This is a genomic window from Stenotrophomonas sp. PS02301, from assembly GCF_029959485.1.
GTDB lineage: Bacteria > Pseudomonadota > Gammaproteobacteria > Xanthomonadales > Xanthomonadaceae > Stenotrophomonas > Stenotrophomonas maltophilia_Z.
Genome location: NZ_JASCOO010000004.1, coordinates 1 through 105,598, shown reverse-complemented (window position 1 = coordinate 105,598; position 105,598 = coordinate 1). Strand labels below are relative to the sequence as shown.

92 protein-coding genes and 1 tRNA gene are annotated in these 105,598 nt (G+C 67.2%); 51 read left to right on the top strand and 42 right to left on the bottom strand.

Annotation, left to right across the window (positions count from 1 at the left end; translation table 11 throughout):
- Window positions 1-85: 85 nt before the first annotated feature.
- On the bottom strand, window positions 86-2,218 hold the full coding sequence (locus tag QMX81_RS02280; protein ID WP_121040842.1) for a methyl-accepting chemotaxis protein: 2,133 nt from the start codon (window positions 2,216-2,218) through the stop codon (window positions 86-88).
- A 181-nt stretch (window positions 2,219-2,399) separates the two neighbouring features.
- Between QMX81_RS02280 and QMX81_RS02275 the strand changes: the two genes are divergently transcribed.
- Together QMX81_RS02275 and QMX81_RS02270 are read left to right on the top strand one after the other, a co-directional pair.
- Window positions 2,400-2,852: an Rrf2 family transcriptional regulator gene (locus QMX81_RS02275; protein ID WP_282258044.1), complete on the top strand. Its 453-nt coding sequence runs from the start codon at window positions 2,400-2,402 to the stop codon at window positions 2,850-2,852.
- A complete protein-coding gene (locus QMX81_RS02270) occupies window positions 2,842-3,750 on the top strand; it encodes an NAD(P)/FAD-dependent oxidoreductase (RefSeq protein WP_282258042.1) in 909 nt (302 codons plus the stop codon). Before QMX81_RS02275 ends, QMX81_RS02270 begins: the two co-directional genes overlap by 11 nt.
- A 95-nt stretch (window positions 3,751-3,845) precedes the next feature.
- On the opposite strand, the gene QMX81_RS02265 is transcribed toward QMX81_RS02270, so the two are convergent.
- A complete protein-coding gene (locus QMX81_RS02265) occupies window positions 3,846-4,805 on the bottom strand; it encodes an aldo/keto reductase (RefSeq protein WP_282258041.1) in 960 nt (319 codons plus the stop codon).
- A 224-nt stretch (window positions 4,806-5,029) separates the two neighbouring features.
- Here QMX81_RS02265 and QMX81_RS02260 point away from each other — a divergent pair, with 224 nt between their 5' ends.
- Both QMX81_RS02260 and QMX81_RS02255 read left to right on the top strand, forming a co-directional pair.
- Window positions 5,030-5,839, top strand: coding sequence for a methyltransferase (locus QMX81_RS02260; RefSeq protein WP_282258052.1), 810 nt, complete (start codon window positions 5,030-5,032; stop codon window positions 5,837-5,839).
- A gap of 126 nt (window positions 5,840-5,965) precedes the next feature.
- A complete protein-coding gene (locus QMX81_RS02255) occupies window positions 5,966-6,508 on the top strand; it encodes a pseudouridine synthase (protein WP_121041332.1) in 543 nt (180 codons plus the stop codon).
- Window positions 6,509-6,564: 56 nt separating this feature from the next.
- On the opposite strand, the gene QMX81_RS02250 is transcribed toward QMX81_RS02255, so the two are convergent.
- The gene (locus QMX81_RS02250) at window positions 6,565-6,954 is read right to left on the bottom strand and encodes a hypothetical protein (RefSeq protein ID WP_121040832.1); all 390 of its coding nucleotides are present in this window, start codon (window positions 6,952-6,954) and stop codon (window positions 6,565-6,567) included.
- 183 nt (window positions 6,955-7,137) lie between these two features.
- The gene (gene hrpB / locus QMX81_RS02245) at window positions 7,138-9,642 is read right to left on the bottom strand and encodes an ATP-dependent helicase HrpB (RefSeq protein ID WP_282258038.1); all 2,505 of its coding nucleotides are present in this window, start codon (window positions 9,640-9,642) and stop codon (window positions 7,138-7,140) included.
- Window positions 9,643-9,734: 92 nt separating this feature from the next.
- On the opposite strand from hrpB, the gene QMX81_RS02240 reads away from it, so the two are divergent.
- Both QMX81_RS02240 and QMX81_RS02235 read left to right on the top strand, forming a co-directional pair.
- Complete coding sequence (locus QMX81_RS02240) at window positions 9,735-10,775, top strand: hypothetical protein (protein WP_282258031.1); 1,041 nt, start codon at window positions 9,735-9,737, stop codon at window positions 10,773-10,775.
- A 51-nt stretch (window positions 10,776-10,826) separates the two neighbouring features.
- A complete protein-coding gene (locus QMX81_RS02235; RefSeq protein WP_121040826.1) occupies window positions 10,827-11,624 on the top strand; it encodes a TatD family hydrolase in 798 nt (265 codons plus the stop codon).
- Between the two features lie 22 nt (window positions 11,625-11,646).
- Here QMX81_RS02235 and QMX81_RS02230 read toward each other — a convergent pair whose 3' ends face one another.
- Genes QMX81_RS02230 through QMX81_RS02215 form a run of 4 tightly spaced genes read right to left on the bottom strand, consistent with a single transcriptional unit; the run spans window position 11,647 to window position 15,243 of the window.
- Complete coding sequence (locus tag QMX81_RS02230; RefSeq protein ID WP_282258025.1) at window positions 11,647-12,543, bottom strand: epimerase; 897 nt, start codon at window positions 12,541-12,543, stop codon at window positions 11,647-11,649.
- A 5-nt stretch (window positions 12,544-12,548) separates the two neighbouring features.
- A complete protein-coding gene (panE, locus tag QMX81_RS02225) occupies window positions 12,549-13,487 on the bottom strand; it encodes a 2-dehydropantoate 2-reductase (protein WP_282258023.1) in 939 nt (312 codons plus the stop codon).
- Entirely contained in the window at window positions 13,487-14,287 is an 801-nt protein-coding gene (locus tag QMX81_RS02220) for an ABC transporter permease (protein ID WP_123729863.1), read from the bottom strand. The genes panE and QMX81_RS02220 overlap by 1 nt, the downstream gene beginning before the upstream one ends.
- Window positions 14,284-15,243, bottom strand: a complete 960-nt coding sequence (locus tag QMX81_RS02215) for an ABC transporter ATP-binding protein (protein WP_121040818.1) — start codon at window positions 15,241-15,243, stop codon at window positions 14,284-14,286. Before QMX81_RS02215 ends, QMX81_RS02220 begins: the two co-directional genes overlap by 4 nt.
- Before the next feature lie 104 nt (window positions 15,244-15,347).
- Between QMX81_RS02215 and QMX81_RS02210 the strand changes: the two genes are divergently transcribed.
- Window positions 15,348-16,097, top strand: a complete 750-nt coding sequence (locus QMX81_RS02210) for a ferredoxin--NADP reductase (RefSeq protein WP_282258007.1) — start codon at window positions 15,348-15,350, stop codon at window positions 16,095-16,097.
- Window positions 16,098-16,244: 147 nt separating this feature from the next.
- Here the strand turns inward: QMX81_RS02210 and QMX81_RS02205 are convergent, their stop codons facing one another.
- Window positions 16,245-19,763, bottom strand: coding sequence for an autotransporter outer membrane beta-barrel domain-containing protein (locus QMX81_RS02205; protein ID WP_282258005.1), 3,519 nt, complete (start codon window positions 19,761-19,763; stop codon window positions 16,245-16,247).
- 349 nt (window positions 19,764-20,112) lie between these two features.
- Here QMX81_RS02205 and QMX81_RS02200 point away from each other — a divergent pair, with 349 nt between their 5' ends.
- On the top strand, window positions 20,113-22,467 hold the full coding sequence (locus QMX81_RS02200; protein ID WP_282258003.1) for an ATP-binding protein: 2,355 nt from the start codon (window positions 20,113-20,115) through the stop codon (window positions 22,465-22,467).
- Window positions 22,468-22,622: 155 nt separating this feature from the next.
- Window positions 22,623-23,291 carry a response regulator transcription factor gene (locus QMX81_RS02195; protein ID WP_282258001.1) on the top strand — a complete coding sequence of 223 codons (669 nt, stop codon included), beginning with the start codon at window positions 22,623-22,625 and terminating at the stop codon, window positions 23,289-23,291.
- 21 nt (window positions 23,292-23,312) lie between these two features.
- On the opposite strand, the gene QMX81_RS02190 is transcribed toward QMX81_RS02195, so the two are convergent.
- Window positions 23,313-23,942: a response regulator transcription factor gene (locus QMX81_RS02190; protein ID WP_282257999.1), complete on the bottom strand. Its 630-nt coding sequence runs from the start codon at window positions 23,940-23,942 to the stop codon at window positions 23,313-23,315.
- A gap of 218 nt (window positions 23,943-24,160) precedes the next feature.
- Between QMX81_RS02190 and QMX81_RS02185 the strand changes: the two genes are divergently transcribed.
- The 12 genes from QMX81_RS02185 to QMX81_RS02130 all read left to right on the top strand — a co-directional run bounded on the left by QMX81_RS02185 (window position 24,161) and on the right by QMX81_RS02130 (window position 36,681).
- Window positions 24,161-24,682, top strand: coding sequence for a GspH/FimT family pseudopilin (locus tag QMX81_RS02185; RefSeq protein WP_282257998.1), 522 nt, complete (start codon window positions 24,161-24,163; stop codon window positions 24,680-24,682).
- Window positions 24,679-25,152, top strand: coding sequence for a type IV pilus modification protein PilV (locus tag QMX81_RS02180; RefSeq protein ID WP_282257996.1), 474 nt, complete (start codon window positions 24,679-24,681; stop codon window positions 25,150-25,152). Before QMX81_RS02185 ends, QMX81_RS02180 begins: the two co-directional genes overlap by 4 nt.
- Window positions 25,149-26,132 (top strand): PilW family protein, encoded by a 984-nt coding sequence (locus tag QMX81_RS02175; protein WP_282257994.1) that lies wholly within the window; start codon window positions 25,149-25,151, stop codon window positions 26,130-26,132. Before QMX81_RS02180 ends, QMX81_RS02175 begins: the two co-directional genes overlap by 4 nt.
- Entirely contained in the window at window positions 26,129-26,689 is a 561-nt protein-coding gene (locus QMX81_RS02170; RefSeq protein WP_282257992.1) for a PilX N-terminal domain-containing pilus assembly protein, read from the top strand. Before QMX81_RS02175 ends, QMX81_RS02170 begins: the two co-directional genes overlap by 4 nt.
- Window positions 26,686-30,387, top strand: a complete 3,702-nt coding sequence (locus tag QMX81_RS02165) for a PilC/PilY family type IV pilus protein (RefSeq protein ID WP_282257990.1) — start codon at window positions 26,686-26,688, stop codon at window positions 30,385-30,387. Before QMX81_RS02170 ends, QMX81_RS02165 begins: the two co-directional genes overlap by 4 nt.
- Window positions 30,377-30,763, top strand: coding sequence for a type IV pilin protein (locus QMX81_RS02160; RefSeq protein WP_282257988.1), 387 nt, complete (start codon window positions 30,377-30,379; stop codon window positions 30,761-30,763). The genes QMX81_RS02165 and QMX81_RS02160 overlap by 11 nt, the downstream gene beginning before the upstream one ends.
- 26 nt (window positions 30,764-30,789) lie before the next feature.
- Entirely contained in the window at window positions 30,790-31,035 is a 246-nt protein-coding gene (locus tag QMX81_RS02155) for a hypothetical protein (protein WP_282257985.1), read from the top strand.
- A 139-nt stretch (window positions 31,036-31,174) separates the two neighbouring features.
- Window positions 31,175-31,801: a response regulator transcription factor gene (locus QMX81_RS02150; protein ID WP_282257983.1), complete on the top strand. Its 627-nt coding sequence runs from the start codon at window positions 31,175-31,177 to the stop codon at window positions 31,799-31,801.
- A 108-nt stretch (window positions 31,802-31,909) separates the two neighbouring features.
- The gene (locus QMX81_RS02145; RefSeq protein ID WP_152152142.1) at window positions 31,910-33,079 is read left to right on the top strand and encodes a GGDEF domain-containing protein; all 1,170 of its coding nucleotides are present in this window, start codon (window positions 31,910-31,912) and stop codon (window positions 33,077-33,079) included.
- Between the two features lie 131 nt (window positions 33,080-33,210).
- A complete protein-coding gene (locus tag QMX81_RS02140; protein WP_121040812.1) occupies window positions 33,211-34,719 on the top strand; it encodes an alpha/beta hydrolase in 1,509 nt (502 codons plus the stop codon).
- 34 nt (window positions 34,720-34,753) lie between these two features.
- Window positions 34,754-35,500 (top strand): ATP-binding cassette domain-containing protein, encoded by a 747-nt coding sequence (locus QMX81_RS02135; protein WP_121040810.1) that lies wholly within the window; start codon window positions 34,754-34,756, stop codon window positions 35,498-35,500.
- Complete coding sequence (locus QMX81_RS02130) at window positions 35,497-36,681, top strand: ABC transporter permease (protein ID WP_121040808.1); 1,185 nt, start codon at window positions 35,497-35,499, stop codon at window positions 36,679-36,681. Before QMX81_RS02135 ends, QMX81_RS02130 begins: the two co-directional genes overlap by 4 nt.
- A 120-nt stretch (window positions 36,682-36,801) precedes the next feature.
- On the opposite strand, the gene QMX81_RS02125 is transcribed toward QMX81_RS02130, so the two are convergent.
- The 3 genes from QMX81_RS02125 to QMX81_RS02115 all read right to left on the bottom strand — a co-directional run bounded on the left by QMX81_RS02125 (window position 36,802) and on the right by QMX81_RS02115 (window position 39,482).
- Window positions 36,802-37,497 (bottom strand): transposase, encoded by a 696-nt coding sequence (locus tag QMX81_RS02125; protein ID WP_282257966.1) that lies wholly within the window; start codon window positions 37,495-37,497, stop codon window positions 36,802-36,804.
- A 190-nt stretch (window positions 37,498-37,687) separates the two neighbouring features.
- Window positions 37,688-38,683 carry an energy transducer TonB gene (locus tag QMX81_RS02120; protein ID WP_152152148.1) on the bottom strand — a complete coding sequence of 332 codons (996 nt, stop codon included), beginning with the start codon at window positions 38,681-38,683 and terminating at the stop codon, window positions 37,688-37,690.
- Between the two features lie 187 nt (window positions 38,684-38,870).
- Complete coding sequence (locus QMX81_RS02115) at window positions 38,871-39,482, bottom strand: TIGR00645 family protein (protein WP_121040802.1); 612 nt, start codon at window positions 39,480-39,482, stop codon at window positions 38,871-38,873.
- A gap of 106 nt (window positions 39,483-39,588) precedes the next feature.
- Here QMX81_RS02115 and QMX81_RS02110 point away from each other — a divergent pair, with 106 nt between their 5' ends.
- The 6 genes from QMX81_RS02110 to QMX81_RS02085 all read left to right on the top strand — a co-directional run bounded on the left by QMX81_RS02110 (window position 39,589) and on the right by QMX81_RS02085 (window position 47,240).
- Window positions 39,589-40,278, top strand: a complete 690-nt coding sequence (locus tag QMX81_RS02110) for a glutathione binding-like protein (RefSeq protein WP_121040800.1) — start codon at window positions 39,589-39,591, stop codon at window positions 40,276-40,278.
- Window positions 40,279-40,448: 170 nt separating this feature from the next.
- The gene (locus QMX81_RS02105; RefSeq protein WP_152152150.1) at window positions 40,449-42,677 is read left to right on the top strand and encodes a S9 family peptidase; all 2,229 of its coding nucleotides are present in this window, start codon (window positions 40,449-40,451) and stop codon (window positions 42,675-42,677) included.
- A gap of 39 nt (window positions 42,678-42,716) precedes the next feature.
- Window positions 42,717-43,217, top strand: a complete 501-nt coding sequence (locus tag QMX81_RS02100) for a cytochrome c oxidase assembly factor Coa1 family protein (RefSeq protein ID WP_121040796.1) — start codon at window positions 42,717-42,719, stop codon at window positions 43,215-43,217.
- A gap of 147 nt (window positions 43,218-43,364) precedes the next feature.
- Complete coding sequence (locus QMX81_RS02095; protein ID WP_152152152.1) at window positions 43,365-44,639, top strand: M12 family metallo-peptidase; 1,275 nt, start codon at window positions 43,365-43,367, stop codon at window positions 44,637-44,639.
- Between the two features lie 133 nt (window positions 44,640-44,772).
- Window positions 44,773-45,360: a hypothetical protein gene (locus QMX81_RS02090; RefSeq protein ID WP_147433887.1), complete on the top strand. Its 588-nt coding sequence runs from the start codon at window positions 44,773-44,775 to the stop codon at window positions 45,358-45,360.
- A gap of 68 nt (window positions 45,361-45,428) precedes the next feature.
- On the top strand, window positions 45,429-47,240 hold the full coding sequence (locus tag QMX81_RS02085) for a DUF885 domain-containing protein (RefSeq protein WP_193222774.1): 1,812 nt from the start codon (window positions 45,429-45,431) through the stop codon (window positions 47,238-47,240).
- Between the two features lie 83 nt (window positions 47,241-47,323).
- On the opposite strand, the gene QMX81_RS02080 is transcribed toward QMX81_RS02085, so the two are convergent.
- The gene (locus tag QMX81_RS02080; RefSeq protein WP_019185443.1) at window positions 47,324-47,782 is read right to left on the bottom strand and encodes a hypothetical protein; all 459 of its coding nucleotides are present in this window, start codon (window positions 47,780-47,782) and stop codon (window positions 47,324-47,326) included.
- Between the two features lie 181 nt (window positions 47,783-47,963).
- On the opposite strand from QMX81_RS02080, the gene QMX81_RS02075 reads away from it, so the two are divergent.
- The 4 genes from QMX81_RS02075 (at window position 47,964) to QMX81_RS02060 (ending at window position 50,574) form a co-directional block, all read left to right on the top strand.
- Window positions 47,964-48,212 carry a hypothetical protein gene (locus QMX81_RS02075; RefSeq protein WP_019185442.1) on the top strand — a complete coding sequence of 83 codons (249 nt, stop codon included), beginning with the start codon at window positions 47,964-47,966 and terminating at the stop codon, window positions 48,210-48,212.
- Window positions 48,213-48,335: 123 nt separating this feature from the next.
- Window positions 48,336-49,253: a bestrophin family protein gene (locus QMX81_RS02070; protein ID WP_152152156.1), complete on the top strand. Its 918-nt coding sequence runs from the start codon at window positions 48,336-48,338 to the stop codon at window positions 49,251-49,253.
- Between the two features lie 27 nt (window positions 49,254-49,280).
- A complete protein-coding gene (gene hemB / locus QMX81_RS02065; RefSeq protein ID WP_282257949.1) occupies window positions 49,281-50,270 on the top strand; it encodes a porphobilinogen synthase in 990 nt (329 codons plus the stop codon).
- 34 nt (window positions 50,271-50,304) lie between these two features.
- Complete coding sequence (locus tag QMX81_RS02060; RefSeq protein ID WP_259262007.1) at window positions 50,305-50,574, top strand: SHOCT domain-containing protein; 270 nt, start codon at window positions 50,305-50,307, stop codon at window positions 50,572-50,574.
- Between the two features lie 65 nt (window positions 50,575-50,639).
- On the opposite strand, the gene QMX81_RS02055 is transcribed toward QMX81_RS02060, so the two are convergent.
- Complete coding sequence (locus tag QMX81_RS02055) at window positions 50,640-51,512, bottom strand: TolB-like protein (protein ID WP_282257942.1); 873 nt, start codon at window positions 51,510-51,512, stop codon at window positions 50,640-50,642.
- A gap of 52 nt (window positions 51,513-51,564) precedes the next feature.
- Here QMX81_RS02055 and aroE point away from each other — a divergent pair, with 52 nt between their 5' ends.
- The 3 genes from aroE (at window position 51,565) to dinG (ending at window position 55,027) form a co-directional block, all read left to right on the top strand.
- Window positions 51,565-52,410, top strand: coding sequence for a shikimate dehydrogenase (aroE, locus tag QMX81_RS02050; protein ID WP_121040782.1), 846 nt, complete (start codon window positions 51,565-51,567; stop codon window positions 52,408-52,410).
- A 10-nt stretch (window positions 52,411-52,420) separates the two neighbouring features.
- Window positions 52,421-52,783, top strand: coding sequence for a hypothetical protein (locus QMX81_RS02045; protein ID WP_121040780.1), 363 nt, complete (start codon window positions 52,421-52,423; stop codon window positions 52,781-52,783).
- A gap of 141 nt (window positions 52,784-52,924) precedes the next feature.
- Complete coding sequence (dinG, locus tag QMX81_RS02040; RefSeq protein WP_152152166.1) at window positions 52,925-55,027, top strand: ATP-dependent DNA helicase DinG; 2,103 nt, start codon at window positions 52,925-52,927, stop codon at window positions 55,025-55,027.
- A 123-nt stretch (window positions 55,028-55,150) separates the two neighbouring features.
- Here the strand turns inward: dinG and ilvD are convergent, their stop codons facing one another.
- Complete coding sequence (ilvD, locus tag QMX81_RS02035; RefSeq protein WP_282258049.1) at window positions 55,151-56,989, bottom strand: dihydroxy-acid dehydratase; 1,839 nt, start codon at window positions 56,987-56,989, stop codon at window positions 55,151-55,153.
- Between the two features lie 213 nt (window positions 56,990-57,202).
- Here ilvD and QMX81_RS02030 point away from each other — a divergent pair, with 213 nt between their 5' ends.
- Entirely contained in the window at window positions 57,203-57,766 is a 564-nt protein-coding gene (locus QMX81_RS02030) for a DUF1190 domain-containing protein (protein ID WP_121040776.1), read from the top strand.
- A 3-nt stretch (window positions 57,767-57,769) separates the two neighbouring features.
- Window positions 57,770-58,948: a glutathionylspermidine synthase family protein gene (locus QMX81_RS02025; protein WP_121040774.1), complete on the top strand. Its 1,179-nt coding sequence runs from the start codon at window positions 57,770-57,772 to the stop codon at window positions 58,946-58,948.
- A 3-nt stretch (window positions 58,949-58,951) separates the two neighbouring features.
- Here QMX81_RS02025 and QMX81_RS02020 read toward each other — a convergent pair whose 3' ends face one another.
- From QMX81_RS02020 to QMX81_RS01980, 9 genes are all read right to left on the bottom strand, one after another.
- A complete protein-coding gene (locus QMX81_RS02020; protein ID WP_121040772.1) occupies window positions 58,952-60,250 on the bottom strand; it encodes a DUF58 domain-containing protein in 1,299 nt (432 codons plus the stop codon).
- A gap of 31 nt (window positions 60,251-60,281) precedes the next feature.
- The gene (locus tag QMX81_RS02015; RefSeq protein ID WP_282257926.1) at window positions 60,282-61,295 is read right to left on the bottom strand and encodes a MoxR family ATPase; all 1,014 of its coding nucleotides are present in this window, start codon (window positions 61,293-61,295) and stop codon (window positions 60,282-60,284) included.
- Window positions 61,292-62,470 carry a DUF4350 domain-containing protein gene (locus QMX81_RS02010; protein WP_282257924.1) on the bottom strand — a complete coding sequence of 393 codons (1,179 nt, stop codon included), beginning with the start codon at window positions 62,468-62,470 and terminating at the stop codon, window positions 61,292-61,294. The genes QMX81_RS02015 and QMX81_RS02010 overlap by 4 nt, the downstream gene beginning before the upstream one ends.
- The gene (locus QMX81_RS02005) at window positions 62,467-64,134 is read right to left on the bottom strand and encodes a DUF4129 domain-containing protein (protein WP_282257921.1); all 1,668 of its coding nucleotides are present in this window, start codon (window positions 64,132-64,134) and stop codon (window positions 62,467-62,469) included. The genes QMX81_RS02010 and QMX81_RS02005 overlap by 4 nt, the downstream gene beginning before the upstream one ends.
- On the bottom strand, window positions 64,124-65,116 hold the full coding sequence (locus tag QMX81_RS02000; protein ID WP_282257919.1) for a stage II sporulation protein M: 993 nt from the start codon (window positions 65,114-65,116) through the stop codon (window positions 64,124-64,126). Before QMX81_RS02000 ends, QMX81_RS02005 begins: the two co-directional genes overlap by 11 nt.
- Window positions 65,113-65,802 (bottom strand): RDD family protein, encoded by a 690-nt coding sequence (locus QMX81_RS01995; RefSeq protein ID WP_121041324.1) that lies wholly within the window; start codon window positions 65,800-65,802, stop codon window positions 65,113-65,115. The genes QMX81_RS02000 and QMX81_RS01995 overlap by 4 nt, the downstream gene beginning before the upstream one ends.
- 153 nt (window positions 65,803-65,955) lie before the next feature.
- Entirely contained in the window at window positions 65,956-66,486 is a 531-nt protein-coding gene (locus QMX81_RS01990; protein WP_121040764.1) for a gamma carbonic anhydrase family protein, read from the bottom strand.
- A gap of 135 nt (window positions 66,487-66,621) precedes the next feature.
- Window positions 66,622-68,511 (bottom strand): tRNA uridine-5-carboxymethylaminomethyl(34) synthesis enzyme MnmG, encoded by a 1,890-nt coding sequence (gene mnmG, locus QMX81_RS01985; protein WP_121040762.1) that lies wholly within the window; start codon window positions 68,509-68,511, stop codon window positions 66,622-66,624.
- A gap of 494 nt (window positions 68,512-69,005) precedes the next feature.
- A complete protein-coding gene (locus QMX81_RS01980; RefSeq protein ID WP_121040757.1) occupies window positions 69,006-69,530 on the bottom strand; it encodes a hypothetical protein in 525 nt (174 codons plus the stop codon).
- A 148-nt stretch (window positions 69,531-69,678) separates the two neighbouring features.
- Here QMX81_RS01980 and QMX81_RS01975 point away from each other — a divergent pair, with 148 nt between their 5' ends.
- Together QMX81_RS01975 and QMX81_RS01970 are read left to right on the top strand one after the other, a co-directional pair.
- Window positions 69,679-70,638 (top strand): pyridoxal-phosphate dependent enzyme, encoded by a 960-nt coding sequence (locus tag QMX81_RS01975; protein WP_121040755.1) that lies wholly within the window; start codon window positions 69,679-69,681, stop codon window positions 70,636-70,638.
- Window positions 70,623-71,234 (top strand): YdcF family protein, encoded by a 612-nt coding sequence (locus QMX81_RS01970; protein WP_183073725.1) that lies wholly within the window; start codon window positions 70,623-70,625, stop codon window positions 71,232-71,234. Before QMX81_RS01975 ends, QMX81_RS01970 begins: the two co-directional genes overlap by 16 nt.
- 41 nt (window positions 71,235-71,275) lie before the next feature.
- Here the strand turns inward: QMX81_RS01970 and bioC are convergent, their stop codons facing one another.
- From bioC to bioB, 5 genes are all read right to left on the bottom strand, one after another.
- On the bottom strand, window positions 71,276-72,160 hold the full coding sequence (gene bioC, locus QMX81_RS01965) for a malonyl-ACP O-methyltransferase BioC (protein ID WP_282257909.1): 885 nt from the start codon (window positions 72,158-72,160) through the stop codon (window positions 71,276-71,278).
- Window positions 72,161-72,196: 36 nt separating this feature from the next.
- Window positions 72,197-72,979, bottom strand: coding sequence for an SDR family oxidoreductase (locus QMX81_RS01960; RefSeq protein WP_282257908.1), 783 nt, complete (start codon window positions 72,977-72,979; stop codon window positions 72,197-72,199).
- 60 nt (window positions 72,980-73,039) lie between these two features.
- Window positions 73,040-73,801, bottom strand: coding sequence for a pimeloyl-ACP methyl ester esterase BioH (gene bioH, locus QMX81_RS01955; protein ID WP_282257907.1), 762 nt, complete (start codon window positions 73,799-73,801; stop codon window positions 73,040-73,042).
- Window positions 73,802-73,817: 16 nt separating this feature from the next.
- Window positions 73,818-75,029: an 8-amino-7-oxononanoate synthase gene (bioF, locus tag QMX81_RS01950; RefSeq protein ID WP_282257904.1), complete on the bottom strand. Its 1,212-nt coding sequence runs from the start codon at window positions 75,027-75,029 to the stop codon at window positions 73,818-73,820.
- A gap of 62 nt (window positions 75,030-75,091) precedes the next feature.
- On the bottom strand, window positions 75,092-76,126 hold the full coding sequence (gene bioB / locus QMX81_RS01945; RefSeq protein ID WP_282257902.1) for a biotin synthase BioB: 1,035 nt from the start codon (window positions 76,124-76,126) through the stop codon (window positions 75,092-75,094).
- Window positions 76,127-76,196: 70 nt separating this feature from the next.
- On the opposite strand from bioB, the gene QMX81_RS01940 reads away from it, so the two are divergent.
- The 3 genes from QMX81_RS01940 (at window position 76,197) to QMX81_RS01930 (ending at window position 78,090) form a co-directional block, all read left to right on the top strand.
- Window positions 76,197-76,910, top strand: coding sequence for a ComF family protein (locus QMX81_RS01940; RefSeq protein ID WP_282257901.1), 714 nt, complete (start codon window positions 76,197-76,199; stop codon window positions 76,908-76,910).
- Window positions 76,911-76,981: 71 nt separating this feature from the next.
- Window positions 76,982-77,542: an HdeD family acid-resistance protein gene (locus tag QMX81_RS01935; protein WP_121040739.1), complete on the top strand. Its 561-nt coding sequence runs from the start codon at window positions 76,982-76,984 to the stop codon at window positions 77,540-77,542.
- 47 nt (window positions 77,543-77,589) lie between these two features.
- Complete coding sequence (locus QMX81_RS01930; protein ID WP_121040737.1) at window positions 77,590-78,090, top strand: hypothetical protein; 501 nt, start codon at window positions 77,590-77,592, stop codon at window positions 78,088-78,090.
- A gap of 24 nt (window positions 78,091-78,114) precedes the next feature.
- On the opposite strand, the gene QMX81_RS01925 is transcribed toward QMX81_RS01930, so the two are convergent.
- Genes QMX81_RS01925 through QMX81_RS01900 form a run of 6 tightly spaced genes read right to left on the bottom strand, consistent with a single transcriptional unit; the run spans window position 78,115 to window position 85,340 of the window.
- A complete protein-coding gene (locus QMX81_RS01925; protein ID WP_282257900.1) occupies window positions 78,115-79,920 on the bottom strand; it encodes an MFS transporter in 1,806 nt (601 codons plus the stop codon).
- Between the two features lie 54 nt (window positions 79,921-79,974).
- Window positions 79,975-81,090 carry an N-acetylglucosamine-6-phosphate deacetylase gene (gene nagA / locus QMX81_RS01920; RefSeq protein ID WP_121040733.1) on the bottom strand — a complete coding sequence of 372 codons (1,116 nt, stop codon included), beginning with the start codon at window positions 81,088-81,090 and terminating at the stop codon, window positions 79,975-79,977.
- Window positions 81,087-81,863 (bottom strand): DeoR family transcriptional regulator, encoded by a 777-nt coding sequence (locus tag QMX81_RS01915; protein ID WP_121040731.1) that lies wholly within the window; start codon window positions 81,861-81,863, stop codon window positions 81,087-81,089. The genes nagA and QMX81_RS01915 overlap by 4 nt, the downstream gene beginning before the upstream one ends.
- A gap of 34 nt (window positions 81,864-81,897) precedes the next feature.
- Complete coding sequence (locus tag QMX81_RS01910; RefSeq protein ID WP_282257897.1) at window positions 81,898-83,226, bottom strand: D-tagatose-bisphosphate aldolase, class II, non-catalytic subunit; 1,329 nt, start codon at window positions 83,224-83,226, stop codon at window positions 81,898-81,900.
- A 23-nt stretch (window positions 83,227-83,249) separates the two neighbouring features.
- Window positions 83,250-84,176 carry an ROK family protein gene (locus QMX81_RS01905; protein ID WP_121040727.1) on the bottom strand — a complete coding sequence of 309 codons (927 nt, stop codon included), beginning with the start codon at window positions 84,174-84,176 and terminating at the stop codon, window positions 83,250-83,252.
- A 6-nt stretch (window positions 84,177-84,182) separates the two neighbouring features.
- Window positions 84,183-85,340 (bottom strand): SIS domain-containing protein, encoded by a 1,158-nt coding sequence (locus QMX81_RS01900; RefSeq protein ID WP_282257892.1) that lies wholly within the window; start codon window positions 85,338-85,340, stop codon window positions 84,183-84,185.
- A 333-nt stretch (window positions 85,341-85,673) separates the two neighbouring features.
- On the opposite strand from QMX81_RS01900, the gene QMX81_RS01895 reads away from it, so the two are divergent.
- The 3 genes from QMX81_RS01895 (at window position 85,674) to QMX81_RS01885 (ending at window position 93,548) form a co-directional block, all read left to right on the top strand.
- Window positions 85,674-89,033 (top strand): TIM-barrel domain-containing protein, encoded by a 3,360-nt coding sequence (locus QMX81_RS01895; RefSeq protein ID WP_282257891.1) that lies wholly within the window; start codon window positions 85,674-85,676, stop codon window positions 89,031-89,033.
- Window positions 89,034-89,166: 133 nt separating this feature from the next.
- Window positions 89,167-92,139, top strand: coding sequence for a TonB-dependent receptor (locus QMX81_RS01890; RefSeq protein ID WP_282257890.1), 2,973 nt, complete (start codon window positions 89,167-89,169; stop codon window positions 92,137-92,139).
- 53 nt (window positions 92,140-92,192) lie between these two features.
- Window positions 92,193-93,548: a Gfo/Idh/MocA family oxidoreductase gene (locus QMX81_RS01885; RefSeq protein WP_121040718.1), complete on the top strand. Its 1,356-nt coding sequence runs from the start codon at window positions 92,193-92,195 to the stop codon at window positions 93,546-93,548.
- Between the two features lie 142 nt (window positions 93,549-93,690).
- Here the strand turns inward: QMX81_RS01885 and QMX81_RS01880 are convergent.
- Window positions 93,691-93,767: transfer RNA gene (locus tag QMX81_RS01880), tRNA-Arg, on the bottom strand.
- Between the two features lie 158 nt (window positions 93,768-93,925).
- Between QMX81_RS01880 and ubiA the strand changes: the two genes are divergently transcribed.
- The 3 genes from ubiA (at window position 93,926) to QMX81_RS01865 (ending at window position 96,752) form a co-directional block, all read left to right on the top strand.
- The gene (gene ubiA / locus QMX81_RS01875) at window positions 93,926-94,819 is read left to right on the top strand and encodes a 4-hydroxybenzoate octaprenyltransferase (RefSeq protein WP_282257888.1); all 894 of its coding nucleotides are present in this window, start codon (window positions 93,926-93,928) and stop codon (window positions 94,817-94,819) included.
- A 97-nt stretch (window positions 94,820-94,916) separates the two neighbouring features.
- Window positions 94,917-96,341: a TIGR00366 family protein gene (locus tag QMX81_RS01870; RefSeq protein WP_193222728.1), complete on the top strand. Its 1,425-nt coding sequence runs from the start codon at window positions 94,917-94,919 to the stop codon at window positions 96,339-96,341.
- Window positions 96,342-96,608: 267 nt separating this feature from the next.
- Window positions 96,609-96,752: a hypothetical protein gene (locus tag QMX81_RS01865; protein WP_282257884.1), complete on the top strand. Its 144-nt coding sequence runs from the start codon at window positions 96,609-96,611 to the stop codon at window positions 96,750-96,752.
- A 65-nt stretch (window positions 96,753-96,817) separates the two neighbouring features.
- Here QMX81_RS01865 and QMX81_RS01860 read toward each other — a convergent pair whose 3' ends face one another.
- Window positions 96,818-97,489 carry a VOC family protein gene (locus tag QMX81_RS01860; RefSeq protein WP_282258047.1) on the bottom strand — a complete coding sequence of 224 codons (672 nt, stop codon included), beginning with the start codon at window positions 97,487-97,489 and terminating at the stop codon, window positions 96,818-96,820.
- 195 nt (window positions 97,490-97,684) lie between these two features.
- On the opposite strand from QMX81_RS01860, the gene QMX81_RS01855 reads away from it, so the two are divergent.
- Complete coding sequence (locus QMX81_RS01855) at window positions 97,685-98,635, top strand: glutathione S-transferase family protein (protein WP_282257882.1); 951 nt, start codon at window positions 97,685-97,687, stop codon at window positions 98,633-98,635.
- Window positions 98,636-99,405: 770 nt separating this feature from the next.
- Here the strand turns inward: QMX81_RS01855 and QMX81_RS01850 are convergent.
- Together QMX81_RS01850 and QMX81_RS01845 are read right to left on the bottom strand one after the other, a co-directional pair.
- Entirely contained in the window at window positions 99,406-99,852 is a 447-nt protein-coding gene (locus tag QMX81_RS01850; protein ID WP_121040704.1) for a YcxB family protein, read from the bottom strand.
- Window positions 99,853-100,041: 189 nt separating this feature from the next.
- Window positions 100,042-101,550, bottom strand: coding sequence for a YifB family Mg chelatase-like AAA ATPase (locus QMX81_RS01845; RefSeq protein WP_282257878.1), 1,509 nt, complete (start codon window positions 101,548-101,550; stop codon window positions 100,042-100,044).
- A 159-nt stretch (window positions 101,551-101,709) separates the two neighbouring features.
- Here QMX81_RS01845 and yidA point away from each other — a divergent pair, with 159 nt between their 5' ends.
- Window positions 101,710-102,549: a sugar-phosphatase gene (gene yidA / locus QMX81_RS01840; protein ID WP_282257862.1), complete on the top strand. Its 840-nt coding sequence runs from the start codon at window positions 101,710-101,712 to the stop codon at window positions 102,547-102,549.
- Between the two features lie 23 nt (window positions 102,550-102,572).
- Here yidA and QMX81_RS01835 read toward each other — a convergent pair whose 3' ends face one another.
- Window positions 102,573-102,833, bottom strand: a complete 261-nt coding sequence (locus tag QMX81_RS01835; protein ID WP_121040696.1) for an accessory factor UbiK family protein — start codon at window positions 102,831-102,833, stop codon at window positions 102,573-102,575.
- A 126-nt stretch (window positions 102,834-102,959) separates the two neighbouring features.
- Here QMX81_RS01835 and QMX81_RS01830 point away from each other — a divergent pair, with 126 nt between their 5' ends.
- Entirely contained in the window at window positions 102,960-103,298 is a 339-nt protein-coding gene (locus tag QMX81_RS01830; protein WP_070472404.1) for a P-II family nitrogen regulator, read from the top strand.
- 31 nt (window positions 103,299-103,329) lie between these two features.
- Here QMX81_RS01830 and QMX81_RS01825 read toward each other — a convergent pair whose 3' ends face one another.
- Complete coding sequence (locus tag QMX81_RS01825; RefSeq protein ID WP_282257853.1) at window positions 103,330-103,983, bottom strand: RIO1 family regulatory kinase/ATPase; 654 nt, start codon at window positions 103,981-103,983, stop codon at window positions 103,330-103,332.
- A 552-nt stretch (window positions 103,984-104,535) separates the two neighbouring features.
- Here QMX81_RS01825 and QMX81_RS01820 point away from each other — a divergent pair.
- Entirely contained in the window at window positions 104,536-105,441 is a 906-nt protein-coding gene (locus QMX81_RS01820) for an aspartyl/asparaginyl beta-hydroxylase domain-containing protein (RefSeq protein WP_282257851.1), read from the top strand.
- The last annotated feature ends 157 nt before the right edge of the window (window positions 105,442-105,598 follow it).

Genomic DNA, 105,598 nt, shown 5'->3' with positions numbered 1-105,598 from the left:
CTCTTGCGTGTACCCGGGGGGCCCGGCCTGGGGGGCCCCCCCCCCGCCCGGGTCGGGCGGCCGGGGGGCCGCCACTACGGCTGCATCACGCCGCGCGCGCCAATCCGCTCACCGCCCCGCGCCCGGCATCCAGCACGAACACATCCACCGCGGCATTCAAGGCCACGGCCTGCTCTTCCATGCTGCGCGCCGCCGCGGAGGCTTCCTCCACCAGGGCCGCGTTCTGCTGCGTGGTTTCGTCCATCTGCACCACGGTCTGGTTGACCTGTTCGATGCCGGCCGACTGCTCCTGCGACGCGGCGGCGATGTCGGCCATGATGTCGGTGACGCGCTGCACGCTGCCGACGATCTCGCCCATGGTCTGCCCGGCCTGCCGCACCAGTGCTGCGCCACTGTCGACATCGGCGACGGACTGATCGATCAGCGCCTTGATCTCCTTGGCCGCACCGGCCGAACGCTGCGCCAGCGTGCGCACTTCGCTGGCGACCACCGCAAAGCCGCGGCCCTGTTCACCGGCACGTGCCGCTTCGACGGCTGCATTCAACGCGAGGATGTTGGTCTGGAAGGCGATGCCGTCGATGACGCTGATGATCTCGGCGATCTGCCGCGACGAGGACTGGATCGCGCCCATCGTGGTGACCACCCGGCCGACCACCTCGCCGCCCTGCGAGGCGACGGAGGCGGCACTGATCGAGAGCTGGTTGGCCTGGCGTGCGTGTTCGGCGTTCTGGCGCACCGTGGAGGTCAGCTCTTCCATCGAGGCGGCGGTCTCCTCCAGATTCGCTGCCTGCTGCTCGGTACGGCGCGACAGGTCGCTGTTGCCTGCAGCGATCTCGCCCGCGGCGGTCTGGATCGACTGCGCGGCCTGCTTGATGTCGCCGACGATGGTGGTCAGCTGACCGGTGGTACGCGCCATGTCATCGCGCATGCGGGCGAACACGCCGTGGAAATCGCCCCGCATGCGCGCGCTGAGATCACCGCCGGCGATCGCCTGCAGCACGCGTGAGACCTCGCCCAGATCCTGCTCGGTGGTCTGCATCAGGCGGTTGAGGCCGCCCACCATCTCGCCGAAGTCGTGCTGGTAGCGCGCTTCATCGCCGCGCTGGCTGAAATCGCCTACGGCAGCCGCTGCGGCCAACCGCTTGATCTCGGCATTGATCGCACCGAGGTTGGCCTTGGCCGTATCCAGCGCCTGGGTGATCACCGCCTTTTCGCCGGGCAGGCGCTCCATGTCCACCGACAGATCACCGACCGCGTAATGGCCCATGATCTCGATCGCGCGCAGCTTCACCTGGATATGGTTGGCGACCAGCGTGTTGGTGTCGCGCACCATCTGGCCGTAGCCGCCGGGGAACACGCTCGCGTCCATGCGGTAGCTGATCTCACCGGCATCGTGGCGCTGCGCCATCGTCGCCTGTGCGGCCAGCACGTCCTTCAGGGTCTGGGTGACCTCGCGCATCGCGGTGCCGAGGCGACCGATCTCGTCGCCGCTGCGCACCACCACGGCATGCTCCAGATCACCGCGTGCCACCGCGCGCGCGGCCGCTTCCACCGCAACCACGGGCGCGATCACCGCGCGGCGCAGCCACAGGGTGAGCACCGCCAACAGCATCAGCGCCGCCAGCGCCGTGACCATGGCCGAGGCGACCAGCGCGGCGCGTGCGCGTTCGGAGGTGGCGTTGGTTTCGTACTCGGCACGTTCGCTGGCACGCGCGGCCAGCGCATCCAGCGTAGTGCCCACGGCCCGGTCGGCGCCGAGCACCAGTGCATCGCCGGCCTGGGTGTCATAACCACTGGCCGCGAACGCCTCGAGCGCGCCGCGGTAGCGAGCGTCCAGTGCGCGGTGCTCGGCCAGGAACTGGTTGGCCAGCGTGCGGGTCTGTTCGTCGCGGCTGGTGGCGAGCGTACCGGCCAACGCTTCGATGCGGCGTCCTTCCGCATCAAAGGCTGCCAGGTGGCGTTCGCGTTGTGCGTCGTCCGCACCGCGGATCAACACGTTCTTCCACTCCTGCACCTGCAGGCGGAACTCGCGCTGCAACAGCTCGGCCTGTGCCTTGCGAGCCACCTCGACCGGCACCTCGGCCGAGAGGTTGCGCCAGGCCGAACCCAGGCCGGCCAAGGCGGCCAGCACGATGATGACCAAGCCGAGCGACAGCGCGCCCAGCAGTTTGAATTGAAGACTCAGGGCGCGTGGACGCGCCGGTGCGGAGGACGTCATGAGAGATCAAAAGTGAGGAAGGGCGATGCGGTATCGGTCTGTCAGGAACAGGCTGAAGTGCGACGCCAATCACGGTTACCGTTCCATTAAATGTTGTGATGATGGCGTGTAGATGAAATATGGTCATGCATGGAACAAAACAGGACTGGACAGGCAACTGATATGTAACTATCGTTGTTACATGAAAGCCAGCAACCAGTTCTCCGACGCGCTGCACGTGATGGCCCATCTGGTCGGCCAGGACGGCCCGCGCACCTCCGAGCAGCTCGCCACCTGCCTGCCCACCCATCCGGTGGTGATCCGGCGCCTGCTGTCCGCCCTGCACAAGGGTGGGCTGGTCACCAGCGTGCGTGGCCATGGCGGCGGCAGCCAGCTGGCCCGGGAACCGGCGCAGATCACGCTGTATGACGTGTACGTGGCCATCGGTGCGCCTGCCCTGCTGCACACCGGCGCCCGCGAGACCGGCCGCGGCTGCCCGGTGCAGCGCGTGGTCAACGACGCGCTCGATGACAGTTACCGCCAGGCCCAGGCCCTGCTCGAGGCCCGCCTGCGCGACACCACCCTGGCCACCCTGGGCGAGGCCTTCGCCCGCCACCTGGCCCACCACGCTGCAGGAGTTCCCCATGACCTTTGATGCGATTGTCGTCGGCGGCAGTTTCGCCGGCCTGTCCGCCGCCCTGATCCTGGCGCGGGCCCGCCGTGAGGTGCTGGTGATCGACGGCGGCCTGCCGCGCAACCGCTTCGCCGCGCATTCGCACGGCGTGCTCGGCCAGGACGGCATCGCCGGCGCCGAGCTGCTGCGCAACGCCAAGACCCAGCTGCTGGACTACCCCACGGTGCGGTGGATCAGTGACACGGTCACCACCGCCCAACCGACCGTGGATGGCTTCGTGGTCGGCACCGAGAACGGTGACACCTGGGCCACGCGCAAGCTGCTGCTGGCGACCGGCATCCGCGACGAACTGCCCGAGCTGCCGGGACTGGCCGAGCGCTGGGGGCACAGCGTGGTGCACTGCCCGTACTGCCATGGCTACGAAATCGGCGGCGGCGCGATCGGGCTGCTGGGCGGGCATGAGAAATCCGCCACGATGGCCGCGCTTCTCGCCGACTGGGGCGACGTCACCCTGTTCGCACACGGCATGACGCTGGAGACCGACGACCTGGCCGCGCTGCAGCGCCGCGGGGTCAGCATCGAGCATGCGGCGGTGGTTGGCCTGGAAGGCGAGGCACCGGCGCTGAGCGCCGCCGTGCTCGCCGATGGCCGCCGGGTTGAACTGCGCGCGCTGTTCGTCACCGCGCGGCAGCACATGGCGACACCGCTGGTGGAACAACTGGGCTGCGTGCTGGAGGACAGCCCGATCGGCGTGCTGGTCCAGGTCGACGCGGGCAAGCAGACCAGCGTGCCCGGCATCTATGCCGCGGGTGATGCCACGCTGGTCGGCAACATCAGCCTGGCCAGTGCCGAAGGCGTACGCGCCGGGGTGAGCCTGCACCATGCGCTGGTCGCCGAAGACAGCCGGGCCAGCCGATAAGACCCGGGGCCCGGCCGGTCCGGGAGCGGAATGCCCAGCCCAAACGGACACAGCCGCCCTGCGGCGGCTGTCCTCCGTCAGACCTGCCGGTGGGCTCAGGCCTGTTCGGCGCTCGCCGCATCCAGCTGCTGCACATCCTGCGCCGACAGCGCGACCTTCGCGGCCGCCAGCACATCCTTCAACTGCTCGACACTGGTGGCGCTGACGATCGGCGCGGTGATGCCCGGGCGCGCGATCAACCACGCGATCGCCACCTGCGAGGGGCTCACGCCATGCGCGCTGGCTACATCGTCCAGCGCGGTGAGGATGCGCAGCCCGCGCGGATTGACGTACTTGTCGACCACGCTCTGGCCGCGCGCGCTGCTCTTGCCCGCATCGGCCGCACTGCGGTACTTGCCGCTGAGGAAGCCACTGGCCAGCGAGTAGTAGCTGATCACGCCCAACTGCGCTTCGCGCACCACCGCTTCCAGCCCGGATTCGTAGCCGGCACGGTCGTACAGGTTGTACTCCGGCTGCAACGTTTCATAGCGCGGCAGTTTGTAGTCGGCCGATACCCTCAAGGCATCGCGCAGACGCTCGGCGCTGTAATTGGAGGCACCGATCGCGCGCACCTTGCCCTGTTCGATCAGGCGACCGAAGGCAGCCAGCGTGGACTCCAGCGGCGTGGATTCATCATCTTCGTGCGCCTGGTACAGATCGATCACGTCGGTCTGCAGGCGGCGCAGCGAATCCTCCACCGCAGCGGTGATGTTGTCGGCCGACAGGCCGGGGTGTTCGGACCACTTGGCCACCTTGGTCGCCAGCACCACCTTGTCGCGCTTGCCGCTGTGCTGGAACCAGCGGCCCAGGATGGTTTCCGATTCGCCGCCCTGGTTGCCGGGCACCCAGGCGGAATAGACGTCGGCGGTATCGACCAGGTTGAAGCCGGCATCGACGAAGGCATCGAGCAGGGCGAAGGAGGTCTTCTCGTCCGCACTCCAGCCGAAGACATTGCCGCCGAAGGCGATGGGGGCGACATGGAGGCCGGAACGACCGAGTTCGCGCGTAGCAGTCATGGGTGATGTTCTCCCTGGGAATCGTTTCCACAGCATACGGCCGGGGTGGTGACAGCGTTGCGGCAGCAGGCACAAAACAGTGTTCCGGATTGCTGCGTCGCACTAACGTTTTGTGAACACCTGTACACGCTTCGCTGCTAGTCTCGCGGCATCCCGCTACCGGAAGCTCGCCGATGAAAGCCCGTTCGTTGACCTGTGCCTGCCTGTTCACTGTTTCCACCCTGATGCTTGCCACGCCCGCGATGGCGATCAAGCCCGCCGGCCCGAACGCGCAGGTCGCGATCACCCCGGGCGTGCAGAAGGCCGTGCAGGACAGCCGCCGCGATCCGGCCAACGTCAAGCGCGATGCGTATCGCCATCCGGCGCAGACGCTGTCGTTCTTCGGCGTCGCACCGGGGCAGACCGTCATCGAAGTCACCCCGGGCAGCGGCTGGTATTCGGAAATCCTGGCGCCGCTGCTGCACGACAAGGGCCAGTACGTCGCCGCCGTGGTCGATCCGATGGCCGTGGCGGAGGGACGGGGCCGCGACTACCAGCAGCGCAGCCGCGATGGGCTGGACAAGAAGTTCGCCGGCAACGCCGCGGTGTTCGGCAAGAGCCGCGTTGTGGCCTATGACCCGAAGGCCCCGGTGTTCGGCCCTGCCAACTCGGCCGATGTAGTGCTGACCTTCCGCAACGTGCACAACTGGCGCAGCAGCGGCCAGGCGGAAGGCATGTTCAAGGGCTTCTTCTCGGTGCTCAAGCCGGGCGGCGTGCTCGGCGTGGTGGAGCATCGTGCCAAGGCCGATGTGCCGGCAGACGACAAGACCGGTTACGTGGGCCAGCCGCAGGTGATCGCGATGGCCAAGGCCGCCGGCTTCGAATTGGCCGGCAGCAGCGAGATCAACACCAATCCGCGCGACACCAAGGATTACCCGAACGGCGTGTGGACGCTGCCACCGACCAACCAGCATGACGCGGCCGATGAGGCCAAGTACCAGGCGATCGGCGAAAGTGACCGCATGACGCTGCGCTTCGTGAAGCCGGGCAAGTAAGCGACCCGCGCAGGCCATGGCCCGCGCGTCCTGCTCAAGGTGAACGTCATCGGCTGACGTTCGCGCGGATCGCGGCAGCGGCACGGGGATGGGACAATGGGCCATCCCACCGCCGCTGTTGCCCCGATGCTGATCGCCTTCAACAAACCGTTCAACGTGCTGTGCCAGTTCACCGACCGCAGCCAGCCGCCACGCGCGACCCTGGCTGGCTTCGGGCTGCCACCGGCGGTGTACGCGGCTGGCCGGCTGGATTACGACAGCGAAGGCCTGCTGCTGCTCACTGATGACGGCGGCCTGGCACACCAGTTGACCGATCCGCGGCACAAGGCCGACAAAACCTATTGGGTGCAGGTCGAAGGCACGGTGACCGATGAGCAGGTCCAGGCGCTGCGCCGTGGCGTGCTGCTCAACGACGGGCCAACGCTGCCGGCCGGTGTCGAACGGCTGGAACCGTCGCCTGAGCTGTGGCCGCGCACGCCACCGGTCCGCTTCCGCAAGACGGTGCCCGATGCCTGGCTGGCGATCACGCTGCGCGAAGGCCGCAACCGGCAGGTGCGACGCATGACTGCGGCGGTCGGACTGCCCACGTTGCGCCTGGTGCGTGTCTCGATGGGCGCACATGCGATCGGCGATCTTCAACCCGGCCAATGGCGCGAGATCGGAAAATAAAAAACCGCCGGCAGAGACCGGCGGTTTCGATGCGCGTGCGGTAACGCGTCAGCGGATCAGGCGTCGCTGCCGATATCGCTGGTTTCGTCCACCACGGTCTCGTTGCGGCGGTTGCGTGCGCTGATGCGCTGCGCCTGGCCGTTCACCACGCCGCCATTGGCAAGCTTCTTCTTCTGCTGCTTGCGGTACAGCGCGTAGCCCAGCAGCCCCACGCCGACAGCGGCAGCGGCGATGGTCACGGCCGGATTGCGGCGCACCACCTTGGCGGCGACCTTGCTGCCGGTCTTGACCGCACCGAGTGCGGCGCCAGTCTTGATCCAGTCGGTCGCCTGCGGCCCGAAGTGACGCAGGTTGCTGCCGGCATGCTTGAGGCCGTCACCGGCGGTGCTGGCGATGTCCAGGGCACGCTCGAGGGCGCGGTCGGTAATCACAGTCAATCTGCTCATGGGGGGTCCTTGCCTAAAGGTTCTGATCCAGTGTCGCGCGGTGGCCGTGTAGGGCGTGTTATCCATTTGCCACGGCCGGATCACGACTGTAGCCGGTTCCCCGCGCTGCGCGAGCCACGTGCCGGGCGATGGTCAGGTGACAGCCATGAATGCGCGCATCGGGTGAGGAAGGGGGCGGCGTGCTCACGTGCCGCGCGGCTTGGCGCGGTGTGTCGCGTTCGCCGTCCACGGATCGTCCGGCCACGGATGCCGGGGATACCGCCCCTTCATTTCCTTCTTCACCTCGGCGTAGGTGTTCGCCCAGAAGTTGCGCAGGTCCTGGGTCACCTGCAGCGGGCGGCCGCCGGGGGACAGCAGGTGCAGCGTCAATGGAATGCGGCCATCGGCGATGCGCGGGGTATCGCTCAGGCCGAACAGCTCCTGCAGCTTGACCGCCAGCACCGGCGCCTGCGGGCTGATGCCGTCGGCATCCACTGTGTAATGGATCGGGCGCTCCATGCCGGAGGGCACGGTGATGCGGACCGGGGCGTGGCGATCGATCAGCTGGCGTTGCGCCCACGGCAGCGGTGACTTCAGCGCTTCGCCGAGGCTGGATTCGTCGAGGGCATCCAGGCGTGTCTTGCCGTTGAACGCGGGCGTCAGCCAGGTCGGCAGCGTCGCCATCAGCGCTGCATCGGAGACGTCCGGCAACGCCAGTTCCGGCATCCACGCGCGCACCGCCAGCGCACGCGCCTGCCATTGGCGCAGGCCCTCCGTCCACGGCAAGGCATCCAGGCCGAGTTCGGCGACGGCCTCGGTCAGGGCTTTCGCGGCGTGGGCGGGGTCCACGCGGCCGGCCGAGCGGCTGTCCAGTACGATGCGATCGAAGCGGGTCTCACGGCGGGCGACCAGTGCGCGCTTTTCGCCGTCCCAACGCACCACGTCGTCCTGCGTGAAGCGCGCCGGGAAGTCACGGCGCAGGCGGTTCTCGTCCACCGGCGCGGCGCGCAGCAGCAACGCGTCACGTGCCTCGTAGCGCAGTTCCACCGCCACCAGCCACGGCTCACCACGCAGGTCGCTGGGATCGAACAGGCGCGCGCTGCGGCCGTTGGCCAGCAGGTAGCGCAGCGGATCGGTGGGATGGCGGGCGGCGATCCGGTCCGGGAACGCATGTGCGAGCAGGTCGCCGAGCTGATGCGCTTCGATTGAGGAAGGGGGCGCGGCATCACAGCGCAGGCGTCGCCGCCACTGTTTGCTGGCGGCATCGATCGTGGCCAGGCCGCCGCGGTTGGCGTCGTGGGGTGCCCGCCCGTGGCGGAACGCCGCCAGCGCCCGCCAGCGCGCGGCGAGTGCATCACCGCCCTGGCGCAGCGGATCGCGCGCTTCCACCAGCGCGGCCAGATCGCAGGCCAGGGCCTGTTCGACACCACTGCCTGCCGCCATCAGCATCGCCGCAAGGCGCGGATGCGTGCCGAGGGTCAGCATGCGCCGGCCCAGCGGAGTCAGCGTGCCGCTGTCGCTGAGCGCGCCCAGGCGCTGCAGCAGTTCACGCGCGGCGGCCAGTGCACCGGCCGGCGGTGTATCGACGAAGCGGAGGTCGTCACTGCCCCACGCAGCCAGTTCCAGTGCAAGCGAGGCCAGTTCCACCTGCGCGATCTCGGGCCGACGCTGTGCCTCCAACCGCTGCGACTGCGGCCACAAGCGCCACGCCCAGCCCTCGGCGACACGGCCGGCACGGCCGGCACGCTGATCGGCCGAGGCCTGCGCGATGTTCACCACGTCCAGGCGCGCGAAACCGCTGTTGGGGTCGTAACGCGGCTCGCGTGCCAGACCCGCGTCGATCACCACCCGCACGCCGGGCAGGGTCACCGATGACTCGGCCACGTTGGTGGCCAGCACCACGCGGCGCCGACCGCCGGGATCGGGCTGCAGCACCTGCGACTGCTGGTCCACCGGCAGTTCGCCGTGCAGCGGCAGCACCTGTACGGCCGGGTCGAGCACAGACTGCAGCGCCGTCTGCACACGCGCGATCTCGCGCTGGCCGGGCAGGAACACCAGTACATCGCCAGGATGCTCGGCCAAGGCCTGCTCCACCGCGCGCCGTGCCTGCGGTTCCAGTGCCTCGTCGCGGCGGGCGGGGAAGTGCGCGATCGTGACCGGGAAGCTGCGGCCCTCACTGCTCAGGCGCGGCGCATCGAGAAACTGCGCCAGTCGCTCGCCATCCAGCGTGGCCGACATCACCACGATGCGCAGGTCCTCGCGCAGCTGGGACTGCACGTCCAGCGCCAGGGCCAGGCCCAGATCAGCGGCCAGATGCCGTTCGTGGAATTCATCGAACAGCAGCGCGCCCACGCCTTCCAGCAGCGGGTCGTCCTGCAGCATCCGGGTCAGGATGCCCTCGGTCACCACCTCGATGCGGGTTCGGGCTGAGATCCTGTTCTCGAAGCGGATGCGGTAACCGACGGTGTCACCGACGTTCTCGCCCAGCTGCCGCGCCATGAACTGCGCGGCGCTGCGGGCGGCCACGCGGCGTGGCTCCAGCATGATGATCCTGCGGCCTTCCAGCCACGGCGCATCCAGCAAAGCCAGCGGCACCTGGGTGGTCTTGCCGGCGCCCGGTGACGCTTCCAGCACCAGGCGCGTGTGGCCAACCAGGTGGTCGAGAATCTGTGGCAGCAGCGGGGAGATCGGAAAAATCGGCGCATTCATGGCGCAAGGATACGGTGTCTGCAGGGCGCGCTGATTGCCAGCCACGGGCAGGCATGCTTCCCTGTGCCGCCCCGCTGTACCCGGACGTGTAGATGTCGCGCTTGGCTCCCCTGTTGTTGTCGCTCCTTCTCATCTTTCCGTTGGCGACGGTCGGCGCTGCCAGCCCCACCGCGGTACCTGCCGAAGACCTGGGCGAGGGATTGCACATGCCCTACGACGGCCACCCGCTGGCGATGCTGCTGCGCCCTACGCTGGATGCCCGCTACCTGCCTGCCGGGTTGGACAGCGAGGCGGCGATCCGGCGCGCAGTGGCCGATGGCACGTTGCGCGAGCCGCTCTACCCCAGCCTGCAGCTGGCCAACGATCGCGCCTTTGTCTGGCTCTCGCAGTTCGGCCGCAGCACATTGGGCATGCACAGCAACACGCTGGTGCGCTGCGCCGGCACCACGGGCTTTCGCCTGCTGCTCGGCAGCGAAGACTGCGCCGACGCCCAAGCGCCCAGCCTGCACTTCGAGGGCCCGACCGACACCGAGCTGGTATGCCGCGAATGCGCGGGGGTGGGGATTCCCGAGCGCTGGCAGCGCCAGGCACCTGGCGCGCAATGCGCGCTGCCACACTGGAACCTGGACGCGGCGCGCCTGCAGTACCGCGCGTGGCTGAAGCGTTTCGACCACGACCTGCAGCCGTTCCTGCACGGCGCCAGCGAGGCGCTCTGGAAGGGGCAAGGCCTGTCGCTTCGGACAAGCGTGGTGCCGCGCTCGCGTGCCACCGCGACCTTGTTCGCCATGAGCACCGCCCCCGAGGCCGTCAGCGCATCGATCGGCATGGAGGACGCTGAGCTCCATGGCGACCTGCTGCCGCGTCTGCTGGCCCTGTTGAAGACCGCCGAGGTGGCGGGCCGGGGCGGTACCTACCCGGAACCGCTGCCGGTGTATTCTGCGTTGTGCGCGGAAGTCTGGTATCTGCGCAATCCCACAGGTGGCATGGTCGATGCCAGCCTGGTACCAGGCGACATCCTCGAACGCGATGGGTACCCGTTCATCACCGTGATGCGCGACGGCGACCGGATCGTGCTGACTGGTCTGTCGCGTGAACTGGTGCAACGGCTGCTCACCGGGCCTGATCCGGAGTGAGCTTGGACGGGGGCAGCTACAATGTGCGGGTTACCTGCCTCGTAGCTCCCCATGCAACTGATCGATATCGGCGCCAACCTCACCCACGATTCCTTTGATCGCGACCGCGACGCCGTGCTGGCGCGTGCGCGCGAGGCGGGGGTGGTGCAGATGGTGATCACCGGCGCCAGCCGCGAGCATTCGCCGATGGCGCTGGATCTGGCCCGCCAGCATCCGGGGTTCCTGTACGCGACCGCTGGCGTGCACCCGCACCATGCGGTGGAATACACCGACGAATGCGACGCGGAAATGCGCGCGCTGCACGCCCATGCCGAGGTGGTGGCGGTAGGTGAGTGCGGGCTGGATTACTTCCGAGATTTCTCGCCGCGCCCGGCGCAGCACCGTGCCTTCGAGCGCCAACTGCAGCTCGCCGCCGAGAACGGCAAGCCGCTGTTCCTGCACCAGCGCGACGCGCATGCCGATTTCATGGCGCAGATGAAGAATTTCGACGGCAAGCTCGGCCCGGCGGTGGTGCATTGCTTCACCGGCGAGCGCCAGGAACTGTTCGACTACCTGGACCAGGACTGGTACATCGGTATCACCGGCTGGTTGTGCGATGAGCGCCGCGGCGCCCATCTGCGTGAGCTGGTCAAGCACATCCCGGCCAACCGCCTGATGATCGAGACCGACGCACCGTACCTGCTGCCGCGCACGCTCAAGCCGCTGCCAAAGGACCGTCGCAACGAGCCGATGTTCCTGTCGCACATCGTTGAAGAGCTGGCCCGCGATCGTGGGGAAGACGTGGCGACAACGGCCGCCAATGCGACGGCGGCTACGCGCGCGTTCTTCCGCTTGCCTGGCGCGGCCTGAGAAGGTAGGTACCGGTCGTGGGCTACCGCAGCGCAGGGCGTCCGTCGCCGTGGGCCCACGCGTCGTCCAGCCCTTCGCGGTAGGTCGTGAAGCGTGGCTGCCACTGCAATGCGGCGCGCGTGACGCGGCCATCGATGCGCTTGTTGCTGGTGTAGAAGCGGCGCAGTGAGGCGGCCACCTCGGGTGCGTCCCACGCCTGCACGACGGGCAGCGGCAGCCCACTCAGCGCCGCCGCGTAGGCCACCACGTCCTGCGGCGGCGCCGGTTCGTCATCGCTGAGCAGATGGAGCGCATGGCCTTCGGCCTGCTGCATTGCCGCCAGCACCGCGCTGGTCAGATCCTCCACATGCAGCCGGTTGAATACCAGCCCCGGCCGCACGACATGCCTCGCCTTGCCCTGCGCCAGCTGGACCAGTGCATTGCGCCCGCGCCCGTACAGGCCCGGCAGCCGGAACACCGCCGAGGCGATGCCGCGGGCCTGCGCGACGGCCTGCCACTGCTGTTCCGCGTGCAGGCGTTTCAAGGCGGTCTCATCGGTCGCATCGGCGGTGGATGTCTCGTTGACCCAGCCGCCAGCGCGGTCGGCATACACCGCAGTCGAGGAGAGATAGCCGACCCAGCGCAGGGCAGGGCTGTCACTCAGCGCATCAGTGAGCAGGCGCAAGGCCGGGTCGCCCTCCGCATCGGGTGGCACGGCGCAGACGATGGCCTCGGCCGTGCGGATTGCCTCGCACAGGCCCGCGCTGATCGGTTCGCCTGCCACCAGACGGTGGCGGAGCAGCCCATCCTCCGGCGCACTCGCCGGATCACGCACCGTGCCACTGCAGGCCACGCCATGCGCGTGCAGCAGCGCGGCCAGATGCCGGCCGCTGTAGCCCAGGCCCAGCACCAGCACGCGGGCGGGCAGCGCGGTAGGCATCGTGCTCAGGCGCTGCGCAGCTGCTGGTAGGCCTGCAGGTGCGCATAGGCCACCGCCAGCAGCGGCGCGGCCTGCCCGGCTGCGCGTGCACGCACCAGCATGTCGCCGACGATGTGCTCAGCCTCCACCTGCTGGCCGGCCTCCAGATCGCGCAGCATCGAGGCCTTCAAGGCAGAGTCGGCCTGGGTGGTCGCGGTCAGCGCGATCTCGCGTGCCTTGGCCGGGATCGGCTCGCCAGCCGCCTCGGCAACGGCCACGCATTCGTCGTAAAGGCCGCGCACGATCGCCGCACCGTCATCGGTGGCGACGATCGTGCCGACATCGGCGCGCATCAGGCACGTCGCCGCCGCCAGCGTGGTCAGGAAGGTGTACTTGATCCACTGCTCCTGCCCGATGGCATCGCTGGCGACGTGGTCCACGCCCGCCTGTACGCAGGCCGCCGCCAGCGCCAGCACGCGCGCGCTGCTGCCGGTGCCGTCGCGCTCGCCAAAGGTCAGCTTGGCCGCCGGTGCCAGATGCACCACCGCGCCATCGGCGGCCTTGGTCGCGCTGATGAAGCACAGCCCACCGAGCACCGCATCGCGGCCGAAGCGGGCGTCGAGATCGGCGTAATGGCGCAGCCCGTTGAGGATCGGCAGCACCGTGGTGCGCGGCCCGACCGCCGGGGCGATCGCATCGATCGAACTGGCCAGGTCGTAGGCCTTGCAGCTCAGGATCACCAGGTCGAACGGTTCAGCGCTCGCCAACGCGGGCAGCGCCTCGGCGGTGACGTGCTGGACCGGGAACGCCGCATCGCCCAGCGGGCTGCGCAGCACCAGCCCTGCCGCGTCCAGCTGCGCCGCCCGGGCCGGGCGCACCAGGAAGGTCACGTCCACGCCGGCCTGGGCCAGGCGACCACCGAAGTAACCACCGGTCCCACCGGCGCCGAGAATCAGGATGCGCATCAGCTGCGCATCCCCACACCACGCTTCAGCAGCCACAGCGCCAGCGCGGTCAATGCGACCACGAAGCCGATCATCAGCGCGTAGGCCACCCACAGCGGCACGTCGCTGGTGCCCAGCAGGCCGTAGCGGAATGCGTTGACCATGTAGAAGATCGGGTTGGCATGCGTGGCCGCCTCGGCCCACGTCGGCAGCAGCTTGACCGAATAGAACACGCCGCCCAGGTAGGTCAGCGGGGTCAGGATGAAGGTCGGCACGATCGCCACGTCATCGAACTTCTTGGCGTACACCGCGTTGATGAACCCGGCCAGCGAGAAGATCGTCGCGCCCAGCAGCACCGTGGTCAGCGTCACCAGCGGATGCGGGATGCGCACCGGGGTGAAGAACATGGCGATGATCAGCACGATCACGCCGACCATCATGCCGCGCAGCACAGCACCGGACACATAACCCCACAGGATCACCCAGTTCGGCATCGGGCTGACCAGCAGCTCTTCCACGTGGCGGCCGAACTTGGCGCCGAAGAACGAGGAGCTGATGTTGCCGTAGCTGTTCTGGATCACGCTCATCATCACCAGGCCCGGCACGATGAACTGCATGTAGCTGTAGCCGCCCATCTCGCCCACGCGCGAGCCGATCAGCCCGCCGAAGATCAGGAAGTACAGGGTCATGGTGATCGCCGGCGGCACCAGGGTCTGGCCCCAGATGCGCAGGATGCGCGCCACTTCACGGCGCACGATGGTCATCAGGGCGATGCGGTTGCGCTGGCCGTCGGTCAGGACCGGGGTCGGGGTGCTGCTCATGCCACGTTCTCCTGGTTGCCGGTGAGGCGCACGAACAGCTCCTCCAGGCGGTTGCTCTTGGTCCGCATCGAACGCACCCGGATGCCGGCGGCGTTCAAGGCGTCAAACACCCGGTTGAGGTCCATCGCGCGCGGCATGTCCACATCCAGCGTGTGGCTGTCGGTGGCGATCAGGATCGCGCCGTCGATCTCCGGCAGCTGGGCTGGCAGGCTGCCGTCGATGTCGAACAGGAAGCCTTCCACGTCCAGCTTGGCCAGCAGTTCGCGCATCGGGCCCTGGGTGACGATCTGGCCATGGTTGATGATGGCCAGGTTCCGGCACAGGTGCTCGGCTTCTTCCAGGTAGTGCGTGGTGAGGATGATCGTGGTGCCGGCGGCATTGATCTCCTTGAGCACGCGCCACATGTCGCGGCGGATCTCGATGTCCACGCCGGCGGTCGGCTCATCCAGGATCAGCAGGCGTGGGCGGGTCATCATCGCGCGGGCGATCATCAGCCGGCGCTTCATGCCGCCGGACAGGGTGCGGCTCATCACCTGCGCCTTCTCCCACAGGTGGGCGCGCTTGAGCTCTTCCTCGGCCATCTTCTCGGCCTCGGCACGCGCCACGCCATAGAAGCCGGCGTAGTTGACCAGGATGTCGAAGGGCTTTTCAAACAGGTTGAAGTTGATCTCCTGGGGGACCAGGCCGATCAGGCGCATGGTGGCGCTGCGGTTGCGCACCAGGTCGCTGCCGAATACCTCGACCTGGCCTTCGCTGAGGTTCACCAGCGAGCTGATGATGCCGATCAGGGTCGACTTGCCGGCGCCGTTGGGGCCCAGCAGGGCGAAGAAGTCGCCCGGGGCCACGTCCAGGGAGACGCCCTTCAGCGCCTGGGTGCCGTTGTCATAGGTTTTGCGGAGGTCACGCACCCGCAGGGCGGGCGCGGCGGTGGGCGCGGGAGTGTTCTGGGAAGCCAAGCTCTTGCCTTCGCGCCTAAGGGCTGGCGCTGGATAGGGGCGGGGAGCGGCTATTATAGAAGACCCCGAGGGCTCGCCCCGGCTACACACTGTCCCGAAACGTCGTGCCTGCCCAATTCCCCCTCAAACTGGTCGACCGGCGCATGCTGGCGCCCACCATCGGCCATTACCAGTTCCTGCGTGATGACGGCCAGCCGCTGGATTTCCAGCCCGGCCAGTTCATCCAGGTCCATTTCGAGTACGCCGACGGCACTGCCACCAAGCGCAGTTACTCGCTGGCGACCATTCATGATCATGCGCTCGGCGCGGGCGATGCGGTCGATATCGCGGTCAGTTTCGTCCCCGGCGGCGCCGCCACGGCCCTGTTCGAGGGCCTGGACATCGGGGGTCACGTCAGCGCCAGCGGCCCGTTCGGCCGGTTCTGCCTGCAGCCGGGCGACCACAACGCCCGCTACCTGCTGATCGCCACCGGAACCGGGGTCACCCCGTACCGGTCGATGCTGCCGCTGCTGGCGACCGCCATGGCCGAGCGCGGGGTCGAGGTGGTCCTGCTACAGGGCGCCAGAACGCCGGCCGAACTGCTCTACAGCGAGGACTTCTATGCCTTCGCGGCTGCCCATCCGGGCTTCCGCTACGTGCCGTGCCTGTCCCGCGAGCTGCCGGAGAACCCCCATCCGGACGTGCGCCACGGCTACGTGCAGCAGCATCTGGCCGAATTCGCCCCGAACCCGGCCACCGATATCGCCTATCTGTGCGGCAACCCGGACATGGTCGATGCGACGTTCGAGGTTCTGAAGGCTGCCGGCCTGCCCACGCCGCAGGTGCGGCGCGAGAAGTACGTCAGTTCACTCTAGCCGGCACGTGGGTTGACAACGCTCGGCCTTGCGGTCAGCCCACGGCAGCGATGAGCGCCTGGCGTGTTTTCTCACGCTGGTGCGTGTGTCCGCAAGCGCGACAGGCGCCTTTCGGCGCCTGTCATGGTCTTGCGCTGCCGGTCGCCGTTACCAGCTGTGCTTCACCCCCAGCTGTGCACCGTAGTTGGTGTAGTCGCCCTTGCCGCGGGTGGTGCTCAACTCGCCCCAACCCGTCCAGCCACCCCCCAGCTGCAGCTGGGCACCGGCCTTGGCCTCGTAAGTATCACGCGGCTGGCCACCGGCCACGTAGGTTTCATTGAGTGCCAGCGAGTTGCCTTCGCCGCGGGCCCGGATCCAGTTGACGCCCACGAACGGCTGCACTCGGTTGCCGCCGGCAGCGGTGTCATGGCCATACGCGCGTACACCCAGTCGGCTCTGCAGGCCGCCGGCATCGACGCTGCGCACTTGGGTGCCGTTGCCTTCCAGATGGGTATCCATGGAGAAGTCGGTCCACGTCACCTGTGCCTGCGGTTCCACGTACAGCGCGCTGTTGGCGCCTTCGCGCACCTTGAAGGCATACCCGGCCTCAACCGATGCGGTCAGTGCCCTGCTGTCATAACGCTCACGGGCCAGCGCATCGCCCTGCATGGTGTTCTTGAAACGGCTGGCTTGCACCCATGCATCCACATAAGCGCCGGTCTGCTCAGCCGGGCTCTGGAACCAGGTGGCATACAGGCCCAGCGCGGTGCCGTTCACCGTGCCCTTCGCACCGTAACCGGTGAGGTTGGAGGTGCTCTGGGTGGTGGACTTGCCGGTGGCCACCATCACCCCGGCCAGGCCGCGGCTGTCCTGGCCCCACTTGGCCAGGTCGGTACCCACCTGCAGCATTGAATGGTGGGTGCCCACGTCCAGCTGGCCGTCGGCCGCGTTGAAGCGGGTGTGGTTGGCGGTGGTGCGCAGCCAGGCCGAGCCGAGCAGGTTGTCGTTCCTCAGGCGCTCGGCCAGGTTCGGCTCGCCCAGGCGCTGGTGCATGCTGTGGTCGAACATGCCCACTGCCGCGGCCTGGTTGGCCAGGTAGGCACCCGTCTCCGGACGATGGATCAGCGACGGCGAAGGGCGTTCCGGATCGACGCAGGCAAGGCCGGAGCAGGGATCGGGGTCCGCCTCTGGATCGACACCCGGATCGATGCCCGGGTCAACCGGCGGATCGATGCCCGGATCGACCGGCGGCTCGATGCCCGGATCGGCCGGCAGCTCCGAGCGCAGGTACCAGTCGCCATTGGCGGGATCGGTGACCCCGCCTTTGTGCAGGAAGTACTCATAGGCGCCACCGACCGCGCGGCCGACCAGCGTGAAGCTGCCGGTGGACGCGCCGTCCACCTGTACCAGCTGGATCCCCTCGCGGGTGAGCGCACCCGGCCCACCGATGTTGTTGACCGCGATCCCTGTATCGCCGGCGGTGCTGCCCAGCACGTGCAGGCGGTCGCTGCCGGAGCTGTCATCGCCGAGTACGGTATTCATCTGCAGCAACGCGTTGTCGCCGATGTAATCGCCGGTCACGGTGAGCGTCTTGAAGATGCCATCGTCGTGATTGAAGGCGATTGTGCTGTTGCGGGCAGTAAGGGTGCCGACCAGCGAATCGCCGGTCATGTCCCAGCGGCTCTCGGCCAACTGCAGGTCATCCACGTACTGGGCGGCGCCACGCAGCAGGGCACCCTCGCTGAGCGCAATGTTGCTGGTGTAACCATCGCTGAAGACAACGTCGCCGTACAGCTCGGACGCAGCAGCGCTGAAGTTGATGGTGCCGCGTCCATCCAGCGCGTCGCGCAGCAGGTCGCCGTTGCCGCTGTCGGCGCGGCTGCCACGCAGGGCGATCTCGTTGATGCCATCACCGCGAACCTGGAAGACAGTGGCCTGCGCGGCGTACACATCGGCATTGTTGAGGGACACCGATGTGGTCTCGCCTGCATTGGCCGCCGAGAGCACGGCCAGCGAGCCGTCGCCCAGGCTGAGGATGACGCCGCGCTCGATCGCGATGCTGCCACCGCTGTCCGCTGACAGCGCGTAGGCTGACGATCCGCTGGTCTGCACGAATGCTTCGTTGGCGGCCACCGTCGCGCCCGACACCGCCACGATACCGTGGCCGTCTTCACCGCGGGTCTGGATGCGCAGGCCCTGCAGGTCGACGCTGGAACCGGACTGTGCCAGTACCCCGTAGGACTGGTAGCCGGCAGTGTCGATCATCACATCGGCGCCGCTGATTGCGCCACCCGCGCCATCGGCATGCAGGCCGCGCGAGCGCTCACCCAGGGTGAAGATCGTGCTGTTGGCCAGTTCCACCGTGCCCGCGGTCCTGACGCGGATGCCGTCCGAGTCCTTGCCACCTGTGGTGCTGCCGGTCTGAAGGGAAAGGCCATCCAATCGGATATGGGCGCCGCCTTCGGCCTGAACGGCGCGGGCAGCCTCGCCGGTGGTGGCGACGCGGCCGCCGACGACGTTCACCTCCGAACCCACACCGTCGGCGTGGATGCCGTACGCCGTGCCGCCGTTGGTGTAGATCAGCACGTTGCGCGCAATGGCGGTGCCGCCCGCGGTGGCACTGATGCCATGCGCCAGATCGCCATGGGTGTCGATCGTGGTAGCGACCAACGCGGCATGGCCGCCGGTGCTTGCGGTCACGCCCAAGGCCTCGCGGCCACCGGTGGTGATTCGGCTGATGCCCACTGTGAGCGTGCCGTCCTGGATCACACGCATGCCATAGGCACCGTCCAGCGCGGTGGTGAAGCTGCTGTCCAGTACGTCGGCTTGGCCTGCGGCCCAGACGTCCAGGGCATGACCGGTGCTGTCGAACGAGGAACCCTTGACGATCCCGATGCCGCCCTCGAACTCCACGCCCTTGCTGGCCAGGCCGCGCGTGGTGACCTGGGTGTCGATGATCTCCAGCACCGCGCCGCCACGTGCACGCGCGCCATGCGCGTGCGGGCCCTCGGTAAGGATGGTGCTGTCGGTGATGGACAGCAGCGAGCCGGCATCGCCGGTCGCCACGCCACGCGACTGCTGGCCGGTGGTGTGAATCTCCAGCTGGCTGCCGCGGAACTGCGAGCCGTGGAGGACATGCACGCCGTCGGAGAAGTTGCCGGTGCTGTCCAACCGCGCGCCGCTGCCGCCCATCGTGGCCCCGTCCATCGCCAACATCGCATGCGAGCCATAGCCGGTGGTAGACACGTCCACGTTGGAGAAGGTGACGGCAGAACCAGCACCGATGGCGCGGGCGCCGGCGCCAAGGTTGCCGCTGGACTGAACCGCCGTGCCGGTGATCGCGACACTGCCGCCGCTGCGCACGGCAACACCATAGCTGTTGGCGCCCGACGCGCTGGCGATGCCACCGGTGACATCGAGATGGCTTCCGGCCCCTTCCGCATGCACCCCATGGGAGTAGTTCGCTCCCGTGCCCGTAGCGACGACATTGTTCGCCGTGATGGTGCCGCCTTTGACGGCCGACAGGCCGTGGCTCCAGTCGATCGGATTGCTTTCAACGGCTATATCGCTCACATCGACGTGCACGCCGTCGGCCACAATGGGTGCAGCCACGGCATGCCATGAGGTCATCAGTGCGCCGGCAACGGCCAGCGACAAACGACGGCGGGACATCGGGGAGGTTTTCATGACGGTCGTCCAGGGGAGTGAAGTTCTGGGCCGAACGATAGGGTTGGGGTTGGTGGGCCTCTATCGAATTCGTTCGAAAAGCGAGGAACCATCCGGTTTTACCCAGCCACCAGCCCATACTGTTCAGGACACATTTACCTCCACGTCGGTTCGATCAGGTGCGCGTGAAGAAAATGCCCTTTATTGCAGGGGAGATCACCGGGCAGTACCGTGGAAAGCAACGCCGCGGTGACCGTGGCACGGGCTGTCAGATGTCGATCCGCCGCATGCGCTGCTGTCGCCAATGCAAGGAATTTCGCCCATGACGCGCTGCCACACGTATGTAAGATCGCCCCGGATGCGACCACGTGTGCTGTTGCTCATGTTGATGGCAAGCGTGCTGCCGGCAGTGGCTTCGACACCGCAGTTCACCCCAGCCGAGCGCGACTGGATCGAGCGTCATCCGGTGGTCTATTACGTAGGTGCGCCGAACGTCAGCCCGCTTGAAGACATCGTCAAGGGACGATACGTCGGGCTCACCTCCGTGTATCTGGAAAAAGTATCCCAGCGAACGGGAATCCGTTTCCAGCTGATCCCCACCCTCACCTGGGAGCAATCGCAGCAGGCCTTCCTGTCCGGCAAGGCCGACATGTTTCCCAATGCCAGCCCGACCACGGTGAGCAAGGAGGTCAATAACCAACTTCGCTATACGCAGGCGTATTTCGCCAGTCCCTTGATCTTCGTTACCCGTGGCGATGCGCAGGCGACCTTCGGCCGCGAGTCGCTGCTAGGCAAGCGCGTGGCCATTCGAGGGGGCAAGGAGGTGCAGCAGACCCTGACCGATTATCGCCCGGGCGTCATTCCTATCGAGGTCATCAGCCCGGAGCAGAGCCTGCAGGCTCTGCTTCGCGGCGACGCGGACGCGTCAGTGGGGACCGAGGCCACGCTGCAGCCGCTGCTGCGCCGAAAGTACGGCAACAGCCTTGGCGTGGCCAGTATGCTGGACCTGCCGCCGTATCGCGCACAGATGGGTGTACGCGCCACCGAGCCGCTGCTGCACGCGATCCTGAACAAGTCCCTGAACTCGATCACGGCACATGAAAGCGACGAGATCTACGACAACTATCTAACCCAAGCCGATTACGGCTCCCCCACGATGTGGTCGATCTATCAGCACTGGCGCGGCGAGCTGATCGTCGCTGCGTTGGGTATGTTCCTGCTGGCCTTCTTCGCTTGGCGGGCACGGGTAGAACGGCGTCGTGCCATCCGCAGCGAACGGGCCAAGACACGTTTCCTGGCCACCATGAGCCATGAAATCCGTACCCCCATCAACGCAATGCTCGGCTCGATCGAAATGCTCGGACGGACGGCACTGGATGGGCGCCAGAAAGCCTTCACCGACAATGCCGCAGTGGCCGCAGAGGCACTGATCGACCTCCTCGACAACGTGCTGGACCTCTCCAAGCTGGATGCAGGCAAGCTCACCCTGGAGAAACTGCCCACCGACCTCAGCCACTTGATCGGGCAGGCCGTGTCGCTTGCGCGTCCGGGCGCAGAGGAGAAAGGGCTGACCATCAACCTCAGCATCGAACATGCCGAGCACGGGCTTGTTGTGCTTGATCCAACGCGCATGCGCCAAGTGTTGAACAACCTGCTCGGCAATGCGGTCAAGTTCACGCAGCGTGGCTGCATCAATGTGGATGCGCGCTTGGCGCGGGATGCCAGCGAGGGCAATCAACGAACCCTCCACGTGCGCATTGCCGACACCGGCGTGGGGATTCCGCCTGAGCAGCAGGCAAGGCTGTTTGAGGCGTATTCGCAGGCCGACGGATCCACCACGCGTGAGTTCGGTGGCACCGGGCTGGGCCTGACCATCTGCCGCGAGTTGATCGAGATGATGGGCGGCACGATTGTCCTGGACAGCATTCCCGGTAGCGGCACCACCGTAGCGCTGAACCTGCCAGTGACGCTGGTAACGCCTTCGGCGCACTCCATCGCGTCGGCCGCGGGCAGTGCGGTCACGGGGAACGGGGGCGCGCGGGCGCGGCCCGGCGGGCGCGTACTGGTCGTGGAAGATCACCCCGGCAACCGGGCGTTGATCCGCGAACAGCTTCTGGAGCTGGGCGTGCGTCCAACCCTGGTCGATAGCGGATCTGCCGCGCTGCAGGCCGTAGCTGATGCAGACTTCGACCTGGTGCTCATGGATTGCCACATGCCCGGCATGGACGGCTACGAAGCCACCCGGCGGATTCGAGCGCGGCCCCGTTCCGGCCCGCACCTGCCGATCGTTGCGATCTCAGCCTCCACCGGCGCCGAGCACTTGGCCGAATGCCTGGGTAGCGGGATGGATGGGGTCCTTCGCAAGCCGCTGCGGCTGGAGGAACTGCGCAGCACCCTGGAGCTTTGGCCGGTGCAGTTGGCGGGAGAGCGGGATGCCGAGCCCACGACCAATGCGGAGCCTGTCGCCATCGACCCTATCGCCCTGCTACGTGAAGATCTGACTGGCATTCAGGATGCCATTCGTGCCGGTGATCTGGCTCTTGCGCGACACCATGCCCATCGTTTGGGGGGGGCGGCGCGGATGCTCTCCCATGGACAGGTGGCCATCCTGGCCGAGCAGGTCGAAGCAACCGTAGCGGGTGGCGCTGTGCCCGATCCTGGCGACCTGCCCGCGTTGGCGAAGGCCATCGATAGGGTTGCGGTGGCTAGCGCGGCAAGAGGCTAAACGCTGTCGCAATCGGCGCGGCGGGAAGCCCTGATGTCGCAAATGGCGGCAATGGGCACAAATTGCGAGATATGTCTCACATTACCTGCATGATGGGCGTCACACAGTGTAGTAAGTTCAGCCCGCCGGGCCTGCCGCCCCTAGGGACTTCAACCATGCGAAACACCCCCCAACGCATCATGTTGCTCGACGATCATCCGATCGTCATTGAAGGTATTGAGAAACGGCTTGCCCAGCTGTCGCGTTTTGAGATCGTAGGCACCTACACCACTGCGCGCGAACTGATCCAGGCGCTGGGGACGGCTACCGAATCCGTCCACCTGGCCATCGTGGATTTTTCTCTGGGCCCCAACGATGTAGACGGAATCAACCTTTTGCGTGCGCTGAAGTTGCGGTATCCCCAGACGGCGGTTCTGGTGCTGTCCTCCCATTTTAATCCGGCCACGGTTGCTCTGGCGTTGCAGGCAGGCGTCAATGGTTTTCTCTCCAAGACCCAAGGGCCTGATGATCTGATCGATGCAATCGACCAGATCGCCCGCGGCCGCACGTATGTTCCAACGGCGATGCGCGATCAACTCGACGAACTGAGCGCCGCTCCACCGCTGGCCGGGACCGTCCCCGGCCGGGTTGCCGAGACGCTATCCCCGCGCGAGCACGAAGTCCTCCGATGCACGTTGGACGGCATGTCCACCAGTGAGATTTCAGCAAAATTCTCGCGTGCGATGAGCACCATCAGTACGCAGAAGAAATCGGCCTATCAGAAGTTGGGCATTCGAACCGATGCTGAACTGTTCAAAATCCGGGGACTGATCGAGAAATCCTGATACGGCCCGCAGCGCAGGGCGCTAGTCGGATCGCGGCCATTGGAAGCCTTGGGGCAGGATTTTCAGAAACTCCAATTCGCTGCGGACCTGGAGCTTGGCCAAGGCATTCCACTTGTGCGCGCTGACGGTGCTGCGGGCTTTGCCCAACGTGTTGGAGATCTGCACCGTGCCCATCCCTGATGCCACCAACTTGATGACGTCGGTCTCCGGTCCGGTCAACATCCCCAGGCCGGCAGCGAGAAAGCCTACGTCCTGATCGGCGCAGCGCGGCGGGGCCATCTCCGCCACCGAACGTACCGTTGAAGCGAGAATCGTCACCCGCTCGCGCTTGTCAACAAATGCATGAGCGCCTGCCTGAACGCACATCGCCGCGGCGGCGCTGCTGCCTTCGATACTGAATACCACGATGGACGCGCCGGAGCGGGCGCGGATTTCGCCAAGCAGGACCTCCGCCGACATCGCATGCTCCCTCTGGAAACAGTCGAGCACCACCACGTCAACCGCATGCTGATGCAGATGGTGGAGCAGGTCGGTGGGTCCGGCAAAGTCGGCTGTGACCGCGAGGCCATGCAACTGCTCGAAGTGCTGCCGCAGGCCCGCTCTGACCAATGCATGGCGGTCCATGACAACCACGCTCGTATCGGCTTTCATCGACGTTCCTTCTGCTATCGCTGCCGCCATGACTGTAGTGCCCGGCGGCTTCAAAGCGCATCGAATGAATTCGAAATCAATCACGCCACGTTGGATTCGCGGCATGGACATTCGATCCGAACGATTTCGAAAATGACTTGAACTGCAACTTTTCAGATAGGCGGGAGACCAACGGCCACCTATGCTCCGCCGCTCTTCTCCTGTATCAGCAACCACGCATGCGTCGTCGCCCGCACCCATCTTCCATGCAGCAAGGCCTGACATTGATTGAGCTGCTGACGACCGTGTTGGTGCTGGTCATCATCGCCAGTATTTCGATGCCGTCATTTGCGTCACTGATCGCGCGGAACAGAATCAACGCCATTGGCAACGAACTTCTCGTGACACTGCACTACGCGCGTGCCGAGGCGATCCGCAGCAACCAGCCGGTCCGGTTATGTGCTTCGCTCGATGGCGTGATCTGTGCAGGCCAGGACTGGCACCGCTGGATCGTGCGTACTGCTGCGGGGGAGGTGATCCGGCAGGGCACTGTACCCACACAGGTAGTGGTCTCCGCCGACGGTGCGCTTGCAGCTGGCGGCGTGATGTCGCCGGACGGTGCCCTATACGGCAGCAAGGGCATGATCCAGGCGGGGAGCCTGGATTTCTGCGATCGCAACGGTCGCGCCCGGCTCCGGATGTGGGTCGAGGGAGGCGTACGGATCCGGCTGGATCCGGATGCTCACGGGCTGTGCGCATGAAGGGGCCGCGCACGCAGATCGGCTGGCATGCGGCAGCCGGGTCGAGCTTGATCGAGGTGTTGATCGCGATCCTTTTGCTGTCGATTGCGGTACTTGGCATGGCACTCACCCAAGCGACGGTGCTGCGCCGTTCACAGGGGTCGCAGCAGCGAACCACGGCGGTGTTGGCAGGCCTCAGCCTGGGTGAGGCGATGCGTGCCAATCGCGTGGCCGCGCTGCGCGGCGAGTACCTGACCCATGGAATGCGCTGTGCATCGGTCGTCCCGGCGCCGGGTGACTCCTTGGCGCAGCGTGACCTGCGGGCCTGGATGGACGCGCTTGGGCAGGGTATCGGCGACGACGACGATGTCTGTGGTCAGGTCCAGTGCCTGGAAGGGGTGTGCCAGGTGCAGGTGTCCTGGAACGACGCGCGTGCAGAGGGAACGCCGGCGCCAAGCCCCCTGATCATCGAGCTGGGGATCGCCCCATGACGCAGCGATCGTTGCAGCGGGGAATGAGCCTGGTCGAGCTGATGATCGGTCTGTTGCTTAGCTTGCTGGTGGTGGCCGTGTGTGGCCGGGTTTACCTGTCCACCAGTGCGACCACGCTGAGCGGCATCGCGCTGGCACGGGTCCAGGAAGGCGGGCGTCTGGCAGTGGGATTGCTCGGGCGGGACCTGCGCGGCGCCGGCGATCTGGTCTGCGACAACAGCAAGTCCCCCTTCAACTTGATGGCAGAGCGCGAATCGCCGTTCTGGGTGAGCCTCGGCGAGCCGGTTCGCGGCACCGTGGGCGATGGCACCGATACGTTCTTTGCGCCCTCCCTACCGGTGGGCACCGGGCCCGGTGATCGACTGACTGGTACTGATGCGCTTCGCCTGTGGCGAATGAGACCGCTGCGCTTGGCCGTCGCTGAGCGCGTAGGTTCCGATGCGCCATTGCCGGTGACCGGTCCCGAGTTGCCTGCGCCGGGCAGTCCGCTGCTTGTCTGTGATTTCCAGGTGGCCAGCATCGTACGGGTCACGGCCGGCCTTGCAGCCGTCGGCCATGCCGCACCGGCAAACTGCATCGACCACTTCAGTGCCATGGGCGGGTGTGCCTCCGTCGGTGATGCGCCCGGAGCATGGCATCGGCATGGAACCGACACCGCGTTCGCCGTTCCGGAGCAGGTGCGCTGGTTCGTCGCCGCCGGCACCAACGGTAGTCCCACGCTGACGCGTGCGGTGGTCATCGACGGTGTGGTCGTCACCCAGAGTCCGGTGGTGGGTGATGTAGATCGTTTCGAGCTCACCTACCTGGCCGATGGCGCCGAGCGCTATGTCACTGCGTCGCAGATCGATGCCGGCGGCTGGTCCAAGGTCATCGGCGCGCGGGTTCATCTGGTGCTGCGCGCCAGTGCAGGCCGCGGCGCAGCCGACAACGTGGTGCGCCCGTTCCAGCAGACGTTCCAGATCAGGAGCCGTACCCCATGACGCATCGCCCTCCCATTCGGCAGCGCGGTGCCGCGCTGTTCTTTGTCCTCGTGCTGTTGTTGCTGGTTTCGATCATGGCCGCGCTAAGCCTGCGTACCGGGTTGTTCCAGGAGCGCATGGTGAGCGGGCTGCGCGACCGTGCAGTGTCGCTGCAGAACGCCGAGGCCGCGCTGCGGGAGGCGGAGCGCGCCATTGAGAGAGCCCGGTTTGGGCAGCAGGGAATCGGTGTGGACTGCTCGATGATTGCCGCCGATCTTGCTGCCCAGTGCACGCCTCACCCGGAGGGGGCCGCAGCACAGGGCAGTGGCTTGCCGTGGGTCGCCAGCCAGGACATCCAGACCGGTGCGACCAGCGCCGGTGCACCGCAGTACGCGGTGCAGTACATGGGGCGGCGCGAGTCGGATGTGGTGCTCGGCCTGGGGGATGAAGCCAATTACGGCGTGGGTAATGGCCGGGTGGAAGCCGAGTATTACCGCGTGATAGGGCGAGGCACCGATCCAGCTGCCTCGCCAGGACGTGCGACGGTCGTGCTGCAGACGACGGTGGTGCGCGAATGAGCCCTACCCGCCGCATGACCTCGATACGGCGTGCCGCGGGCTTTGTCGTGCTTGCGACCCTGCTGCCTGGCAGCTGGGCAGCGGTGGCGGCCGTAGCGCAGGCGCCGCTGGAATCGGGGATCAAGGTGCCGGGCAACCTGGTGCTGGTGCCGTCGGTGGAGTTTCCCACCATCATCAGCGCGGCCAACCTGGGCGACTATGTGCCCACCACGCGCTACGTCGGCTACTTCGATCCGGACAAGTGCTACCGCTACCACTACGCAGCCACGGAGCCTGACCGTCATTTCGCGCCGGTGGGCGCACGCACCTCGGCGGGTTGTCCAGGCAAGGCGTGGGACGGCCGTTTCCTCAACTGGGCCGCCACGCAGACCATCGATCCGTTCCGCAAGGCCCTGACCGGCGGATACCGTGTCCGTGATACCGACACGGAGACATGGCTGGAGAAGGCCGATTTTTCGGTGGCCGCACGCAGTGCGAATTTTCCGACGCGGCGCTTGCCGGCGGCAGGCAGCATCGCCTCCCAGGTGCATGCCGCGACCCCGGCGACCTGGGGCTACGTCCATGCCCGCGTGCATGGGCTGGGCGCGCGGATGTTCTTCACCGGATCGGGGCCGATCGACAGTGCAGCGACGGCCACGGCCTACAATCCGGACGACCTGCGGCATCCGCTCACCGACGGCCCCGGCGGTGACATGGGCCAGGTCTATGAGGTGAGCGTGCGGGTAAAGGTCTGCGATGCCAGCGTGGGGCTGGAGGACAACTGCCAGTCCTATGCGCGCGCGGCCAAGCCCGAGGGTCTGCTGCAAGCCTACAGCGACCGCCTGCGCTTCAGCATCTTCGGCTACATCAATAACGGTGGCCCCACTCCGCAGGACCAAGGGGGCTATGAAGTGGCTCCTGATGGGGGCGTGCTGCGTGCCCGCCAGAAGTTCATCGGCCCGATCCGGCATGATCCATTCAAGCCGACGGCCAACCCGAACGTGGAGTGGGACACGGTCACCGGCGTGCAGAAGCGCAACCCCGATCCGGCTGACGCCGCGGCGACCGGGGGCGGCATGGTCGACAGCGGGGTCATCAACTACCTCAACAAATTTGGCCAGATGAACACCGGCCGCACCCCGAAGTACCACGACAACGTCAGCGAGCTGTATTACGCCGCGCTTCGCTACCTGCGCGGCATAGGGAATGTGGCCAGCTACAGCCAGCTGTCGGGCGATGCCATCACGCGGCGGCGCCAAGCCGACGGCTTCCCGGTCATCCAGACCTGGGACGACCCCATCCAGTACAGCTGCCAGAGCAACGTGCTGCTTGGCATCGGGGACACCAATACCTGGAATGACAAAAACCTCCCGGGGCCGACCAGCACCGTTGGTGAGACCTGGTCCAAACCGCAGGCGGTGGCGGGCGACACCGGCTTCGACGTGGTCAAGGCGATGACCCAGATCTTCCGCATGGAAGGCATGTCCGCAGCGGCGGCCGCAAGCAAGGCGCAGGCTGACTGGTTCAATGGCTCGGCTGGCCAGAGCAACTCGGCCTATATCGCGGCGCTGGCCTACCTGGCCCACACCACCGACCTGCGGCCGGATGATCTCGGCAACGGTATGCGTGGGCTGCAGACCGCCAGCACCTATTGGGTGGACGTGGTTGAAAAAGGTGACTACAAGATCGGCGCCAACCAGTACGTGCTGGCGGCCAAGTATGGTGGGTTCACCGTGCCAGCCGGTTTCGATGCGTTCGCGCCAGCGGCAACGCCGCTCAGCCTGGCCTCATGGTGGCGCAGTGGCGACTACGTCAATGGCGACAGGCGCGAGCCGCGTCCCGACACCTTCTATGCTGCCTCTGATGCCACCCGGATGGTTGACAGCCTCAAGCAGGCCTTCGAATCGATCGTCCAGGACAAGCGCGGATCGGCCAGCGCGTTGGCCACCGGCGCCGGCTCGGCTGACGGGGGCGATCACATCTACGCGGCGAGCTACCAGAGCGGCAGTTGGCGCGGCGATGTTGCCGCCCATGCAGTGGATGTCAACACCGGCACGATCCAGGCGCAGGCTAGCTGGAGCGCGGCGGCGATGCTGGATGCGCGTCCCTGGCGGCAACGTACATTGCGGGTGGAGCGCGGTGGTGGCCTGGTTGAACTGAGCTGGTCGGCGCTTGGGCCGGCCGCGCAGCACGCGCTGGGGGATTCGCGCGTGCTGGACTACCTGGCAGGCGACCGCAGCAATGAAGGCAAGGATGGGTTCCGGGCGCGCGCCAGCGTGCTGGGCGATATCGTGAATTCCGCGCCGGTATACGTGGGCGCGGCCAACGCACGGCTGTACGCCGGGCGGCAGTTCGCAGGCGCTCGGCAATACGGCGCATTCGTGCGCGCCCAGCAGGGGCGCCGGGCGGTGGTGTATGTGGGCGCCAACGATGGCTTCCTGCATGGGTTCGATGCGGCGACCGGCGCGGAGACGCTCGCATTTCTGCCGGCTGCCGCGATCGGTCCGGCGCTGCGGGACTACACCCGGGAAGAGTACGAGCACCGTTACAGTGTGGATGGCGAATTGACCGTGGCCGATGCCTACGTCAATGGCGCGTGGCGCACGGTTCTCGTCGGTACGATGGGGCGCGGTGGGCGAGGTGTGTTCGCGCTGGACGTCACCGATCCTGACCAGGTGTCGTTGTTATGGCAGCACGATGCCCGTGCACTGCCCGGGATGGGGGCCAGTGTCGGCAAGCCGCTTGTAGGCCAGATTGCCGACGGGGATTGGCGGGTGGTGTTGGGCAACGGGCCGGACAGTGCCGATGGTGTGGCCAGGTTGTTCACCCTGGCACTGGGCAGCGGAACGCTGACCGTGCAGGCGCCCGGGACGGCGGGCGGCAACGGCATGTCGGCGCCGCGGCTGTGGGACGCCGACCGCGATGGCTTCGCCGAGACCGCCTATGCCGGCGATCTGCACGGCAACCTGTATCGCTTTTCGTTGATCGAGGGTCGCAGCGAGCGCCTGTTCACCGCTGTCGGCCACGGCGCCGCGCAGCCCATCACCGCTGCACCGTTGGTGGCGCAGAACCCAGCCGATGGCGGCACGTGGGTGTTCTTCGGCACCGGCGCGCTGCTGCAAACGCAGGACCTGGCGGATGCGTCTCTGCAATCCTGGTATGGATTACGCGATCGCGGCCAGCCGATTGCCGGGCGCACCGGGCTCAAGGCCACGCGGATCCTCGCCGAAACGGACAACGGGCGGGCGATCGAAAAAAACGACGCACCTGGCGTGGACGGCTGGGTGCTGGACCTGCAATCGCCAGGCCACGCACCGGCCGGCGAACGGATGATCGTGGCCAGCCAGTTCCGCGGGCGGGTCCTTGTCGGCACGACGCGCATTCCCGATCCACGCGATCCCTGCGCACCCGGTGGCAGCGGCTATCTGATGGCGATTGATCCATTCACCGGTGGCCGGCTGGATGAAAGCTTCTTCGACCTCGATGGCGACGGCATGGTCGGTGGGCCGGGCGATCTGGTCGATGCCGATGGCACGCCCGTGCCGTCGTCCGGCTACCTGGTCGGGCAGGGGCCCAACGGGCCGGCCTTCATCGGCGACTGGCTCGGCGTATCGCTGCAGGATGGCAGCAATACCGGCGTGGTTACGCGCCCCATCGGCAACATCGTGCGCCGGGTCGGCTGGCGCGAAATCCTCTGGATGGGATCGGATGACAAATAGTGCGCGCTTGCCGCAATCCGGTTTCAGCCTGATTGAGTTGATGATCGTCGGGGCGGTCGTGGCAGTGCTGGCTGCCATCGCCATGCCGCGCTACCAGATGCATGTAGTCAAGGCACGTCGAATGGCTGCAATCAACTGCTTGATGGACCAGGCGCAGGTGCAGGAACGGTGGAGAACACGGTCGTTCTCCTACGTCGGCGCCCCCCTCGCAGCCTGCGCGGGTGAATTGCGTGCCTATCGCATCGACGTGCTCAGCACACGCACCGGTTACCGACTCGATGCCACACCCGTGCCGGCTAGCGGCGACATCCCATGCGGCGTGATCAGCCTTGACCACACGGGTGCGCGCTCGCCCACCGGTGCCCAGTGCTGGTAGCTGTGACCGTGAGCAAAGGAGACACCATGATCAACTGCGATGGCTGGCTGATTGATCCCATGCGGCTGCGGGGGGTCAGTGCGGTGGTCGAAGAGTACGGGGTGTACTGGTTTTCATTGAAGATGATCTGCGGCGACGAGCATTTGATATGCCGGCAATGCGAGGTGGACATCCTTGATATCCAGACGCGCTTGCTGCGCACCCTGTCCGAGCGCGGCGCGGGGCTTCCCAGCCGCGACACGGACGAGCGTTTTTGGGGATGGCAGCACTGAGGTCTGTGTTGTTGCACTCAGGGGAGGGGCGGGGAGCCCCTTCCCACCTTCGTTGCCGGCAACACCTCCGGTGTGGATCTCGCTGTAAGGCGTGACGACGATTTCAGGGCGGCAGATGGCGGTTACCAAGGCAATACGCGTGATCATCGCCGACGACCATCCCGTGGTTCGGGCCGGCATTCGCGCCATGCTGCATCGCGAAGGCGTGGCTGAGGTGGTGGCAGAGGCCAGTTCTCCCGCTGAAGTGACAGCGCTGCTCCAGTCGGTTCTTTGCGATGTTCTGGTGACCGATCTCAGCATGCCCGTCGGACCCGACCCGGATGGATTGACCATGCTCTCGTGCATCAGGCAGGGGCACCGAGCGCTGCCTGTCGTGCTCTTTTCGGTCACAACCCACCCCAATATCCTGCAGGTTGCTCTCGCCTGCAGCGTGCTTGGACTGGTCGACAAGGCGGCAGATTTCGATGAATTGCCGATGGCTGTGTCGATGGCACATCTCGGAAAGCGGTATACCTCGCGCAATCTTAGACTCGGCCTGCTTGGGCTGGGGGTTCATTCTTCCTTGGTTGGTCCCAGTCTGTCCGTGCGCGAACTGGAGGTGCTGCGCTTGATGGCAGACGGGCGAACCGTGAGCGAGATCGCACGATGGCAAGGTCGCAGCGTGGCGACGATAAGCCAGCAAAAGCTCAATGCCATGCGCAAGCTGGGCCTGAGCGGGGACGTGGAACTGCACAGGTACCTGACGGGCCAGCGATTCGTAGGATGATAGGCATCGGATGGCTGCCGTGCTGATCGGGCCGGCAGCGCGGCGGGCAGCGTCACCCCGCGGCGGGCGGTAAGATGCGCCGCGCGCCGCTTCCGCCTGGCTGACCCGATGCCCCTGGATTTCCCCACCATCGCCGTGCTCGGCTTCCTGCTGTGCCTGGGCATCGCCATGGGCTTTTCACTGCTGCTGCTGGTACTGCGGCGGCAACCGGCACTGCGGCTGTGGACGGCCAGCCTGTGGATGCTCTCGGTCAGCCTGACGCTGGTGGCGCTGCGGCCCCATCTGCCGCAGGTTGCGGGCATCCTCGTCGGCAATGTCGCCGTCGCGCTGTCCGGTGTCCTCATGCTGTATGGCGTGGCGCGCCATCTGGGCCGCCGGCTGCCCGGGTGGCAGCCGCTGGCATTGGCCACCACGTATCTCGGCGCCATCGCCTTTTTCCTGGTGGTCCATCCCAGCCTGGTCATCCGGCTGAATGTGTTCAGTGTATTCGCGGTGCTGCTCAACGCCTGGATGGCGTGGTTGCTGCTGCGCCACGCGCCGCCTGCCCAGCGCACCAGCTGCCGGCTGGCAGCGGCGGTGTTCGCCGCGCAGGCCCTGTTGTACCTGGTACGCCTGTTCCTGCCGGTGGCGCCGGATGCGGGCGAGGACATCATGCGCGCCGGTTCGCCGGTATTCGCCACGTATCTGGCCGGCCTGATTCTGGAGCTGGCGCGTTGTTTCGCCCTGGTGCTGCTGCTGGTGGAACGGATGCTGGTCGATCTGCAGCGGCTGGCGCGCACCGACGTATTGACCGGCCTGCTCAACCGCGGTGCCGTGCTCGCTGATGGCGCGAACCTGTTGCAGGTGGTGCGCCGCACGCCGCGACCGCTGGCCCTGCTGCTGCTGGACGTGGACCACTTCAAGCAGATCAACGACCGCTGGGGGCATCTGGCCGGCGATGCGGTGCTACGGCATGTGGCCGACGTGCTGGCCGGCTGCGTGGCCGACCGCGAGCACCTGCTCGGGCGCTATGGCGGTGAGGAGTTTGTTGTGGTGTTGCCCGGAGCCGATGCCGCGCAGGCACTGCAGTGTGCGGATCGGATCCGGCGTTCGCTGCGCGAATCACCGGCCCGCGTGGAGAGCCTGCTGGTGCCGGTCACGGCCAGCATCGGCCTCGCCATCGATGCGGGCCGTGACGACATCGCACGCCTGCTCGGCGACGCCGATACCGCGTTGTACCGTGCCAAAGCCGAGGGCCGCGACCGCACCATCAGCGCAGCGGCGATCCTGGTGGACTGACGCCGCTCGGCGGGTCCACAGGAAGATCTTCGTGCACCGGGCGCAACGGCGGCCTCAACGCGTGTGGTCACATCCGCGCCGCCCGGTCGTCATGGCATGCTGAGACCCTTCACTCCAGGACGAGATCGACCATGCGACTTCCCTGCCGTCCCCTGGCCAGCGCAGCAGTCCTGCTGCTGGCTGCCTGCCAGGCTGCCCCGGAGGCGACGCCCAAAGCGGCGGAGCGCCTCTACGGGACGCTCGCATTCCAGCCCTGCACCCTGACCAGCGCACAGGCCAGCGCGAATGTCGAAGCCCAATGCACCACGCTGCAGGTGCCGGAGAACCCGGCGGCACCGGACGGTCGCAGGATCGGCTTGAACATCGCCTGGCTGGGCGCCGGCAACGATGGCGCGGGCAACGGCGACCCCGTCTTCTTCGTCGCCGGTGGCCCGGGCCAGGCCGCGACGGAGGTTGCCGCACCGGTCAACATGGCACTGCGCGACGTGCGCAAGCAGCGCGACATCTTCCTGATCGATCAGCGCGGTACCGGCAAGTCCAATCCGCTGAGCTGCCTGGACGCACAGGGCAAGGAACTGCCGCTGGACGAGAATGCGGCGCCGAGCAGCACGCTGATCGAGGACTACGCCCGCCAGTGCGCGCAGTCGCTGACCGGCCGCGCCGACACCCGCTTCTACACCACCACCGAGGCCGTTGGTGATCTGGATGCGGTGCGCAAGGCGCTGGGCGTGGACAAGGTCAACCTGGTCGGTGGCTCCTACGGCACCCGCGTGGCACAGCAGTACGCCGCGCGCTACCCGCAGCACACCCGCACGGTGGTGATCGACGGTGTGGTGCCGAACGATCTGGTGGTTGGCGGTGACTTCGCCAACACCTTCGAAGATGCGATCAGCCTGCAGTCGGCGCAGTGCCGCCAGGATCCGATCTGCGCCAAGCGCTTCCCGGTGGATACCCGCACGCAGCTGCGCAACGTCATGGCGACCCTGGCCAAGGCCCCGGTCGAGGTCGAGTACCGCAACCCGGGCACCGGTCAGGCAGAGCATGGCGTACTGACCGCCGACTCGGTCACCGCCCTGGCCTTCATGTTCTCGTACATGCCCGAGCTGTCCTCGCTGCTGCCGGTCATGCTGGATGAAGCTGCCCAAGGACGATATGCACCGCTGATGTCGCTGAGCAAGATGGCCAGCCGCACCCTCGGCGTGCAGATGAACCGAGGCATGCAGTGGTCGGTGCTGTGCGCCGAAGATGCCGATCGCTATCAGGAAGGCGCGCAGGGCGACCGCGTGCTGGGCCCGGAAGTGGCGCGCATGTTCTTCGCCGCGTGCCCGGCCTGGAACGCCGGTTCGCGACCAAAGGATTTCACCGCGCCGTTCGCCTCGACGCTGCCGGTGCTGCTGCTGTCGGGCCAGTTCGATCCGGTCACACCGCCGCGCTACGCCGAGCAGGTGGTCAAGCAGCTGCCCAACGGCCGTCACCTGCTCGCCAAGGGGCAGGGCCACGGCACGATCAACGCCGGCTGCATGCCGCGCATCCTCGGGCAGTTCATCGACACGGCCGACGCCAAGTCGCTCGACGCCACCTGCCTGGATACCCTCAGCCCGGTGCCGGCGTTCACCTCGTTCAACGGATGGGCCCCATGAACCGTTCCTCGTACCGCACCGGGGAGGTGCGCGCATGATCGTCGCCGAGAATCTGCATAAAGCGTTCAAGACCAAGACCGGCCTGATCCAGGCCGTCCAGAACGTGGGCTTCCAGGCCGATGATGGCCGCATCACCGGCTTGCTCGGCCCCAATGGTGCCGGCAAGACCACCACCATGCGCATGCTGTACACGTTGATGAAGCCCGATCAGGGGCGCGTGCTGGTGGATGGCATCGACGCAGCGGTGGACCCGGTCGCGGTGCGTCGTCAGTTGGCGGTCCTGCCGGACGCGCGCGGGGTGTACAAGCGCCTGACCGCGCGCGAGAACATCGCCTACTTCGGCCAGCTGCACGGCCTGAGCGCGGCGCGGATACGTGAGCGCACCAAGGTGTTGGCCACGGCGCTGGAGATGGACGACATCCTCGACCGCCAGACCGAAGGCTTCTCGCAGGGCCAGCGCACCAAGACCGCGATCGCCCGCGCGCTGGTGCACGACCCGCGCAACGTAATCCTGGATGAGCCCACCAACGGGCTCGACGTGATGACCACGCGCGCGCTGCGCGGGTTCCTGCGGGGACTGCGCGACGAAGGCCGCTGCGTGATCTTCTCCAGCCACATCATGCAGGAGGTGGCTGCGCTGTGCGACCACGTGGTGATCATCGCGCAGGGCACGGTGATGGCGGCCGGCAGCGCCGATGAGCTGCGCGCACAGACCGGGGAAAGCAACCTGGAAGATGCCTTCGTCAAGGCGATCGGTACAGAAGAAGGATTGCACGCATGAGTTCGTTCGCCACGCTGTTGACCGTGATGCGCAAGGAACTGCGCGATCTCTCCCGTGACCGCCGCACGCTCGCGCTGACGCTGCTGCTGGGGCCGTTGCTGTACCCGGTATTGATCCTGGGCATGAGCAAGCTGGCCGAAAGCCGGGTGAAGACGCAGATCGAGCAGCCGCTGGAAATTCCAATGATCGGCGGCGAGCATGCCCCCAATCTGGTGCGTTTCCTGGCGTCGCAGGGTCTGAATGCGACCGAGGCACCGAAAGACCTCACCGAGGCGATCCGCAGCCAGCGGATCGATGTGGCGCTGCGCATCAGCCCGGACTTCGGCAAGGACTGGGCCGACGGCCGCCCGGCGCTGGTGGAGATCATCAAGGACAGTACGCGCCGCGCCGCCGATATTCCCAGCAGTCGCCTGGAGGCGGCACTGGGCGGCTACAGCCAGCAGGTCGGTGCGCTGCGCCTGCTGGCCCGCGGTATCGATGCACAGGTAGCGCGCCCGCTGGACGTTGCCGCACAGGATCTGGCCACGGCCGAAGCCAAGCGCGGGATGATGCTGTCAGTGCTGTTGCCGATCCTGCTGACCATCACCTCGTTCCTGGGCGGCGCCTACCTGGTGATGGACACCACGGCCGGCGAACGTGAGCGGCAATCGCTGGAGCCGCTGCTCGCCACCCCGGCACCGCGCAGTGCGATCGTCAGCGGCAAGATCGCTGCGGCCTGCGCGGTCGGTGTGGCGTCGCTGTTGCTGACCCTGGCGGCCTTCAAGATCAGTGCGCAGCTCTCCTCCGGCGGGGTAGGCCGGCAGCTCAACATGGGCTTCCTGCCGATGCTGCAGATGCTGCTGATCATGCTGCCGATGCTGTTCATCGGCACGTCGCTGCTGACCTTCCTCTCGGCGGCCGCCAAAAGCATGAAAGAAGCCCAGAGCCACATGACCTGGCTGATGCTGCTGCCGATGCTGCCGGGGTATGCGCTGATGGTGTACCCGATCAAGAGTGAGCTGTGGCAGTTCGCGGTGCCGTTCCTGGCGCAGAACCAGATGCTGCTCAAGATCATCCGCCACGAAGCGATCAGCCCGCAGATGTGGGCGGTCTACCTCGGCGCGGGCTTCGGGCTGGCGGCCCTGTTCTGGTATGCCGCGGTGCGCCGCTACCACCAGGAACGGTTGGCGATTTCGGGTTGATCCACGAAGGGCTCCGAAAGGAGCCCTTCTTCTCAACGGGGACGGAGGTAATTAATAACAGGGACGGAGGTAGTTAATTCGGGGGTGTCAGGTGGTACGAGGACGCTGACCGATAGTCTGCTAGTCGCCCGTCTCCTTGACCGGTCTTCCCGCAGGCCTGCAGACCACGGACCTCTGCAATGCCCGTCCCACCATGTCTTGGAAGCGCGGGCTGCCCAACGCGCGCTCCTGCGCGACGTAGATCACGATCCGCTCTCGTTCGTCTGGTTGAATGCTGGCCCGCAGCCATTCGCTGTATGCATTCGCACGCGCTTCCGGCGTCGGGCCCAGGAGGGTGTAACAGGGATGTGGTGTCAGCATCGGGTTGTGCTCAAGGCCGAGGTACACCCGAACGCTGGACCATCGATATTCCTCTGGAAACGCCACCATCGCGGCCCGTACCGGATTCAGCTCGATGTATCGATGCACCATCAACAGGTAACCATCGGAATCCACCAGGCAGGATTTGAACCGGCCCTCCAGCAACGTACCGCTCCGCACATGTCGCTTGTTGAAGTACTGCACATAGTTCTGCCCACACTGCCGCATGGCCGGGGCCAGCCCCTCCGCTGTAGACGGTGTGATCAGAAGATGGACGTGGTTGCCCATCAGCACGAAAGCGTGAATGGCAACCGCCTGCTTGCGGCAGGCATTGCGCAACAGGCGCAGGTAGTGACACCGGTCTTCATCGTCGATGAACAGTGCAGCGCGATTGACCCCACGTTGTATGACGTGAAGCGGAATGCCGGGGAGAACCAAGCGAGCGGAACGGGGCATGGTCGGCAACGTTGATGGCGAACCGTTACCTTGCAGACCCACGCAGGGAAAAGAGCTAGGCCTGTGGTGCACGCAGCTGTAAGAGAAGCGCGCTTAACTACCTCCGTCCCCGTTATTAACCACCCCCGTCCCCGTTAAAGAAAAGGCCCGGATCGCCCCGGGCCTTTCGTCATCCAACGTGACGCCGCGATCAGCCGCCTTCAGGCGCGAAGGCAAGCGTACGGCGCGTCGTGACCGGTGCACCGACCGGTTCGAACTTCCAGCGCTTGACCGCATTGAGCGCTTCGCGATCGAACACGCGGGCCGGGGTGGCGCGCAGCACGCGAGCGGCGGTCACCGAGCCGTCGGTGCCGACCGTGAGTTCGACCAGTACTTCGCCGGAGGTGCCCGAGCGCAGGGCGTCGGCCGGGTAGCGCGGGGCGGGCGTGCTGACTGGGCGCAGGCTGGGTGCGGCGGCGGCCTGGCGGGTCGCCGCCGCCTGCTGGGCGGCCGCCTGCTGCTGGCGCTGTTCGGCCTCGCGACGGGCGGTGGCCTGGCGCTCGGCATCCTGCGTATCACGGCGCGCGGCTTCCTGCTGCGCGGCGATCTGCCGTGCGGCCTCGGCTTCGGTGGTCTGCTGCTGGGCCAGCTTCTGCTGTTCCACCAGCTGCTTGGCGCGGGTCTCGGCGTCCTTCTTGACCTTGTCGGTCTCTTCCTGGGTGCGCTTGAGGGCGGTCTGCATGCTGCCGCTGATGCCCTGCTTCAGGCGCGGCAACGCCGGGGCGGTCGGGTCCACTTTTTCGATCAGCGCGACCAGCCGCTGGGTCTCGGCGAAGTCCTCGCGGCCCAGGTTCTGCTCGGCGGCGATCAGGGTGTAGGGCAGCAGATCGGTCAGTGCGCTCTTGACCGAGGCGTCATCCGGCGTCTTGTCGCGCAGCGCCAGGTAATACTCGATGGCATTGTCGCCGGCCGGGGCGTACATGCGGTTCTCGCGCAGCGCCTTGCTGGCCAGCTCGCGCAGTTCCTCGGTGCCCATCGACTGGACCTTGGCCGACACCGCCGGTGCGGCCGGGGCAGCAGTGGGGGCCACAGGGGCCGCCGGCGTCGCCGGTACGGTCTCGTCCTTGCCCGAGCAGGCGGACAGGGCCACCAGCAGGATCATCGGCGCGAACAGCCGCGCCGGGCCATGAGTCTTGACGTGCGACATCCAACTCCCCTTTGAAGACGACGATACGTAGAGCCTGATGCGGTCAGGCCGACCGAAGGCCATGGACGTTTCCCGACGTCCACGGCGGACCCGCAGGTGTGCAATCTAGCATCACCCCGCCCGGCCCGGGGGCCAGGCGTCCAGGGCAGGGGGCATCCTCACCGATGCCGCCGCTGCCGTGCAAGCCTCAGTGAGACAGTGCCTTGCTTGGCGTGCCGCTCATCAGCTTGTCGGTGTAGGCGATGCCGATCGCCGAGAGGATGAAGGCGCCATGGATGATGGTCTGCCACATCACACCGTCGGAGGTCATCGTGGAGCACTTGATGACATCGCCCACGGCGGCGACGGCCTTCAGGTACGCCTCGCTGTTGCAGGCGGGCAGGGCGCCCAGGTTGCCGGCACCAATGAAGGTCTTGAGCAGGTGGATCGAGGAGATGCCGATGATCGACAGCGCCAGCTTTACCTTCAACACGCTGGCGTTGACGTGGCTCAGCCACTCCGGCTGGTCCGGATGACCTTCCAGGCGCAGACGCGACACGAAGGTTTCATAACCCCCGACGATCACCATCACCAGCAGGTTGGAGATCATCACCACGTCGATCAGGCCCAGCACCAGCAGCATGATTTCCTGCTCGCCCATCTGGTTTGCCTGGTGCAGCAGGTGCCACAGTTCCTTGCCGAACAGGAACACATAGACGCCCTGGGCCAGGATCAGGCCGAGGTACAGGGGCACCTGCAGCCAGCGCGAGGCGAAGATGAGGGTGGACAGGGCGTTCGGGGATTTCGAGGTCGAGCTCATGCTGGAATGCTGCGTTGCGGGGACGGCGCAGCGTAACGGTCCGGCTTGACCCTGCCAAGCCGAGTGACGGACTAGACTCGGGATTCTCTCTTCGCGAGCCCTCGCCATGATCGATCTGTACTACTGGCCTACCCCCAATGGCCACAAAGTCACGCTGATGCTGGAGGAAACCGGGCTGCCGTACCGGATCCAGCCGGTGAACATCGGCGCCGGGGACCAGTTCACGCCTGCCTTCCTGGCGATCTCACCCAACAACAAGATGCCGGCGCTGGTCGACCACCCGCCCACCGACGGCGACGCCCCGCAAAGCGTGTTCGAGTCCGGCGCGATCCTGCTGTACCTGGCCGAGAAGACCGGCCGCTTCCTGCCGGCCGACACCCGCGGCCGCGTGGCGGTACTGGAATGGCTGTTCTGGCAGATGGCCGGGCTCGGCCCGATGAGCGGGCAGATGGGCCATTTCAACGTCTACGCGCCCGAAAAGATTCCCTATGCGATCGAGCGCTACAACAACGAAGTGCGTCGCCTGCACGGGGTGATGGACAAGCGCCTGGCGCAGAGTGCCTACCTCGGCGGCGATGACTACAGCATCGCCGATATGGCCAGCTATCCGTGGATCGGGGCCTACGACACGCTTCCGGTGGACTTTGACGCCTTCCCGAACCTCAAGCGCTGGCATGACGCGATCGCCGCCCGACCGGCCACCCAGCGCGCGTATGCCCTGCGCGAGCAGGTGAACCCGCAGGCCGGCAAGCCGCTCAGCGAGGAAGAGCGCAAGCACCTGTTCGGCCAACGCTGACGCATTGGTCGCCTGCCCGGTCATGCCGGCCGCTGGCCGGCTTTCCGGCACGCTTGGCGCGGCAGGATACCCGCCATCCCCGGCACGATCGGAGCGGTTTTGGTTAGGATGAAGCGTTCCCCGTGCCGTTTTCCTGGCCGGGGACTGCCCAGACGCTCCCGGAACCCTCCATGCGCCACCTGTTTGCTTCGCTCGCCCTGATGCTCGCCTCGACCTCGATCGCCCACGCTGAAAAACTGACCCTGGATGCCATCACCGGCCCGCTGCCGTTGTCCGGCCCGACCCTGATGAAACCCAAGGTGGCCCCGGATGGCTCGCAGGTCAGCTTCCTGCGCGGCAAGGATGCGGACCGCAACCAGCTGGACCTGTGGGCGTACGACATCGCCAGCGGCCAGACCCATCTGCTGGTCGATTCCAAGGTGGTGCTGCCCGGCACGGAAACCCTGAGCGACGCTGAAAAGGCGCGCCGCGAGCGCCAGCGCATCGCCGCGATGACCGGCATCGTCGATTACCAGTGGTCGCCGGACGCCCGCACCCTGCTGTTCCCGCTCGGCGGCGAGCTGTACCTGTACGACCTGAGCAAGCAGGGCAAGGCCGCGGTGCGCCAGCTCACCCACGGCGAAGGCTTCGCTACCGATGCCAAGCTCTCGCCCAAGGGCGGCTTCGTCAGCTTCGTGCGCGCCCGCAACCTGTGGGTGATCGACCTGGCGAGCGGCCAGCAGCTCCAGCTCACCCGCGATGGCAGCGACACCATCGGCAATGGCGTGGCCGAGTTCGTCGCCGATGAGGAAATGGATCGCCACACCGGCTACTGGTGGGCGCCGGATGACTCGGCCATCGCCTTCGCCCGCATCGATGAGTCCCCGGTGCCGGTGCAGAAGCGCTACGAGATGTATGCCGACCGCACCGAGATGATCGAGCAGCGCTACCCGGCCGCCGGCGACCACAACGTCACCGTCAAACTGGCGGTGATCGCCCCGCGCCGCAACGCCCCGCCGCGCTGGATCGACCTCGGCCGCAACCCCGACATCTATCTGGCCCGCGTCGATTGGCGCGACCCGAAGCACCTGACCTTCCAGCGCCAGTCGCGCGATCAGAAGACGCTCGAACTGGTGCAGACCGAACTGGCCAGCGGCCAGCAGCGCACCCTGGTGACCGAAACGTCGCCGACCTGGGTACCGCTGCACAACAGCCTGCGCTTCCTCAAGCAGGGCGGTTTTGTGTGGTCGTCCGAGCGCAGTGGTTTCGAGCACCTGTACCGCATCTCCGATGACGGCAAGACCGTCACCGCGCTGACCGCCGGCAACTGGCCGGTGGACGAACTGCTGGCCGTGGACGAAGACGCCGGCAAGGTCTACTTCCGCGCCGGCGTGGACAGCCCGCGCGACAGCCAGCTGTACGCCGTGTCGCTGCAGGGTGGCGCGCCGCAGCGCCTGTCGCAGACCCCGGGCATGCATACCGCCAGCTTCGCGCGCAACGCCAGCGTCTACGTGGACAGCTGGTCCAACACCACCACGCCGCCGCAGATCGCGCTGCACCGTGCCAACGGCGAGAAGATCGCCACCCTGGTCGAGAACAATCTTGAAGACCCGGCACATCCCTACGCGCACTATCTCGATGCGCAGCGCCCGGTCGAGTTCGGCACCCTGACCGCCGCCGACGGCAAGACCGAGCTGCACTACAGCCTGATCAAGCCGACCGGTTTCGATCCGGCCAAGCGCTACCCGGTGGTGGTGTATGTCTACGGCGGCCCGGCCTCGCAGACGGTCACCAACAGCTGGCCCGGCCGTGGCGATCACCTGTTCAACCAGTACCTGGCCCAGCAGGGCTACGTGGTGTTCTCGCTGGACAACCGCGGCACCCCGCGTCGCGGCCGTGATTTCGGCGGTGCGCTGTACGGCGTGCAGGGCACGGTGGAAGTGGCCGACCAGCTGCGCGGCGTGGCCTGGCTGAAGCAGCAGGCTTGGGTCGATCCGGCGCGCATCGGCGTGCAGGGCTGGTCCAACGGCGGTTACATGACCCTGATGCTCCTGGCCAAGGCCTCCGACAGCTACGCCTGCGGCGTGGCCGGTGCACCGGTGACCGATTGGGGCCTGTACGACACCCACTACACCGAGCGCTACATGAACCTGCCGGGCAACAATCCCAAGGGCTATGAAGAAGCGCGCGTGCTGGCGCATATCGACGGCCTGCGCTCGCGCCTGCTGCTGATCCACGGCATGGCCGATGACAACGTGCTGTTCACCAACTCCACCGTGTTGATGAGCGCGTTGCAGAAGCGCGGCCAGCCGTTTGAACTGATGACCTATCCCGGTGCCAAGCACGGCCTGTCGGGCAGCAATGCGCTGCACCGCTACCGCCTGGCCGAGGATTTCCTGGGGCGCTGCTTGGCGCCCTGATCCGCCGTTCCTGCCACCGGCCTGACAAGGAGTTTGCCGATGACATTGCCGCCCGCACTTCCTGGTACCACCGTGTCCACCGGCTGGTGGCGACGCCACTGGCGCTGGGCCATGCCAGTGGCGGTGGTGGTCGGCATGGCGGCGGCAGCGGGCGCGGTGTGGTTCGCGCTGTCCCAGTGGGCGTACTGGAGCAAATCCAGCACGCCCTACCAGGAGGCCATGCGCCGCGCGCGCTGCAACGTCGAGCTGGTCGAAGCGCTGGGTGAGCCCCTGCGCGATGGCTACCTGCCGGCCGGCTCGATGCATTCCAATGGCCAGAGCCAGTTCGTGATCGGGGTGAGCGGTCCACAAGGGAAGGGCCGCCTGTTCCTCAATGCCAAGCGCAGTGGCGTGCACTGGGACTACCCGATGCTGTATGTGGTCACCGATGCCAACGACGCCATCGATCTGACCGCGCTGGATGATGCCGAGGCCGCCGAGCGCTGCGCGCTGGCCGAGTGCCGGGCCAAGGGCGAGTGCCCACCGTCGCTCCGTCTTTGAGGGGTGGCTTGGAAGCGTCAGCCTTTCGAATCCGAGATGACGGATGGTTTCGTTGATACCGTGATGCCGCGCGGCGTTCCGCGCACCTGCTGCCGTTAGCCTCGATGCACCTGCCCGGTCGGGCAACGCTGCAGGCGAGGTGGAGACGTGAAACGCATCCTGTGTGGTTGGTTGATCGCGGTGTGTGGCGTGTTGCTGGCGCCGACGACCTGGGCGGCGGTACCGTTCATCGAGGTGCCCGCCGACGGATGGGACCCTGGACCGGAGGCGCGCAAGCGCTACTCCAAGGGCATTTTCGACTGGGCCCGGCGGGTAGAGGTGCACCGTGCTGCGCTGGCGGCTGACCAGCTTCAGGTCGATCTGTTTGACGGCATTCTCGTCGTCAACCGTATGCGCGCTGCCAATAGTGAGACGGACATTACACCGCTCTATCAGGCCATCGGAACGGGACGGGAAGTCCATCGTGAAGCCACGTCGTCGCGGCACCTGTGGGTGGGTGAAGTGGTCGGTGGGCGTGGTGCAGGGGGCATGCCCCAGATTGTCCACGTCATCGAAATGGAAAATGGCGAGTTGATGACGAGCTTCACCCGAGGTCATCTTCGTTACCAACTGTTCGGGAACCTGTTGGTGCGCAGTGATCTGCGGAGGCTGCCGAACGAGGCACCCACGGTGCGCGACCCATATCCAGTGGATCCGCTCATTCTCGACCAAGTCACTCAGTCCGATGAGCGATCCACTATCCGGGTCGCCTTCGGCTATGGGAACAAATCACTGGCGGATGGGAGAGAGCAGATCTTTAGCATGATGCAAAGAGCTGTCGCACATGCAAATGAAGGATTTCGAGAGAGCGGAGTTCTCGTTGACCTGCAGCGGGCGGGAAATGCGCTCCCCGGATATGCCGAATCGACCGTGTTGCAGGCGCTGGACGATCTAGCGTTAGGCATCGAAGGGCCGCTCTGGCTCGTCCATAGAATGCGGCAGATGGAGAAAGCGGATCTCATCTTGATGATCGTCGATACAGACGACGCACCTACTGTTTGCGGCCAGGCACAGCGCTTGCTGGCAACGAAGGAGACGGCGTTTGCGGTGGTGGAGCGGAACTGCCTTGCAGACGAGAAGAACAGCCTTGCTCATGAAATTGGCCACTTGCTTGGCGCCGATCATGACCTGGCGCATGCCTCCGTCCATCCTCCGAAATTCGAATATGGCCACGGCTATCAGGCGCCGCTGAACACGCCTGATCGTTGGCGGACAGTGATGGCTTACGATTGCAGCGACCGCGAATGCGGTCGCATCAATCGATGGTCTTCGCCAAGCGGAAGTCACAATGGACTACCCGCCGGAACGGCGCGGCAACATCACAACGTTCGCGTGCTGAACGAGACGCGTGCCACGATTGCGGCCTTCTATCCAGACCCTTGATCATTGCCTACAGGCGAGAGAACTACGCAATGTGCCTAGCGTTAGCTAGTGAAATTCCATTCATCATGCCAGCGTTGAAACGTGGAAAGCCGGGTCGGGCAATGTCCGGCAATGCTCCAAGCGAGGTGGAGACGTGAAACGCATCCTGTGTGGTTGGTTGATCGCGCTTTGTGGTGTGTTGCTGGCGTCGACGACGTGGGCGGCGGTACCGTTCATCGAGGTGCCCGCCGATGGATGGGGCCCCGGGCCGGAGGCGCGCAAGCGCTACTCCACCGGAATGTACGACTGGGCACGGAGGGTCAAGGTGGACCGGACCGCACTGGCCTCCGATCGGATCCAGGTCGATCTGTTCGACGAGGTGCTCGTTATCGAACGTACGTCCCTCATCGCCACCGAGCCGGAGGATGTTCGTCTGTATGTGGCGGAAGGCAGCACACATGTTGTCCAGCGCTCGTCCACATCGCGGCGACTTTGGACAGGAACGATCATCGGGGTGCGCGGGCCTGGGGGAATACCGAGCACCGTGGACATCACCGAACTGGGCAACGGCGACTTCATGTCCAGTTTTTCACGGGGCCACGTGCTGTATCAGCTATTTGGGGATCTACTGTTGCGCATCGATCTGCGTCGGGTTCCCAATGAGGCACCCACGGTGCGCGACCCATATCCTGTCGACCCGTTCATTCTCGACACCGCCGGCCAGCCTCCCGGCGGGGCATGACCTCCGGCCAATTGCCCCCGGCCCGCCAAGTGCGTAGGGTCGCAGGCATCCTGCCCTGGAGTTCCTGCATGAAGCCGCTTGTCTTCGCTGTCGCGTTGGCCCTGACCGTTCCCGCCGCGTTGTCGGCCCCGCCGGCCTTGGCCGCCCCGGCTGCCGCCAAGCCCGCCGCCTCGCCGGCCTGGGTCACCCGCAGCAACACGCTGGCGCAGATCCTGCTCGATGCGCAGGGCCCGTTCCAGCCGGAAGAGACCGGCTTCTTCGGCGTACCCGGCTATGACGACAAGGTGGCCGATTTCGGCCCCGACAACGGTGCTCGCTACCGCGCGGCGATGACCAAGGCCCGCGGTGAACTGCAGGCCAAGCTCGCCACCGAACGCGATCCCAACGTCCGCCAGGACCTGGCGATCATGATCGCCGCTGCCAACCAGAACATCGAAGGCAGCGAACTCAACGAGAAGTACCTGCTGCCGTGGAGCGACACCCCGCAGACGGTGTTCAGCGGCCTCAACCTGCTGCTGTCCGACCAGGTGCCCACCGAGCGCCGGGCCAAGGCGCTGGATCGCCTGAAGGCCTACGCCGGGCTTGCCCCGGGCACGCAGCCGGTGACCACGCTGTCGCGCCAGCGCTATGAAGAGCGCCTGGGCGACAAGACCCTGCTGCAGCCGACTAAGATCGAAGTGGAGCAGTCGCTGGCCAATGTGGACACCTACATCACCGGCATCGAGCAGCTGTTCGGCAAGTACAAGGTGGCCGGCGCCGAGCAGGCGCTGCAGACCATCGCCAGCCAGCTGCGCGAGTACCGCGATTGGACCCGCCGCGAGGTGCTGCCCAAGGCCCGCACCGATGCGCGTCTGCCCGAGCCGCTGTATGCGTACCAGCTCAAGCGCGTGGGCATCGACATCGCCCCGGCGCTGCTGATGCAGCGGGCCCAGCTGGAATTCATGGAAACCCGCTCGGCGATGCGCCAGCTGGCACCGCTGGTAGTGCAGGCCAAGGGCCTGAAGGTCACCGACAGCACCGACCCGGTGGCCGTGGTACGTGCGCTCAAGGGCGACAAGATTCCCGACGATCAGCTCGAGCACCACTACCGCGGCGTGATCGATGCGATCGACCCGATCATCCGCAAGGAAAAGATCGTCGATGTGCCGCAGCGCCCGATGCAGATGCGCCTGGGCTCGGCTGCCGAAAGCGCCGCCTCGCCGGCACCGCATTTCCTGCCGGCGCCGCTGGTCGGCAATACCGGGCAGCAGGGCACCTTCGTGTTGCCGCTGGGCAACCCGGCCGCTGGCGACAAGGCCGCGCAGTACGACGATTTCAACTTCGGCTCGGCCGCCTGGACGCTGAGCGCGCATGAAGGCCGCCCGGGCCACGAACTGCAGTTCACCGCGATGGTCGAGCGCGGCATCTCGCTGGCCCGCACGATGTTCGCCTTCAATTCGGTCAACGTGGAAGGCTGGGCGCTGTATGCCGAAGCGGAGATGGTGCCGTACGAGCCGCTGGACGGTCAGCTGATCGCGCTGCAGTTCCGCCTGCTGCGGGCCGCACGCGCGATGCTGGACCCGATGCTCAACCTGGGTCAGATCGACCGGGCCAACGCCGAGCGCGTGCTGATCGATGAGGTCGGCCTGTCCAAGGCGATGGCCACGCAGGAGCTGGACCGCTACATGGTGCGCATGCCCGGCCAGGCCGGCAGCTACTTCTACGGCTACACCCGGATTCTTGAGCTGCGCATGCAGACCGAGCTGGCGCTGGGCGATCGCTTCGACCGGCTGGCGTTCAACAACTTCCTGCTCGACCAGGGCCTGCTGCCGCCGGACCAGCTGGCCAAGGCCGTCAATGACGTCTTCGTGCCGAAGTACAAAAGCGCGGCCAAGCGCTGACGCGTTTGCGGTAGGCACCGACCGTTGGTCGGTGCGCTATCCCAGCAGCCACGACCAACGGTCGTGGTCTACCGCGGCCTTCGTTACCGCTGCGGCGTGATCGTCTGCGTCGGCAGGCGCGGCGCCGGCGGCGGATTCGGGACCCAGATGGCCACACCGGCCGCGCGCTTCTGCGTGGTCGGGATGCCGATGCCCACACCACCGCCCACGTGCGAGCCGTAGCTGCCCGCACCGACGGACATGCCGACTGGCGAGCCGCTGGAGCCCACGCCCATCAGGATCACGCCGTTGGCACCGAGGGCGGCGGCCTCACGCTTGAGCCGCATGACCGCGGCATCGGTCTGGCCCTGTGTGCCGAAACCGACCGCACTGGCCGATTCGAGCTGGGCGATTTCCTGTGACCCTGCCGGCGGCGTGGAATAAATCTGCACCGTGGCCGGATCGACCGGGGCACGCGCCTGGCCGAGCATGACCTTGGAGGTGCTGGCGCAGCCGGCGCTGAGCAGCGCCAGGCCCAGCAATGCAGCGCATCGGATGTTCATGGCGTTACCCCTGTGTGTCATGGCTGGGATGATCGGTGCTGGCGACTGAATCGGTCCCAACCCCTGCCAATGCACCCTAGCACCGCCCCGGTGAGGCCCCCGCCAACGGCGTCTCGCTGCCGCTTGCGCCTGCGCCGGGAACCGCTATGGTGGGCCACGCATTCACCTCAAGGAGCCGGGCATGGGATTGATCAGTCTGTTGTGGGGCATCGTCGCGCTGCTCTGGATGATTGTGGCCCTGATCCCGCTATTGGGCTGGGGCAACTGGTTCCTGATCCCGTTTGCCGCGGTGGGTGCGGTGATCGCCGCCATCGGCATCCTGTTCACCCACGCCAGCAAGCGCGGCCGGGCCTGGACCGGGCTGGTGCTCAACGGCATCGTGGTGGTGGTGGGGATCGTCCGGCTCGGGCTGGGTGGCGGCATCATCTGAGCCGTCCGGGTGCGACCGACCGTCGCAGCTCACGGCCGCCCGGTACCATCGGCGTAGAATGACCGGCTGCCGCATCCGGCTCTGCCGGCGGTCCACGCCCGTCCGGGCGCTCTCCCTGCACCGATGATCATTCGTCCTCGTCCCCACGGCTGGCAACTGCTCTACATCCTGCGCGGCTCCATCGTTCCGGCGGTGGCTCCGAAGGTCGTGGCGATCCTATTGCTGTCGGTCGCGGTCGCGGCCCTGGCCGAGCTGTGGCACCCGCCGGGCATCGAGCGCGTGTCGGTGGCACCGTTCACCCTGCTGGGCCTGGTGCTGTCGATCTTCCTCAGCTTCCGCAACAACGCCTGCTTCGAGCGCTGGTGGGAAGGCCGCAAGCTATGGGGCCAGCTGATTTATGAATCACGCAGCCTGGCCCGCCTGTGCCAGGCGCTGCTGGTCGACGATACGGCGCTGCGTGATCGCGTGTGCCGGCTGTGCATCGGTTTCGCGCATGCGCTGGCGGCCCGCCTGCGTGGCCGCGACATGGCGCTGGCGGCGCTGCCGTGGGTACCCGAGGCCGATCGCGCGCGGTTCGGCCAGCGCCTCAATGCACCGGATCAACTGTTGGCGATGATCGCTGCCGATCTCGCCCAGGCGCTGCGCGCCGGTCAGCTGGATTCGTACCTCTACACGCAGTTCGAAACACGCCTGCATGCGCTGTCCAGCATCCAGGCCGGTTGCGAGCGCATCCTGACCACGCCGCTGCCGTTCGCCTACACGCTGCTGCTGCACCGGTGCGCGTGGCTGTTCTGCGTGCTGCTGCCCTTCGGCCTGGCCAGTTCGCTGGGTTGGGCAACGCCGGTGGTCTCGGCCGTGCTGGCGTATGCGTTCTTCGGCCTGGACCAGCTCGGCGAGGAGATGGAAGAGCCGTTCGGGCTGGAATCCAACGACCTGCCGCTGGACGCGATGGTGCGCACCATCGAAATCGATCTGCTCGACAGCCTGGGCGTCCAGCCGCTGCCCGAGCCCCTGCAACCGCGGCAGTACCTGCTGCAGTAATTCCTGCCTTCCGTTCCGGAGCTTCTCATGGCACATCCTGACTATCGCCCCCGCCGCATGCGTCACGACGAGTTCTCGCGTCGTTTGATGCGCGAGAACACGCTGACCACCGACGACCTGATCTATCCGGTGTTCGTGCACGAGCTGGCCGGCCGCGCGCCGGTGGCTTCGATGCCCGGCGTGGAGCGGCTGTCGATCGACGAGCTGTTGAAAGTGGCGGAAGAAGCGCTGGAACTGGGCATCCCGGTGATCGACCTGTTCCCGGTGATCGATCCGGCCGGCAAGTCGCTCGATGCCGCCGCGGCGTGGGATGAGAACGGTCTGGCACAGCGCGCCATCCGCGCGTTGAAGTCGCGCTTCCCCGATCTGGGCGTGATGACCGATGTCGCGCTGGATCCGTACACCACGCATGGCCAGGACGGCATCATCGATGACAAGGGTTACGTGCTCAACGACATCACGGTGGAGGCGCTGGTCAAGCAGTCGCTGTCGCACGCCGAAGCCGGCGTGGACATCATTTCGCCGTCGGACATGATGGATGGCCGCATCGGTGCGATCCGCCGTGCGCTGGATGCCGCCGGCCACGTCAACGTGCGGATCATGGCCTACTCGGCCAAGTACGCCTCGGCGTTCTACGGTCCGTTCCGCGACGCGGTCGGCAGCTCCACCGGCCTCGGCAAGGCGGACAAGAAGACCTACCAGATGGACCCGGCCAACGGCGACGAGGCCATGCGTGAGATCGCGCTGGACCTGGAAGAGGGCGCGGACATGGTGATGGTCAAGCCGGGCATGCCCTACCTGGACCTGGTGCGCCGGGTGAAGCAGCAGTTCGGCGTGCCGACCTTCGCCTATCAGGTCAGTGGCGAGTACGCGATGATGAAGGCCGCCTTCGCCAATGGCTGGCTGGACGAGCGGGCCTGCGTGATGGAATCGCTGATCGGCTTCAAGCGCGCCGGCGCCGATGGCGTGTTGACCTATTTCGCCCCGCAGGTGGCGCGTTGGCTGCGCGAACGCTGACAATACGCGCCCACCCCGATACAGGACGACGATGATGCAGACGATGGGATGGCTACAGTGGGTGACCTGGACGGCCGGCGTGCTGGCCTTTGCCGTGGTCATCGGGCTGGTGATCCGCGGTGTGCGCCGCGCCGCGCGGCAGGCACCGGAGCAACCCTCCGCCGCCGCGCGCATTGCCCGTGAGGCGCAGCTGTCGCCCGCCTTGCAGGCGCAGCTGGCGGCATTGAACCAGCGCAAGGATCACGGCGAGATCAGCGAAGCGCAGTACGAGCAGCTGCGTGCGCAGCTGCTGCAGGCGCACTAGCGCTCGGCCAGCACGATCACGGGTAGCGCCACGCCACGCGTGGCGGCCTTTCGGCGACCGCAGTGTCAACCGCAGCCGGTACCTCGCGGCGCTGACGGCGCCTTGATCCGGTACAGATCCAGCCCGCCGGCACGCGGTGCGCGTGCCATGCCAGCCAGGACCATCTCCGAAGGCTTGGACGCGTCCACCACCGGCGCGCCGGTCTGGCCGTCGGCGGTATTGAACGACAGCGTCAGCGGCACCGCCGCCTGGCGGTGATCGCAGCTCGCCAGCAGGACCTGCGAATGCCCCCGGCTTGCGCGGGTGAAGGCCAGCGCGCCCGCATTGTCCAGCCAGGCGGCCCCGAGTTCGTCGGCGGCCGTATTGAGCGGGGCCGGCAGGGCCTGCGCCGTGCCAAATCCCTCGCCCTGCACGGGCGCCAGATACAGATCGAAGCCGCCCTGGGTGGCTGTGCCATTGCGCGAGAACAGCAGCGTGCGTCCATCCGGACGCAGCGCGGGGGCACGTTCATCGGTGCGGGTGTTGAGCGCCGGCAGGGCCTGCACGGTCCCGAAGGTGCCATCGGTGGCCACCGGGGCACGGTACAGATCGAACCCGCCCTGGCCGCCGCGGCGGTTGGAGGCGAAGTACAGCCACTGGCCATCGTGGCTGAAGTACGGGTCGCGTTCGTCGTCGGCGCTGTTGAGCGCGAGCGGGGCAGGGTCCTGCCAGCGCCCTTCGCGCAGCACCGCCTGCCACAGGTCCCAGCCGCCGCTGGCCCCGGCGCGGTCGCTGGCCCACACGATGCGCTGGCCGTCCGGCGCGATCGTGGCCTGGGCTTCGTTGGCCTTGGTCGAGACCACGCCCATGCCCTCGATGCCGAATTCGGAAAGCGCCATCGCGGCGGGTGTGCAGAGTAAACTGGCGCTCAGCGCGAGCAGAGACAATGGAATGCGCATCATCGCGTCCGTTGGGGTTTGCGTTCCATTCTAGGCCCGGAGCAGGAAACCCATGACCGACCGTTACGCCGTATTCGGCCAGCCCATCGCGCATTCGCAGTCGCCGCACATCCATGCCACGTTCGGCCGGCAGGAAGGCCTGGCGCTGGACTACCGTGCGATCGAGGCATCGCCGGCCGAGTTCCTGGCAGCGCTGGAGGCCTTCGCTGCCGAGGGTGGCGTGGGCGCCAACATCACCGCGCCGCACAAGGAAGCTGCCTTCGCGCTGTGCACCACGCTGACCTCGCGCGCGCGCCGCGCCGGTGCGGTCAACACGCTGCTGCGCAAGGGCGACCGCTGGCATGGCGATACCACCGATGGCATCGGCCTGGTCCGGGATCTCACCGACCGCCACGGCCTGGACCTGCGTGGCCGCCGCACCCTGCTGATCGGCGCCGGTGGCTCGGCGCGCAGCGTGGCCCCGGCGCTGCTGGATGCCGGCATCCTGGAGCTGGTGGTGGTCAACCGCACCCCGGAGCGCGCCGACGCGCTGATCGATGCGATGGGCGAGCCGGGCCGCGCCATCACCCGCTACTGGGAAGACATCCGCGAACTGGGTGATTTCGAGCTGATCATCAATGCCACCTCGGCCGGCCGCGACCGCGCCGCGGAGTTCAAGCTGCCGCTGTCGCTGGTCAACAGCATGACCACCGCGGTCGATCTCAACTACGGCGAGGCTGCGATTGCCTTCACTGCGTGGGCGCGCTCGGCCAGCTGCCGCAACATCGTTGATGGCCTGGGCATGCTGGTCGAACAGGCGGCGGAGAGCTTCCTGCAGTGGCACGCCGTGCGCCCGCAGACCGATGCCGTCTACACCGAGCTGCGCACCCAGCTGGCCCCGCTGGCCGGCGAGGACTGAACCGGTGGACATGGATCTGCTGATCTCGATGCTGACCATGGTGGGCGTGCGCCTGCCGGTGCTGATTGCGCTGGCAATCGCCGTGGTCTGGGTGGTGGATACCCCGCGCGGCGCGATCCGCAGCGTGGCCCTGGGCGCACTGGGCGTGATGGCGCTGACCACCCTGGCCGGCCTGGTGCTGAACCTGGTGCCGATGTGGATGGTGCAGCAGGGCAACTACGAGAACCTGCAGCTGATGTCCAAGCTGCTCGGTGCCGGCCACTTCGCACTCAATCTGTTCGAGGCGCTTGCGCTGGTGCTGCTGGTCTGGGCGATGACCCGCGCGCTGCGCGGCCACGCCGTTCCGCCCGTTGCGCCGCTGCCGCCGCGCTGAGCAGGTGCAGCAGGCTGTCGCGGCCCACAGCGTTGGCGTGGGCCGCGTCACGGATATGAACCGCCGCGGAAAATGGCGCCGGTCACGGCCCCCGGGTCGTGAGAAAATGGGGACTGTGATCCAGTCAGGCAGTCCCCCGGCGTGACCGAAAAAGTTGAAGCCCCCCGCGCCCTGAACGACGAGCTCAAGGCCGGCATCCGCGATGCTTACGCCAAGCTGCAGGCCAATACGCCCGGCTTCAGCACGCGGCGTTCGCAGAGCCAGATGATCGGCGTGGTGTCGCGTGCGCTCTCGCACAGCGGCGGCGTCGGCGTGGTCGAAGCGCCGACCGGCGTCGGCAAGTCGCTGGGCTACCTGACCGCCGGCGTGCCGATTGCGCTGGCGACCAAGAAGAAGCTGGTGATCAGCACCGGCACCGTGGCGCTGCAGTCGCAGCTGGTCGAGCGCGACATCCCCAATTTCCTCAAGGCCACCGGCATCGAAGCCACCGTGGCGCTGGCCAAGGGCCGCACCCGCTACCTGTGCACCCGCAACGCGGCCGAAGCGCATGGCGACGGCGCGCAGGAAGGCATGTTCGACGACGAACAGCCGTTGTTCGACCGCCCGTTGGCGCCGATCGAGATGGACCTGGCGCAGTCGCTGAGCAAGGCCTTCCTCGAAGGCCGCTGGAACGGTGACCTGGACAACGCGCCGGAAACGATCAGCAACACCCTGCGCTCGCGCATCACCACGCCCGCCTCGGGCTGCGCCGGGCGCAAGTGCGCCTACTCGGCGCAGTGCGCGGTACTGCGCTCGCGCAACACCGTGCGCGAGGCGCAGATCGTGGTGACCAATCACGCGCTGCTGTTGTCGGCGCTGTCGATCGGCGAGAGCGACAACGGCCAGCCGCTGATCGCGCCGCCCTCGGACATGCTGCTGGTGCTTGATGAAGGGCATCACATCGGCAACGTCGCCATCGACCAGGGCGCGGCCAGCCTCGCGCTGGACGAAATGGCCAAGCGCACCGGCCGCCTGCAGGTGCTGATCGCTGCGTCCTACCGCGCGGTGGACAAGGACAAGCTGGGCAACCTGCTGCCCAACGAGGCCATCGAAGCCGCCGCCAAGGTCAGCAAGCAGCTCAAAGCCTTCCGCGATGTGATCGACCGCAGCTGGCGGCCGGACCCGGCCGCCCAGGAGCCGATGTGGCGCGCCCCGAACGGCCGCCTGCCGGAGATCTGGATGCCCGATATCGAGGCCATCGCCGACGACACCCGCGCGCTGTTCAACTGGGCGCATGCCGCGCTGACGCAGGTCGCCAAGGGCAAGCCCGAGGATGCCGCGCGCGAACGCCTGCAGCGCAACCTCGGCATGGCGCTGGAGATGATCGAGCAGCAGCACAATCTGTGGACCGGCTGGCGCCGCGAAGACAAGGAGGGCCAGCCGCCGACCGCGCGCTGGATCACCCTCTCGCGCGATGGCGACCTGGTCCTGCATGGCTCGCCGGTCTCGGCCGCGAACGTGCTGCGCAAGCTGCTCTGGGATGAAGTGGATTCGGTGGTGATGACCTCGGCCACGCTCACCGGCGGTGGCGATTTCCAGGCGCTGGCGATCGACAACGGCATTCCGGCCGAAGCCGAGATGGTCTCGCTGGCCTCGCCGTTCGATCTGCCCAACCAGGCCCAGCTGATCGTGCCAGCGTTCCCGGTGACCCCGGATGACAAGGAAGGTCACCCCAAGGAAATCGCGAAGTACCTGGTCAAGGAGCTGGACTGGGGCAAGGGCAGCATCGTGCTGTTCACCTCGCGCTGGAAGATGGAGAAGGTGGCCGAGCTGATGCCGGCCGCGCAGCGCAAGCACGTGCTGGTGCAGGGCGAGACCGCCAAGCAGAAAATGATCGACGAGCACCTGCGGCGCACCTCGGCCGGGGAGGGCTCGGTGCTGTTCGGGCTCAATTCCTTCGGCGAGGGCCTCGATCTGCCCGGCGAGGCCTGCACCACGGTGGTGATCACCCAGGTGCCCTTCGCGGTGCCGACCGACCCGCAGACCTCCACGCTGAGCGAGTGGTTCGAAAGCCGTGGCCTGAACGCCTTCAACCTGATCGCGATCCCGCACGCCCTGCGTACGCTGACCCAGTTCTCCGGCCGCTTGATCCGCACCTCCACCGATACCGGCCGCGTGATCATCCTCGACTCGCGGCTGCTGACCCGCCGCTACGGCAAGCGCATCATCGATTCACTGCCGCCGTTCAAGCGGGTGATCGGGTAGCGGTACACGACACTTGCAACGGGGCGTTGCGTTGCGAAACGGTAGAGCCACGCCATGCGTGGCTGCTCTCCGATCAGAACGCGCCGCAGCCTGAAACTGCACCCATCCACGCGTGGCGTGGAGCTAGTCCTCCAGTTTCGCAAGGTCGCGCACCGCGCCCTTGTCAGCACTGGTGGCCAGCAACGCATACGCCTTCAGTGCACCGGTGACCTTGCGCGGACGCGCCTCGCGCGGCTTCCAGCCGAGCGCGTCCTGTTCGGCGCGGCGTGCGGCCAGCGTGGCGTCATCGAGCAGCAGATCGATGCGCCGTGCGGGAATGTCGATACGGATGCGGTCGCCGTTGCGGACCAGGCCAATGGTGCCGCCCGAGGCCGCTTCCGGCGAGGCATGCCCGATCGACAGGCCCGAGGTGCCACCGGAGAAACGGCCGTCGGTGAGCAGGGCGCATTGCTTGCCCAGGCCCTTGGATTTCAGATAGCTGGTCGGGTACAGCATTTCCTGCATGCCCGGGCCACCGCGCGGTCCTTCGTAGCGGATCACCACCACATCGCCGGCGACCACTTCATCGGCGAGGATGCCCTGTACAGCGGCGTCCTGGCTCTCGAACACGCGCGCGTTGCCTTCGAACACGTGGATGGATTCATCGACGCCGGCGGTCTTCACCACGCAGCCATCAACGGCCAGATTGCCGCGCAGCACCGCCAGCCCGCCTTCGGCCGAATAGGCATGCGCGACGGCGCGGATACAGCCTTCGGCACGGTCCACGTCCAGCGTCGGCCAGCGCGTGGCCTGGCTGAACGCGACCTGGGTCGGGATGCCGGCGGGCCCTGCGCGGAAGAAATCGTGGACCGTCTCATCGGTGCTCACCGCGACATCCCAGCGCGCGATCGCCTCGGCCAGGGTGCGGCTGTGCACGGTCGGCACGTCGGTATGCAGCAGGCCACCGCGCGCGAGCTCGCCGAGGATGCCGAACACACCGCCCGCGCGATGCACATCCTCCATGTGGTACTTCGGTGTGTTCGGCGCAACCTTGCACAGCTGCGGCACACGGCGTGAGAGTTCGTCGATGGCATGCAGATCGAAGTCCACCTCCGCTTCCTGCGCCGCGGCCAGCAGATGCAGGATGGTGTTGGTGGAACCGCCCATGGCGATGTCCAGCGTCATCGCATTCTCGAACGCTTCGCGGGTGGCGATGCCGCGCGGCAATGCACCCGCTTCTTCGCCCCCATACCAGCGATGGCACAGCTCCACGATCAGGCGCCCGGCGCGGCGGAACAGCTGCTCGCGGTCGGCGTGGGTGGCCAGCGTGGAGCCGTTGCCGGGCAGCGACAAGCCCAGTGCTTCGGTCAGGCAGTTCATCGAGTTGGCGGTGAACATGCCCGAGCACGACCCGCACGTGGGACAGGCGCTGCGCTCGTACTCGGCGACCTTCTCGTCGCTGGCGCTTTCATCGGCGGCGATCACCATCGCATCGACCAGGTCCAGCTTGTGCTCGGACAGGCGCGTCTTGCCGGCTTCCATCGGGCCACCGGAGACGAACACCACCGGGATGTTCAGGCGCAGCGCGGCCATCAGCATGCCGGGGGTGATCTTGTCGCAGTTGGAGATGCACACCAGGGCGTCGGCACAGTGCGCGTTGACCATGTACTCCACCGAGTCGGCGATGATCTCGCGGCTGGGCAGCGAATACAGCATGCCGTCGTGGCCCATGGCGATCCCGTCATCCACCGCGATGGTGTTGAACTCCTTCGCCACGCCGCCGACCTGCTCGATCTCGCGCGCCACGAGCTGGCCCAGGTCCTTGAGGTGCACGTGGCCGGGCACGAACTGGGTGAACGAGTTGGCGACGGCGATGATCGGCTTGTGGAAGTCGCCATCGGTCATCCCGGTGGCGCGCCACAGGGCGCGTGCGCCGGCCATGTTGCGGCCGGCGGTGGAGGTGCGGGAGCGGTATTCAGGCATGGTGGCTGGCAGGATCTGGCGGGCCGTGGGGGCGCGTTTCACCTCGATTCTGCCGAAAAATTCCGGTTGCGTTTGCAACCACCTTCGCCGCTGCCGCGGCCCCGCCCAGAGCGAATGCTGAAACGCTGTTCATGTTTTGGACTTTGCCGGTTTTGGTTGTTCGCCCCGATCAGGCATGATTGGGGAGATAACCGTACTAGGGGGCATGACGCCATGAAACGTTCCAGGACCACTGCGCTGCTGCTGATGAGCGCTGCGCCGCTGCTGTTCACCGCCTGCCAGAAGAACGAGGCCGTGCAGGTGCAGGAAGGGCTCTACACCTCGGTGCAGGCCTGTACCGAAGCCACCGGCGATCCGTCCAGCTGCCGCAACGCGTTTGCCGAGGCGCAGAAGCAGTCGGCCGATGCCGCCCCCAAGTACGCCACGCGCGAAGCCTGCGAGGCCGAATACAACGCCGAGCAGTGCGTGGAACAGAAGACCTCCACCGGCCATTCGTTCATCGGCCCGATGATGATGGGCTTCTTCATGTCGCAGATGCTCAGCAACCGTGGCGGCGCGGGCCTGGCCCAGCAGCCGGCGGCGAGCCCGGCCTATCAGGACAAGGCCAAGGGCTGGGCACGCCCCGGTCCGTCCACCGGCGGCATGAACACCGCCAGCGGCATCGGCGCCGGCAAGGCCGGCCTGGCCCCGGTCAATGCCACCCCGAACCGGGCGGTCACCGCCAGCCGCGGTGGCTTCGGCAACACCAGCAGCAACCGCAGCAGCGTCGGCGGCTGATCGATGCAGCGCGTGCGTATCGCCGAGCGCAGCCAATGGCGCGCTCGGGCCGAAGAGTCGGGTTTCCGTTTCCACACCATCGATGGTCTGCCGTACTGGGATGAAACCGCGTACTACGCCTTCACCCTGCGCCAGATCGAACAGGACATCGAAGACCCCAGTGCCGAGCTGCATGCGATGGCGATGGACCTGGTGGACGAGGTGGTGGGCAGCCAGCAGTTGATGGACCAGCTGGCGATCCCGCCGCTGTTCCGCGACTGGATCGCTGACAGCTGGCGCCGCCGCGAGCCGCACCTGTATGGGCGGCTGGATTTCGCCTACGACGGCACCGGCCCGGCCAAGCTCTACGAGCTGAATTACGACACGCCCACCTCGCTGTTCGAAGCGTCGTTCTTCCAGTGGCAGTGGCTGGAGGACCAGCGCAACCAGAACCGGCTGCCACCGCATGCCGATCAGTTCAACGCGATCCATGAGGCGCTGGTCGAACGCTTCGGCGAACTGGCCGCGCAGCTGCCGCCGCCGCTGTATTTCAGTGCTGTCGGTGCGTCGGAGGAAGACCAGGGCACGGTCGCCTACCTGCGCGACTGTGCGGCCCAGGCCGGCCTGCGTGGCGACGCGATCGCGATCGAGGATATCGGCCTGTCCGAGGACGGGCGCTTCACCGCGCTCGACGACACCGTGATCGGCAGCCTGTTCAAGCTGTATCCGCTCGAAGACCTGATGACCGAGTCGTTCGGCCAGGCGCTGCCCGCTTCGGGCGTGCAGCTGCTGGAACCGGCATGGAAGGCGATCCTCAGCAACAAGGGCGTGCTGCCGCTGCTGTGGCAGCGTCACCGCGGCCACCCGAACCTGCTCGCCGCCGAGTTCGACGATGGCAGCGAGCTGCCGCGCGGCTGGGTCCGCAAGCCGTTGTTCTCGCGCGAGGGCGCGAACGTGGCGATGCACCTGGCCGATGGCAGCTGGCAGGAAAGCGAAGGCCCGTACACCGGCCCGGCGATCCGCCAGGCCGCGCATCCGCTCACCGCGTTCGATGGCGGTTATCCGCTGATCGGCAGCTGGATCGTGGGCGACCAGGCCTGTGGCATGGGTATCCGCGAAGACAACAGCCGGATCACCCGCGACAGCGCCCGCTTCGTACCGCACGCGATCATCGACGAAGCGCCGACGCGCATCTATCTCTGATCGTTACAACAACCCATCCCGCTTGACCGCCAGGTAGCGTTCCACCAGCGCGCCAGGCAGGGCCTCGGCGGTGACATCCAGCACCATCACCCGGTGGCTGCGCAGCGCGTCATGTGCGTCGCTGCGCTGCTGCAGGTAACGTGCGATCGCACCGGCCTGGGCAGCGTCCTGCAGGCTCTCCACCGGCTGGGCCAGCGCATCGTCCAGCGCGCGCTCGCGCAGGCTGGCCACGCAGACTAGATGCTGGCGCTGCAGCAGGCGCACGGCCGCGAGCAGATCTTCAATGTCCTCATCGCGCACGTTGGTGACCAGCATCACCAGCGAGCGACGGCGCTGACGCAGTGAAAGCTCGGTGGCTGCGGCGAGGTAATCGGTGGCGACCGGCTGCGCCTGCAGATCGTAGCTGGCGCGCAGCAGGGTATCGATGGTGCCCATGCCACGTTTCGGCGCGACCCAGCGGCTGTCGCCCCCGGCCGCGAACAGGCCCACGCCGTCGCCTTGGCGCAGCGCGAGGTAGGACACCACCAGCGCCGCATTGAGCACATGATCGAAGTGCGACAGCCCGCCTTCGCTGGCCATCATGCGCCGGCCGGTGTCGATCATCAGCACCAGCTGCTGGTTTTTCTCGTCCTGGTATTCGCGGGAGATCAGCTTGCGCGCGCGGGCGGTCGCCTTCCAGTCGACCTGGCGCAGGCTGTCGCCGACGCGGTACTCGCGCATCTGGTGGAAATCGGTGCCTTCGCCGCGGCGGCGCTTGAGGTGCGCGCCGACCAGGCGCGAGGCCTGTTCGGCACTGAACAAGGCGAAGCGCGTCAGCGGGGCGAAGTTGGGGTAGACGCGCACCGTCATCGCCGGCGGCAGCTGCCGCCGTTGATGCCACAGCCGCCACGCACTGTGCATGCGCAGGTGCACCCCCTCGAACACGAAACGGCCACGCGCGGTCGGGGTCAGTCGGTACGCCACGCTGCTGGTGACCAACGGTTTGAGCGCCAGTGACCGTGGCAGGCCCTGCAGGCTCCAGCCGCCGGGCACCAGATCGAATACCTCCACGCGCTGGTGCCGGCTCGATTCCAGCCGCAGCGTCGCCTCACGCTCGACATTCAGTGCCAGCGACTCCGGCAGCTCGCGGTGCACACTCGGCGAGGGTTGGCGACGCAGGCGCAGCAGGTCCACCAGCGCGATCAGCGCCACACCACCACCGATCGCCCACCAGACCGCGTGCGGCCAGGTGCCGATCACCACCGGCACGCCGAGCAGGCCCCAGCCGGCCAGCAATGCCAGCAGCAGTGCGCCCGGCCTCATGCCGGTCGCTCGCGATGGAGGACGCGCCCACTCATTTGCGCGGTGCGTCCACCTTGGCCAGCAGCGCGGTCAGCGCGTCGTCGGCGCTCTGTCCTTCGATCTGCAGTTCCGGTGCGAGGGCGATACGGTGGCGCAGGGCGGGCCTGGCGATATCGCGCACGTCATCGGGGGTGACGAAATCACGACCGGACAGCACCGCCTGCGCACGCGCCGCACGCACCAGCGCGATGCTCCCGCGCGGGCCGGCACCCAGCGCGATACCCGGCCATTGCCGCGTGGCGGCGACGATCCGTACCGCGTAGTCGATCACTTCCGGGTCGACCGTGATTGCAGCGGTCGCCTGCTGCAACGCGACCACCTCGGCCGCGTTCAGCACGCGTGGCACCTGCGACAGAGCGAAATCGGCGGCGCTGCGGCCGGTGGTGATCGCATCGACCATGCGCTTCTCATCGTCCAGCGTCGGGTAGTCGATCAGCACCTTCAGCAGGAAACGGTCCAGCTGCGCTTCGGGCAGCGGGTAGGTACCTTCCTGTTCGACCGGGTTCTGCGTGGCCAGGGTCAGGAACGGCGGGGTCAGCGCGAACGCCTTGCCTTCGATGGTGACCTGGCCTTCCTGCATCACTTCCAGCAGTGCCGACTGGGTCTTGGCCGGGGCGCGGTTGATTTCATCGGCGAGCAGCAGGTTGGTGAACACCGGGCCGCGACGGATCTTGAAGCTCTCGGTCTTCGGGTCATACACCGCATGGCCGCTGACATCGCTGGGCATCAGGTCCGGGGTGAACTGCACACGGCCGTAATCCAGCTCCAGCGCCTGGGCGAGCGCGCGCACCAGCAGGGTCTTGCCCAGCCCGGGCACACCTTCGATCAGCACGTGGCCGCCGGCCAGCAGCGCGATCAGGATCTGGTCCAGCACCTCGGGCTGGCCGATGAAGGCGCGGCCCACGGCCTCGCGCACGGCATCGACGCGCTCGGACAACGGCGACGGCGATGGCGACGGCGTCACGGCGGGAGGGGACAGCGGCGGCGGAAGCGTCGGCTCGGTCATAGCAGGTTTCTCATCTGGATCAGCAGGCGGATGCGGTCGCGCAGGCCGGCGACGTCGTGGGAAGCGGGTGGAGTCAAGGCGGTCTGCACGCGCTCTTGCGACCACTGCAGCAGGCTGGCGACGGCCTGCACCCGGGCCTCGCCGGTCAGTGCGGCCGCACTCGGCGAACGCCGCCGCAGACGCGCCAGGAACGCGCGGCGGACCGCGTCATACAACAGCGGTGCCTTGCCGAAGCGCAGCAGGTGTTCGCCGCTGGCGCGGATGTGTTCGAGCAGCGAGCGGCGTTCCGCGGCAGGCGAGGGCAGCTCACTGCCCAGGCGCTGCGCGCGCTGCCAGAGCCAGCCGAGCAGCGCCAGCAGCAACGGCGCCCACACCGGCCAGCCGAGGTAGAACACGCGGTTCCACAACGACGGCGGGCGCGAGGCGTAGACCAGCCACATCGTGCCCTTGCCATAGTTGGGCGCCAGCACGTAGCGGGTCAGGTCGCGGTGGGCCTTGTCGTGCAGCCCATCAACGAGGGCGTTGGCGGCGTTCGGCGGGGCGGCCGGGTTGGGCCGGCCCTTGCCCTGCATGAAGGCCATGTCGGCCAACACATCGATGTGCCCCCGGCCGTGGCGCAGGCGGGCGAAGACCAGGTCGGCCGCGGTGCCCCACTCGCGCTCGACCGCCATGCCCGCGGCTGGCTCCACCGCGAAGCGACGGCCGGTGCAGAACTCCACATGCTGCGGGTCATCGCGCACGTGGAACTGCTGGCAATAGCTCCCGTAGCCCGCGCTGTCCACGCCGAGCGCGTCCAGCAGCGGGCCATTGCGGGCGGCGTCCTTGCCCACCGGTGGCGTGCGCACGATCAGGTGCCCACCACGCTCCACCCAGGCCATCAGCGTTGCTACGGCAGGTGCGGGCACTTCCGCGCTGTCCTGCAGCAGCACCACGGTATCGCCCGGTTCCAGCGGCATCCGGGTCAGGTCCAGGCGTGGCCGCGACTGCACGGTCAGCCCGTCCGCACGCAGCGCCTGGCCGAGTACGTACAGCGGGTTGTAGCTGGCTTCGCCCTGTGGCGGCAGGTGCTCTGTGTGCGTCACCCGCTCGTGGGTGCGCAGGAACAGGATCGCCAGCGGCACGCCGATCACCAGCAGGCCCAGGACGATCAGCAGCCAGCGCAGACGGACGCTCACGCGCGCCACCCGAACTGGGCCTGCAGAATCGTGGCCAGCGCATTGAAGTCTTCATCGCTGGGCAATCGGCCGGCATACGCCGCGTACTGCCAGATCCGCACGATGCGCGCGAACAGGCTGCGGTCGGCCTCGACCGGCATCCGACGCGAGGCACGCAGGCACTGCGCTTCGGTGGCACCCGGCGGAAGCGTGATCCCGGCGCGCTCGCTCATCGATTCCACACTGGCGCGGTACAGCAGCGCCAGCGCCTGGCGGGGGCGTCCTTCCTGCCACAGGGCACGCGCACGCGACGCCGGATCGGGCGGCACGACGTCCGGTATCCGGATTGGTTCTTCGATGACCGCTGCGGCCTTCGCACGACGGCGCTGGCCGGAGCCGCGCAGCCACGGCAGCCAGCGCGGTGCGGTGGCCAGCAGCAGCAACACCAGGACCCCGACCACCGCCCACAGCGTCCATTCGGCGATCCGGGCCGGCAACAGCGGCCCTTTGCTGCCGCGTTGGCCAGTGGCCTTGGCCGCAGCCTCACGTTTTGCCTTCTCCGCTTCGGTTGCATCGCTTTCGATGCGCGTCCACTCGGTGACCTCGCGGGTCGGGCTCTGCAGCGGGTCTTCATACGCGCGCTGCACGGCTTGTCGGAAGCCAGCCGTATCCACCGCTTCAGCGCCAAAGATGACCGGGGGCGTGTTGTCCGGATCGTTGTCGTACGTACGCGGCGGGTCATCGGCGTCATCGTCTTCGCTACCGTCGGCGTCCGAAGCCGCATCGGCGTCTTGCGCAGGTGACGGAGCGTCCTCGGCCGGCACCGGCAACGCACCCTTGGTGTTCGACTGCGTCGGCGCCTGTTGGGCGTGCAGTGCCGCGCCTGGCCAGACCAGCACGAGGGCCAGGACCAGCAGCGGCGCAGCGCGCTGCAACCGTGCATGCAGGCGCCGGAAGGCGATCTCCACATCCCATGCTTCCATCTGCGTGCGCCGGTCCAGGTACAGGCCGAAGCCGGCACCGACATAGAACGGCCCGATCAGCGTGGCGGCCAACCAGAACAGCAGGTTGACGCCCAGCTGCATCCACGCCGGCATGTCCTGCTTGGCCAGCTCCCACGCCGCGCGCCAGGACTCAGACAGCAGGTCCACCGGAATGAACAGGAACACCGCGGCGATGCCGCCGACCACCAGCACGATCTCGAAGACCATGCACACCAGCGTCAGCAGGACGGCATGGCCCATCGCACCCCCGGCGATGGCGCGCCGACGTTGGCGACGATGCGCCGGATCCGCGCCTTCCAACAGATTGACCGGCAGCAGCACCGAACGCAGCGGGCTCAGGCGCCGCCAGCCTAGATAGCCCCAGAAGCCCTCCCAGCCCCACGTGCGCTGCGCGCGCAATGTCTGCGGGGTGGTGGATGCATCGCCGAACACCCCGCGTGAGATCACGTACAGCGCGATGCGCTCGAACAATGGCTTGAGCCACCACATCGCCAGCCAGGCCCAGCCGAAGCTGTCGGTCCACCAGGCCAGCGCGTTGAGCAGCACGAATACCGGCAGCGACACAATGACCCAGGGCGCCCAGATCGCCGCGGCATGCCGGCGCACCAGCGCCATGCCCAGCTCCATGGCTTCCCAGCCCGAGCGTGCGCGAAGGACGACGTTGAGCCGATCAATCTGCATCGGCCGCTCCGCGTCCGCCGCGCCACAACCACACGAACACGGTGGTCCACAGCACGGCCGCCACGCTGTATTTGCCCCATGCCGGAACCGCGGCGATCGAGGACCAGAACGCTTCGATGAAGGCGGCGATCAGCAACATCGCCGCGACCCCCACGCACAGCCTGGCCCCGATCACGCCGCCCTCGACCAGCGCATCGATGCGCCGCCGGCGGCCGGGCGCGAGCAGTTTCATGCCCAGCTGCAATCCAGCGCCGCCGGCGATCACGATCGCCGTCAGCTCGAAGGCACCGTGACCGGCCACGAAGCGCCAGAACGGATCGCCGTGGCCGACGTGCTGCAGATGGCCGGCGACCGATCCGATGCCGACGCCGTTGAACAGCATCACCAACACGGTGCCGACGCCGGCAATCAGCCCGAAGGCGAACGTGCGCAGGCCGATGCTGATGTTGTTCATGATGTAGTAGCCGAACATCGTCCAGTTGGTGCCGCTGTCGCGGCCCAGGTTCGGTGAGGCCGGGTCGTACATGCGTTCGAATTCGGCGATGCGCGCGTTGTCCATCAGCAGATGGATCAGTTCGGGGCGCCACAGGATCAGCGCGAAGCTGCCCACCAGCGGCACCACGAAAAATGCGGCGGCCACCCACATGCTGCGCGCCTGGCTGCGCACCAGCTGCGGGAAATCGGCGAACAGGAAGGCGAGTGCGCGCTGCCACTGCGGACGTGGCGTGCGATAGAGCAACGTGTGGCCCTGCTGCATCAACTGCTGCAGGCGTGCGACCAACTGCGGGCTGTAACCGCGTCGGCGCGCCAGCGCGAGCTGTTGGCACAGGCGGCGGTAGCGCTGCGGGAAGTCGCCATCGTCCAGGCCCTCGTGGGCCGGCTGCCGGCGCGCCTGCCGCGGGCGCTCACCGCGCTTGGCCAGCCAGTGTTCCAGCGCCTGCCACTCGGCCTGGTAGCGGGCGACGAACTGCTCCTGTCTCATCGCCGTCCCAGCAGCCAGTTGGCCATCGCATACAGGCGCAGCACGCCGACCTGGCCGTGGCTCCCGGTCAGCGGCGAGGCGATGTCGGCCAGTTCCTGCTGGCGCGGCACCGACAGCCGCGGCGCGCGCTCGGCGAAGGCGACCACGGCGGCCTGTTCGGCCGGCTGCAGGGGCTGCGGCGGGGCCAGCACGCTGCCGACCGGTACGGTACCCCCCAGCGGCGCTGCGCCCTGGTGGATCACCACGGTTCCCGCGACCAGGTCACCGAGACGGCGGCCATGCGTATCGAACAGACTCGACAGCAGTCCCAGCGCATAGCCGAACGGCAGCATGTCCACGGTGCGCAGCAGGTTGCGGGTGATCGCGCTCATCCAGCCGATGGGACCGCCATCGCCCGCCACCACGCGCAGGCCCATCGCGCGCTTGCCCAGCGTGCGGCCCCAGCAGGCCTCCTGGACGATGGTGTAGGCCCACATCAGCAGGAACATCAGGCCCAGGTAGAGCCCTTGCCCGAACCCGCCGAGGAACGCCAGCGGAATGCTCAGCATCATCAACGCGCCGATGCGGATCACGAAGTCGATGGCCCAGGCCAGCGCACGCGGCAACGGCCCGGCCACGGGCAGGTGCAGAGGCACGCCTTCGGGGGTGATGACCTCCCGGTAGGTATCCAGCATGGGCGCGCTCATCGGCGGCGCATCACGGTGGATCGTACGGAAGGCCACAGGGGACGCCGGATTCCTCTCCGGTCTGCCAGCGGGGGCATGCGGTTCTCGACTGCTTCCTGGTCGGCTGAGGACTTTACCGCGCACGGATCCCGATGCCCAGCGGGGTGGCCGCAATCAACCCCGGTACTGGTCCTTCAGGCGCACGTAGTGATCGGCCGAGTAATGCAGCGACTCGATCTCCTTGTCGCTGAGCGTGCGCGCCAGCCGTGCCGGGTTGCCCAGCCACAGCTCGCCTTCGCCGACCACCTTGCCCGGGCCAAGCACCGCGCCGGCGCCCAGGAAGCCGTGCGTGCTTACCTGCGCGCCATCCAGGATGCAGGCGCCCATGCCGATCAGGCAGTAATCGCCGATCGTGCAGGCATGGATGATGGTGCCGTGGCCGACCGTGACGCCCTCACCGATGATCGTCGGGTAGCCGCCCTTGTTGAACGGGCTGTGGTGGCTGACGTGGATGATGGTGCCGTCCTGGATGTTGCTGCGCGCACCGATCCGCACGTGGTTCACATCGCCGCGGATCACCGTGCCCGGCCACACCGAGACGTCATCGCCCAGCACCACATCGCCGATGATCGTGCACGCCGGATCGATGTAGACGCGCTCGCCGAGCATCGGCAGTGTGTCGAGGAAGGGGCGGATCGGGGACATGCGCAAACTCCGGCAACGCAGGGCTGGGACGCCGCCTGCAGCGTTGTCCCGGCCCCCGATGATAGCGCGGGTGCGCCCGCCGCCTGCCGATGGTCCGTACACCACCGGTCGGCTCTACCGGCGGTCGGTGCCGTGTTACGCGGCGCGGGTACGGCGCGCGCGCTCCAGGTGCACCAGCAGCAGCGAGATCGCCGCCGGGGTCATCCCGGGGATGCGCTGGGCCTGGCCGAGGGTCTGCGGCCGCACGCGCTCGAGCTTCTGTTGCACTTCCGCCGAGAGACCGCGTACGCCGGCGTAATCGAAATCGGCCGCGATCGCGGTGTTCTCGTGGCGCTGCTGGCGTTCGATCTCGTCGCGCTGGCGGTCCAGATAGCCGGCGTACTTCACGCCGATCTCGACCTGTTCGGCGACCTTGGCATCGGCCACGGCCGGGCCCAGCGACGGCACCTGCATGAGCGTGGCGTAGTCCAGTTCCGGGCGCTTGATCAGGTCCAGCACATTGGTTTCGCGGCTGACCGCCACGCCCAGCGTGGCCTCCACTTCGCGGCCCAGCGCATTGCCTGGCGTCGCCCACAGCGCACGCAGGCGTGCGGTTTCCTGCGTCACGGCATCCTGCTTGGTCTGGAAGGCGGCCCAGCGGCGCTCGTCGACCAGGCCCAGCTCGCGGCCCAGGCCGGTCAGGCGCACATCGGCGTTGTCCTCGCGCAGCTGCAGCCGGTATTCGGCGCGGCTGGTGAACATGCGGTAGGGCTCGTTGGTGCCGTGGGTGATCAGATCGTCGACCAGGACACCCAGGTAGGCCTCATCGCGGCGCGGGCACCAGCCGGCGTCGTCACGGGTGAAGCGCGCGGCGTTGAGCCCGGCCAGCAGGCCCTGCGCGGCGGCTTCTTCATAGCCGGTGGTGCCGTTGATCTGGCCGGCGAAGAACAGGCCGCTGACGGACTTGGTCTCCAGCGTGTTCTTCAGCCCGCGCGGATCGAAGAAGTCGTATTCGATCGCGTAGCCGGGGCGGGTGATGTGCGCGTTCTCGAAACCGCGCATGCTGCGGACCAGCTCCAGCTGCACATCGAAGGGCAGCGAGGTGGAGATGCCGTTGGGATAGATCTCGACCACGTCCAGCCCTTCGGGCTCGACGAAGATCTGGTGGCTGGCCTTTTCCGCGAAGCGCACCACCTTGTCCTCGATGGAGGGGCAGTAGCGCGGGCCGATGCCTTCGATCTGGCCGCTGTACAGCGGCGAGCGGTGCAGGGCGTTGCGGATGATCTCGTGCGTGCGCTCGCTGGTATGGGTGATCCAGCAGCTGACCTGCGCCGGGTGCTCGGCCACGCTGCCCAGGAAGGACATCACCGGGCGTGGATCGTCGCCGGGTTGTTCTTCCATCACGGTGTAATCCAGCGAACGGCCGTCGATGCGTGGCGGGGTGCCGGTCTTGAGGCGGTCGATCACGAACGGGCGCTCGCGCAGGCGCGCGGCCAGCGTGGTCGCCGGCGGGTCGCCCATGCGGCCGGCGGCGTACTGGGTTTCACCAACGTGGATCTTGCCCGCCAGGAAGGTGCCGGCGGTGAGCACCACCGCGGCCGCGCTGAAGCGCAGCCCGGTCTGGGTGATCGCACCGCGCACGGCATCGCCTTCGATGATCAGGTCATCGACCGCCGCCTGGAATACGGTCAGGTTGGGCTGGGCTTCGACGATCTGGCGGATCGCCATCCGGTACAGATTGCGGTCGGCCTGGCAGCGCGTGGCGCGCACGGCCGGGCCTTTGGAGGCATTGAGCGTGCGCCACTGGATGCCGGCGCGGTCGGCGGCATGCGCCATCGCTCCGCCGAGGGCGTCGATCTCCTTGACCAGGTGGCCCTTGCCGATGCCGCCGATGGCCGGGTTGCAGCTCATCGCGCCGATGGTTTCCACGTTGTGGGTCAACAGCAGGGTGCGCGCGCCACTGCGCGCGGCCGCCAGCGCCGCTTCGGTGCCGGCGTGGCCGCCGCCGATGACGATGACGTCGTAGCGATAGAAGGAGTCAGTCATTGGCGGAGGAACTCGGGACGGGGCCGGGCGGCCCAGGGTCAGCCCTGTAGGCAGGGCGCGGGTGGCGATTTTAGCGCCATTCGTCGGGGGCGATGAAATCCACCCTCAAGTTGGCACGTTTTCTGCAGATAACCCAATAGCACCCAGGATGGCATGCGCCTTGTGCGTAACGGACCGGAATTGGAACAGGGGCCGGTCCAAGCGCATCGTGGGGAAGCAGAGGGGCCGGTAGTCGGGGGACTGCCGGCCCTGTTTTTTTGCCGGCGCGCGGCGGCTGGCTGTGCGCCAGATACAAAAGGCCCCGCCATTGGCGGGGCCTTCTGCGTTGTAGGTGCCGACATCCGACAGGGCCGGAACAGGGGGGATCCAGATGTTCCTGGCGGATATCGACATAGAGCCGAATGTGACGTCACTTGTCGCTTTTGGCACTTTGTGACCGTGACTGTCACTGCCCGACTAGAGTGAACTGCCGGGCGCGTGAAAATCAAGCCATCTCACGGCTCAACTGTGCGTTGGTTCGCATTGTTAAGATTCCGCCACGGGGAACCGTTCATCCTCGGCGCAGAGGGACGCGGGGCCTGGGCCGGGCGTGCCTGGGGCGGTGGGGATGGGCGCTGCTGTTGCTGCTGCTGCGGGCGGCGCGGGCCACCCACCGAATCCATGTTCCGCCACGGCGAGCCGCCGTTGTTCGGACGCGGGCGATCCGGCGGACGGGTGGGGTTGCCGTTGCCGTTGCCGGGGCGCGGCGGCGGCCGATGATTGTGCGGCGGGCGATAGTTCGGGTACGGGCGATACACCGGATAGCCGTAACCACCGCCATACCCGCCGTAGCCGTAATAGCCACCGCCGCCGTAATAGCCGCTGCCGTAGCCGTAGGGATAGCCGGCCGGGTAGCGATACTCGACCGAGGGTGCGCCGTGGTAGTAGCCATTGCCGCCGCCACCGCCGACATAGTCGTACGTCGCGCAGCCGGACAGGGCCAATAACAGGCCACCGGCAAGAACAAGGCGCATTTTCATGATGGGGTCCCCCCAAAGGGCTGTAGGGCCAGCTTCAGCCCAGGGCATTGAATCGGCCCTTAACTCAGCCCGATCCGAATGAATGGTTGCCATGCTGACACGTTCATCCGGACGGGTGTGGGCATGGGGCATACGTTAATCTTGCGTCATGAGCGATTCACCCTTGCCCTGTGTTGACGACGTGCTGGCGGCGGCGGCGCGCATTGCCGTGCACGCCTGCGTGACGCCGGTACTGCGCTCGCGCACGCTGGATGCGATGACCGGCGCCACTGTGTTCTTCAAGGCCGAGCATCTGCAGCGCAGCGGGGCGTTCAAGTTCCGCGGTGCCTGCAATGCCGTCTGGGCGCTGGAGGAGGCGCAGGCCCGGCGCGGGGTGGTCACCCACTCCTCCGGCAACCATGGCGCGGCGTTGGCGCTGGCTGCGCGCACCCGCGGCATCGCCTGCCACGTGGTCGTGCCCGAGGGCGCGGTGGCCGCCAAGCTGGCCAACATCGGCCGTCACGGGGCGACGCTGTGGCGCTGCGATGCCTCGATCGCCGCGCGCGAAGCGATGTGCGCCCAGGTCCAGGCCGAAACCGGGGCGACCCTGGTGCATCCGTATACCGACCCGCAGGTGATCGCCGGCCAGGGCACGGCGGCGCTGGAGCTGCTGCACGCCAGCGAGGGCCTGGACATGATGGTGGTGCCGGTGGGCGGCGGCGGCCTGGCCTCGGGCACGCGGCTGGCGCTGCAGGCGGTCGCCCCGGCAACCGGGCTGGTTCTGGCCGAACCGCTGGGCGCGGCCGATACCGCACGCTCGCTGGCGGCTGGCGAGCGCCGCATCGACTTCACCCCCGACACCGTCTGCGATGGCCTGCGCGGGACGCTCGGCGCGCCCAACTTCGCCCTGCTGCAGGGCGCGGCGCAGGTCATCACCGTCGCCGATGAGGCCACCGTCGCCGCAATGCGGCAGATCTGGCAGGTGCTCAAGCAGGTGGTGGAACCGTCCTCGGCCATCGCCCTGGCGGCGATCCTCGCCGAACCGGCGCGCTTTGCCGGCAAACGGGTCGGCGTGGTGCTGTCCGGTGGCAATGTCGATCTGGATGCCCTGCCGTGGGGTGCGGCATGAGCCGGCGCACGCGGGTGGGTGTGTTCGGGTGGCTGTGGCGGCTGTGCATCGTGCTGGCGGTGTGGCTGCTCGGGGTCACCGCGTGGATCGTCTGGATCGGCGAGCGCGACCAGGCGCAGAAAGCCGATGCGATCATCGTGCTCGGCGCGGCGGCCTATGACGCCAAGCCGTCGCCGGTGTTCGAAGAGCGCATCCGGCACGGGTTGGACCTGTACCAGCAGGGCTATGCGCCGCTGCTGATCTTCACCGGTGGCTACGGCGGCACCGGCGCGCGCTTTTCCGAATCGCAGGTGGCGCGCCGCTATGCGCTCAAGCAGGGCGTGCCCGACGATGCGATCCTGATCGAGACCGCCTCACGCACCACGCGGCAGAACCTGATCGAGGCGCGGCGCTTGATGGATCAGCGCAAGCTGCACCGCGTGATCATCGTCAGCGACCCGCTGCACATGGCCCGCGCGCTGCGCCTGTGCCGCGAGCTGGGCATCGATGCGCTGGCCTCGTCCACGCCGAGCACGCGCTTCCGCAGCTTCCACACCAGCTGGCGGTTCCTGGCGCAGGAAATCTACTTCTTCCATCGCGATCTGTTCCCGTCGTAGCGCCGACCCGTGGTTGGCTCTACGCGATCAGTGCGGTCGACTCAGGGCGTTTTGCGGCGGATCGGAATCGCCGAGACCGGCACCGTGGCAACATCGTGCCCGCGCTCGCGGATCGGCGCGCCGCCTTCCGGCGCCCAGGCGTGTGCGTAGATCACTTCCCAGCTGCTGGGCAGCGTGCCGTCTTCGCGCCGCAGCGGCTCGTAGGCCGCCCGCGCGGCATCGAAGCGCCCGCGCCCGGTCAGGGTGTGGCGGCGGTCATGGCGCGCGTTGGTGGCGCCGATCGCCTGCAGCTCGCGCATCAGTGCGGTCAGGTCGTCGTAGGTCAGGGTGAACAGGTCGCGGTCCAGCACCGGATCGCGGAAGCCGGACATCATCAGCGCATCGCCGAACTGTGCGATCGGTGCGAAACGGCTGACATGCGGCACCTCGTCGGCGGCGGCGAACGCATCGCGCAGTTCGATCAGGGTCTCCGGCCCGAACGTGGAGACCAGCAGCAGGCCCCCGGGCTTGAGCGCGCGGCGGAACCCGGCGAACACCGCCGGCAGATCCTCCACCCACTGCAGGCACAGGTTGCTGAAGATCACATCCACGCTCTGGTCCAGCACCGGCAGCGCCTGCGCATCGCCGCACACGCGCGAGAACGGCTTCCACCAGCCCGCCTGCTTCTTCGCCTCGCGCAGCATCGGCTGGGCCAGATCCAGCGCGATCACCTGGGCCTTCGGCCAGCGCTTCTTCATCACAGCGCTGGCATGGCCGGTGCCGCTGCCGACATCGAGCACCACCTGCGGCTGGCGGTTTTCCAGGTAATCCAGCGATTCGAGCAGGCGCTTTTCCACCTCGCGCTGCAGTGCCGCGGCGGCGTCGTAACTGCTGGCGGCGCGCGAGAAGGCGCGGCGGACGTGATGGGGATCGAAGCTGGACGTCATGGGGTACTCACGGCTCAAAACGGTGGTGCGGTGGACTCAGAAGGTGCCCGGGTAGGCGCCGCCATCGATCAGCAGGTTCTGCCCGGTGATGTAGCCGGCCTGTGCGCTGCACAGGAAGGCGCAGGCGGCACCGAACTCATCGGCGGTGCCGAAGCGGCCGGCGGGAATATGCGTGCGTTTGCGCTCGGCAAGCTGGCCGGCATCGATGCCCTGCTGCTGCGCCAGGTACGCGAAGTTGCCGCGCAGGCGATCGGTATCGAACTGGCCCGGCAGCAGATTGTTGAGGGTGACGTTGTGGGCGACGGTCTTGCGTGCCAGCCCGGCCACGAACCCGGTCAGGCCGGAGCGCGCGCCGTTGGACAGCCCGAGGATGTCGATGGGGGCCTTCACCGAGGAGGAGGTGATGTTGACCACGCGGCCGAAACCACGCTCGATCATGCCATCCACCGTGGTGCGGATCAGCTCGATCGGGGCCAGCATGTTGGCATCCAGTGCGGCAATCCAGTCCTCGCGGGTGAACTGGCGGAAATCGCCCGCCGGCGGGCCCCCCGCGTTGTTGACCAGGATGTCGACCTGCGGGCAGGCGGCCAGCGCGGCGGTACGGCCTTCCGGCGTGGTGATGTCGGCAACCACGCCGATCACCCTGCGTGCGCCCGGCAGGCCCTGCAGTTCGAGCACGGCGCGTTCCAGGGCCGCTTCACCGCGCGCGGCGATGACCACGTTGACGCCCTCGCGGGCGAGTGCGCGTGCACAGCCCAGCCCGAGGCCTTTGCTGGCGGCGCAGACCAGGGCCCAACGGCCGGCGATTCCAAGATCCATGGGGTCAGTCCTGTGGAGAAAGGCAGGCGTACATGATCGGCGATGCGCGGCCGGAACAGGTCAAGGCAGCGCGGCAACAAAGTGTTGCAGCTGCGCGGCCACCTCGTCGGTATGGCCGAGGAAAGGGGCATGCCCGCCCTGGGCGATCACATGCGCCTGCGCGCCCGGCGCCAGCGCGGCGGCAGCCTGCATGGCGCGCGCCGAGACCAGCCGGTCGCGCTGGCCGGCCAGCCACAGGCTGGGCTTGCCCAGCTGGGCCAGGGCGCCGCGCAGATCGGTGTTCTCCAGCAGGCGCAGGCCTTCCTGCAATGCGCGTGGGGTGGGCTCACCGCGCGCGACGAGCATCCCGCGCAGCGTGCGCAGTTCCTGTCGGGCGTGTTCGGAGCCCATCGCATCCAGCGCGAGGAAGCGCTCCAGCGTGCCGCGATAATCCTGCGCGAGGTCCTGACCGAACTGTTCGAACACCGCCGGCTCCACCGCATGCGGCCAGTCGTCGCCGCGCACGAAACGCGGCGTGGCGGCGATCATCGCCAGCGCACGCACCTGAGGCAGGGTCGCGGCAGCATGCAGCGCGAACAGCCCCCCTAGCGACCAGCCGCACCAGACCGCCGGCGGCGTGGCGGCGGCGATGGCATTGACCACGTACGGCAGGCGCAGCGGCGTGGTGTCAGCGCGGCTGGCGCCGTGGCCGGGCAGATCCACCAGGTGCAGCTGGAAGTGCGCCGACAGGCGGTCCACCAACGGTGCGAACACGCCGCCGTGCAGGGCCCAGCCGTGGATGAGGACCAGCGCGGGGCCCTGGCCGATGACATCGATCTGCATGCTCAACCCAGCGCTGTCACGCGGTCACGGCAGTCAGCAATGGCGGCTGCACCACAGTGTCGCGGGCGTGCGCGATCGCATCGACCAGTGCGCGCACCTCGGCAGGTGTGTGCAGGGCGGACAGGGTCACCCGCAGGCGCGCCTTGCCCTCCGGTACGGTGGGCGGACGGATCGCGCTGACCAGGAAACCGGCGGCTTCCAGCGCGGCCGACATGCCCATCACCGTCGATTCGGCGCCGCACAGCAGGGGTTGGATCGGGGTATCCGATGGCATCAGTTCCAGGCCGTGCTGGCGGGCGCCGGTGCGGAAGATGCCAATCAGTTCGGTGAGCTTTTCGCGGCGCCAGTCATCGCGGCGGGCCAGCTTCACCGCGGCCAGGGCGGCGGCCGCCTGCGCCGGCGGCACGGCGGTGGTGTAGATGTAGGGGCGCGCGGTTTCGGCCAGGTGCTGGATCATCGCCTCGTCGCCGAGCACGACCGCGCCGCTGCCGCCGAGCGCCTTGCCGAGCGTGGCCAGCTGCAGCGGCACATCGTTCACGCCCAGGCCCGCATCGGCCACGCAGCCGCGGCCGTGTTCGCCGACCACACCGATGCCGTGCGCGTCATCGACGTACAGCAGCGCTTCCTGCATGCGCGCCACCAACGACAGGGAACGCAGCGGGGCAATGTCGCCGTCCATGCTGAACACGCCGTCGGTGGCCAGCATCGCCGCGCCGCTGGGCGCGTGCTTGAGCTGACGCAGCGCGCCTTCGGTATCCAGATGCGGGTAGCGGCGCAGGCGGCAACCGGCCAGGCGCGATGCATCGAGCAGGCTGGCGTGGTTGAGGCGGTCCTGTACGCACACATCGTCTTCTTCGCTGAGCAGGGCCTGCTGCACCGCGAGGTTCGCCGCGAAGCCACTGCCGAACAGCAGCGCCCGCGGATAGCCGAGCCAATCGGCCATTTCCTGTTCAAGCGCTTCATGCAGCACGTGGTGGCCGCAGATCAGGTGCGATCCGGTGGCGCCGGTGCCTTCGCGCGCGGCCGCATCCTGCAGTGCGCTGACCACGCCGAACTGCTGCGACAGACCCAGATAGTCATTGCTGCAGAAACCGGTGAGCCACTGGCCATCGACGTCCAGCCGCACGCCATCGCGCCGGCTCACCACGCGGCGCACGCGAAGGCGCCCCTGCGCGTCGCGGAGCTTGCGCAGGGCCTGGATGCGGTCGTGCAGGTCAGGACGGGCCATGGTCGTCAGGGGGTCCGGGTGGGCCGTTAGCGTACCCGGTTGCCGGGCCCGCTGCTCGGGGCTCAGGCCGCCCGCCCGCAGCCGCCGCCGGCGGTGATGTCGGCGTGCACCGTGCCCGGGTGGTCGTGCCCGTCGGCATCCACCGTGACCGGCATCGGGCGCAGGCCCAGCCGCGCGAACAGGTCCAGGTCGCGCCCGGTGTCCGGGTTGCCGGTGGTCAGCAGCTTTTCGCCATGGAAGATGGAGTTGGCCCCGGCCAAGAAGCACAGCGCCTGCAGCTCGTCGCTCATCGCCTCGCGTCCGGCCGAGAGCCGCACCATTGCACGTGGCATCACGATGCGGGCCACCGCGATCATCCGCACGAACTCGAAGGGGTCCAGCTCGGCGGTGCCATGCAGCGGCGTGCCGGCGACCTGTACCAGGCGGTTGATCGGCACCGAATCCGGGTGGGCGGGCAGGGTGGCCAGCGCCAGCAGCAGGCCGGCGCGGTGCTCGCGGGTCTCGCCCATGCCGACGATGCCACCACAGCAGGTCTTCAGGCCGGCATCGCGCACGTGCGCCAGCGTGTCCAGGCGGTCCTGGTACTGGCGCGTGTGGATGATCGAATCGTAGTAGTCCGGCGCGGTGTCCAGGTTGTGGTTGTAGTAGTCCAGCCCGGCCTCGCGCAGGGCGGTGGCCTGCGCGCCGCTGAGCATGCCCAAGGTGGCGCAGGTCTCCAGGCCGAGTGCCTTCACCTCGCGGATCATCGCCGCCACCTTGGGGATATCGCGGTCCTTGGGCGAGCGCCAGGCCGCACCCATGCAGAACCGGGAGGCGCCGGCGGCCTTGGCCTGGCGGGCCTTGGCGACGACATCGTCGGTGGCCATCAGCTTCTGTGCGTCCACCCCGGTGCTGTAGCGCTGCGCCTGCGGGCAGTACGCGCAGTCTTCCGGGCAGCCGCCGGTCTTGACCGAGAGCAGGGTCGAAATCTGGACTTCCGCCGGATCGAACTGCTCGCGGTGCACGCTGGCCGCGCGGTGCAGCAGCGCCGGGAACGGCAGCGCGAACAGCGCCAGCAGTTCCTCGCGGTGCCAGTCGTGTCGGATGACAGAAGCCATGGGAGTGTCCTGACAGATAGTGGAACGAAAGGGCGGCAGTCTGGTGAGGCCGCCCTCATCTGTCAACCATATGGACTTATCAAAAGTTTACGGCGCCCTGGGCTGGCTCGGCTGGCAGATCCTCCCGCTGCGCTGCCTGGTCTGCGAGAGCCCGGGCGAGGACGGGATGGATCTGTGCCGCGCCTGCCATCAGGCGCTACCGTGGAACGACCGCGCCTGCCGTCGCTGCGCCCTGCCGTTGGCGGCGACCGATCCCGGTGACGCAGCGGGGGACCACTGCGAGCGCTGCGTGGACGAGTATCCCCGCCAGGCGGCGGCCAGTGCCGCGTTCCTGTATGCGCCGCCGATCGACCGGTTGCTGATCCGGTTGAAATTCCACCAGGACCTGGCCGCCGGCCGGCTGCTGTCACAACTGATGCTGCAGCGCGTGCCGCCGTTTCTGGCCGGGCCGCTGCAGCCGATGCCGCTGCACCGCCGCCGGTTGCGCCAGCGCGGTTACAACCAGGCGCTGGAACTGAGCAAGCCGCTGGCGCGCGGGCTGTGCTGCCCGCTCTGGAACGGGCTGCAACGGACCCGCGAGACCGCGGCGCAATCGAACCTGGATGCGGATGCCCGGCGCTGCAACCTGCGCGATGCGTTCGCGGTACGCGGCCACCCGCCCGCCGGGCTGACCATCGTCGACGATGTAATGACCACCGGGGCAACCACCGATGCCGCGCTGCGCGCGCTGCAGTACGCCGGTGCCGGCCCGATGCAGGTCTGGGTCTGTGCGCGCGTGCCGTGAGCGCCGTTGCCGCGCCTTGCACGCTGCGAGGACGTACCATCGGGGTGTCATCACCCTCGCAAGGACGTCCCATGAACCTGCCGCCGGATCCGCGCACCTCGCCGCTTCTCACTGCCATCGGCCGCAGCTGGTGGGTGCTGATGCTGTACGGCGTGGTCGCCGTTGTCTTCGGTCTGGTCGCGATCGCACGGCCGCTCTCGGCCGCCACCGCACTGGCCTGGGCGATCGGCGTGATGGCGCTGGTGGAAGGCCTGATCAGCCTGTTCGCGCTGTTCGGCCGCAGTGGCGTGCCGCGCGGGTGGCTGCTGGTCTACGCGCTGGCCTCGGTGGTATTCGGTGTGCTGGCCGTGCTCAACCCGCTGGCCACGGCCAGTGTGCTGATCCTGTTGCTGGCCGCCTGGCTGATCGTCGCCGGTATCTACCGCATCGTGTTCGCGATCCGGGTGCGCAAGGAAATCCAGGGCGAGTGGCTGCTGATCCTCAGCGGCGTGCTGGCGATCGTGCTCGGCGCGATGATGGTGGCCAACCCGATTGCAGGCATTGCCGTCACCACGCTGTGGATCGGCATCGGCAGCCTGCTCTACGGCGTGCTGCAGATCGTGGTCGCCTGGCGCATCCGCCGCCTGCGCTGAGCACGCGCAGCGGCGATACTCGTGTCCTTCCTGATGGAGAGATACGCATGCGCAGCACCCTGTTGATCGTCACGATGGCGCTGGCGTCCGGCCTCAGCGCCTGCACCCAGGCGCCGCCTGCACCCGCCGCGCCCGAGACGACGGCGGGCGTCGCACCGTTGACGAACGCACGCATCCAGATGCGGGAGGTGGCCGAGGATGCCCAACGCCCCGGCGTCACCACGCTCAAGGACCGCGACGGCAACGCGCTGCCCTTGATCGAGCCGGCCTTCATCACCACGGCCGACATCGCCACGGTGGCCGTGGGCAGCGACGGTCATACCGGCCACGGGACCCTGATCCTGCGCTTCACGGATGACGCGGCACCACGCATCCTTGCGGCGACCGAAGCGCGCGTCGCCAAGCGTGTGGCGTTTACTGTCGGCGATCAGGTCCTCAATGTCGCCGTCATTGCCGGCCCCTTCGCCCAGACCATGCAGGTGAGCGGGCTGGACAGCACGGAAGAAGCGCACCGGCTGTATACGGAGATCACGGGCAAGGCTCCCTGAGCCCCAAGTCGGGCTGCGGACCGTTCAGCGGAAATTCGCCTCGATCTGCTCCAGCGATTTGCCCTTGGTCTCCGGCAGCCAGAACGCGGCGATCAGGAAGTACAGCAACGTACAGCCGGCCCAGAAGAAGAACATGCTGGCGTAACCATGATGGCCGACCGTGGGCAGGAAGATCGCGGCGATCACGGTGGAGACGAACTGGTTGATCAACAGGGCGATGCTCATGCCGTTGGAGCGGATGCGGGTCGGCATCAGCTCGGACAGCGCCAGCCACACGCACACGCCCGGGCCCACCGCGAAGAACGCGACGAACAGCAGAATGCAGCCGGCGACCAGCCAGCCGTGGGTGGGCGAGGGCACCGGGCCGATCACCGCACGTTCGATCACCAGCGGCGCGTTGGCGGCCTGCGCCGGGTCCGGGAACGGGTTGAGATGCAGCGTGCGGAAGAAACGGCCGATCACGCTGTCGGCCGACACCGCGTCTTCGCGACGGATCTGCAGCGTGGCGTCGATCGGGTTGTCGCTGCGTAGTGAGCGCACGTTGCTGAAGCCGCCGTAGGCATACGACACGGTCAGCTGCTGCGGCGCGGCGCCGGCGTTGCCATCCAGCCGCTGCCATTGCGCGGCATCCAGCGGCAGCGACAGGGTGGTGCCGCTCACCTGTTGCTGAAGCGTGGCGTGCACGTCCAGCCGCCCACGCTCGCTCTGCACGAACAACAGTGCAGCGGCCAGCAGCGACAGCGTGATGCCGCCACTGCCAAGCATCAACAGGAACTTGCGGCCTTTTCGGTCCACCAGTACCAGCGCGACCACGGTCATCACCGCGTTGAGCAGCTTGATCGCCACATCGGCGCCGTTGGCCACCGAGCCGGGCAGGCCGGCCTGGTTGAGGATGTTGACGGCGTAGGCCAGCACCGAGTTGATGCCGGTGGCCTGGGTGAAGGCCAGCACCAGGCAGGCCAGCACGAACGGCCACACATAGCGGCGGCTGAGCAGCGGGTCGCGCTTGCCGTTGCGGCCGATCTGGAGCTCGTCCGGCGCCCGCATGCGCTGCAGGGTCGGCTCCACCTCGCCCGCGGCGACGGTACGCTGCAGGGCACGGCGCGCCTTGTCGATGCGGCCACGGCGCACCAGCCAGCGCGGGGATTCACTGATCAGCAGCACGCCGCCGGTGAATACCAGGCCCGGCAGCAGGCAGCTCCAGAAAATGGTACGCCACGCATGGTCCTTGATGTCGAACAGCAGGCGCTGCTGCTCCGCACCGGGTAGATGGCGCACGGCGGCGGTCGCGGCATCCACGGCATGCGCGTGGTACAGCCCGATCACCGCGGCCAGCACCAGGCCGATGGTCAGCAGCAGCTGGAACATCGCCGCGCCACGCCCACGTCGTTCCGGGCTGAGCACTTCGGCCAGATACAGCGGTACCACCACGCCGATCAGCCCGCCACTGATGCCCTGCAGCAGGCGCCCCATCAACAGCGCGCCATAGCCATCGGACAGGGCCATCACCGGAATGCTGGCGGTGAACAGCACGCCGGCCAGCAGCATCGCGCCACGGCGGCCGATCAGGTCGGCGACCATCCCGGCGAACAGTGAAGACAGCACACTGCCGAGCAGCACCGCGGCGACCACGAAGCCCAACTGCTGGCTGGTCAGGTGCCAGCTCGCGGTGGCGGTGGCCTCCAGATAGGGCAGGGCACCGGCGATGATGCCGATGTCGATGCCGTAGAGCAGCCCCCCCATGCCGCCGATGAACAACAGATAGCGTACCGGCCAGCGTGGCGCGGAGGCGCCTGCGTGCACGGGCATGGCTGCGGAAACATCGTTCATCGTGCCGGTCCTGTCTGCAAGTGCGTGCGCCATGGCGGCGCGGGGAGTCAACGCTCAGTCGAGCGCGATGTCGTCGCCTTCCACCACCACGCCGCGCACGCGCAGGTCGTGATCGAGCACCACAAGGTCTGCCCAGGCACCGGTCGCGATGCGGCCACGGTCGTCGATGCCGAGGTAATCGGCCGGGTAGCGCGACAGGCGGTGGGAGGCATCGGCGATGTCCAGGCCTAGCGAGACCAGATTGCGCAGCGCCTGGTCCATGGTCAGCGCACTGCCGGCCAGCGAGCCGCTCGACAGCCGCACGCAGCCCAGGCATTTGTGCACGCGCTGTACGCCAAGCGCGTATTCGCCATCGGGCATGCCAGTCGCCGCAGTCGCATCAGTGACGCAGTACAGGCGCGGGATCGCGCGCAGCGCGGTGCGTATCGCGCCGGGATGCACGTGCTGCAGATCGGGAATGAGTTCAGCGTACTGCGCATGCGCGAGCGCGGCGGTGGCGATGCCGGGTTGGTAGTGATCCACGCCGGTCATGCCGTTGAACAGGTGGGTGAAGCCGGCCGCACCGGCGTTCAATGCGGCCACGCCGTCCTCATAGCTGCCGGCGCTGTGGCCGAGCTGTACGCGGATGCCGAGCGCGCTCAGCGCGGGAATCAGCGCCAGGTGCTGGCCGATTTCCGGGGCGAGGGTGAGTACCTTGATCGGGGCGATCGCATGCAGGCGCTGCACGTCGGCCAGCGTCGCCTCGACCACCAGCGGTGGCTGGGCGCCCAGGCGCTGCGCACTGATGAACGGCCCTTCCAGGTGCACACCGAGCACGCGGGCCATGCCGGGTGCGCGCGTGGCGATCGCGGTGGACAGGCCCTCAAGCGCGCGGGTGATGTCGTCTTCCTGCGCGGTCATGGTGGTGCCCAGCAGCGCCGTGGTGCCGTGCCGGGCATGCGCGCGTGCCACCGTCTGCGCAGTCGTGCCGCCCTGCATGATGTCCACCCCGGCGCCGCCATGCACATGCAGGTCGATGAAGCCCGGCAGGATCAGCGGGACTTCATCGTCATTCCGCGGATCGGCGTGCGCGGTATCGATGGCGGTGATGCGCTGGTCGAAATGGATATCGCCGCGGACCCAACCGGTGTCGGTGAGCAGGCGGCCGTGCAGGGAGCGGGACTCGGTCAAGGCGGGGACTCGGCAATGATCACTTCGACGCCCAGCCGTTGCAGCCCTTCCAGGTACTCGGGCTCGATGCTGCCGTCGGTGATGATGGTATGGACCTGGTCCAGCCGCGCGATGCGGTGCAGGCTGACCCGGCCGAACTTGGAGGCGTCGGTCAGCACCACGATGCGGCGCGCGCGCTCGACCATGCGGTGGTTGAGGCTGGCTTCGGCCTCATGGTGGGTGGTGAGGCCGAACTGCAGGTCCAGGCCATCCACGCCCAGGAACAGCGTGTCGAAGCTGTAGGTGTTGAGGCTCGCCTCGGCCTGGGTGCCATGCAGTGAGAGCGACTGCTTGCGCAGCAGCCCGCCGGTGAGCAGCAGCTCCACCCCGGGCGCGTTGGCCAGCTCCCAGGCGATGTTGAGTCCGTTGGTCATGACCGTGACATCGCGATGCCCGCGCAGGTGCCGCGCCAGGGTCATCGTGGTCGAGCCGGAGTCGATGATGATGTTGTCGCCGGCCTTCACCAGCTTGGCCGCCTCGATACCGATACGGTCCTTCATCGGCAGGTTCAGCGCGTCCTTTTCATGGATGTCCTGTTCCTGCGGCGGCGTACGCACCAGCGTCGCGCCCCCGTGGGTGCGCGTGGCCAGCCCCTGCGACTCGATGTGGGTCAGGTCGGCGCGGATGGTGACCGCCGAGACCGCAAAGCGCGCCACCAGCTCGCTGACCTGCACGTTGCCGTGCTCGACCAGGGTCTGGAGGATCTGTTGGCGGCGCTGCCGGGTGTTTCGCATGGGGGCGATTCCGTTCGAAAGGGAAAGCCGAAGCTTACCGTTCCGAAAGCTCCTTGGCCTGCCGGGTTTCGTTATCCGCCCCTGAGCGGTTGCGATTGCAGGCCCGGGCATACTCGGCCAGGCGCAGCGCCACCTTGTGCTGGATCAGCGCCAACGGCGACGGCTGCAGCTCACCGGCCTTGATCGCCTTGAGCTGCTCGGGCATGAACTGGCTGAGCAGCATCTGCGGCGGCGCGTGCGCGGCGAGATTGGCGACCAGCGTGTCCAGCGCCGCCTGTACCGCCGGCTCGCCCCAGTAATAGCGGCTGCGGTCGCTGAGCGAGTACGCGCGCAGCAGGCGCAGTTCGTGTTCGTCGCCCTGGTAGTAGCTGCGCCAGCTGGCGGGCTTGTCGACCATGCAGCGGTCCAGCACCTCGATCAGATGCGAGCATTGCGCGGCGGGCAGCAGTTCGCGCTCGATCATCGCCAGCGCGAACACCGCCTCGCGGAACGCATAGGTCGCCGCCGGGCCGACTTTCAGGATCGCGAAGTGATCACGGACCAGTGCATGCAGGCCGGCTTCGGTCTGGTAATCGGTGGAGTGTGCTTCGAACACGATGCCCGGCTGCTGCTCGACGAAGGCCGACAGCTCCGCGGCGGCGGCCGGGTCGTAGTAGTGCACGCTGCTGTGGTCGAAATCCACGCCGGGCTGCACCACCATCGCGATCACGCGCTCCCAGGCCGGCAGCAGGTCCGGGGCGGAGAACGCCTCACGGTGAATTGCCAACGTGGTCGCTGCGGCCGCCGGCGTGGTCACCTGCAGGCCGCCGGCCAGCGAGGCTTCACCGCCGGGAATCGGTACCTCGGTGCCGATCACGTAGACCGGTGGCGGCAGCCCGTGCTCGGCCGCCGTGCGCTCGGCAATCCGCGCCAGTTCGGCCGAGCGTGCGGCGACGATGGCGTCCGGCAACGGGGTCGGGTCATCGGCGCAGGACATGCTGCAGTCCAGGTGGATCTTGTGGAAACCGGCGGCGACATAGGCGGCGATCAGGTCACGCGCGTTCGCCATCGCCGTTGCTGCCGGGCCCTTCTGCCAGGCGTTGGGACCGAGGTGGTCGCCACCGAGCACCAGCCGCTCGGCCGGGAAGCCGACATCGCGCGCCAGCTGCAGCACGTAGTCGCGGTACTGCGGCGGGGTCATGCCGGTGTAACCGCCGAACTGATCGACCTGGTTGGAGGTCGCCTCGATCAGCAGCAGGGTGTCGTAGCGCTGCGCGACCTGCATCGCCGCCAGCAGCACCTGCGCGTTGCTGCAGCACACGCTGTACAGCCCGACGGGGTGGCCCTGGCGATGGGCGGCGATCAACGATTGGACGGCGGACATGGCAACTCCAGTAACGGCGATGTTCAGGGGGAAGGGTGGTGCTGGCGCGCGAGCAGGGCCGCGCCCCGCGCACCGCCGGCATCGCCGAAGGTGGGCGGCAGGATCGGCGGCACGCGTACGCCGTCGAACAGGTAGGGCGCGATCGCGGCCGGCAGATCGCGGTACAGCTGCTCCAGTTTGGACAGCCCGCCGCCGAGCACGATCACGTGTGGGTCCAGCGCGAGGATCAAGCTGGCGAAGCTGTAGCCCAGTAGATCGCGGTGGATGACCAGCGCCTGCTGCGCGATGGCATCGCCGGCCTGCGCGTGTGCGACCACCTCGGCGGCATCCAGCGCGTCGCCACCGCGGCGTTCATGGATCATCGCCAGGCCGCTGCCGGACACGTAACGCTCCAGGCAGCCGCGCAGGCCGCAGCCACAGTCCAGCACCGGCAGGTCGTGGCGCTGCTGCAGCGTGGCGGGCAGGCTCCAGTGGCCCCACTCGCCGGCGATGCCGTTGTGCCCGGCGATCAGCCGGCCGCCGACGCAGAAGCCACCGCCCGCCCCCGTGCCGAGGATCGCCCCGAACATACTGGGGTAGCCTGCGGCGGCGCCGTCATGGGCTTCGGACAAGGCAAAACACTGCAGGTCATTGCCCAGCTCCAACGGGCGCTGCAGACGTGCCTGCAGGTCCGCACCGACCGTCTGACCGGTCAGGCTGGGCACGTTGGCACTGAGCTGGCGGCCGCTGACGCGATCACGCACGCCGGGCAGGCCGATGCCGACCCCCAGGCCGCGCTGGCCGAGTGCGGCGTCTGCCGCCTCGACCAGATCGACGATCGCCTGCAGGAACGCGGCGTAGTCGCGGGTCGGCGTCGCCACGCGTTGGCGGTGGTGCACCCTCAGCGTGGCGTCGCACGCGACCAGTTCGATCTTGGTGCCGCCGATGTCGATGCCGTACCAGGTCTGCATGCGTGCTCAGCCGTGGGGGTGGATGGTCACGCCCTGCACCACACGGTTGACCGTGCCGTCGGGGAAGGGATTGTCCGGGGTCATGCCGAGCGCGGCCGAACGCTGCAGCGCATAGCACTGCGGCACCAGCAGCCACAGCGGGGCCAGCCACGGATCCGGCAAGGCGGGTGCGGCGAGCACGAAGTCGCCGTCGGCGCGGTCCGCATCCTCCGGCCCGATCGACAGCACCCGCCCGGCGATGCCGTCGCGGCGCAGTTCGTTCAACAGGTCCTGCTCGTAACGGCGGGCCAGCGGCTGCGCGCTGCGCAGCATCACCACCAGGGTCTCGCCGTTGAGGGTGGACTTGGGCCCATGGCGGAACCCCAGCGGCGTATTGGCCAGCGCCAGCACGCGGCCGGCGGTGAGTTCGAGCACCTTCAGCGCGGCCTCGCGGGCAACCGCTTCGAGGGGACCGCTGCCGAGATAGATGACACGCGAATACGGCGCCTGGGCGAGGGTGGCCACCGCGCCATCCCAGGCATCCAGCGCACGCTCGCCCTGGCGGGCCAACGTGCGAAGACGCTCCAGGCGCGTTGCCCACGGGGCGCTGTCGAACGCACTCAGCGCGGCCAACAGCATGCAGCTCAGGCTGCTGGTCATGGCGAAGGCGCGATCACAGCTGGCCGGCGGCATCAGCAGCGACAACGTATCGCTGCGGCCGTGGCCACGCGTGGCGAGTTCGCCTTCGGCATTGCAGGTGATATCGACGAAGCGCGCGTGCTCCACCTGGTCGCGGACCAGATCCACCGCAGCCACGCTCTCCGGGCTGGAGCCGCTGCGCCCGAACGACACCAGCAGGGTCGGGCGGTCGCGGCGCAGGTACAGCGCCGGATGGGTCAGCAGGCTGGTGGTATGCACGGCGCGCACCTCGGCAGGCCACTGCGCATTGATCTGGTCGGCCACCATCTCGGCAATGAAGCCCGAGCTGCCGGCACCGGTGAAGATCACCAACTGGCTGGGATCGCGCAGGGCCTCCCCGAGGAAGCCATCGATGCGTACCTGCGCAGCCTCCAGCAGGCTGGCCAGCGCGGCCCACACGCGGGGCTGCTGGGCGATTTCTTCGGCGGTATAGGCGCCACCGAGGCGCTGCCACGTGGGCAAATCAGGGAGCAGAGAAGCGTCCATTCGCAATTCCTGTTGGGCGACCGCACCTTCTTCGTTTTCTTTCGAAATGTCAAATATCGAAAGATAAAGAAAAGGTCGGTGGGTCACAGTTTTCGCTGTTCGATCGGTGTCTGAACGCCATGGGTGGCCGTGGATGCCGCGCTGCACCAAGGTTTCAGGCGGCAACAAACGCGTATTCAGGTGGCGTTTGGAAAGTGTCGCGCCGCCACATCTTTCGTTTATGTTTAAATATCCTTCCTTTTTCTTTGCAATTTGTTGACATCTTTCGAGACCCTGCCCTAGAGTCGGCCGCACTGGTTTCAGTTTCCCGCTGACCGCGGGCTTGGGGGCAAGGTGGACTTCCGGTTTCGACGCACTGGTCTGACGATCGCACTGCTTACCGCAGTAGCTCTGGCTGCCACTGCCAACGCTGAGCCGGTGGGCAACCTGCGTGCGATCAGCGCCGCCCCCGCCAACGACGGCACCGCCGGCTGGACACTCAGCACGGATACCGGCGCCACCCTGCGCGTGGAGTTGCTGCGCGATGACGTGCTGCGTGTGCGCGCCGGCCGCAACGGCACGCTCACCGATGCCAGCGACAAGGCTGCCCCGATCGTACTGCCGCAGCCGGCCGCGAAGGTCGCCTTCGAGGTGGAGGAAGATGGCAACGAGGTGCGTATCCGTACCGACGCCCTGGTGCTGCGCATCCAGCGCCAGCCACTGCGCCTGTCGCTGGATCGCCGCGACGGCGAACGCGATGTCGCGTTGTGGCACGAACTGCAGCCGCTGGACCTGGACAAGGACCAGAGCGTGCAGGTGCTCTCCAGCGAAGGCGATGAGCACTTCTACGGCGGCGGCCAGCAGAACGGTCGCTTCGAGTTCAAGGGCCGCGAACTGGAGGTCTCGTATTCCGGTGGCTGGGAAGAAGGCGATCGCCCCAACCCGGCGCCGATGCTGCTGAGCTCGCGGGGCTGGGGCATGCTGCGCAACACGTGGAGCGACGGCACCTATGATCTGCGCCAGGCCGACCAGGCCACGCTGCTGCACCGCGAAGACCGCTTCGATGCGTACTACTTCGTCGGGCCCAGCCTGCACACGCTGCTGGACCGCTATACCACGCTGACCGGCCGCGCCGGCCTGCTGCCGCGCTGGGCGTTCTCCTATGGCGACGCCGACTGCTACAACGATGGCGACAACATCAAGAAGCCCGGCAGCGTGCCCGAGGGCTGGAGCGACGGCCCGACCGGCACCACGCCGGATGTGGTGGACAGCGTGGCCCGGCAGTACCGCGACCACGACATGCCCGGCGGCTGGATCCTGCCCAACGATGGCTACGGCTGCGGCTACAAGAAGCTGCCCGAGACCGTGCAGGGCCTGGCCAAGTACGGCTTCAAGACCGGCCTGTGGACCGAGAACGGCGTCGACAAGATCGCCTGGGAAGTCGGTACTGCGGGCAGCCGCGTGCAGAAGCTGGACGTGGCCTGGACCGGCAAGGGCTATCAGTTCGCGATGGATGCCAACCAGTCCGCGTTCAACGGCATCCTGAACAATTCCGACTCGCGCCCGTTCCTGTGGACGGTGATGGGCTGGGGCGGCATCCAGCGTTACGCGGTGGCCTGGACCGGCGACCAGAGCAGCAGCTGGGATTACATCCGCTGGCACATCCCGACCCTGATCGGCTCGGGCCTGTCCGGCATGGCCTACGCCAGTGGCGACGTGGACGCGATCTTTGGCGGCAGCGCTGAGACGTTCACCCGCGACCTGCAGTGGAAGAGCTTCACCCCTGTGCTGATGGGCATGTCCGGCTGGTCCGGCAATGCGCGCAAGCACCCGTGGTGGTTCGATGAGCCCTACCGCAGCGTCAACCGCGACTACCTCAAGCTGAAGATGCGCATGACCCCGTACATGTACGGGCTGGCACACGATGCGGCGACCAGCGGCGCGCCGCTGCTGCGCGCGCTGATGTGGGACTACCCGCAGGACCCGCAGGCCTATACCGAAGCACACAAGTACCAGTTCCTGCTCGGCCGCGAGCTGCTGATCGCGCCGGTGTACCGCAGCCAGGCCGCGAGCCGTGGCTGGCGTCGCGACATCCACCTGCCGCAGGGCCGCTGGATCGACTACTGGGACGGCCGCCAGCTGCTCGCCGGCGCCGAGGGGCGCTCGCTGGATCGCCCGGTCGACCTGGCCACGATCCCGGTGTTCGTGCGCGCCGGCGCGATCATCCCGATGTACCCGGCGATGCTCTACGACGGTGAGAAGCCGCTCGATGAAGTGACCTTCGATCTGTACCCGCAGGGCACCTCGCAGTACACGCTGTACGAAGATGATGGCGCCACCCGCCGCTATGAGAAGGGCGAATCGAGCACGCAGGCGATCACGGTGCAGGCCCCGGCACAGGGGACTGGCCCGGTGCAGGTGCGCATCGAGGCGGTGCAGGGCCAGTACGCCGGCCAGCTGCCGCAGCGCCGTTATGCGCTGCGCGTGCTCAGCCGCCAGCGCCCGGCGGCCGTGACGCTGGACGGCCGCGCGCTGCCGATGCTGGCCGATGCGGCGGCGTGGCAGGCCGCAGGCGAGGGCTGGTACTTCGATGCGGCCGAGCGCCGCGGCACCCTGCACGTACGCACTGCGCCGACCGACATCCGTCAGCCGCTCGCACTGCAGCTGGAGCTGCCGATCGCCGCCGCACCGGCCGACGATGCCTTCCCGGCCGCACCGGAACTGGGCCGCGCGCTGCCCTCCGACAGCCTGCTGGTGGTCAACCGCCCGGCCGAGGAGCAGGGCTACGAGATGGAGAAGGCCTTCGACGATGATCCGGCCACGTGGTTCCGCACCGTGCGCAACCAGGCGGTCAAGACCGGTGCGCACGAGTGGGTGCTGGGCTTCGGCGAACGCAAGCTGATCGACGGCATCGAACTGGCGCCACGCAACGACCAGCATTGGAAGAGCGGGCAGATCCGCGATTACGAAATCTACATGGCCGACAGCAATGGCGAGTGGGGTGAGCCGATCAAGCGTGGCCGCCTGACCCTGCAGCAAGGCATGCAGCAGATCGATTTCCCCGCCCATGCCGGCCGCCTGCTGCGCTTCCGCGTGCTCAGCACGCAGAACCCGGAAGGCGACGGTGCCAGCGCTGCTGACCCGATGGTGACCGCGGCGCAGGGCAGCGTGGCGCGTGCAGTGGATGCGCTGCAGCCGCGCGATGTCGGCCCGATCGTGCTGTCCACCTTCCACGTACTGGAGCATCCGCAGCCGGAGGGTCCCGCGCAGCAGCTGTATCTCTCCGCGCTGCCCATGCCGGCCCCGTTGAAGGCCAGCGTGGCTGCCGACCGCGCCTTCGGTGGGCAGGCGGAGATGCGCATGAACGGGCTGCATTTCCGCCGCGGCCTGGGCGTCAACGCCAGCAGCCGGATCGATCTGCAGCTGGGCGGCGGCTGGCGCCTGCTGCGCGCCGACCTGGGGATCGATGATCAGTGCCGCACCGCCGGCGGCATGCAGTTCCAGGTGTGGGGTGACGGTCGGCTGCTGTACGACAGCGGCCTGGTCAACGCACCCGGCGTGGTCAAACCGGAGCTGGACGTGCGCGGCCTGCAGCGGCTGAGCCTGCGCACGCTCGGGGCGCAGGGCGATCACCCCGCGCAGGTCTGTGGCAACTGGGCCAATGCCGCCCTGATCGGACAGGAGGGCGATACCGCCAGCATCGTGTCGCCGTAACCAAACCGCCCGTCGAACCACCGCTCTCTCCCGTTTCCCGTCTGCGGCCGTCTGGCCGCGGCACGGGGGACGTTTGCCCGAAAACACCCATCCACCGCCAGCCCCACGCTGCGGATCGAACAAGGAGCCAAAGATGTTGACCGAACGCCATCGCCATCGCCGCATCACCGCCACCCCCTTGTCCATCGCACTCGGCCTGGCCGTCGCGGTGGTCGGCAGTGCCAGCGCCCAGGACGCCGCGCCCGATACGAAAGCCACCGAGCTGTCGCGCATCGAGGTGACCGGCTCCAACATCCGCCGCAGTGATGTGGAAACCGCCTCGCCGGTGCAGGTGATCAGCAAGCAGGACATCGAGAACATGGGCGCGCGCACCCTGCTGCAGGTGCTCGACAACCTGCCCGCCGCGCGGCCGGGCCAGCAGGACTCGCGCTCGCTGTTCACCGGTTCGGATGGCGCCTCGCAGGCCAACCTGCGTGGCCTCGGCGCACAGGGCACGCTGGTGCTGCTCAATGGCCGCCGCCTGTCCTACTACGGCGCACCAGCCGGCTTCCAGACCCAGTTCGTCAACATCGATGCGATCCCCGCCGCGGCGATCGAACGCATGGAAGTGCTGACCGACGGCGCCTCGGCCGTCTATGGCACCGATGCGGTGGCCGGCGTGATCAACGTGATCACCAAACGCTCCTACCAGGGCGCGGAGATCAACCTCACCACGGACAAATCCTCGCGGATCAGCTCCTACGGCGAGCACCAGGGCAGCATCACCGCCGGCTTCGGCGATCTGGATGAAGACCGCTACAACGTCTACGCCTCGGTCAATCTGTACCGGCGCGATGCGATCCCGCTGAGCGACTTCTACGACAAGCGGCCCGACCAGTACTACGTCAACAACCCCAACTACCTGCCCAACCTGCGCCTGGGCACCGGCAGCAAGCCGGGCGAGTTCAACCCGGGCAGCTACTTCGCCTTCGATCCGGTCACCGGCCGCCGTGTGCAGGAGGCCGCGCCGGGCTGCAACAACGTGCTCACCAGCGAAGCGGCCGGCCCCCGCTGTATCTGGGAAACGTGGATGAACAACGAGATCGACGCCGGCGCCAAATCCGAGCGCAACACGGCGTACGTCAACGCGCACTTCCTGATCGGCGACAGCACCGAAGCCTTCGCCGAGGCCACCTACACCGACATCGACCTGACCGCCAACGGCGGTACGCCGCGCGCCTACGGCACCACCACCGGCAACCCGACCAGCTGGTTCTCGCGCAACACCGGCACCACGGTCAACCAGTTCCTGTATCCCTACCTGGGCCCGAACAACGAATACAACAACGCCTCGCCCGAACTGAAGGCACTGATGGGCGGCGTGGTCGGCCTGCAGTACCTGCTGCAGGACGTGGGCGCCAACCATTTCGGCCAGCGCAACACCGACCAGAGCTACCGCGTGGTGGCCGGGCTGCGCGGTGACATTGGCGACTGGAACTGGGAAACCGCGTTTGCCACGGCCGGCAGCCACTCGGTCACCTACCAGACCACCAACGTCAACCTGGCCGGCTTCGAGAAGGCCTTCGGCCCGTACTCGGTCGATCCGGGCACCGGCCGTGTGATCATTTCCGATCACCCGGCGTACAAGTTCGGTGAGATCAGCGAAGCCAACGCCGCCCTGATCCGTGAAGCATTCCCGACCTTCGACATCCAGTCCTGGACGCGCCTGCATACGCTGGACGGCAAGATCGAAGGCCCGCTGTTCCAGATGCCGGCCGGTGAAGTGCGTGCGGCCTTCGGCTTCAACGCCAGCCGCGAAACCTTCTACACCCCGGGCAACCCGGATGCAGCCAACGGCCTGATCACCCAGCAGGGCGGCTCGTGGTTCGACGGCAAGCGCAATACCTATGCGCTGTTCGCCGAGACGGTGGCGCCGCTCACCGAGAAGCTGGAGCTGGACGCCGCGCTGCGCGTGGACAAGTACCCGGACTTCAGCGCCAACCTGGCCCCGAAGATCGGCCTGAAGTACCAGATGTTCGATCAGCTGATGCTGCGCGGCACCTACTCCACCGGCTTCCGCGCCCCCAGCCTGGCCGAGTCCGGCAACGGTGGCGTGTTCGCCCAGTTGGGGGGCTACCGTGATGAAGTGCGCTGCAACGAGACCAACGCCATCGCCAACCTCCTGCTGCGGTCGCAGCGCGGCGGGGACGTCGACCTCGGCAACTCCCTGCTCAATACTGATTGCAGCCGCACGGTGGCGCGCATGACCCAGCCCAACCCGGACCTGAAGCCGGAGAAGGCCAAGATCACCACGCTCGGTTTCGTCTACGAGCCGACCCAATGGTTGTCGGTGTCGGCCGATTACTGGTTCATCTACCGCAGCAATGAAATCGTCGCCCCGGATTTCACCCGCGACGAAGACATCATTTCCTCCACGCGTTCGCCGATCACCGAAAGCGACCGCGCCAACCTGGCCGCCCTGGCGGCGATGTGCGCCGACCCGGCCAGCGGCGTGGCCTGTCCCGGCACGCTGCCCGGCTACAGCGTGGGCAACGTGGCCAGCGTGGTGGGCCAGTACAAGAACCGTGGCAAGACCTTGATCGACGGCTTCGACATCGATGCGCGCAGCCGATTCTCGCTGGGCGAGTGGGGCAACCTCAATATCGGTGTGGCCGCCACCATCGCCAACCGCAACCGCTCCTACCTGGATGATGAAAGCGGCTGGTACTACGGCGACCTGGTCGGCTATTACAACAACCCGCGGCTGCGCGCCACGTTGAACGCGGACTGGAGCTACAAACAGGTCACCACCAGTGTCTTCGTCAATTACGTGGGTGGCACCAAGTGGGCGCTGCAGCAGATCGACGAGGAGGACAACAACCCGCAGACCTGCACCGCCGGCTACCTGCCGGTGGAGCAGAGCAAGTGCGATGGCGCCCCGTCGTGGTGGACCGCCAACCTGAGCGTGGCCTGGCGCCCGGATGCGCATTGGAACGTCGGCTTCACCATCAAGAACCTGTTCGACCGCCTGCCGTTCTATGACCCGAACAGCTTCCTCGGCGATTCCAGCGATTACGCCACCATCTTCGGTCGCGGCTACAGTCTCACCGTCGGCTATAAGTTCTGATGCTTCCCCCGCGCCGGTCCCGGCCGGCGCGATCTTCACACGAGGTACTGTCCATGAAACGCAGAGAATTCATCGCCGCCAGCGCGGCCGTCGCCGCCACCAGCCTGCTGCCCAACACGCCCGCCTGGGCACGCGCGCGCAAGGTGCGGCTGGGCCTGATCGGCACCGGCATGCGCGGCCAGGTATTGCTGAAGGAACTGGTCCGCCGCGATGACGTGGAGGTGGTCGCGCTGTGCGACATCGAGCCGATCATGCTCAAGCGCGGCATGGACATGGTGGCCAAGGCCGGCAAGCCGGCGCCCAAGGCGTACGGCCAGGACGGCGACGTCAACGCCTGGAAGCGGCTGATCGAGCAGCGCGGCCTGGACGGCGTGATCATCGCCACGCCCTGGGAATACCATGCACCGATGGCGATCGCGGCGATGCAGGCCAAGGTCGCGGTGGGCTGCGAAGTGGTCGCCGGCATCACCCTGCAGGACCACTGGGACGTGCTCAAGACCCAGCTGTCCACCGGCACGCCGTACATGCTGCTGGAGAACGTCTGCTATCGCCGCGATGTGATGGCGGCGCTGCAGATGGTGCGCCAGGGCTTGTTCGGGGAACTGGTGCACCTGCAGGGCGGTTACCAGCACGACCTGCGCGGGGTGAAGTTCAATTCCGGCGATCCCAGCCAGCCCTATGACAGCGGCGTGGAGTTCGGTGCCAAGGGCTGGTCCGAAGCACGCTGGCGCACCGAGCATTCGGTGAAGCGCAACGGTGAGCTGTACCCCAGCCACGGCATCGGCCCGTGTGCGATGTACACCGGCATCAACCGTGGCAACCGTTTCACCCACATCAACGCGTTTGCCAGCAAGGCGCGTGGCCTGCACGAGTACACCGTGGCCAAGAGCGGGGGCACCACCCACCCCAGCACCAAGGTGGCCTTCAAGCTTGGCGACATCGTCACCACCACCCTGGCCTGCGAAAACGGCGAAACCATCCTGCTGCAGCACGACACCTCGCTGCCGCGCCCGTACTCGATGGGCTTCCGCGTGCAGGGCACCAAGGGCCTGTGGATGGATGTGAACCAGTCCATCCACATCGAAGGCCGCAGCCCGCCGCACAAGTGGGAACCGTTCCAGGCCTACCAGGACCAGTACGAGCACCCGCTGTGGAAGCAGCATGCCGCTACCGCTGCCAGCGCCGGCCACGGTGGCATGGACTGGTTCGTCATCCATGCCTTCGTGGAAGCCCTCAAGGCCAAGGCACCGATGCCGATCGACATCTACGACGCGATCACCTGGAGCGCGATCACGCCGCTGTCCGAGCAGTCCATCGCGAACAGCTTCCAGACGCTGGAATTCCCGGATTTCACCGCCGGGCTGTGGAAACAGCGCAAGCCGATCTTCGCGTTTGATGGAACGTACTGAGGAAGGTTGACGTTCAACGGCCGGTACCGATGCGTACCGGCCATTCCGTGCGCGTGTTCACCCGGTCGGCCAGGCGATGGCGCGGCCCAGCCTGGGCGCGGTCAGCGCAGGCAAAGCAATGAACACGGGGAAGTGGCGAGGATGGTGCGCCCGGAGGGATTCGAACCCCCGACCAATGGCTTCGGAAGCCACTACTCTATCCGGCTGAGCTACGAGCGCGTTGTGTCCTGCGTCCCGCCGGGCCGCCTGATGGGGCCACGGACCGCCAAAGCGGCGCGGGAGGAGCATTCTATCCGTAAACGCCGCGCAGGTCTGCCCCCTGTACCGATGCGCGGGGCGGCGGCGCGCCCGGCCAGCCCAGGCGGTATCCTTTACCGATGGCTTACGAACGTTTTGAAGCGCCCGAGGCGGCGCCCCCGTCGCGCTGGCGGCACTACTGGAAGTTGATGCGCGCCGACCGCCCGATCGGCACCCTGCTGCTGCTCTGGCCCACCTGGTGGGCGCTGTGGCTGGCCTCCGGCGGGCTGCCGCCGCTGTGGACGCTGTTCGTGTTCACCGCCGGCGTCTGGCTGACCCGCTCGGCCGGCTGCGTGATCAACGATTACGCCGACCGCTGGCTGGACCCGCACGTCAAGCGCACCAAGGACCGCCCGCTGGCCAGCGGCGCTGTCTCCGGCCGCGAGGCGCTGGCCCTGTTCGCCGGGCTGATGATCGTCGCCTTCGCCCTGGTGCTGACCCTGAACTGGCTCACCATCGGCATGAGCTTCATCGGCGTGTTCCTGGCCGCCAGCTACCCCTACCTCAAGCGCTACACCCACCTGCCGCAGGTCTATCTCGGCATGGCCTTCGGCTGGGGCATCCCGATGGCCTTCGCCGCGGTGCAGGGCGAGGTGCCGGTGATCGGCTGGCTGCTGTATGGCGCCAACATCCTGTGGTCCACCGCGTATGACACCTGGTACGCCATGGTCGACCGCGATGACGACCTGAAGATGGGCTCGCACTCCACCGCGATCCTGTTCGGGGATCTGGACCTGGTCATCCAGGGCATTCTCTATGCGCTGTTCCTGGGCACGATGGCGCTGGTCGGCCTGCGCGCCGGGCTGGGGGTCTATTACGGCGTCGGCGTCGGCGTTGCCGCAGGGTTGATCGCCTACGAGTTCTGGATCGCCCGCAAGCGCGAGCGCGATCCGTGCTTCAAGGCCTTCCTGCACAACAACTGGGTCGGCGCCGCGCTGTTCGCCGGCATCGCGGTATCGCTGGCGCTGCGCTGAGGGCACCCGACCCACACACTACGACCATTAGGCGACTGACAGCGCTGCGGCCAGCGCCCAGAATCCCTCCCATCGAATGATCGGGGAGGGCGGGGCAATGAGCACATCGACGGTGGTGCAGGACGGCTGGATGGCGCGCGCGGCACTGCGCTCGGCCGCCTGGGCGGAAAAATGGTTCCCCGATGCCTATGTGTTCGCGGTGCTCGGCGTCGTCATCGTCGCGGCCGCCGCGATGGGCTTCGGTGCGACCCCGCAGGCCACCGCCACCGCCTTCGGCGAGGGCTTCTGGAGCCTGATCCCCTTCACCATGCAGATGGCCTTCGTGGTCATCGGTGGCTATGCGGTCGCCACCGCACCGATCGTGGCGCGCTTCATCGAGCTGCTGGCCCGTGTGCCCAAGACCGGCCGTGGCGCGGTGGTCTATGTCGGCCTGATCAGCATGCTGGCCTCGCTGCTCAGCTGGGGTTTCTCGCTGGTATTCGGCGGCCTGCTGGTGCGCGCACTGGCCCGTCGCGAAGCACTCAACATGGACTACCGCGCCGCCGGCGCCTCGGCCTACCTTGGCCTCGGCGCGGTCTGGGCGATGGGCCTGAGCTCTTCGGCTGCCCAGCTGCAGGCCAACCCGGCCAGCATGCCGCCCGGACTGGTCGAGATCACCGGCGTGCTGCCCTTCACCGAGACCATCTTCCTGTGGCAGTCGATCGCGCTGACATCCGCGCTGATCCTGGTGTCGCTGCTGATTGCCTGGCTGACCGCACCCGGCGCCGCCACCGCGCGCACCGCCAAGGACTTCGAAGGCGCTGCCCGCGCCGAGGCCGAGCCGCTGCAGCCGCGCACCCGCCCCGGCGAGTGGCTGGAGTACAGCCCGCTGCTGACCGTGCTGCTCTCGCTGCTCGCGTTCGGCTGGCTGTTCGGCGAGTTCGCCAGCAAGCCGGTGGTGACCGCCATCGCCAACCTCAACACCTACAACTTCCTGTTCATCTCGCTCGGCCTGCTGCTGCACTGGCGCCCGCGCAGCTTCCTCAATGCGGTGGCCAAGGCCGTCCCCAGCACCACCGGCGTGCTGATCCAGTTCCCGCTGTATGGTGGCATCGCGATGATCCTCACCCACGCCACCGGCAGTGGCGATGAGACCCTCGCGCATCGCCTGTCCACCCTGTTCGTGCATATCGCTACCACCGACACCTTCGCGCTGGTGATGGGCGTCTACTCGGCGGTGCTCGGCTTCTTCGTGCCCTCCGGCGGCGGCAAGTGGATCATCGAAGCGCCGTACGTGATGCAGGCGGCCAACGAACTCAAGGCCCACCTGGGCTGGGCGGTACAGGTCTACAACGCTGCCGAGGCGCTGCCGAACCTGATCAACCCGTTCTGGATGCTGCCGCTGCTGGGCGTGCTCGGCCTGAAGGCGCGCGACATCGTCGGCTTCACCTTCATCCAGCTGCTGGTGCACATCCCGCTGGTGCTTGGCCTGCTGTGGCTGCTCGGCATGACGCTGACCTACGTGCCGCCGGTGATGCCGTGATCGTCATCTGCGCGTCATCTCCACCCGCAGGATCGGGGATGCCCTGTTCAGTCACGCTCCGGGGCGTTTGGGGGATGGTGGCATAAGGGAATTCGAACCGTTCATATGCGGGCCAACGCTTACTGCGACATGGGGTTTGTACCTGCAGAAAACGTTGGCGTGGAGACGTTGACGAATTCGTATACAAACCCCCACACGTCGTTAACCTCGCGCTGCAGAGGATGGCCCCGACCGCGACATTCCGTTTGCGGCGACCGGAGAATCGAAATGGCTCAGCAGAACCAGCAGAACCCGAATCAGCGCGGTGAGCAGCAGGAAAGTGGTCGCGGCCAGCAGCAGCAACAGCAGCAGGAACAGCAGCAGCGCAACCAGAACCAGCAGCAGGGCGCCCAGCAGGACGAGGAAGAGTGAGCCCAGCCGGCTGTTATGGGAACTGAAGCCCCGCTCCGGCGGGGCTTCGTTCGTCTGCGGCCTGCTCAGGCCGAGCGCAGGTGCCAACCCAGTGCTGCGTCTTCCACAGTCGCGCCAGGCACCACGTCATGCAGCACCACGCGGAGGCCACGCGCATTCGGCAGCACTTTCTGCTCGGGGAACCAGCGGCGCGTCGCATCGACCACGATCAACAGACCTTCGTCATCGCCGAGGGGTGCGAAGTGCGGCGTGGGCTGTGACAGCGGCTCCAGCCCGAACGCCGCTTGGGCCTTTGCCTGCACCTCAGCCACGTCTTCAGCGGGCAGGCCGACCTCGCTGATGCAGGTCATCTCGCTGCCATGGAACGCGCCCTGGCGTTCGCCGGCAGGCAGGCGCCGCCGCGCGATCAACTCCAGGACCAGCCCGTCCGGCCCCGTGAAATAGATCGACTCCGAATCCCAGCGGCCATCGAAGGTGAAGTGGTCATGGCCCTTCAGATCGCGCTGCAGGGTGGCGCGTGCTTTCAGCCAGTCGGTGGCCGCTTCGAATCGATTGGCTGGGACGTTGAAGGCCAGGTGCACACCGCCGACCGGGTTCGATCCTGCGGGTTGCAGCTGCAGGGTGCTCCAGCCGATGCGCACGGCCGAGCCCTCAACCGGCAGCTGAAGTTCATCGCGGAAGTACGCCACGGTGGCGGCGACATCGGACACGGGAAGATCGATCTGGTGGATACGCATGATGGTGGGAGTCTCGCGTAAATACATCGACATTCTGCCGCAGCTGCGTGTGCTGCGGCGATGAACGCGATGAAACATGCACCCGCTGCGAGGGCCCATCACCGGGCATTGCCGATGCGTTTGCTACAACCCGCTGTAGAAGCCGGCACGCACCACCGGCGCATCACACACCGCTATCAGAGGAGTACTCCCGCGATGGGCATGCTGGTCGATGGAACATGGCAGGAAGGCACCGCGGGTGCCGCTGACAAGGACGGTCATTTCAAGCGCGAGGAATCCACCTTCCGCGATTGGTTGAGCGCTGACGGCAGCGCTGGCCCGAATGGCGAGCCTGGTGTCAAAGCCGCGCCTGGGGAGTTTCGCCTGTATGTGAGTCTCGCCTGCCCGTGGGCACACCGCGCGCTGATCATGCGCGCGCTGAAAGGCCTGGAAGATATGATGCCCGTGTCGGTGGTCAACTGGCACATGGGTGATCAGGGCTGGACCTTTGAGCCCGGCCCGCAGGTAACGCCGGAGCCCGAACGCGGTGCACGCTATCTGCATGAACTGTATGCCGCCGCCAAACCGGGAATGACTGGCAAGGTGACCGTGCCGGTGCTGTGGGATCGGGAGCGTGGGACGATCGTCAGCAATGAATCGGCGGACATCATTCGCATGTTCAACACTGCCTATGACGGGTTGGGTGCGAAGGCCGGCGATTTCTATCCGATTGCGCTGCGCACCGGGATCGATCAGGTCAACGAGCGTGTGTACGCGACCGTCAACAACGGTGTGTACAAGGCGGGCTTTGCGTCAACGCAGAAGGCCTATGAGGAGGCTGTTGGCCCGTTGTTCGATTCACTCAGCTGGTTGGACGAGCGCCTTCAGCAACGCGAGTGGCTGGTGGGCGATGCCATGACCGAAGCCGATATCCGTCTGTTCACCACCTTGATCCGCTTCGATTCGGTGTACTACGTGCACTTCAAGTGCAACGTGCGGCGCATTGCGGACTTCGCCGGTCTGCATGCGTTCGTGGCGCGGATGATGGCGATTCCCGAGGTGGCGGATACGGTGAATTTCGAGCACATCAAGCACCATTACTACGGGAGCCATCGACATCTCAATCCGTCGGGGATCGTGCCGGTGGGGCCGGAATGGGGTTACTGAGGCCACCGCTCGGTGGCCGTGTCCAACCCTGCCAGGGGGGACCGGCTTGCCCGTAAGTTCTTTCAAATGCACTCAACAGCTTCAGCTCTAAAGTGGATGAGCGGTTGTCCTATCGCTACTTGGTGGCAGTTCAGGTGGCTGCACTCGTGAGCTGACCAGCCAGAAGGTCCGCACTATCTCCGTACGGTGGACTTGGAGTTTACTTGGCACCCAGCAGACAGGATCTAGTATCTGTCCCATGTTGCCCACACCGTTGGCCGAACACGGACTGCTGCGTTTACGGTGGGTGGAGTACTGGTAGAACATGCCATTGGCGAAACGGAAGCCGGTGTCCCGTGCCGGGTCGTCGTTCTTCTTCCCCGTGCAGCTCTGAACGCGATCCGGTGTTCTTTGGATCAACCTGCCGCTGTCCTTCGTGGTGTCGAACCAGAGTTCAGTGCAACTGGACGTATCGATGGCTTGGGCAGCCTGGGAAATACAGAGCGCGGCGACCAGTACCGACAGCGGTACACCGGATCGAACGCCCGAAGCAGGTGGTGATTTGGGAGGGTGCAGGATCACGCTCGATCATGGGTTGGGTCAGCAAGAACAGCATTCTTGCGTGCAGTGCGTGCCGTCTCAATGCAATTTGTACGAAATACAACTCGCTGGCGGCATCAGGCGATGATCCAGGGGGGTTGAAGGCTCATGAATAAGCCATTGGCATCTCAATCCGTCAGGGATCGTGCCGGTGGGGTCGGAGCGGGCTTACTGACGCAGCTGCCAATCCGTTATCGAGCCGGTTTCAGGATCACCACGGGAATGGACGTCAGTAACTGCTCAAACTGCTGGCGTTGCTCCGTGTCCATCTCCCGGAAAGGAATGGGCATCGCGCCGCCCTCCAGCAGTTCGATGAGGTAGGCGGCCTGTAGCCGCTGGACGCGCTTGACCTGGTCCCAGGTTCGCGAGGCAGTAATGCCCTTGCTTGTCCGCGAGATGCCTGCCGCACTGAGGACGAACAGGCAGCGACCAACGCGGAGCATCTTCCAGGCAAAGATCGGCGGGACCACAATGGCCAGGACGACCTTCTGCATGATCGGCCAGTTCCACGGGTTGGCAGGATGGGTCTGCGCGTTCCCGGTCGCCATGTCCATCGCGATGACGTCATGCAGCAGCTGCCGGTATTCAGCGAGCTGGTATGACACGTCAATCTCGATGCGCGAGTGCGGGTGCTCCATACGGACTCCAGTCCACCTTGGTCGTTGAATCATAGCGGCCTGTGCATGGTCGCCTGTGGCTATCGCAAGGTGCCCGTACATGGCGCCAATATTGATTCATGCAATCGGTGGGGCGTCGATGAGTGCCTTAGTCGCTGTCGGCATTGCGTCAGTCCGGAAGCGTTCACTTCCGTGTTGGCCGCGGAACGACTAGCACTGAGCGACCCCACCCCGATCCAACTGCCGATACCCGATCGCCTCCGCCACATGCGCGGTCGCGATGTCCTGCGCATGCCCCAGATCCGCCAACGTCCGCGCCACCCGCAGGATGCGATGCATCGAGCGCGCCGACAGCTGCAACCGTTCCACAGCATCCTCCAGCAATTGCTGATCCTCCGGTGACAACCGGCAATGCTCGCTCAGCTCGAACGGCAGCAACTGTGCATTGGCCTTCCCGCTGCGCAACAGCTGCACTTCCCGAGCGGCCACCACACGGGCACGAACACTCGCGCTGTCCTCGCCGAGCGGGGCGTCATCACGCAGCTCGCGCGGGTCCAGCCGCGGCACTTCCACATGCAGATCGATGCGGTCCATCAACGGGCCGGAGACCCGCCCGCGGTAGCGGCGGATGACCTCGTCGGTGCAGAGACAGCGCCCGCTGCGATCCCCGGCCCAGCCACAGGGGCAGGGGTTCATCGCCGCAACGAGCTGAAACCGCGCAGGAAAACGCTCGGTACGCGCAGCGCGGCTGACGACGGCAACCCCGGATTCGATCGGCTCGCGCATGACCTCCAGCGCGTGTCGACTCCACTCCGGGAGTTCATCCAGGAACAAGACGCCGTTGTGCGCCAGCGATATCTCGCCAGGGCGAGGATGCGAGCCGCCCCCGATAAGCGCGACCGCGCTGGCTGTGTGGTGCGGCGCTCTGTAGGGCCGCTGTCTCCAGCGCCCCGCATCAAGGCCCTGGCCACTGCAGGAGGCGATGGTGGCCGCTTCCAGTGCTTCAAGCTCGCTGGCCGCGGGCAGGATGCCGGGCAGGCGCGAGGCCAGCAGGGTCTTTCCGCAGCCGGGCGTGCCGAGCAGCAACAGGTGATGCCCGCCGGCCGCCGCCACCTCCAGCGCCCGGCGCGCCTGCAGCTGGCCGCGCACGTCGCGCAGGTCGGGAATGCCGGCCGGGAGTGGGTCAGCCGCCACGGCAGGTGGCAGCGTGCCGCTCTCAAGGGCGCTGCAGACCTCCAGCAGGGTGCGGGCGACGCGTACGTCGGCGTGCTGGGCCAGCGCGGCTTCCTCGCTGTTCGCGGCGGCCACGATGAGGCTGCGACCGTCCCGGGCGGCAGCGATCGCCGCAGGCAGGACGCCGTCGACACCGCGCAGTTCGCCGGTCAGGGCCAGTTCGCCGAGGAACTCGTACTTGTCCAAGGACTGCGCATCGATCTGGCCACTGGCGGCGAGAATGCCCAGCGCGATGGCCAGATCGAATCGCCCACCCTCCTTGGGCAGATCGGCCGGGGCCAGGTTGATGGTGATGCGCCGCTGCGGAAACTCGAAGCGTGCGCAGATCAGGGCGGCGCGCACGCGGTCGCGCGATTCCCGCACGGCGGCGGCCGGCAGCCCCACGATCTGGGTATGCGGCAACCCGCCGGACAGGAATACCTCGATCCTTACGGCCGGCGCTTTGACGCCGGCACGGGCACGGCTGTGCACCAGTGCAAGGCTCATGCGGTTGTTTCCGGGGTCTGCGGCATGCCAAGCACAATGGCAGCACACGGAGCACCTGATCCATCAGCACTTGCCGCGCCGTGGGGTAGGCAAGCACCGCCCCCGTGTCCGGCACTGCCGCTAGACTGGATGCCCCCACGCACTACGCCGCCGAACACCATGGATATGCACCACCGCTCCGGCCCCATCGAACTGGTCGCCATCGATATGGACGGGACCCTGCTTGATCCGTCCCACACGCTCACGCCCCGGGTGATGCAGGCCATCGCCCGCGCCCGCGCGCAGGGCGTCCAGGTGGTGCTGGCCAGCGGCCGTCCGGTGTCGGGGATGGCGCCGTTCCTGCAGCAGTTGGGGATCGAGAGCGAGCAGGACTATTGCATCGCCTGCAATGGCGCCGTGGTCCAGAACATCGGCAGCGGCCAGCGCGTCATCGAGTTTCCGCTGAGTTTCGAGGACTTCGTGTTCTGTGAGCGGATCTCACGCGAGCTCGGTATCCACTTCCAGGCGCTCGATGGCCGCCGCATGTACACGCCCAACCAGGACATCAGTATCTACACGGTGGCCGATTCGCACCTGTCGAATGTGCCACTGTCGTATCGCCGGGTGGCGGACATGGACCCGGCGATGCAGTTCATCAAACTGATGATGATCGATGAGCCGGACGTGCTGGATGCGGCCATCCAGCGCCTGCCGTCGGAGCTGACCGACCGCTTCGCGGTGCTCAAGAGCGCGCCGTTCTTCCTGGAAGTATTCGATCACCGGGCCGGGAAGGGGCCGAGCCTGGAGAAGCTGGCCGCGCATCTGGGCGTGGACCGGGCCAACGTGATGGCGGTCGGCGACCAGGAGAACGACCTGACCATGCTGCAGTTCGCCGGGACCAGCGTCGCCATGGGCAACGCGATTCCGGCGGTGAAGCAGACGGCGCGCTTCGAGACGGCGAGCAACGCCGAGGATGGCGTAGCGTTGGCGATCGAGCGGTTCGTGCTGCAGGACGTGTAAGAAACGCGCCGTCCGAGACTGGCTTATTCGCGAGGCGCAGCGGCCCCACGCGCTTCCAGCTCGGCCACCACCTTCTCCAGCGCCTCCAGCTTCTCGCGGGTGCGCAGCAGCACGGCACGCTGCACGTCGAACTCCTCGCGGGTCACCAGGTCCAGCTTGCCCAGCCCGGCCTGCAGCGCGGTCTTGAAAGTAGCCTGCAGTTCTTCGCGCGACTGGCGCAGGCCCGGGGGGACCATATCGCTCAGGCGACGGGCGAGGTCATCGAGGTGGTTGAGGTCGATCATGCTGCGGCTCCGCGGGGTATGTGCCAAGGATAAGCCGCCACGCTGCCGGCGGCACGGACTGCGCGCATCGCGTTCACCGGCGGACAGGCGTTATCCTCGCAGCCTGGAACACAGGAGTGCAGACGGATGAAGATGGTCATGGCGGTGGTCAAGCCGTTCAAGCTCGACGACGTGCGCGAAGCGCTGGCCGAGCGCGGCGTCACCGGGATCACGGTCACCGAGGTCAAGGGCTTCGGGCGGCAGAAGGGCCACACCGAGCTCTACCGCGGGGCGGAGTATGTGGTCGATTTCCTGCCCAAGGTGAAGATCGAAGTGGCCGTCGTCGACAACCAGGTCGAGGAGGTGGTGGAAGCCATCGTCAAAGCCGCCGGCACCGGCAAGATCGGTGACGGCAAGGTCTTCGTGTACGACCTGGGCAGCGTGGTGCGCATCCGCACCGGTGAGCTGGACGCCGACGCGCTGTAACGCGCGCCGGCTTTCCCGGGGGCACCCGCGATCAGGCGTGGCCCTTGAACCAGCGGTAGAAGCGCTTCCAGGCCACGCGCACGCCGGCCACCCAGCGCGGGTCGGCCACCTGGGCCGCCTCGGAAGCGCTGGGGCGCTCGCCGGTCAGGCGCTGGCGCATCTTCAGCAGGTTCTTCATGTCGCTGCGGCGCAGCTGGCGCGAGACCGGGTGCACCGGCAGCCAGCGCGGGCTGCGCCAGGCCGAGGTGAAGTCCACCAGCACCGGCACGCCCCCGCTGACCATCACGTTGGTGCCATGCAGATCGTTGTGGGTGATGCCGGCGGCATGCAGGCGGGTGAGCGCGTACTGCAGTTGCTCGAAGACCTCGATGCCGACCGACTGGGCCGCGCTCAGGGTCTGGCCGGGAATGAACTCCATGCCCAGCGCGAGGCCACCGATGGTGCCGAGCAGGGCCGGGGCGTGCTTCCAGCCGCTCAGGCACTGCAGGATGCGCGCTTCGCGGGGGACCAGCAGGCGCGCGATCGGCGACAGCGGGGTGCCGCGATACCGGGTGTAATCCTTGACCACTGCGGGCTGGCCATTGAGGCAGGTGCGGTAGACGTCAGGTTCCAGGAGGCGTTCACCGCGCTTGAGCAGCTCGGCGGGGGCGGTGTCATCGACACACGGGGCAACAATTGTGTTCATAGGGGTCTGTGCGACCCGGCGGTCGGCGCAATGCGTCAGGCGTACCGGTGCTGCTTACTGTGGGGAACTAAAGATTTCGTTAATTTTAGTACTCGCCAGTACACGAATCCAGATGATGTCGGAGAAATGTCGTAGCCCAGCGTGGAACAGTTCGTCACGCTGAAGCGGACAATCTTGTATCGATTGGAAGAATTTCGTTTTCAATCAGCGGGTTGGCTGCCATTGCTGGAGAGTGCAGGGCAGGCACGGCTGCCGTGCGCCCCGTGCAGGAGGCCGTTCGACGGACCTCAGGCGCTCCGCGCGCCCGCCTGCTCCCAGCGCAGGCAAGCACCCGCAGGCTTCCGCTGGGGGGACCGTTGAGCCACGCCGCGCTGAACATCGCTCAGCCCATGCTTGACCGCGACGCAGGCGCTGCCGACCATATGCTGTTGCTCGCGACATCGGCGGCCGCCCCTCTCCGGCACGTCCCCGCCTTCTGCCGCCCTTTCGATGCCGGTCGCTACCGTGCATCGCCCCCACCATTTCGGGTCCGGCCATGCCGGAGGAAGACTGATGATCAAGATCGTGCTGGCAGGGCTGTTCATCGCCTGCGTGCTGTACATCCATTACCGCGGCAAGGTGCGCGCGCGCTGGTCGCGCCAGCTGCTGGACCACTCCAGCTTCATGGCCCCGATCAACGTGATCATGTACGCGTTCTCGAAGGTGCCGACCACGCCGTTCCTCGACCCGGCCAAGGAATTTCCGCAGCTCGAGCCACTGCGCCAGAACTGGCAGATGATCCGCGACGAAGCACTGGCCCTGCGCGATGCCGACAAGATCGCCGCCTCCAGCACCTTCAACGATGCCGGCTTCAACTCGTTCTTCCGCCGCGGCTGGAAGCGCTTCTACCTGAAGTGGTACGGCCCGTCGCACCCGTCGGCCAAGGCGCTGTGCCCGAAGACCACCGCGCTGCTGGAATCGCTGCCGGACGTGCGCGCGGCGATGTTCGCCCAGCTGCCCTCCGGCAGCGAACTGCGCCCGCACCGGGATCCCTTCGCCGGCTCGCTGCGCCTGCACCTGGGCCTGGCCACGCCGAACGACGACGCCTGCTACATCGACGTGGACGGCATCCGCAAGAGCTGGCGCGATGGCGAGTGGATGATGTTCGATGAGACCTACATCCACCACGCGCACAACGAAACACCGGACGACCGCGTGATCCTGTTCTGCGATATCGCCCGCCCGCTGCGCTTCGGCCTGCCGGGCCTGTTCAACCGCGCGGTGGCCTCCACGCTGCTGGCCGGTGGTGCTTCGCCGAACCTGCCGGGTGACCCGACCGGTGGCGTCAACAAGGCCTTCGGCAGCGTCTACAAGGTGCGCCTGAAGGCCAAGGCCCTGCGCGAGCGCAGCGTGGTCGCCTACCAGGTGATCAAGTGGGGCCTGGTGGTGGCGGTGATCGCGGGGATCTGGGCGATCTGAGCCGTTGGTTTGATGGGGTTGCCGGCCAGCGGCCGGCACTACCAGGCATAAAAAACCCGCGCTGTTGCCAGCGCGGGTTTTTTGTTGCCGCATCCTATACCGGTAGGTGGCCCCCGGTGGTGGGGCCCCCCTGGCTAACCCCCTAAGGGGGGCCCCC

What these genes read in the sequence shown, in the direction of transcription:
- QMX81_RS01980 (WP_121040757.1), bottom strand. Translation starts at nt 69,530, where the DNA reads ATGAAAATGCGCCTTGTTCTTGCCGGTGGCCTGTTATTGGCCCTGTCC.
- bioB (WP_282257902.1), bottom strand. Translation starts at nt 76,126, where the DNA reads ATGGCTTCTGTCATCCGACACGACTGGCACCGCGAGGAACTGCTGGCG.
- QMX81_RS02280 (WP_121040842.1), bottom strand. Translation starts at nt 2,218, where the DNA reads ATGACGTCCTCCGCACCGGCGCGTCCACGCGCCCTGAGTCTTCAATTC.
- mnmG (WP_121040762.1), bottom strand. Translation starts at nt 68,511, where the DNA reads ATGACTGACTCCTTCTATCGCTACGACGTCATCGTCATCGGCGGCGGC.
- QMX81_RS02135 (WP_121040810.1), top strand. Translation starts at nt 34,754, where the DNA reads ATGATCGTCGCCGAGAATCTGCATAAAGCGTTCAAGACCAAGACCGGC.
- QMX81_RS01825 (WP_282257853.1), bottom strand. Translation starts at nt 103,983, where the DNA reads ATGAACACAATTGTTGCCCCGTGTGTCGATGACACCGCCCCCGCCGAG.
- QMX81_RS01845 (WP_282257878.1), bottom strand. Translation starts at nt 101,550, where the DNA reads ATGAGCCTTGCACTGGTGCACAGCCGTGCCCGTGCCGGCGTCAAAGCG.
- QMX81_RS02205 (WP_282258005.1), bottom strand. Translation starts at nt 19,763, where the DNA reads ATGAAAACCTCCCCGATGTCCCGCCGTCGTTTGTCGCTGGCCGTTGCC.
- QMX81_RS01915 (WP_121040731.1), bottom strand. Translation starts at nt 81,863, where the DNA reads ATGCGAAACACCCGGCAGCGCCGCCAACAGATCCTCCAGACCCTGGTC.
- aroE (WP_121040782.1), top strand. Translation starts at nt 51,565, where the DNA reads ATGACCGACCGTTACGCCGTATTCGGCCAGCCCATCGCGCATTCGCAG.
- hrpB (WP_282258038.1), bottom strand. Translation starts at nt 9,642, where the DNA reads ATGAATGCGCCGATTTTTCCGATCTCCCCGCTGCTGCCACAGATTCTC.
- QMX81_RS01850 (WP_121040704.1), bottom strand. Translation starts at nt 99,852, where the DNA reads ATGGAGCACCCGCACTCGCGCATCGAGATTGACGTGTCATACCAGCTC.
- QMX81_RS02075 (WP_019185442.1), top strand. Translation starts at nt 47,964, where the DNA reads ATGGGATTGATCAGTCTGTTGTGGGGCATCGTCGCGCTGCTCTGGATG.
- QMX81_RS01835 (WP_121040696.1), bottom strand. Translation starts at nt 102,833, where the DNA reads ATGATCGACCTCAACCACCTCGATGACCTCGCCCGTCGCCTGAGCGAT.
- QMX81_RS02145 (WP_152152142.1), top strand. Translation starts at nt 31,910, where the DNA reads ATGCCCCTGGATTTCCCCACCATCGCCGTGCTCGGCTTCCTGCTGTGC.
- QMX81_RS02015 (WP_282257926.1), bottom strand. Translation starts at nt 61,295, where the DNA reads ATGACCGAGCCGACGCTTCCGCCGCCGCTGTCCCCTCCCGCCGTGACG.
- QMX81_RS02275 (WP_282258044.1), top strand. Translation starts at nt 2,400, where the DNA reads ATGAAAGCCAGCAACCAGTTCTCCGACGCGCTGCACGTGATGGCCCAT.
- QMX81_RS02120 (WP_152152148.1), bottom strand. Translation starts at nt 38,683, where the DNA reads ATGTCGCACGTCAAGACTCATGGCCCGGCGCGGCTGTTCGCGCCGATG.
- QMX81_RS02165 (WP_282257990.1), top strand. Translation starts at nt 26,686, where the DNA reads ATGAGCCCTACCCGCCGCATGACCTCGATACGGCGTGCCGCGGGCTTT.
- QMX81_RS02240 (WP_282258031.1), top strand. Translation starts at nt 9,735, where the DNA reads ATGTCGCGCTTGGCTCCCCTGTTGTTGTCGCTCCTTCTCATCTTTCCG.
- QMX81_RS02105 (WP_152152150.1), top strand. Translation starts at nt 40,449, where the DNA reads ATGCGCCACCTGTTTGCTTCGCTCGCCCTGATGCTCGCCTCGACCTCG.
- QMX81_RS02220 (WP_123729863.1), bottom strand. Translation starts at nt 14,287, where the DNA reads ATGAGCAGCACCCCGACCCCGGTCCTGACCGACGGCCAGCGCAACCGC.
- QMX81_RS02080 (WP_019185443.1), bottom strand. Translation starts at nt 47,782, where the DNA reads ATGAACATCCGATGCGCTGCATTGCTGGGCCTGGCGCTGCTCAGCGCC.
- hemB (WP_282257949.1), top strand. Translation starts at nt 49,281, where the DNA reads ATGGCACATCCTGACTATCGCCCCCGCCGCATGCGTCACGACGAGTTC.
- QMX81_RS02190 (WP_282257999.1), bottom strand. Translation starts at nt 23,942, where the DNA reads ATGAAAGCCGATACGAGCGTGGTTGTCATGGACCGCCATGCATTGGTC.
- QMX81_RS02180 (WP_282257996.1), top strand. Translation starts at nt 24,679, where the DNA reads ATGAAGGGGCCGCGCACGCAGATCGGCTGGCATGCGGCAGCCGGGTCG.
- QMX81_RS01990 (WP_121040764.1), bottom strand. Translation starts at nt 66,486, where the DNA reads ATGTCCCCGATCCGCCCCTTCCTCGACACACTGCCGATGCTCGGCGAG.
- QMX81_RS02270 (WP_282258042.1), top strand. Translation starts at nt 2,842, where the DNA reads ATGACCTTTGATGCGATTGTCGTCGGCGGCAGTTTCGCCGGCCTGTCC.
- QMX81_RS01905 (WP_121040727.1), bottom strand. Translation starts at nt 84,176, where the DNA reads ATGCAGACCTGGTACGGCATCGACATCGGCGGCACCAAGATCGAACTG.
- QMX81_RS02125 (WP_282257966.1), bottom strand. Translation starts at nt 37,497, where the DNA reads ATGCCCCGTTCCGCTCGCTTGGTTCTCCCCGGCATTCCGCTTCACGTC.
- QMX81_RS02140 (WP_121040812.1), top strand. Translation starts at nt 33,211, where the DNA reads ATGCGACTTCCCTGCCGTCCCCTGGCCAGCGCAGCAGTCCTGCTGCTG.
- QMX81_RS02085 (WP_193222774.1), top strand. Translation starts at nt 45,429, where the DNA reads ATGAAGCCGCTTGTCTTCGCTGTCGCGTTGGCCCTGACCGTTCCCGCC.
- QMX81_RS01975 (WP_121040755.1), top strand. Translation starts at nt 69,679, where the DNA reads ATGAGCGATTCACCCTTGCCCTGTGTTGACGACGTGCTGGCGGCGGCG.
- QMX81_RS02260 (WP_282258052.1), top strand. Translation starts at nt 5,030, where the DNA reads ATGCTTGCCACGCCCGCGATGGCGATCAAGCCCGCCGGCCCGAACGCG.
- QMX81_RS02170 (WP_282257992.1), top strand. Translation starts at nt 26,129, where the DNA reads ATGACGCATCGCCCTCCCATTCGGCAGCGCGGTGCCGCGCTGTTCTTT.
- bioH (WP_282257907.1), bottom strand. Translation starts at nt 73,801, where the DNA reads ATGCAGATCGATGTCATCGGCCAGGGCCCCGCGCTGGTCCTCATCCAC.
- QMX81_RS02100 (WP_121040796.1), top strand. Translation starts at nt 42,717, where the DNA reads ATGACATTGCCGCCCGCACTTCCTGGTACCACCGTGTCCACCGGCTGG.
- QMX81_RS01860 (WP_282258047.1), bottom strand. Translation starts at nt 97,489, where the DNA reads ATGCGTATCCACCAGATCGATCTTCCCGTGTCCGATGTCGCCGCCACC.
- QMX81_RS02025 (WP_121040774.1), top strand. Translation starts at nt 57,770, where the DNA reads ATGCAGCGCGTGCGTATCGCCGAGCGCAGCCAATGGCGCGCTCGGGCC.
- QMX81_RS01935 (WP_121040739.1), top strand. Translation starts at nt 76,982, where the DNA reads ATGAACCTGCCGCCGGATCCGCGCACCTCGCCGCTTCTCACTGCCATC.
- QMX81_RS01830 (WP_070472404.1), top strand. Translation starts at nt 102,960, where the DNA reads ATGAAGATGGTCATGGCGGTGGTCAAGCCGTTCAAGCTCGACGACGTG.
- QMX81_RS02045 (WP_121040780.1), top strand. Translation starts at nt 52,421, where the DNA reads ATGGATCTGCTGATCTCGATGCTGACCATGGTGGGCGTGCGCCTGCCG.
- bioF (WP_282257904.1), bottom strand. Translation starts at nt 75,029, where the DNA reads ATGGCCCGTCCTGACCTGCACGACCGCATCCAGGCCCTGCGCAAGCTC.
- QMX81_RS01940 (WP_282257901.1), top strand. Translation starts at nt 76,197, where the DNA reads ATGGACTTATCAAAAGTTTACGGCGCCCTGGGCTGGCTCGGCTGGCAG.
- QMX81_RS01890 (WP_282257890.1), top strand. Translation starts at nt 89,167, where the DNA reads ATGTTGACCGAACGCCATCGCCATCGCCGCATCACCGCCACCCCCTTG.
- QMX81_RS02055 (WP_282257942.1), bottom strand. Translation starts at nt 51,512, where the DNA reads ATGCGCATTCCATTGTCTCTGCTCGCGCTGAGCGCCAGTTTACTCTGC.
- QMX81_RS02155 (WP_282257985.1), top strand. Translation starts at nt 30,790, where the DNA reads ATGATCAACTGCGATGGCTGGCTGATTGATCCCATGCGGCTGCGGGGG.
- QMX81_RS02235 (WP_121040826.1), top strand. Translation starts at nt 10,827, where the DNA reads ATGCAACTGATCGATATCGGCGCCAACCTCACCCACGATTCCTTTGAT.
- QMX81_RS01910 (WP_282257897.1), bottom strand. Translation starts at nt 83,226, where the DNA reads ATGTCCGCCGTCCAATCGTTGATCGCCGCCCATCGCCAGGGCCACCCC.
- bioC (WP_282257909.1), bottom strand. Translation starts at nt 72,160, where the DNA reads ATGACGTCCAGCTTCGATCCCCATCACGTCCGCCGCGCCTTCTCGCGC.
- panE (WP_282258023.1), bottom strand. Translation starts at nt 13,487, where the DNA reads ATGCGCATCCTGATTCTCGGCGCCGGTGGGACCGGTGGTTACTTCGGT.
- QMX81_RS02185 (WP_282257998.1), top strand. Translation starts at nt 24,161, where the DNA reads ATGCGTCGTCGCCCGCACCCATCTTCCATGCAGCAAGGCCTGACATTG.
- QMX81_RS01870 (WP_193222728.1), top strand. Translation starts at nt 94,917, where the DNA reads ATGAGCACATCGACGGTGGTGCAGGACGGCTGGATGGCGCGCGCGGCA.
- QMX81_RS01820 (WP_282257851.1), top strand. Translation starts at nt 104,536, where the DNA reads ATGATCAAGATCGTGCTGGCAGGGCTGTTCATCGCCTGCGTGCTGTAC.
- QMX81_RS02070 (WP_152152156.1), top strand. Translation starts at nt 48,336, where the DNA reads ATGATCATTCGTCCTCGTCCCCACGGCTGGCAACTGCTCTACATCCTG.
- QMX81_RS02060 (WP_259262007.1), top strand. Translation starts at nt 50,305, where the DNA reads ATGCAGACGATGGGATGGCTACAGTGGGTGACCTGGACGGCCGGCGTG.
- QMX81_RS01885 (WP_121040718.1), top strand. Translation starts at nt 92,193, where the DNA reads ATGAAACGCAGAGAATTCATCGCCGCCAGCGCGGCCGTCGCCGCCACC.
- QMX81_RS02020 (WP_121040772.1), bottom strand. Translation starts at nt 60,250, where the DNA reads ATGAGGCCGGGCGCACTGCTGCTGGCATTGCTGGCCGGCTGGGGCCTG.
- ilvD (WP_282258049.1), bottom strand. Translation starts at nt 56,989, where the DNA reads ATGCCTGAATACCGCTCCCGCACCTCCACCGCCGGCCGCAACATGGCC.
- QMX81_RS02230 (WP_282258025.1), bottom strand. Translation starts at nt 12,543, where the DNA reads ATGCCTACCGCGCTGCCCGCCCGCGTGCTGGTGCTGGGCCTGGGCTAC.
- QMX81_RS02110 (WP_121040800.1), top strand. Translation starts at nt 39,589, where the DNA reads ATGATCGATCTGTACTACTGGCCTACCCCCAATGGCCACAAAGTCACG.
- QMX81_RS02130 (WP_121040808.1), top strand. Translation starts at nt 35,497, where the DNA reads ATGAGTTCGTTCGCCACGCTGTTGACCGTGATGCGCAAGGAACTGCGC.
- QMX81_RS02195 (WP_282258001.1), top strand. Translation starts at nt 22,623, where the DNA reads ATGCGAAACACCCCCCAACGCATCATGTTGCTCGACGATCATCCGATC.
- QMX81_RS02030 (WP_121040776.1), top strand. Translation starts at nt 57,203, where the DNA reads ATGAAACGTTCCAGGACCACTGCGCTGCTGCTGATGAGCGCTGCGCCG.
- QMX81_RS02115 (WP_121040802.1), bottom strand. Translation starts at nt 39,482, where the DNA reads ATGAGCTCGACCTCGAAATCCCCGAACGCCCTGTCCACCCTCATCTTC.
- QMX81_RS02160 (WP_282257988.1), top strand. Translation starts at nt 30,377, where the DNA reads ATGACAAATAGTGCGCGCTTGCCGCAATCCGGTTTCAGCCTGATTGAG.
- QMX81_RS02265 (WP_282258041.1), bottom strand. Translation starts at nt 4,805, where the DNA reads ATGACTGCTACGCGCGAACTCGGTCGTTCCGGCCTCCATGTCGCCCCC.
- QMX81_RS01855 (WP_282257882.1), top strand. Translation starts at nt 97,685, where the DNA reads ATGGGCATGCTGGTCGATGGAACATGGCAGGAAGGCACCGCGGGTGCC.
- QMX81_RS02255 (WP_121041332.1), top strand. Translation starts at nt 5,966, where the DNA reads ATGCTGATCGCCTTCAACAAACCGTTCAACGTGCTGTGCCAGTTCACC.
- QMX81_RS01925 (WP_282257900.1), bottom strand. Translation starts at nt 79,920, where the DNA reads ATGAACGATGTTTCCGCAGCCATGCCCGTGCACGCAGGCGCCTCCGCG.
- QMX81_RS02005 (WP_282257921.1), bottom strand. Translation starts at nt 64,134, where the DNA reads ATGCAGATTGATCGGCTCAACGTCGTCCTTCGCGCACGCTCGGGCTGG.
- QMX81_RS02250 (WP_121040832.1), bottom strand. Translation starts at nt 6,954, where the DNA reads ATGAGCAGATTGACTGTGATTACCGACCGCGCCCTCGAGCGTGCCCTG.
- QMX81_RS02000 (WP_282257919.1), bottom strand. Translation starts at nt 65,116, where the DNA reads ATGAGACAGGAGCAGTTCGTCGCCCGCTACCAGGCCGAGTGGCAGGCG.
- yidA (WP_282257862.1), top strand. Translation starts at nt 101,710, where the DNA reads ATGGATATGCACCACCGCTCCGGCCCCATCGAACTGGTCGCCATCGAT.
- QMX81_RS01960 (WP_282257908.1), bottom strand. Translation starts at nt 72,979, where the DNA reads ATGGATCTTGGAATCGCCGGCCGTTGGGCCCTGGTCTGCGCCGCCAGC.
- QMX81_RS01930 (WP_121040737.1), top strand. Translation starts at nt 77,590, where the DNA reads ATGCGCAGCACCCTGTTGATCGTCACGATGGCGCTGGCGTCCGGCCTC.
- QMX81_RS01900 (WP_282257892.1), bottom strand. Translation starts at nt 85,340, where the DNA reads ATGGACGCTTCTCTGCTCCCTGATTTGCCCACGTGGCAGCGCCTCGGT.
- QMX81_RS01995 (WP_121041324.1), bottom strand. Translation starts at nt 65,802, where the DNA reads ATGAGCGCGCCCATGCTGGATACCTACCGGGAGGTCATCACCCCCGAA.
- QMX81_RS02175 (WP_282257994.1), top strand. Translation starts at nt 25,149, where the DNA reads ATGACGCAGCGATCGTTGCAGCGGGGAATGAGCCTGGTCGAGCTGATG.
- ubiA (WP_282257888.1), top strand. Translation starts at nt 93,926, where the DNA reads ATGGCTTACGAACGTTTTGAAGCGCCCGAGGCGGCGCCCCCGTCGCGC.
- QMX81_RS01865 (WP_282257884.1), top strand. Translation starts at nt 96,609, where the DNA reads ATGGCTCAGCAGAACCAGCAGAACCCGAATCAGCGCGGTGAGCAGCAG.